Annotated in this window: 118 protein-coding genes and 5 pseudogenes (1 of these 123 cut by a window edge); 49 read left to right on the top strand and 74 right to left on the bottom strand. The window is 61.0% G+C overall.

What is annotated here, in order from left to right:
- On the top strand, positions 1-373 hold the 3' portion of the coding sequence (locus AC0L3L_RS16775) for a site-specific integrase (protein WP_473638396.1). Its footprint begins 797 nt before the window's first position; 373 of the gene's 1,170 nt are visible here — the last part of the coding sequence; its start codon lies off the left edge, out of view; it ends in the stop codon at positions 371-373.
- Between the two features lie 161 nt (positions 374-534).
- On the opposite strand, the gene AC0L3L_RS16770 is transcribed toward AC0L3L_RS16775, so the two are convergent.
- The 11 genes from AC0L3L_RS16770 to repC (AC0L3L_RS16720) all read right to left on the bottom strand — a co-directional run bounded on the left by AC0L3L_RS16770 (position 535) and on the right by repC (AC0L3L_RS16720) (position 10,642).
- Positions 535-1,017 carry an RES family NAD+ phosphorylase gene (locus tag AC0L3L_RS16770; protein WP_473638395.1) on the bottom strand — a complete coding sequence of 161 codons (483 nt, stop codon included), beginning with the start codon at positions 1,015-1,017 and terminating at the stop codon, positions 535-537.
- Entirely contained in the window at positions 1,014-1,445 is a 432-nt protein-coding gene (locus AC0L3L_RS16765) for an antitoxin Xre-like helix-turn-helix domain-containing protein (RefSeq protein ID WP_473638394.1), read from the bottom strand. Before AC0L3L_RS16765 ends, AC0L3L_RS16770 begins: the two co-directional genes overlap by 4 nt.
- 88 nt (positions 1,446-1,533) lie before the next feature.
- Positions 1,534-2,739 (bottom strand): plasmid replication protein RepC, encoded by a 1,206-nt coding sequence (gene repC / locus AC0L3L_RS16760; protein ID WP_473638483.1) that lies wholly within the window; start codon positions 2,737-2,739, stop codon positions 1,534-1,536.
- A gap of 157 nt (positions 2,740-2,896) precedes the next feature.
- Positions 2,897-3,895 carry a plasmid partitioning protein RepB gene (gene repB / locus AC0L3L_RS16755; RefSeq protein ID WP_473638393.1) on the bottom strand — a complete coding sequence of 333 codons (999 nt, stop codon included), beginning with the start codon at positions 3,893-3,895 and terminating at the stop codon, positions 2,897-2,899.
- A 79-nt stretch (positions 3,896-3,974) separates the two neighbouring features.
- Positions 3,975-5,153 (bottom strand): plasmid partitioning protein RepA, encoded by a 1,179-nt coding sequence (gene repA / locus AC0L3L_RS16750; protein WP_473638392.1) that lies wholly within the window; start codon positions 5,151-5,153, stop codon positions 3,975-3,977.
- Between the two features lie 398 nt (positions 5,154-5,551).
- Complete coding sequence (locus AC0L3L_RS16745; RefSeq protein WP_473638391.1) at positions 5,552-6,439, bottom strand: ArdC family protein; 888 nt, start codon at positions 6,437-6,439, stop codon at positions 5,552-5,554.
- 228 nt (positions 6,440-6,667) lie between these two features.
- Positions 6,668-7,723 (bottom strand): Fic/DOC family protein, encoded by a 1,056-nt coding sequence (locus AC0L3L_RS16740; protein WP_473638482.1) that lies wholly within the window; start codon positions 7,721-7,723, stop codon positions 6,668-6,670.
- A gap of 70 nt (positions 7,724-7,793) precedes the next feature.
- Positions 7,794-8,000 carry an antitoxin VbhA family protein gene (locus AC0L3L_RS16735; protein WP_473638390.1) on the bottom strand — a complete coding sequence of 69 codons (207 nt, stop codon included), beginning with the start codon at positions 7,998-8,000 and terminating at the stop codon, positions 7,794-7,796.
- Positions 8,001-8,119: 119 nt separating this feature from the next.
- Positions 8,120-8,452, bottom strand: coding sequence for a DUF736 family protein (locus tag AC0L3L_RS16730; protein WP_107652808.1), 333 nt, complete (start codon positions 8,450-8,452; stop codon positions 8,120-8,122).
- 397 nt (positions 8,453-8,849) lie between these two features.
- A complete protein-coding gene (locus tag AC0L3L_RS16725; protein ID WP_473638389.1) occupies positions 8,850-9,371 on the bottom strand; it encodes a thermonuclease family protein in 522 nt (173 codons plus the stop codon).
- Entirely contained in the window at positions 9,368-10,642 is a 1,275-nt protein-coding gene (gene repC / locus AC0L3L_RS16720; RefSeq protein WP_473638388.1) for a plasmid replication protein RepC, read from the bottom strand. Before repC (AC0L3L_RS16720) ends, AC0L3L_RS16725 begins: the two co-directional genes overlap by 4 nt.
- A gap of 524 nt (positions 10,643-11,166) precedes the next feature.
- On the opposite strand from repC (AC0L3L_RS16720), the gene AC0L3L_RS16715 reads away from it, so the two are divergent.
- Positions 11,167-11,442, top strand: coding sequence for a hypothetical protein (locus tag AC0L3L_RS16715; protein ID WP_473638387.1), 276 nt, complete (start codon positions 11,167-11,169; stop codon positions 11,440-11,442).
- A 365-nt stretch (positions 11,443-11,807) separates the two neighbouring features.
- Here the strand turns inward: AC0L3L_RS16715 and AC0L3L_RS16710 are convergent, their stop codons facing one another.
- Positions 11,808-12,245, bottom strand: coding sequence for a cupin domain-containing protein (locus tag AC0L3L_RS16710; protein WP_473638386.1), 438 nt, complete (start codon positions 12,243-12,245; stop codon positions 11,808-11,810).
- Positions 12,246-12,878: 633 nt separating this feature from the next.
- On the opposite strand from AC0L3L_RS16710, the gene AC0L3L_RS16705 reads away from it, so the two are divergent.
- Entirely contained in the window at positions 12,879-14,174 is a 1,296-nt protein-coding gene (locus tag AC0L3L_RS16705) for an ROK family protein (protein ID WP_473638385.1), read from the top strand.
- Between the two features lie 16 nt (positions 14,175-14,190).
- On the opposite strand, the gene AC0L3L_RS16700 is transcribed toward AC0L3L_RS16705, so the two are convergent.
- The 5 genes from AC0L3L_RS16700 to AC0L3L_RS16680 all read right to left on the bottom strand — a co-directional run bounded on the left by AC0L3L_RS16700 (position 14,191) and on the right by AC0L3L_RS16680 (position 19,482).
- Positions 14,191-15,666, bottom strand: a complete 1,476-nt coding sequence (locus AC0L3L_RS16700; RefSeq protein ID WP_473638384.1) for an amidase — start codon at positions 15,664-15,666, stop codon at positions 14,191-14,193.
- A gap of 21 nt (positions 15,667-15,687) precedes the next feature.
- Complete coding sequence (locus AC0L3L_RS16695) at positions 15,688-16,647, bottom strand: cyclase family protein (RefSeq protein WP_473638383.1); 960 nt, start codon at positions 16,645-16,647, stop codon at positions 15,688-15,690.
- Positions 16,644-17,423, bottom strand: a complete 780-nt coding sequence (locus AC0L3L_RS16690; RefSeq protein ID WP_473638382.1) for an ATP-binding cassette domain-containing protein — start codon at positions 17,421-17,423, stop codon at positions 16,644-16,646. The genes AC0L3L_RS16695 and AC0L3L_RS16690 overlap by 4 nt, the downstream gene beginning before the upstream one ends.
- A 3-nt stretch (positions 17,424-17,426) precedes the next feature.
- The gene (locus tag AC0L3L_RS16685) at positions 17,427-18,482 is read right to left on the bottom strand and encodes an ABC transporter permease (RefSeq protein WP_473638380.1); all 1,056 of its coding nucleotides are present in this window, start codon (positions 18,480-18,482) and stop codon (positions 17,427-17,429) included.
- A gap of 67 nt (positions 18,483-18,549) precedes the next feature.
- Positions 18,550-19,482, bottom strand: a complete 933-nt coding sequence (locus tag AC0L3L_RS16680; protein ID WP_473638379.1) for a sugar ABC transporter substrate-binding protein — start codon at positions 19,480-19,482, stop codon at positions 18,550-18,552.
- Between the two features lie 233 nt (positions 19,483-19,715).
- On the opposite strand from AC0L3L_RS16680, the pseudogene AC0L3L_RS16675 reads away from it, so the two are divergent.
- From AC0L3L_RS16675 to AC0L3L_RS16640, 8 genes and pseudogenes are all read left to right on the top strand, one after another.
- Positions 19,716-20,149: pseudogene (locus AC0L3L_RS16675) on the top strand (multicopper oxidase domain-containing protein); the annotation flags it as partial.
- Between the two features lie 26 nt (positions 20,150-20,175).
- The gene (locus AC0L3L_RS16670) at positions 20,176-20,613 is read left to right on the top strand and encodes a YqaA family protein (RefSeq protein WP_473638378.1); all 438 of its coding nucleotides are present in this window, start codon (positions 20,176-20,178) and stop codon (positions 20,611-20,613) included.
- Between the two features lie 67 nt (positions 20,614-20,680).
- Positions 20,681-21,214, top strand: coding sequence for a hypothetical protein (locus AC0L3L_RS16665; protein WP_473638377.1), 534 nt, complete (start codon positions 20,681-20,683; stop codon positions 21,212-21,214).
- 313 nt (positions 21,215-21,527) lie between these two features.
- Entirely contained in the window at positions 21,528-22,985 is a 1,458-nt protein-coding gene (locus tag AC0L3L_RS16660) for a TolC family protein (RefSeq protein WP_473638376.1), read from the top strand.
- A 16-nt stretch (positions 22,986-23,001) separates the two neighbouring features.
- Positions 23,002-24,363 (top strand): multicopper oxidase family protein, encoded by a 1,362-nt coding sequence (locus tag AC0L3L_RS16655; RefSeq protein WP_473638375.1) that lies wholly within the window; start codon positions 23,002-23,004, stop codon positions 24,361-24,363.
- A 40-nt stretch (positions 24,364-24,403) separates the two neighbouring features.
- Positions 24,404-24,892, top strand: a complete 489-nt coding sequence (locus AC0L3L_RS16650) for a cupredoxin domain-containing protein (protein ID WP_473638374.1) — start codon at positions 24,404-24,406, stop codon at positions 24,890-24,892.
- A gap of 27 nt (positions 24,893-24,919) precedes the next feature.
- On the top strand, positions 24,920-25,204 hold the full coding sequence (locus tag AC0L3L_RS16645; protein WP_473638373.1) for a copper-binding protein: 285 nt from the start codon (positions 24,920-24,922) through the stop codon (positions 25,202-25,204).
- A gap of 74 nt (positions 25,205-25,278) precedes the next feature.
- Positions 25,279-26,679: an adenylate/guanylate cyclase domain-containing protein gene (locus tag AC0L3L_RS16640; RefSeq protein ID WP_473638372.1), complete on the top strand. Its 1,401-nt coding sequence runs from the start codon at positions 25,279-25,281 to the stop codon at positions 26,677-26,679.
- 53 nt (positions 26,680-26,732) lie between these two features.
- Here the strand turns inward: AC0L3L_RS16640 and AC0L3L_RS16635 are convergent, their stop codons facing one another.
- The 3 genes from AC0L3L_RS16635 to AC0L3L_RS16625 form a co-directional block, all read right to left on the bottom strand.
- The gene (locus AC0L3L_RS16635) at positions 26,733-27,101 is read right to left on the bottom strand and encodes a hypothetical protein (RefSeq protein ID WP_473638371.1); all 369 of its coding nucleotides are present in this window, start codon (positions 27,099-27,101) and stop codon (positions 26,733-26,735) included.
- A 165-nt stretch (positions 27,102-27,266) separates the two neighbouring features.
- A complete protein-coding gene (locus AC0L3L_RS16630) occupies positions 27,267-27,797 on the bottom strand; it encodes a hypothetical protein (RefSeq protein WP_473638370.1) in 531 nt (176 codons plus the stop codon).
- Entirely contained in the window at positions 27,794-27,973 is a 180-nt protein-coding gene (locus tag AC0L3L_RS16625; protein WP_473638369.1) for a hypothetical protein, read from the bottom strand. Before AC0L3L_RS16625 ends, AC0L3L_RS16630 begins: the two co-directional genes overlap by 4 nt.
- 123 nt (positions 27,974-28,096) lie before the next feature.
- Here AC0L3L_RS16625 and AC0L3L_RS16620 point away from each other — a divergent pair, with 123 nt between their 5' ends.
- Complete coding sequence (locus AC0L3L_RS16620; protein ID WP_473638368.1) at positions 28,097-28,678, top strand: TetR/AcrR family transcriptional regulator; 582 nt, start codon at positions 28,097-28,099, stop codon at positions 28,676-28,678.
- Positions 28,679-28,756: 78 nt separating this feature from the next.
- On the opposite strand, the gene AC0L3L_RS16615 is transcribed toward AC0L3L_RS16620, so the two are convergent.
- Genes AC0L3L_RS16615 through AC0L3L_RS16595 form a run of 5 tightly spaced genes read right to left on the bottom strand, consistent with a single transcriptional unit; the run spans position 28,757 to position 34,100 of the window.
- On the bottom strand, positions 28,757-29,500 hold the full coding sequence (locus AC0L3L_RS16615) for an amino acid ABC transporter ATP-binding protein (protein ID WP_473638481.1): 744 nt from the start codon (positions 29,498-29,500) through the stop codon (positions 28,757-28,759).
- A 55-nt stretch (positions 29,501-29,555) separates the two neighbouring features.
- Positions 29,556-30,644 carry an amino acid ABC transporter permease gene (locus AC0L3L_RS16610; protein WP_473638367.1) on the bottom strand — a complete coding sequence of 363 codons (1,089 nt, stop codon included), beginning with the start codon at positions 30,642-30,644 and terminating at the stop codon, positions 29,556-29,558.
- A gap of 2 nt (positions 30,645-30,646) precedes the next feature.
- Positions 30,647-31,762, bottom strand: a complete 1,116-nt coding sequence (locus AC0L3L_RS16605) for an amino acid ABC transporter permease (protein WP_473638366.1) — start codon at positions 31,760-31,762, stop codon at positions 30,647-30,649.
- 59 nt (positions 31,763-31,821) lie between these two features.
- A complete protein-coding gene (locus AC0L3L_RS16600; RefSeq protein WP_473638365.1) occupies positions 31,822-32,856 on the bottom strand; it encodes a transporter substrate-binding domain-containing protein in 1,035 nt (344 codons plus the stop codon).
- A gap of 29 nt (positions 32,857-32,885) precedes the next feature.
- Positions 32,886-34,100 carry a trans-sulfuration enzyme family protein gene (locus AC0L3L_RS16595; RefSeq protein WP_473638364.1) on the bottom strand — a complete coding sequence of 405 codons (1,215 nt, stop codon included), beginning with the start codon at positions 34,098-34,100 and terminating at the stop codon, positions 32,886-32,888.
- Between the two features lie 79 nt (positions 34,101-34,179).
- On the opposite strand from AC0L3L_RS16595, the gene AC0L3L_RS16590 reads away from it, so the two are divergent.
- Positions 34,180-35,076 carry a LysR family transcriptional regulator gene (locus AC0L3L_RS16590; protein ID WP_473638363.1) on the top strand — a complete coding sequence of 299 codons (897 nt, stop codon included), beginning with the start codon at positions 34,180-34,182 and terminating at the stop codon, positions 35,074-35,076.
- A 969-nt stretch (positions 35,077-36,045) separates the two neighbouring features.
- Here AC0L3L_RS16590 and AC0L3L_RS16585 read toward each other — a convergent pair.
- The 3 genes and pseudogenes from AC0L3L_RS16585 to AC0L3L_RS16575 form a co-directional block, all read right to left on the bottom strand.
- Positions 36,046-36,975 carry a tetratricopeptide repeat protein gene (locus AC0L3L_RS16585; RefSeq protein WP_473638362.1) on the bottom strand — a complete coding sequence of 310 codons (930 nt, stop codon included), beginning with the start codon at positions 36,973-36,975 and terminating at the stop codon, positions 36,046-36,048.
- Between the two features lie 381 nt (positions 36,976-37,356).
- A pseudogene (locus tag AC0L3L_RS16580) lies at positions 37,357-37,490 on the bottom strand (AhpC/TSA family protein); the annotation flags it as partial.
- Positions 37,491-37,553: 63 nt separating this feature from the next.
- A complete protein-coding gene (locus AC0L3L_RS16575) occupies positions 37,554-38,573 on the bottom strand; it encodes an alcohol dehydrogenase (RefSeq protein ID WP_473638361.1) in 1,020 nt (339 codons plus the stop codon).
- 341 nt (positions 38,574-38,914) lie between these two features.
- Between AC0L3L_RS16575 and AC0L3L_RS16570 the strand changes: the two genes are divergently transcribed.
- The 4 genes from AC0L3L_RS16570 to AC0L3L_RS16555 all read left to right on the top strand — a co-directional run bounded on the left by AC0L3L_RS16570 (position 38,915) and on the right by AC0L3L_RS16555 (position 42,038).
- Positions 38,915-39,811: a catalase family peroxidase gene (locus AC0L3L_RS16570; RefSeq protein ID WP_473638360.1), complete on the top strand. Its 897-nt coding sequence runs from the start codon at positions 38,915-38,917 to the stop codon at positions 39,809-39,811.
- A 1,013-nt stretch (positions 39,812-40,824) separates the two neighbouring features.
- Positions 40,825-41,130 carry a hypothetical protein gene (locus AC0L3L_RS16565; RefSeq protein WP_473638359.1) on the top strand — a complete coding sequence of 102 codons (306 nt, stop codon included), beginning with the start codon at positions 40,825-40,827 and terminating at the stop codon, positions 41,128-41,130.
- 89 nt (positions 41,131-41,219) lie between these two features.
- Positions 41,220-41,546, top strand: a complete 327-nt coding sequence (locus AC0L3L_RS16560) for a DinB/UmuC family translesion DNA polymerase (protein WP_473638358.1) — start codon at positions 41,220-41,222, stop codon at positions 41,544-41,546.
- Positions 41,547-41,600: 54 nt separating this feature from the next.
- Positions 41,601-42,038: a VOC family protein gene (locus AC0L3L_RS16555; protein WP_473638357.1), complete on the top strand. Its 438-nt coding sequence runs from the start codon at positions 41,601-41,603 to the stop codon at positions 42,036-42,038.
- Between the two features lie 56 nt (positions 42,039-42,094).
- On the opposite strand, the gene ligD is transcribed toward AC0L3L_RS16555, so the two are convergent.
- Complete coding sequence (gene ligD, locus AC0L3L_RS16550; RefSeq protein WP_473638356.1) at positions 42,095-44,032, bottom strand: DNA ligase D; 1,938 nt, start codon at positions 44,030-44,032, stop codon at positions 42,095-42,097.
- A gap of 131 nt (positions 44,033-44,163) precedes the next feature.
- Between ligD and AC0L3L_RS16545 the strand changes: the two genes are divergently transcribed.
- From AC0L3L_RS16545 to AC0L3L_RS16530, 4 genes are all read left to right on the top strand, one after another.
- Positions 44,164-44,346: a DUF3606 domain-containing protein gene (locus AC0L3L_RS16545; RefSeq protein ID WP_473638355.1), complete on the top strand. Its 183-nt coding sequence runs from the start codon at positions 44,164-44,166 to the stop codon at positions 44,344-44,346.
- Positions 44,347-44,365: 19 nt separating this feature from the next.
- Positions 44,366-45,169 (top strand): exodeoxyribonuclease III, encoded by an 804-nt coding sequence (xth, locus tag AC0L3L_RS16540; protein WP_473638354.1) that lies wholly within the window; start codon positions 44,366-44,368, stop codon positions 45,167-45,169.
- Positions 45,170-46,209: 1,040 nt separating this feature from the next.
- Positions 46,210-46,578, top strand: coding sequence for a hypothetical protein (locus AC0L3L_RS16535; protein ID WP_473638353.1), 369 nt, complete (start codon positions 46,210-46,212; stop codon positions 46,576-46,578).
- 1,364 nt (positions 46,579-47,942) lie between these two features.
- On the top strand, positions 47,943-49,682 hold the full coding sequence (locus AC0L3L_RS16530) for a type IV secretory system conjugative DNA transfer family protein (RefSeq protein WP_473638352.1): 1,740 nt from the start codon (positions 47,943-47,945) through the stop codon (positions 49,680-49,682).
- Positions 49,683-49,927: 245 nt separating this feature from the next.
- On the opposite strand, the gene groL is transcribed toward AC0L3L_RS16530, so the two are convergent.
- The 3 genes from groL to AC0L3L_RS16515 all read right to left on the bottom strand — a co-directional run bounded on the left by groL (position 49,928) and on the right by AC0L3L_RS16515 (position 53,497).
- Positions 49,928-51,571: a chaperonin GroEL gene (groL, locus tag AC0L3L_RS16525; RefSeq protein WP_473638351.1), complete on the bottom strand. Its 1,644-nt coding sequence runs from the start codon at positions 51,569-51,571 to the stop codon at positions 49,928-49,930.
- Positions 51,572-51,636: 65 nt separating this feature from the next.
- Positions 51,637-52,893, bottom strand: coding sequence for a 5-aminolevulinate synthase (gene hemA, locus AC0L3L_RS16520; protein ID WP_473638350.1), 1,257 nt, complete (start codon positions 52,891-52,893; stop codon positions 51,637-51,639).
- A gap of 106 nt (positions 52,894-52,999) precedes the next feature.
- Positions 53,000-53,497 carry an SCO family protein gene (locus AC0L3L_RS16515; protein WP_473638349.1) on the bottom strand — a complete coding sequence of 166 codons (498 nt, stop codon included), beginning with the start codon at positions 53,495-53,497 and terminating at the stop codon, positions 53,000-53,002.
- A 309-nt stretch (positions 53,498-53,806) separates the two neighbouring features.
- Here AC0L3L_RS16515 and AC0L3L_RS16510 point away from each other — a divergent pair, with 309 nt between their 5' ends.
- The 10 genes from AC0L3L_RS16510 (at position 53,807) to AC0L3L_RS16465 (ending at position 63,115) form a co-directional block, all read left to right on the top strand.
- The gene (locus AC0L3L_RS16510) at positions 53,807-54,505 is read left to right on the top strand and encodes a carboxypeptidase regulatory-like domain-containing protein (RefSeq protein ID WP_473527007.1); all 699 of its coding nucleotides are present in this window, start codon (positions 53,807-53,809) and stop codon (positions 54,503-54,505) included.
- Positions 54,506-54,595: 90 nt separating this feature from the next.
- Positions 54,596-55,732, top strand: a complete 1,137-nt coding sequence (locus AC0L3L_RS16505) for a metallophosphoesterase family protein (RefSeq protein WP_473638348.1) — start codon at positions 54,596-54,598, stop codon at positions 55,730-55,732.
- Positions 55,733-55,761: 29 nt separating this feature from the next.
- Positions 55,762-56,223: a c-type cytochrome gene (locus AC0L3L_RS16500; RefSeq protein ID WP_473638347.1), complete on the top strand. Its 462-nt coding sequence runs from the start codon at positions 55,762-55,764 to the stop codon at positions 56,221-56,223.
- A gap of 164 nt (positions 56,224-56,387) precedes the next feature.
- The gene (locus AC0L3L_RS16495) at positions 56,388-57,812 is read left to right on the top strand and encodes a cbb3-type cytochrome c oxidase subunit I (RefSeq protein ID WP_473638346.1); all 1,425 of its coding nucleotides are present in this window, start codon (positions 56,388-56,390) and stop codon (positions 57,810-57,812) included.
- Positions 57,809-59,494 carry a cbb3-type cytochrome c oxidase subunit II gene (locus AC0L3L_RS16490; RefSeq protein ID WP_473638345.1) on the top strand — a complete coding sequence of 562 codons (1,686 nt, stop codon included), beginning with the start codon at positions 57,809-57,811 and terminating at the stop codon, positions 59,492-59,494. Before AC0L3L_RS16495 ends, AC0L3L_RS16490 begins: the two co-directional genes overlap by 4 nt.
- Positions 59,495-59,497: 3 nt before the next feature.
- The gene (locus AC0L3L_RS16485) at positions 59,498-59,674 is read left to right on the top strand and encodes a hypothetical protein (RefSeq protein WP_404282276.1); all 177 of its coding nucleotides are present in this window, start codon (positions 59,498-59,500) and stop codon (positions 59,672-59,674) included.
- Positions 59,646-59,855: a hypothetical protein gene (locus tag AC0L3L_RS16480; RefSeq protein ID WP_473526989.1), complete on the top strand. Its 210-nt coding sequence runs from the start codon at positions 59,646-59,648 to the stop codon at positions 59,853-59,855. Before AC0L3L_RS16485 ends, AC0L3L_RS16480 begins: the two co-directional genes overlap by 29 nt.
- A 169-nt stretch (positions 59,856-60,024) precedes the next feature.
- On the top strand, positions 60,025-60,147 hold the full coding sequence (locus AC0L3L_RS16475) for a hypothetical protein (protein ID WP_280178825.1): 123 nt from the start codon (positions 60,025-60,027) through the stop codon (positions 60,145-60,147).
- A 56-nt stretch (positions 60,148-60,203) separates the two neighbouring features.
- Positions 60,204-60,932, top strand: coding sequence for a sulfite exporter TauE/SafE family protein (locus AC0L3L_RS16470; RefSeq protein WP_473526988.1), 729 nt, complete (start codon positions 60,204-60,206; stop codon positions 60,930-60,932).
- A gap of 56 nt (positions 60,933-60,988) precedes the next feature.
- Complete coding sequence (locus AC0L3L_RS16465) at positions 60,989-63,115, top strand: heavy metal translocating P-type ATPase (RefSeq protein ID WP_473638480.1); 2,127 nt, start codon at positions 60,989-60,991, stop codon at positions 63,113-63,115.
- Positions 63,116-63,123: 8 nt separating this feature from the next.
- Here the strand turns inward: AC0L3L_RS16465 and AC0L3L_RS16460 are convergent, their stop codons facing one another.
- Genes AC0L3L_RS16460 through AC0L3L_RS16445 form a run of 4 tightly spaced genes read right to left on the bottom strand, consistent with a single transcriptional unit; the run spans position 63,124 to position 65,580 of the window.
- Complete coding sequence (locus AC0L3L_RS16460) at positions 63,124-64,392, bottom strand: FCSD flavin-binding domain-containing protein (RefSeq protein ID WP_473638344.1); 1,269 nt, start codon at positions 64,390-64,392, stop codon at positions 63,124-63,126.
- A complete protein-coding gene (locus tag AC0L3L_RS16455) occupies positions 64,389-64,739 on the bottom strand; it encodes a c-type cytochrome (protein ID WP_473638343.1) in 351 nt (116 codons plus the stop codon). The genes AC0L3L_RS16460 and AC0L3L_RS16455 overlap by 4 nt, the downstream gene beginning before the upstream one ends.
- Before the next feature lie 54 nt (positions 64,740-64,793).
- Positions 64,794-65,120: a thiosulfate oxidation carrier complex protein SoxZ gene (gene soxZ, locus AC0L3L_RS16450; RefSeq protein WP_174654410.1), complete on the bottom strand. Its 327-nt coding sequence runs from the start codon at positions 65,118-65,120 to the stop codon at positions 64,794-64,796.
- A 13-nt stretch (positions 65,121-65,133) separates the two neighbouring features.
- A complete protein-coding gene (locus AC0L3L_RS16445) occupies positions 65,134-65,580 on the bottom strand; it encodes a thiosulfate oxidation carrier protein SoxY (RefSeq protein ID WP_473638342.1) in 447 nt (148 codons plus the stop codon).
- Between the two features lie 167 nt (positions 65,581-65,747).
- On the opposite strand from AC0L3L_RS16445, the pseudogene AC0L3L_RS16440 reads away from it, so the two are divergent.
- Positions 65,748-65,981 (top strand): annotated as a pseudogene (locus tag AC0L3L_RS16440) (sulfite exporter TauE/SafE family protein); the annotation flags it as partial.
- Between the two features lie 76 nt (positions 65,982-66,057).
- On the opposite strand, the gene AC0L3L_RS16435 reads toward AC0L3L_RS16440, so the two are convergent.
- On the bottom strand, positions 66,058-66,687 hold the full coding sequence (locus tag AC0L3L_RS16435; RefSeq protein ID WP_473638341.1) for a hypothetical protein: 630 nt from the start codon (positions 66,685-66,687) through the stop codon (positions 66,058-66,060).
- On the opposite strand from AC0L3L_RS16435, the gene AC0L3L_RS16430 reads away from it, so the two are divergent.
- On the top strand, positions 66,687-66,872 hold the full coding sequence (locus tag AC0L3L_RS16430; protein WP_473638340.1) for a hypothetical protein: 186 nt from the start codon (positions 66,687-66,689) through the stop codon (positions 66,870-66,872). The two genes, AC0L3L_RS16435 and AC0L3L_RS16430, sit on opposite strands and share 1 nt — an antisense overlap.
- On the opposite strand, the gene AC0L3L_RS16425 is transcribed toward AC0L3L_RS16430, so the two are convergent.
- From AC0L3L_RS16425 to AC0L3L_RS16415, 3 genes are all read right to left on the bottom strand, one after another.
- Positions 66,867-67,082 (bottom strand): hypothetical protein, encoded by a 216-nt coding sequence (locus AC0L3L_RS16425; RefSeq protein WP_473638339.1) that lies wholly within the window; start codon positions 67,080-67,082, stop codon positions 66,867-66,869. The genes AC0L3L_RS16430 and AC0L3L_RS16425 overlap by 6 nt on opposite strands.
- Positions 67,083-67,454: 372 nt before the next feature.
- The gene (locus AC0L3L_RS16420) at positions 67,455-67,640 is read right to left on the bottom strand and encodes a DUF3606 domain-containing protein (protein ID WP_077380219.1); all 186 of its coding nucleotides are present in this window, start codon (positions 67,638-67,640) and stop codon (positions 67,455-67,457) included.
- A gap of 243 nt (positions 67,641-67,883) precedes the next feature.
- The gene (locus AC0L3L_RS16415; RefSeq protein ID WP_473638337.1) at positions 67,884-68,282 is read right to left on the bottom strand and encodes a c-type cytochrome; all 399 of its coding nucleotides are present in this window, start codon (positions 68,280-68,282) and stop codon (positions 67,884-67,886) included.
- 169 nt (positions 68,283-68,451) lie between these two features.
- Here AC0L3L_RS16415 and AC0L3L_RS16410 point away from each other — a divergent pair, with 169 nt between their 5' ends.
- Entirely contained in the window at positions 68,452-69,288 is an 837-nt protein-coding gene (locus AC0L3L_RS16410) for a universal stress protein (protein ID WP_473638336.1), read from the top strand.
- A 107-nt stretch (positions 69,289-69,395) separates the two neighbouring features.
- Here AC0L3L_RS16410 and AC0L3L_RS16405 read toward each other — a convergent pair whose 3' ends face one another.
- The 4 genes from AC0L3L_RS16405 to AC0L3L_RS16390 are packed head-to-tail and all read right to left on the bottom strand — an operon-like array spanning position 69,396 to position 71,289.
- Complete coding sequence (locus AC0L3L_RS16405) at positions 69,396-69,842, bottom strand: pyridoxamine 5'-phosphate oxidase family protein (protein WP_473638335.1); 447 nt, start codon at positions 69,840-69,842, stop codon at positions 69,396-69,398.
- A 12-nt stretch (positions 69,843-69,854) separates the two neighbouring features.
- Entirely contained in the window at positions 69,855-70,577 is a 723-nt protein-coding gene (locus AC0L3L_RS16400) for a phosphoribosyltransferase (protein ID WP_473638334.1), read from the bottom strand.
- A gap of 3 nt (positions 70,578-70,580) precedes the next feature.
- Positions 70,581-70,772, bottom strand: coding sequence for a DUF2267 domain-containing protein (locus AC0L3L_RS16395; RefSeq protein WP_473638333.1), 192 nt, complete (start codon positions 70,770-70,772; stop codon positions 70,581-70,583).
- Positions 70,708-71,289, bottom strand: coding sequence for a DUF2267 domain-containing protein (locus tag AC0L3L_RS16390; RefSeq protein WP_473638332.1), 582 nt, complete (start codon positions 71,287-71,289; stop codon positions 70,708-70,710). Before AC0L3L_RS16390 ends, AC0L3L_RS16395 begins: the two co-directional genes overlap by 65 nt.
- Positions 71,290-71,871: 582 nt before the next feature.
- On the opposite strand from AC0L3L_RS16390, the gene AC0L3L_RS16385 reads away from it, so the two are divergent.
- Both AC0L3L_RS16385 and AC0L3L_RS16380 read left to right on the top strand, forming a co-directional pair.
- The gene (locus tag AC0L3L_RS16385) at positions 71,872-72,855 is read left to right on the top strand and encodes an alpha/beta fold hydrolase (protein ID WP_473638331.1); all 984 of its coding nucleotides are present in this window, start codon (positions 71,872-71,874) and stop codon (positions 72,853-72,855) included.
- Between the two features lie 188 nt (positions 72,856-73,043).
- Positions 73,044-74,405, top strand: coding sequence for a glucoamylase family protein (locus AC0L3L_RS16380; RefSeq protein ID WP_473638330.1), 1,362 nt, complete (start codon positions 73,044-73,046; stop codon positions 74,403-74,405).
- A gap of 47 nt (positions 74,406-74,452) precedes the next feature.
- Here AC0L3L_RS16380 and AC0L3L_RS16375 read toward each other — a convergent pair whose 3' ends face one another.
- The 11 genes from AC0L3L_RS16375 to AC0L3L_RS16325 all read right to left on the bottom strand — a co-directional run bounded on the left by AC0L3L_RS16375 (position 74,453) and on the right by AC0L3L_RS16325 (position 81,326).
- Positions 74,453-74,782, bottom strand: a complete 330-nt coding sequence (locus tag AC0L3L_RS16375; protein ID WP_473638329.1) for a hypothetical protein — start codon at positions 74,780-74,782, stop codon at positions 74,453-74,455.
- The gene (locus AC0L3L_RS16370) at positions 74,779-75,270 is read right to left on the bottom strand and encodes a hypothetical protein (RefSeq protein ID WP_473638328.1); all 492 of its coding nucleotides are present in this window, start codon (positions 75,268-75,270) and stop codon (positions 74,779-74,781) included. The genes AC0L3L_RS16375 and AC0L3L_RS16370 overlap by 4 nt, the downstream gene beginning before the upstream one ends.
- A 229-nt stretch (positions 75,271-75,499) precedes the next feature.
- Positions 75,500-75,643, bottom strand: a complete 144-nt coding sequence (locus AC0L3L_RS16365; RefSeq protein ID WP_473528589.1) for a hypothetical protein — start codon at positions 75,641-75,643, stop codon at positions 75,500-75,502.
- Positions 75,644-75,739: 96 nt separating this feature from the next.
- Entirely contained in the window at positions 75,740-78,154 is a 2,415-nt protein-coding gene (locus AC0L3L_RS16360; RefSeq protein WP_473638327.1) for a heavy metal translocating P-type ATPase, read from the bottom strand.
- Positions 78,155-78,205: 51 nt separating this feature from the next.
- Complete coding sequence (locus tag AC0L3L_RS16355) at positions 78,206-78,337, bottom strand: hypothetical protein (RefSeq protein WP_473638326.1); 132 nt, start codon at positions 78,335-78,337, stop codon at positions 78,206-78,208.
- 71 nt (positions 78,338-78,408) lie between these two features.
- Positions 78,409-79,077: a methyltransferase family protein gene (locus AC0L3L_RS16350; RefSeq protein WP_473638325.1), complete on the bottom strand. Its 669-nt coding sequence runs from the start codon at positions 79,075-79,077 to the stop codon at positions 78,409-78,411.
- 2 nt (positions 79,078-79,079) lie between these two features.
- A complete protein-coding gene (locus AC0L3L_RS16345) occupies positions 79,080-79,433 on the bottom strand; it encodes a DUF2933 domain-containing protein (RefSeq protein ID WP_374120348.1) in 354 nt (117 codons plus the stop codon).
- Between the two features lie 21 nt (positions 79,434-79,454).
- Entirely contained in the window at positions 79,455-79,922 is a 468-nt protein-coding gene (locus AC0L3L_RS16340) for a hypothetical protein (protein WP_473638324.1), read from the bottom strand.
- A gap of 10 nt (positions 79,923-79,932) precedes the next feature.
- Positions 79,933-80,211 (bottom strand): DUF5676 family membrane protein, encoded by a 279-nt coding sequence (locus tag AC0L3L_RS16335; protein ID WP_473638323.1) that lies wholly within the window; start codon positions 80,209-80,211, stop codon positions 79,933-79,935.
- A gap of 11 nt (positions 80,212-80,222) precedes the next feature.
- Positions 80,223-80,765: a CopM family metallochaperone gene (copM, locus tag AC0L3L_RS16330; protein WP_473638322.1), complete on the bottom strand. Its 543-nt coding sequence runs from the start codon at positions 80,763-80,765 to the stop codon at positions 80,223-80,225.
- Positions 80,766-80,930: 165 nt separating this feature from the next.
- On the bottom strand, positions 80,931-81,326 hold the full coding sequence (locus AC0L3L_RS16325; RefSeq protein WP_473638321.1) for a hypothetical protein: 396 nt from the start codon (positions 81,324-81,326) through the stop codon (positions 80,931-80,933).
- 157 nt (positions 81,327-81,483) lie between these two features.
- Here AC0L3L_RS16325 and AC0L3L_RS16320 point away from each other — a divergent pair, with 157 nt between their 5' ends.
- The gene (locus AC0L3L_RS16320) at positions 81,484-81,996 is read left to right on the top strand and encodes an SRPBCC family protein (RefSeq protein ID WP_473638320.1); all 513 of its coding nucleotides are present in this window, start codon (positions 81,484-81,486) and stop codon (positions 81,994-81,996) included.
- A gap of 21 nt (positions 81,997-82,017) precedes the next feature.
- Here the strand turns inward: AC0L3L_RS16320 and AC0L3L_RS16315 are convergent, their stop codons facing one another.
- A complete protein-coding gene (locus AC0L3L_RS16315) occupies positions 82,018-82,329 on the bottom strand; it encodes an amino acid kinase family protein (protein ID WP_473638319.1) in 312 nt (103 codons plus the stop codon).
- Positions 82,330-82,494: 165 nt separating this feature from the next.
- Between AC0L3L_RS16315 and AC0L3L_RS16310 the strand changes: the two genes are divergently transcribed.
- Together AC0L3L_RS16310 and AC0L3L_RS16305 are read left to right on the top strand one after the other, a co-directional pair.
- Complete coding sequence (locus tag AC0L3L_RS16310; protein WP_473528581.1) at positions 82,495-83,067, top strand: hypothetical protein; 573 nt, start codon at positions 82,495-82,497, stop codon at positions 83,065-83,067.
- Positions 83,064-83,420, top strand: coding sequence for a hypothetical protein (locus AC0L3L_RS16305; protein ID WP_473638318.1), 357 nt, complete (start codon positions 83,064-83,066; stop codon positions 83,418-83,420). Before AC0L3L_RS16310 ends, AC0L3L_RS16305 begins: the two co-directional genes overlap by 4 nt.
- A gap of 152 nt (positions 83,421-83,572) precedes the next feature.
- On the opposite strand, the pseudogene AC0L3L_RS16300 reads toward AC0L3L_RS16305, so the two are convergent.
- The 5 genes and pseudogenes from AC0L3L_RS16300 to AC0L3L_RS16280 all read right to left on the bottom strand — a co-directional run bounded on the left by AC0L3L_RS16300 (position 83,573) and on the right by AC0L3L_RS16280 (position 88,253).
- Positions 83,573-84,159, bottom strand: a pseudogene (locus AC0L3L_RS16300) (NAD(P)H-dependent oxidoreductase).
- 32 nt (positions 84,160-84,191) lie between these two features.
- On the bottom strand, positions 84,192-84,578 hold the full coding sequence (locus AC0L3L_RS16295) for a hypothetical protein (RefSeq protein ID WP_473638317.1): 387 nt from the start codon (positions 84,576-84,578) through the stop codon (positions 84,192-84,194).
- Positions 84,579-84,663: 85 nt separating this feature from the next.
- Positions 84,664-85,917 carry an MgtC/SapB family protein gene (locus AC0L3L_RS16290; protein ID WP_473638316.1) on the bottom strand — a complete coding sequence of 418 codons (1,254 nt, stop codon included), beginning with the start codon at positions 85,915-85,917 and terminating at the stop codon, positions 84,664-84,666.
- Positions 85,918-85,930: 13 nt separating this feature from the next.
- Complete coding sequence (gene trxC / locus AC0L3L_RS16285; RefSeq protein WP_473638479.1) at positions 85,931-86,380, bottom strand: thioredoxin TrxC; 450 nt, start codon at positions 86,378-86,380, stop codon at positions 85,931-85,933.
- A 19-nt stretch (positions 86,381-86,399) separates the two neighbouring features.
- Positions 86,400-88,253 (bottom strand): heavy metal translocating P-type ATPase, encoded by a 1,854-nt coding sequence (locus AC0L3L_RS16280; RefSeq protein WP_473638315.1) that lies wholly within the window; start codon positions 88,251-88,253, stop codon positions 86,400-86,402.
- Between the two features lie 163 nt (positions 88,254-88,416).
- Here AC0L3L_RS16280 and AC0L3L_RS16275 point away from each other — a divergent pair, with 163 nt between their 5' ends.
- The gene (locus AC0L3L_RS16275) at positions 88,417-91,098 is read left to right on the top strand and encodes a bifunctional acetate--CoA ligase family protein/GNAT family N-acetyltransferase (RefSeq protein WP_473638314.1); all 2,682 of its coding nucleotides are present in this window, start codon (positions 88,417-88,419) and stop codon (positions 91,096-91,098) included.
- Positions 91,099-91,121: 23 nt separating this feature from the next.
- Here the strand turns inward: AC0L3L_RS16275 and AC0L3L_RS16270 are convergent, their stop codons facing one another.
- On the bottom strand, positions 91,122-92,687 hold the full coding sequence (locus tag AC0L3L_RS16270; RefSeq protein WP_473638313.1) for a bifunctional aminoglycoside phosphotransferase/ATP-binding protein: 1,566 nt from the start codon (positions 92,685-92,687) through the stop codon (positions 91,122-91,124).
- Positions 92,688-92,754: 67 nt separating this feature from the next.
- Positions 92,755-93,153 (bottom strand): c-type cytochrome, encoded by a 399-nt coding sequence (locus AC0L3L_RS16265; protein ID WP_473638312.1) that lies wholly within the window; start codon positions 93,151-93,153, stop codon positions 92,755-92,757.
- Positions 93,154-93,435: 282 nt separating this feature from the next.
- On the opposite strand from AC0L3L_RS16265, the gene AC0L3L_RS16260 reads away from it, so the two are divergent.
- Positions 93,436-94,158: a universal stress protein gene (locus AC0L3L_RS16260; RefSeq protein ID WP_473638311.1), complete on the top strand. Its 723-nt coding sequence runs from the start codon at positions 93,436-93,438 to the stop codon at positions 94,156-94,158.
- 97 nt (positions 94,159-94,255) lie between these two features.
- Here the strand turns inward: AC0L3L_RS16260 and AC0L3L_RS16255 are convergent, their stop codons facing one another.
- Both AC0L3L_RS16255 and AC0L3L_RS16250 read right to left on the bottom strand, forming a co-directional pair.
- A complete protein-coding gene (locus AC0L3L_RS16255; RefSeq protein WP_473528571.1) occupies positions 94,256-94,702 on the bottom strand; it encodes a pyridoxamine 5'-phosphate oxidase family protein in 447 nt (148 codons plus the stop codon).
- A 156-nt stretch (positions 94,703-94,858) separates the two neighbouring features.
- On the bottom strand, positions 94,859-95,686 hold the full coding sequence (locus AC0L3L_RS16250; protein WP_473638310.1) for a universal stress protein: 828 nt from the start codon (positions 95,684-95,686) through the stop codon (positions 94,859-94,861).
- Between the two features lie 210 nt (positions 95,687-95,896).
- On the opposite strand from AC0L3L_RS16250, the gene AC0L3L_RS16245 reads away from it, so the two are divergent.
- From AC0L3L_RS16245 to AC0L3L_RS16235, 3 genes are all read left to right on the top strand, one after another.
- Entirely contained in the window at positions 95,897-96,280 is a 384-nt protein-coding gene (locus tag AC0L3L_RS16245) for a phasin family protein (protein ID WP_473638309.1), read from the top strand.
- A 51-nt stretch (positions 96,281-96,331) separates the two neighbouring features.
- A complete protein-coding gene (locus AC0L3L_RS16240) occupies positions 96,332-96,742 on the top strand; it encodes a c-type cytochrome (protein ID WP_473638478.1) in 411 nt (136 codons plus the stop codon).
- A 106-nt stretch (positions 96,743-96,848) separates the two neighbouring features.
- Positions 96,849-97,235, top strand: coding sequence for an SDR family oxidoreductase (locus tag AC0L3L_RS16235; RefSeq protein ID WP_473638308.1), 387 nt, complete (start codon positions 96,849-96,851; stop codon positions 97,233-97,235).
- A gap of 318 nt (positions 97,236-97,553) precedes the next feature.
- Here AC0L3L_RS16235 and fixJ read toward each other — a convergent pair whose 3' ends face one another.
- Positions 97,554-98,168 (bottom strand): response regulator FixJ, encoded by a 615-nt coding sequence (gene fixJ, locus AC0L3L_RS16230; RefSeq protein WP_473638306.1) that lies wholly within the window; start codon positions 98,166-98,168, stop codon positions 97,554-97,556.
- Positions 98,158-99,645: a PAS domain S-box protein gene (locus AC0L3L_RS16225; protein WP_473638477.1), complete on the bottom strand. Its 1,488-nt coding sequence runs from the start codon at positions 99,643-99,645 to the stop codon at positions 98,158-98,160. The genes fixJ and AC0L3L_RS16225 overlap by 11 nt, the downstream gene beginning before the upstream one ends.
- 290 nt (positions 99,646-99,935) lie before the next feature.
- On the opposite strand from AC0L3L_RS16225, the gene AC0L3L_RS16220 reads away from it, so the two are divergent.
- Both AC0L3L_RS16220 and AC0L3L_RS16215 read left to right on the top strand, forming a co-directional pair.
- Entirely contained in the window at positions 99,936-100,748 is an 813-nt protein-coding gene (locus tag AC0L3L_RS16220; protein ID WP_473638305.1) for a universal stress protein, read from the top strand.
- A 228-nt stretch (positions 100,749-100,976) separates the two neighbouring features.
- On the top strand, positions 100,977-101,246 hold the full coding sequence (locus AC0L3L_RS16215) for a DUF6455 family protein (RefSeq protein ID WP_095489234.1): 270 nt from the start codon (positions 100,977-100,979) through the stop codon (positions 101,244-101,246).
- Positions 101,247-101,692: 446 nt separating this feature from the next.
- On the opposite strand, the gene AC0L3L_RS16210 is transcribed toward AC0L3L_RS16215, so the two are convergent.
- The 4 genes from AC0L3L_RS16210 to AC0L3L_RS16195 form a co-directional block, all read right to left on the bottom strand.
- A complete protein-coding gene (locus tag AC0L3L_RS16210) occupies positions 101,693-102,124 on the bottom strand; it encodes a DUF6691 family protein (RefSeq protein WP_473528542.1) in 432 nt (143 codons plus the stop codon).
- A gap of 15 nt (positions 102,125-102,139) precedes the next feature.
- On the bottom strand, positions 102,140-102,565 hold the full coding sequence (locus AC0L3L_RS16205) for a YeeE/YedE family protein (protein WP_473638304.1): 426 nt from the start codon (positions 102,563-102,565) through the stop codon (positions 102,140-102,142).
- A 19-nt stretch (positions 102,566-102,584) separates the two neighbouring features.
- Positions 102,585-103,616 carry an MBL fold metallo-hydrolase gene (locus AC0L3L_RS16200; RefSeq protein ID WP_473638303.1) on the bottom strand — a complete coding sequence of 344 codons (1,032 nt, stop codon included), beginning with the start codon at positions 103,614-103,616 and terminating at the stop codon, positions 102,585-102,587.
- A gap of 339 nt (positions 103,617-103,955) precedes the next feature.
- Positions 103,956-104,837 carry an Acg family FMN-binding oxidoreductase gene (locus AC0L3L_RS16195; protein WP_473638302.1) on the bottom strand — a complete coding sequence of 294 codons (882 nt, stop codon included), beginning with the start codon at positions 104,835-104,837 and terminating at the stop codon, positions 103,956-103,958.
- A 488-nt stretch (positions 104,838-105,325) separates the two neighbouring features.
- On the opposite strand from AC0L3L_RS16195, the gene AC0L3L_RS16190 reads away from it, so the two are divergent.
- The gene (locus AC0L3L_RS16190; protein ID WP_473638301.1) at positions 105,326-105,862 is read left to right on the top strand and encodes a flavodoxin; all 537 of its coding nucleotides are present in this window, start codon (positions 105,326-105,328) and stop codon (positions 105,860-105,862) included.
- A 265-nt stretch (positions 105,863-106,127) separates the two neighbouring features.
- Here the strand turns inward: AC0L3L_RS16190 and AC0L3L_RS16185 are convergent, their stop codons facing one another.
- Together AC0L3L_RS16185 and AC0L3L_RS16180 are read right to left on the bottom strand one after the other, a co-directional pair.
- The gene (locus AC0L3L_RS16185; RefSeq protein ID WP_473638300.1) at positions 106,128-106,658 is read right to left on the bottom strand and encodes a flavodoxin domain-containing protein; all 531 of its coding nucleotides are present in this window, start codon (positions 106,656-106,658) and stop codon (positions 106,128-106,130) included.
- Between the two features lie 337 nt (positions 106,659-106,995).
- Positions 106,996-107,187 (bottom strand): hypothetical protein, encoded by a 192-nt coding sequence (locus tag AC0L3L_RS16180; protein WP_473638299.1) that lies wholly within the window; start codon positions 107,185-107,187, stop codon positions 106,996-106,998.
- A 388-nt stretch (positions 107,188-107,575) separates the two neighbouring features.
- Here AC0L3L_RS16180 and AC0L3L_RS16175 point away from each other — a divergent pair, with 388 nt between their 5' ends.
- Positions 107,576-108,325 (top strand): DUF4336 domain-containing protein, encoded by a 750-nt coding sequence (locus AC0L3L_RS16175; protein WP_473528536.1) that lies wholly within the window; start codon positions 107,576-107,578, stop codon positions 108,323-108,325.
- Positions 108,326-108,575: 250 nt separating this feature from the next.
- Positions 108,576-109,571 carry an alpha/beta fold hydrolase gene (locus tag AC0L3L_RS16170; protein ID WP_473638298.1) on the top strand — a complete coding sequence of 332 codons (996 nt, stop codon included), beginning with the start codon at positions 108,576-108,578 and terminating at the stop codon, positions 109,569-109,571.
- Between the two features lie 286 nt (positions 109,572-109,857).
- On the opposite strand, the pseudogene AC0L3L_RS16165 reads toward AC0L3L_RS16170, so the two are convergent.
- Positions 109,858-110,106, bottom strand: a pseudogene (locus tag AC0L3L_RS16165) (NapC/NirT family cytochrome c); the annotation flags it as partial.
- Between the last annotated feature and the right edge of the window lie 127 nt (positions 110,107-110,233).

Genomic DNA, 110,233 nt, shown 5'->3' with positions numbered 1-110,233 from the left:
GGCCGACAGCGACGCTTTCGTGCTGCTGGTCGGCCGGCCGGTGCTGGTCTTGAAGGAATGGCTCGAGCGCGCCGTGCTCACTGAGGGCGCCGTCTTCCGCGGCATCGACCGCTGGGGCAATCTCAAAAAACGGGCGCTGACGCCGCAGGCGGTCAACCTGATCCTGAAGCGACGCGTCGCCGAGGCCGGGCTCGACCCGGCGGCGTTTTCCGCCCACGGCCTGCGCTCCGGCTATCTCACCGAAACCGCCCGCCGCGGCATTCCGCTGCCCGAAGCCATGCAGCAGTCACAGCATCGCTCGGTGCAGCAAGCGTCCAACTACTACAATGACGCCGAGCGCACGCTCGGGCGGGCGGCGCGGATCATCGTCTAAGTCGCAGGGGCCAAAAGTTCTCCGGCCATTCCCTGCGCGCCGAGCCTCGTCGGCCGAGGTCGAGATGACGTGGAAATACTAGCGCCGACGTGACCGGTTCCACGTCAATCTCACCAAGGTCTCGGGGTTGTAGCCGACAGAAAGCCTCTTCCCTTCCCCCGTTACGCGCCAAACAGCCGCCGGTCCCAGTAGACGGGCTGGTGCAGACTTGTCCGAATCCTTGAAAACTCCGGATGCGCCGGATTGATCAGCACATTGTAATCGAGACGCGCCACAACACTCGGCACCAGCAGGATGACGCTGCGCCGTTCTAAACACCAGGTTTCACCAAATCCCTTGCTCACCGTCGCCGGCATCGTGTCCCAGCCGGGCAGTGACGGCTGGGAAAAGACCTCGTAGCTCAGTCCGCGCGGGATTGTGATTTCGATGTAGTGCTGGTTGGGCGGCAGTCGGCCGCTGCCATGCACCAGCTTTTCCAACAGGGCCGTCGAATAGTGCTCGCTGGTGTAGATGATAGGACTTCCGGGCGTGTTCCATCGCCCTGGCGCGATTGTCGAGCCGGTCGCATCGAAGATCGGGTAGGTGCCGGCCGGATCGCCGATGCGAAAGGACGATAGTGTGCGATCGAGAGTCTGCGCCGTCACGCAGCACTGCCGTACTTCAGACCTGCGAGGATACCCACCACCATTTCGGCGCCGAACTCGCTCAGGATAACGACATCGATTGGTCGCTTGTCCTCGATCATCGGGTGCGGCCGAAACAAGAAATCGCGCGCTTCCTCTTCGTTCTGCCAGACATCGACAGCAAGGCCCCAGACGCGCGCGACGCGGGCCAATCGTGTGCCCTCGTCCGACGAGAGGCGATGTACCGCCTTGCGCCGCTCGTAGGTCGCCTTGGGGATCAGCCGGTATTTGAACTGAGCATCGCCAGGCGCCAGAAGATGCGCAACGCGCTCGAGCGCCCCAATGGGAAGTCCATGCTCGATCAGGGAGATCAACCCGAAAGGCGACCGCGCCGCCACCTCTTTGACGGGCAGCCCCAACACGTCGGCGACATTTCCGAACGCTAGCATTTCACTCTCCATTCCATTTGAGGCAAAATATAGCCTCACTTGATGCGCCATGCAAGCCCCGCATCAGCGCGAACCGATCCGCCAACGGTTACCCTGTCATCTTTGTTGTCTCGCCGTTCGCTCGCAATGCCGCCATCAGCATAGGCCCGACCGAAAACTCCCCTGCCCTCGCCTTCTCGGTGAGAACGCGCAGATAGCCGCCGGCTGAATCGATGTGCTGTGCCCGGTGCAGAATGCAGGCAATCACCACTGCGGCGATCTCCTGACCCATGACATGGCAGGCATCCTCATACGCCGACGGCGAAACGCCCAGGTATCCCCGCACCTGGGCGGCGGTTATCATGAAATCGCGCCAGTTGCCGATGCCGTCGACGGCGTACTCCGCGATTTCGGGGCAGGCCTTCAGCACCAGCCCCAGCGGGTAGGTTTTCGGGGACTCTGCGGTCCTCGTCCTTGGCTCGGCCGCCGACCCGCTTTTCTCCAAAGCAGGTTCAAATTCAAAAATAGAGTCGGTATTTGAATCAGATTGCTGCCGCTCGCTTTGGGACTCATTGCCGCTTGGATTCGTGGATTCCATATGGATTTCCAGCAGGTTATCCACGTCCTCACGCAACGCGGCCAGATCGGCCACGATAGGCTCGAGCTCGGCAATGCGGGCTCGGCGCGGAATTGCCTCCACAACGGCGCGGAAACGCCTCCACAGGCCTCCCCAGTCGCCCGGCACGTCTTCCTCAACGGCCGCCTCGACCAGCTTCTGGATATCCCGGCGGTGCAGCGTAATGCGTTCCCTCATAAGCCTGAGCGCCCTGTTGTCGGCGCGAACACGCTCGGCCGCCGCCTCGAACTCTTGAGCACGGGCCAGCAGCGGCGCCAGCGAGAAGCCAAATGCTTCCTCGATCTCCCCACCCCTGCCCTTCCGTGCATAACGCTTGCCGTTCGGGCTGTCCCGACGGATGACTAGACCGCAATCCACCAGTTCCGCCAGGTTCCTCCGCAAGGTGGAATCGGGCATGCCGTGCGCCCTGAGGGACAGCTGTGCGTTCGAGGGAAACACGATGAGGCCGTTTTCCTCGCTCAGCTCACTGTCAGGATAGAATGACAGCAACGCATTCAGGACGGCCAGGGCGCGATCGCCGGTGCCGACGATGCTTTTGCCCTCGCAGAGGTTGCGATAGATCTGCCACTTGTCGACGACCCTGCCTTTGGGGATCTCACGTGACTCGTTTTGCGCTGCCAGCATGGCAAGCGACATCGGCCGCCGCCCAAAGGGCGTCGTTGCAATACCAGTCTCCATTTCTTCCTTCGCCTTCAATTAGGCAAAAGAAATCCGCTCGCCGAATCGACGCTTAAAACTCTTGACACTGATTCGCGGAAATGAGATTCTCGAATTGTCTAGATACGAGAAGGGCTTCCGCTACGGTGACGTTCGGGGGCCTTTTTCTTTTGCGGTTTCAGTCTCCTGTTTGCTTCTCTTCCAATTCCCTGAAGGCTCGATAGAGCTGCTCCAGGTTCTCGGAAAGGTACGCACCGAAACGGGAGGCGTCCTTGGCCTTCAGAGCTACTGTGAACGCATTCCCGGTGTCCTTCGTGGTCACGCTGACCGATTTGCCTGCCAGAGACCAGGATTTGGCATTGGCGGACGCACCTGCCCCCTTCTTGGGTTTTCTGGATGTCTTTAGAAAATTGAAGAGGATGTTGAAGCGGTCATCGGTTGCCGCCGACTTGAATTCCCCGGTCTCAACAAGTTCCTCAGCCTTCATCAGATTTGACGGCTTCTCGATTAGCAACGTCAGATCAAGCCAGCGGTCGCGGCCGATTCCTTTTGCGGCTCCGATCGCATGGATGATGGAATTTGGAATGCGTTTTGTGACCGAGAGCATTCTCGTAAGCATGGGAGCGTCGATCGCCAAAGCTGACTGAATTGTTTCCCTGTCATGGCCGAGATCCGCCAGATTCTGTGCGAACACCGCCCGCTCGATGAAAGACAGATTGGCCCGTGCTGAGTTTTCCTGTCCCTGCGCAACCACATGATCCCTGTCATGAAGTTCCTTGACAACGGCGCGGACGGGTTTCCCAAGTTGTTTTGCCACGCGAGCACGACGGTGACCGAATACGATCTGATAGCGTCCGTTTTTCGTGGGGTGAGGCCGAACCAGAATCGGACTGTCCTGTCCCCTCTCCCTAATGGCTGCCACCAATTCACCGAAGGCTTCGTCGTCGTCTTCCATGCGATCGGAAACAAACGAGCTGTCAATGAGACTGGGATCGAGGTCGACCACCGTTTCACCTTCAAGCAGCCTTTCGGCCTTTGCCGCCTGGGCTGCAAGCTCACCGATGGAAGACAGCATCGATCGCGAGGCGCCACGCGTCGCGTAACCAGCGGTCGCCTGGCGATCCGGCTTCGTCGTCTCCGCTTGCGTTATGCCCAATAGCACGTCTCGCCTTGCCATCTTCAGCTGCTCCGAAAATGAAACATGTCATTGTCATCGTTGACGAAAACCCGCGATTGTACGGCTGACAACAGAACGGTCATTGCCTGCGTCCCCATGCTTGGTGGACGAGAGCGGCAATCTCCCCGTTTACGGCCGTTAAGGATTCCATTGCGCGGTCATATGTCGATCGAGTGAATTGCGACCGCTCGACTTCGTACAGTGTCTGTTTGGTCAGCCCTGCGTCCGAGATCGCGGTCGACTTCAGCATGTGGTTCTTCAGCATCTGCTTCGCGAACATGGACTGCATAAATCCGACCATCTGGGTCTGCGGTATGTCTGTAGGTTCGAACCGGGTGACGAGATAGCGGAACCAGTTCAGAGACACCTTCACGCCAGCCCCCTCGATCGACTTAAGGATTTCGCCGAGCATAAGCAGGAACTGGCTCATGCTCATGATATCGAGCATCTGCGGATGAACAGTGATCAGAACGGAGGTCGCCGCGGTCAGCGCCGTCAGTGTCAGGTATCCGAGCTGCGGCGGGCAATCGATGACAACGACATCGTAATGGTCATCAACCTCGGCCAACGCATCCCCGATGCGGGTATAGAACATCTTCCCTGCATTGGACCCTTTGTTCTGCATCGCCAAGGGTGTGTCGTATTCGTACTCCTGAAGCTCCAGGTTCGCGGGCACGATGTCCAGGTTCGGAAAATTCGTAGGCCGAATGACCTCGACGATCGACTTCTTCTCGTCGTCGTATCGCAGCGACTCATACAACGACGGGTTTTGGTCCAGTTCGGGTTGGATGCCGTGAAGGGCAGTGAGAGATGCTTGCGGATCGAGGTCGATCGCCAACACGCGATGACCAGTGAGCGCGAGATACTGCGCTAGATGCGCTGCAGTCGTTGTCTTGCCTGAGCCACCCTTGAAGTTGACGACAGCGAGGACCTGCAGCTTGTCGCCTAGCCGGCGACGTGGTTCGCGGTCGAGAAACCTCCTGAGCTCGTTCATCTGCTCCGCAGTGTACGATCGGCGTCCCGTCGAAGACGTAATCGGCTGCACGCCCTTGCCCTCCAAATGCAGCTTCTTCAGGTAGCTCTGGGACACCCCGATGTAATCTGCTACCTCAGCAAGCGAGAACTGCCGAAGCGTCTTCTGGGCATTCGGCGGAAACTTCTCGATACGGAGCATGTCGAGCTTGCGTGAAATCTCGCTGCCTTGGTCGAGAATGGTGTCTGCGAAGCCGGCTTCTTCAACGTGAGCGGCGATGTTCATGCACGCTGACCCCTTCAGGAACGATATTTTTGGGATTCCCCCCAAATTATCGTTACTATCGCCCGATTCTATCCGATCCGGCAAGAAATATTGCGTTAACAAAAGGTTAACGAGAACGAGCGAACGTCCTGTCCTACAACTTGCGGGCCAATAGTTGGCCTCCCTGTTGTTTTCATTGACGGAAACGTGGAAAAGTACGGCTGACAACTGGAATTCTCCACGAAGCCGGCAGCCGCTTACCGCAGCTCCCTTTGGTCCGTAAAAACCGGCCGTCAAAGCGAACCGTCGCGGCGGCAAAGCCGACTTGACAGCTGGTTTTCTGCGTTACCGGCGACTTAAGAGTGTCGACGGGCAACTCTGCCCGTCGATCGATCAAAGAGCACATTGGGAAAGCCGCGCTAGGCGGCTTCCAGTCCGGCCGCCGGCTGCAGAGTTGTAAGGTAGTCGACAGCGGCCTGCGCCTTCGCAGCGGCCGTGACAATGGCTCTTTTGTCGTTCTTAAGGACGGCGAGCCAACTTGCCAGATAGGCAGCCGTGTTGTCGCGCGGATCATGGGCAACACCCAGATCGGCGCAAAGAAACGAAGCGGCGAGTTCGGCAACGAGCTCTTCGACCGCGTAAGATTCGCTGCCGAATCTGCCGGTCAGATCGCGATCAAGGCGATGCTTCGCACCTGAGAAGTGCCCGAGTTCATGCAGCAGGGTCGAATAAAGGTGAACCTCGGTGTCGAAGCGCTCCCGGTCTGGCATCAAAATGTCGTCGGTGCTCGGCCGATAGCAGGCTTTTGTACCGCCGTAGCTGACCTTTGCGCCGGTATTTTTGATGAAGGCCTCAACGGTTTCGATGTGCGGGACAGGATTGGTTGGCAACTCCTCCGCCGGGCTGAAGAAGTGAACCGGCATGTTCTCGATCTGCTCAACGTTGAAGACGGTGTAGCCCTTCAGATATGGAATCGCGCGATCTTCGTCGTCTTCGTGATCCTTCGGCGTGAACGTGCCGTACTTGACGACAAGGGTGCCTTTTTCGCCCTTGCGGACCTGACCACCGAAGTCCTGGGCCTGCCGGTAGGTCATCCAGGTGTTTTCCTCGTAGCCGAACGTCTGGCCTGCGACCCACAGCATGATGACGTTGATGCCGCGATAGGTTTCACCGGTCGCGCGGCGCGGGATGATCGCGCTGCGGCGGGCATTGCCGCGCCAGGGGCGGATCCAGGGTTTGGTGCCGGCTTCAAGCTGCTCGACAATGGTGTCCGTGATGCGCTGGTAGGTGTCCTTGATGCTCGTCATGGCCGTCTCCATCCGTTGGTTGACGGCAAGGACCGGAGATAGCCGAAACGAGCCCATGCACCCCGTAGGGGCCGAAACGGAGAGGAGGACCGCGTCAGCGGTTGCATGGGGGAGGGGCTATCGTAGCTTGTCCGTCAATTCACCCGACGGATGGAGGCGGCCGGCCGCATCGATCATGCCTGGCCGGTCAACTACGGTTGCCGAGCAGCTTGAAGCCGGCGAGCGACGTTATCGTTCATGGCCATCGCTATCGCGCTCGCGAGCCCGCTGCGCCGCGATATCCGTCTCGATGGCCTTCAGCTCGGCAGGCGGCGTGTCTTGCCGGGTCGCTTCGGCGCGTTCGGTCTGCACGGGCGCCTCGATGGCCTGTGGCTCACGGCCAAGGCGGGAAAAGTCGGATCGGGCGGTGAAGGTGATTTCCGCTTCATCATCGGGCAGTCGTTCGGGCAGGTCCGCGCGATCGACGACGATGATCCGTTCGTCCGAGACGATGCTGGCGACACGCTCGTCATGCCCGAGCACCTGGCCGGTCACTTCCTCGCCTGGGCGGGCTGTGCGAACGTTGTGTTCAAACGGTACCTCGCCGCGCACCTCGAGGTCGGACAACGCGGCGCGAAGGGCTTCGCGGCGATTCGGGTCTACCGCGTCCTCGAGCACATGTTTCATGGCAGCGCTTGACGGGTCGTTCGTGGTTTCGATCGACGCCTCGATCATGCGCGGCTTGGTGATGACGGTGAAATCAACCTCATGGCCGTAGTGACGGCCAAGCTCGGCGATGAACACCTCCTGGGTGCGTCCGTTGCCCTCGCGAAAGGGATGTACATAATTGAGCTCGGCCATGACCTGGCCCGCACGCTCGGCGAACTGCTCTGGCGTCGAGCCGCGCAAGACATCGGGATCACGGATAGGCTTCAACGCCTCGTCGAGCCCCATCTCGATGCGCGAGCCGTGCAGGAATGCGATGCCGCCTTTGGAGAGGCCACCGATCGGCTCCACACGCTGCCCGACCACGATCGGGCTTTCGTCGCGTGTGTGGCCGGCCCATTCGTAGACGTCCTGAAAGATATGGCCATGAATAGCCTTAAGATGCGCCTTGTCGAATTGCCCTTGCGGGCCGTCGCCTTCGGCAATTTCCGCCATGCGGAAAGCCGTGGCGCGGTATTCTTCTATGCGGAGTTCGGAATGAGTCTCCATGCCGAACTTATTACGCAGCACATCGGTACGATCGGGATCGTCCGACGTGTTCGGATAGAAATAAGAACCTTGGGCAGGGCTGTCGGACATGGGCAAGGTCAACAAAAAAACCGCCTGCGTAGGGCAGGCGGCCTTCGCCTCTAGAGGTTGGGAGTCTCGATTACGCCCGTTTCGCCGGACGCACGACGCGCAGGCGATACTCTTCGCGGGTGATGTCGCCGGCGACATAGGCCGCCGTCGCTTCCTCCAGCACCGGATCGTGGGTGTAGCCCTGCCGGATATTGGCCGCGCGAGCCTGATCCGTCGCCTTGCGACGCCGGGCAACGGCCTCCGGCGAGCTGTCGGGACGGGTCGAATGAATGTTCATCAACAAATCTCCAATGGCAAAAAACATTAGCAGAAAAACCGCCGAAAATCGAGCGGTTTGCGGTATTTATCGACCTGTGAAGGGATGCGCCCGGCTCAGGGCCGGGCGCTTCACGTCATTCAATCGCGGGGATCCCATTCGATGATCGCCTGCAGGGTAGGATCGTCCTGGCCGGGGTAGCGGCCGAGATTGGCGTTGAAGCCGAGACGCTTGATCGACAGCGTGTAGTAGGGCTTCTTCGCCTCGCTGGTCTTCTTCCAGATGCCGCCGACCTCGATGTCATAGCCGCGCGGGGACTTGGCATAGACGCGGTGAGTCGGGGCTTTCTCGTTGCTCGAGTCGAACGGGACAACGTGGATGTCCAGGTCGCGATCGATGGTGGAGATAAGGCCGTTGCCCTTGGCGGCGTCCAGGTCGTCGGTGTCGAACTGGATGAAGTTGGTGGTGGTCATGTCAGTCACTCCTCTTTGGTGGTTGCGACGATTGTTCACGGGCACGGCGGAAAGCGGTGCGCACCGCAGGCCGAAGCGGTAGCGGAGGAAGCCGGAGGCCGGAAAAATTTGCTGCGCGAGGAAGCCGCAGGCGGGGAAATTTTTGCGGACGCCGGATTTGCGCAAACCGCATCGACGTGCGAACGAGCGTCAAAAGCAACCGCCATGGAGGGGTGAGGGGTGAACAACATTGGCTATCTGCCTCCGGATCGGTGACGGCCTGAAGCGGCAAGAAGTGACCTTATTCTATTCACAATCCGCGCCGTTACAACGGGTTTCTGCCATTTCACGCAGGAATCGAGAAGCAAATTGCTTCACCGCTTCTTTCAATTCATAGCGCCGATTTGGATATGTCCGGTCAAGGCGCCCGAGACTTATTAGCGCGCCGGTAGAGATGCGGACTTTCGACCTCGGCCGACCAGAGCCCAAGCCTTCGGTCTCGGGCGCTGTTCTCGGCCTCGCCATACTCGATCAGGTTGATCGGATGGGACGACGGCAGATATCGAAGCATCGACTCGGCAAGCCCGGCGCGGACCATCGCCAGCCCGACATCGGTTTCCTTGTAGAAGCAGTGCCCCACCAGGCGGCGATACTGATCGCGGTCGATGATCCGGCAACTGACGTATTTCCCATCGATCATTCGCCGAAGAAAGGCCCGGCCTTCAATGCCACATTGCCAGACCTCGCCATTGCGAAGGCCTGTCTGGCGGAGTTCGCAAGCGTCGATCGCCGCGATCCGGATGCGCTGCTGGCGCACGCTGATCGTGTCTCCGTCGATCACCCGGACAGTACCGGACCAGGTGGCTGAATCGGCCGCGGCTGCGCCGACGCCGATGCAAACTATCGCGACCGCAGCCGCCAATGCCGCTCGGAACCTCAATTCAACGCCTCCGTCATGTTGCGCGCCACGAGCCCGAACACTGACCGGGCAAGATGAAGCTCGCCGGCGGCCGCGCGCTCTGTCATGGCCCGCAAATAGCCGCCCGGCGAGGTAACTTCTTGCCGGTCGAACTTCTGCAGCGTCACCGCGACCGCCACGGCCGCCTGCTGCTCGCCCATTTGGTCGACCGCGCGGCGGCGCGCATCGTCGGAAATTCCAGCAATTCGGCACATCTGGGGCACGATTCGCGCCAGTTCGGCCCACGTACGGGGCAGGGCAAAGCCGTAGGTGCCTAGCGCCGGTATCGCCCGCACCAAGTCCTGCAAGGCCACAAGTGCCTGTGGTGGGTGCTTCGGTTGGTTGACTTGGCGCGAGCCGCCCCCCAGGCTTGCTTCATAAGCCCATTGGCTGGCAGAGCCAGCCTCTAGCAAACTGAATTGTTCGGCGTGAGCCGAACGCCGATTCTCGTTACTGTTCACAATAGGATCAGGGCTTGTAATCTGTTTGTGCATGTCGTTTTCGGCATTCGCGCATGCCGAATTTTCTGTCACCAACGCGGATTCCGAACGGCGGCAGAGCTGCAGGGCCCGTTCGATGAGCCACTCGAACAACGCCGTAGCGCGGCGCAAAACTGCGCTCGACGCCTTTGTGGCAATACCGACAACCGCAATGATCCGCTCAAGTCGCGCCTCAAGCCGTGATCGGGCGCGCTCTCCGGTGGCGGTTGCCAAAGCGTACCGGAGATTGCGCAGCGCCCCACGATAGCGGCGAAGTGCTGCGCTTGCGGCTGCTTTCTCGGCTTTCGCCTGCCGTACCAGCCCATCGAGCTCGCGGTAACGAACAATCAAAATGCGCATATCGATGCCGCAACCGTCGACAATCAGACCGTCGGCGTTGCGGTGCGGATAGCGCTTGTAATTGCCGCTGTCCTGCATGGTGACGAGCCCTGCGTCGAAGAGGTTCGACAGCATGCGACTGACCCGTCCGACCGAGCGATTGATCTCGAAGGCGAGCTGCTGGTTGGACTTGAAGATGATCGGCCGCCCGTCTTTGTCAAAGGCCTCAGGCGACGCCGTGTTGACCAACGTGACCAGAAGATGGCTTTCGCTCGCGTTAATCAAGCCCGTGCAAGGCAGGTTGTGCGCGAGCACGGCAAGCTGCCCGCGTGTCACCGATCCCATCTCGGCTGACACTGACAATCGCCGGTATTCGGTGCGTTGTGGCGTCACTCTTCGACCGATTGGCCGCTTCAGTGGCACAGCTTCTCCCATTCTCGTCTCCTTTTTGTTGGAGACCAGGCAAAGTAATCCCGTTCACCGAAACGGTGTTTTCAGGTTGACAGGGGAAGGGAGGTTTGCGAGAAAGATTTTGGCTTATTTTCACTGCAAACCGCTTCCGGGATTCGTTTCGGGGCGGTTTTTCTTTTTTCTGGTCGGTCTGTCTTCTCCGTCGTAAGCGCTGGATCGGCGACCCGGAATCATCGATTCTGGGTGATTTGCAGAACCATAAACTAAATAGCCAAATTGGCGCAACAATTGTGCTACCACCGGCTAGCAATCAAACCGCACTCCAGTCTTTTTTGGCCTGCTTCACAGCTCAAAGCTCTCCCGTGGGTTCTATCAGTTATACCTTATTGGATATATAGATGGCAGCAACGCACCGGCTGGGTACCCAAGCCGGTGCCTTTCTGCGGGCGGGAAGGGGAGTTTGAGGGAAGGGGGAACGGGCCTCCCCTCACTGGATCGGGGCCGGTCGATCCGACCCGATCGCATCAACGGCCGTTGAGTTGCGCCTCTTGGGCGCGCTCGATGAATATTCCCGGAAGGACAAAGGCTTCGAGCGCCGGGCGAAGCGCGTCCTGAATGTCGGCCCAATCGACATGTTTGTGGTTCTCGGCATAGGCCGCGATGAGCTTGCGGCAAGCAAGGGCGGCAAGACGGGTATCGGGCGAATGGGCGAGTGCGGATTCGGCAGATGTCGCACGGCCGAGCCGCGGGCGCCGCCGGACTTGGCCCGGATCGGCGCGGCAATGCTGCACCACGGCATCGAAATGTTGACAATGGCGGCCTGAGTTGCGGCGCAGTTTGGGGGGCTCGCGCGTTCGACCTCCTCGAACCCTCGCCAAGCCGCGGGATATTGGGCAGCGAAAGCCGGCAGACAGATGCGTCGTCGAGTTGCCGAGGCTTGAGGCTAACGTGATGCCACCCTTCTGTTGACAGAAATCGGTTGCGTGGCGTTGCGCTCGCACCTTAGCTAAGGACCCGATATAGCCGCGCGCCGGGAGCACGATGCTGAGCGAGGCGCAGCAAAGGGCGTCGTTCATCTCCGCGGCCAGACCCTCGAAGGCTATTTCTTAGTGCCGAAGCTACCGGTCATACGGGCCAGTCGCCGTGCTGGCGAAAGCTGGCGGCCTTTGTGTTTTTCTGACTCAGCTTTTCAGTAGGCGACCTGCCCGTCGCGGTTCGGTGTGCCAAGGACGTGGGTTCTCGGCGGCAGCATCACCTGGTCGAAGCTCTGCGTGAACATCGCTGCCGCGAAGAAAGCCACGGCGCGAAGCGTTTCAGTCCCGGTGTTCTCAAGATCGTGGCGCAATAGTGTGGGCAAGACAAACACGCTACCGGGCGCGACGGGGTGAGTGGTACCATCCTCGCAGTACAGCAGGCCGGTGCCTGCAATTATGTACTGGGTCTCCTCAGTGGCGTCAGTATGCCAGCCCAGACGGCCCCCTGGCTCGATCTCATACACAATTGTCGAAGAAGCCGTTGATCCGTTCCCGCCGAAACGGGCGAAGGCACCCTGCCAACGCACAGCGGGGTCGCTCTCTCCCCAAACCTTGGAGCGAGGCAGATTATTAGCATCGACAATCGGACTCATGCTGATCATGCCTCTTGTTGGATGTGATCACCGTACCGCATGATATCAACCGTCCAAAGCCGTTGCTTCAGACGCGGTTAAGAATAGCTTCCCGAGCACGGGAGACTGGTACAATGACCGCGCGCCAGCAGGATGGCGTCGAGTCGTTTAATTAATAAGAGCGGCTTCGCCGACACAGCATCTTGGTTTGGAAATGTGCGCCCAATGGGCCACCACGCTCGCCGGGTTAGCATCACCGCTTCATTATTCTACGGCTGGATTCTACGGCTGGAACGCAAGGGTTTTCCGACGAAGGCCGTTCTGGTGGAGCTTCCAAAGCCGAAGAAGAGTTGCGGTGGGGACTATCGCGGAAAGATCCTACAGTGCAGGAACGACGGGCTTGGAACCTTTGGCGCAGATTCGCGCGAACGCGAACGCCTTTGCTTCCGCAAGATCTCCATTGTCAGAAAATAACGGAGGTGCACGGGGCATAGGCCGACCCAAAAGGGAAAACGGCGGGGTCAGGAGACGCCGAGCTGGCGTCTTTGAACCTTGGCGACGCATCTTGTCCTGGCAATGCACGTTCCGAGTTTGTTGCCTGCTCGCACAAAGTGCTCGAAACCGGTAAGGTCCTGGGTTAGAAGAGCTTGCAAGATGCCCCTTTTGAAAGACCCGACGATGGACGATACCGACGATGGGCGCCCGAATGGCGGACGCAGCGCTCTGTTCACGCCGCCCGGCGATGCGTCCGGCGCGGAGCGGATTTCGCGCCGGCGCAAGGCGCTGCTGTCGTCCTCGATGGTCGGCTCGACCAATCGCAGCCGGGTGCTGCAAGCCTTGTTCGATCTCGGACCGACCAGTCGCGCCGAACTGGCGCGCATTGCCGGCGTCAACCGCACCACCATTTCCGGAATCGTGCAGCCGCTGATCGACGATCAGGTGCTGGTCGAGAGCGACCCGATTCCTGCCAGTCCAGGCGGCGGCAAGCCGGCCCGGCCGCTATGGTTCTCGCCCAATGCCCGTCCGATCTGCGGCGTGCTGCTCATGCCGGATTCCGTGCATGCCTGCGTGGCGACGCTCGACGGCAAGATCGAGTCGGAACGCAAGATCGTCCTGCCGGACGGCAGGGGGCCGGTCCAGCCAATCATCGAGGCGATCGCCGAATGCGTCGGCGACACGCTCTCCAGGGCGCGACGCAAGCCCCTCGGCATCGGTGTTGGCGTCGGCGGCATGGTTGACACCGATCGCGGGTCGATCGTCGCTGTCAATCTCGCGCCGGCGCTCGACCGCTACCCCCTTGCCGACGAGCTTGGGCGACGCTTCAGCCTGCCAGTCAAGCTCGACCATCATCCGCGCGCCTTGCTGGTGGGTGACCGCTGGTTTGGCGCCGGGCGCGGCGTCAGGCAGTTTGCGGTCGTCTACACGGGCGAAGTGCTGGGCGGCGCACTCTATTTCGACGGCCATCTCTATCGCGGCACGGCAGGCGCAGGCGGCGAACTCGGACACACTTTCGTGCAGCTCGACGGCGAGCCCTGCCGCTGTGGCAGGCGCGGCTGCTGGGACACCATTGCCACCTTGAGCTGGCTCCGGCGCGAGGCCGCCCGCGCGGCTCTGCCCGAACCCGACCTGATCGACTCGGCCCGTCTCGTCGACATGGCGGCGCGGCGGCTGCCGGGGGCGGCTGAGCTGCTCGACCGCTATGCCCGCAACGTCGCCGTCGGCATCGCCAATCTCCAGCAGACGGTGGCGCCCAACATTTTCATCATGCATGGCGACGTCGTGCTGGGCGGCGATCGCCTGCTAGGCGCAATCGCGGAGCATGTCCGCGCCATGGTTCCATCACGACCCGGCGGCGCCATTGAATTCATTGCCGGCGATGCAGGTGACCGGGCCGCCCTTCTAGGCGCAGCCGGTCTGGTGATTTCCGAGCTGCTGCAGCTTCCAATCTAGGCATTTCTACACCCAACTATCCAGCGAGCCCCGGATAGCTTTGGAACCAGGGCTGCATACGTTCGAACTGAGCCGCCATCGCCAGAACGGTTTCGTCGGCGTGGCGCCGCCCGATAATTTGCAGGCCGACCGGCAGGCCCTGCGACGTCAGGCCGGCCGGAACCGAGATCGCCGGATGGCCGGTATAGTTGATCGGATAGGTCATGCACCACCCGATCAGCGGATCGACCGCTTCGCCATTGATCGATGTCGGCCCGATCGTGTTGCCGTCGGGGGCATTCTTGACGGGCGGAACCGCCAGCGTCGGCGAGACGATCAGGTCATGGGTTTCGAATACATCCTCGAGGCCGTCATGGATGCCGGTGCGCAACAGATCGTCGAGCGCATGGTCGACGGCGAACACCTTGTAGGCGCCCTCCAGCATGGCGAGGAACTGCGGGGTGAGCACCTTGGCGTGCTCGCCCATCAGGTCGATGCCCCCCTGTTTCCAGTACACGGCGATGGCAGCATAGTGGATCGATATCGTGCGCACCCAAAGCGCCGCCAGTTCCTTGTGATCGGCCCTGAAATCGAGCTCGACCTCGTCAACCTGAATGCCATGTCCGCGCATGACATCGATCGCACGGGCAACGACGGTGGCGACCTCAGCGTCCACCGGGAAATTGCCTAGTCGCGGGCTGTAGGCGACGCGCAGTTTCGGCGTCCGCCCGGCAACGGCGCCGACATAGTCGACGCCGTCATCCGGCAGGCAGAACGGGTCGCGGTTGTGTGGCCCGGCCATGATTTTGGTCATCAGCGCGGCGTCCGCAACGGTGCGGGTCAGCGGTCCGATATGGACCAGAGGATGTCCCCATAAGAAGGCGTCGGGGCGAGTCACCGAAGGAACGCGGCCGAAAGAGGGCTTGAACCCGACGGTGCCGCTGAACGAGGCGGGGATGCGGACCGAACCGCCGCCGTCCGTGCCTTGCGCCAGGGCCGCCATGCCGTCGGCGACCGCTGCCGCGCTGCCGCCGGACGAGCCGCCGGAATTGTAGCCGATCGCGAAGGGCGTGCTGGTCGGCCCGAAGCGCGCATTGTCCGTGATGCCCTTATGGCCGAACTCCGGCGTGTTGGTCTTGCCGAGCACGATGGCGCCTGCGTCGAGCAGGCGCTCGACCGCCACAGCACTTGTTTTGGGCACCCGGTCGTGCACCGCCAACGACCCCATCGATGTGGGCACGCCGGCCATATCGTCGAGGTCTTTGATGCCGACGGGGACGCCATGCAGCGGTCCAAGCGGACCGCCTTCCGTCACGGCCTTTTCGGCGGCCCGCGCAGCTTCCATCGCCTGGTCGCCGAGAACCAGCGTATAGGCGTTGACCACCGGGTTGCGCGCCTCGATGCGGCGCAGATAGGCCTCGGTCACTTCAACCGGCGACAGGTCGCGGCGCCGGATGCGCTGGGCCAGTTCCGTGGCCGGCAGGAAACAGATCTGGTCGTCTGCAGAAGTCATAAGCCATTCCACCTTTGGGTGCTATTTGATGAACACTGGATTTGCCGCGCCGCCGGTGCCTTTGCTCACTTTGACCGGACTAGCGCAGTAGAAGCCTTCGTAGCGGCGGTCCGAGGCACAGTCGGCGGCCAGCAGGTCGAGCGATGCCATTTCGGTGAACACCACGCCCAGATTGCGCATCAGCGCGGCGTGCAGCACCAGCATCAGTCCGGTCTCGGGCTCGTAGGTTGTCTCGTTGGCCAGCGTGTCGGTAACCAGGCAGGGGATCTGCATCTCGTCGAACCAGCGCACGAGGTCGAGGCTGAAGGTCAGTCCGGGTTCCCAATATCCATCGCCGACGGCTTGGCTTCCCGCCGCCAGTGCGCCGACCCAGCCGGTGCGAACGAGAAGGATGCTGCGCGGTAGGATATCGACCCCTTGGGCCCGGGCGCATTCCATGAGGTCGCGATGCGTGAATGTTTCAGCGCGCTCCAGGGCCGGTTTGCCGCGGAACCGGGCGATGTCGAGCAGCACGCCGCGTCCGACGATCCCACGCTCCGCGATCGGCATGATGCTGGCCTTGGTCATGCCGCCATTGGTACTGCTTGCCGCGAAGCCGTTCCAAAGCGTGTCGTCGAACCACATGTGGCCGAGCGCGTCGCAATGCGTGCCGGCCTGTGCGAAGCCGGTGACATAGTCGTCTGCGAATTCGAGGCCGCCGGCAAGCGGCTGCCAATGGCCGTTCTCGAAGCCGGCCTTGTCGGCGACCATGAAGTGCTTCGCCGGCCAGCGGCCGGGAAAGACGGCATCGCCCTCGGAGGTCGCGACCGGCACGCCGAGGGTGAAGGTGCGGCCATCCCGCACCGATGCCAGGCCGCGCTTGACCTCGTCGGCGGTCAGATAGTTGAGCGCTCCGGTCTCGTCGTCGGCACCCCAATGGCCCCAGCGGCTCGGCGCATCGGCGAGCAGCCGGCGCAGCGTCATCGTTTCAGTCGCGCTCATGCGTCCGCCTGGGCGGTCGCCGGCTGCCTGGCGCCGGTGATATAAGCGACGACCTCCTCCATGTTGGTGCCGGAACTTGCGAGATCCGCGACCTTGCGCCCCCTGCGCATCACCACCACGCGGTTGCACACCTGCCAGAGATGATCGAGATTGTGGGTGACCATGATGATCGTCAGCCCCTGGGCGCCGAGTCGTTTGATGAGGTCGAGCACCTCACGGGATTCGCGCACGCCGAGCGCCGCGGTGGGCTCGTCAAGCAGCAGCAGCTTGTGGCCCCAAAAGGCACCGCGCGCGATCGCCACCAACTGGCGCTGGCCGCCGGACATGCGATCCACCGGTTTGCTGCGCACCCCGGGGATATCGATGTGCAGTTCCTCGAGGCCGCGCATCGCGATGTCGCCCATCGATTTGCGGCGGATCCAGCGCAGCAGCACCGGGCCGCGGCCAAGCGCAATCTCGCGGCCGAGAAAGAAGTTTTCGGCGGCAGTGAACGTGCCGATCAGCGACAGGTCCTGATAGACCGTCTCGATGCCGAGGCGTTGCGCTTCGGACGGCGGCGACAACTTTTGCGGCCGCCCTTCGAGGATCACCTCGCCGGAAGTCGGGTCATGCGCGCCGGCCAGGATTTTGATCAGCGTCGACTTGCCGGCACCATTGTCGCCAACGAGGCCGAGTATGTCGCCCCTGGCGATGTCGAGCGAAACGTCGTCGAGTGCCTGGATGCCGCCGAAGCTGCGGCAGATCCGGCGCAGGCTGAGCAGCATCTTCTGCGCCATGGCCTATGCCCTCGCATAGCGGCGGCCAATACCGCCGAGCGCTACGGCGACGACGAGAAGGCAGCCGGTGAACAGGAACTGCGTGAAGATCGGCGCGCCGATCATGGCCAGCCCATTGTTGCCGACGGCGACCGTCAGCACGCCGATCAAGGTGCCGAGGATATGAAACTGACCCTCTCGCAGCGCCGCCGAACCGAGGAACGCGGCCGAGAACGAGGTCAGCATGAAGCTGTCACCCGCCGTCACCTGGCCGGAGCCGAGATTGGAGGCCATGAGCACGCCACCGATAGCAGCACACGTGCTGGCGATGGCGAAGGCAACGATGCGGCTGCGATCGACGGCGACGCCGGCGCGGCGTGCTGATTCCGGGCTGACGCCGATGGCCTTGATGTGTTGGCCCTGCACTGTGCGGTTGAGGATCACCCACAGCAGCGCAAGCACGACGGCCATGATGATGACGAGGTGCGGGACCCCGGCGATGCGGCCGATCGCGATATCGGTGAATTCGCGCGATTGAGTGAGCTGTAGCGGAATTCCGCCCGAATAGGCGTAGTTCAGCCCGACGACGATGGTGCCCGTGCCAAGCGTGGCAATGAAAGCGTTCACGCCGATCTTCGAAACGACAATGCCGTTAACAATGCCGATGACCGTTCCGAGGCCGACGACAAGGAAGATGGCGGGTAGGATCGGCAAGCCGCTGCTGCTCAACAGCCCGATCACGAGCAGCCCGCAGAAACTCGCGACATAGCCGATACTGAGGTCGAAATCACCGGCGACGAGTGGCACGGTGAGGCCGGCCGCGACAATGGTGCCGATCGCCATGTCGTTTACGATATTGCGAAAATTGCCGATGGTTGCGAAGGTCCCCGGCTCCAGCACCGAGAAGATCCCCAGCATCGACGCCAGCACAATGATGGTGCCGTAGGTCCCGAGCAGGCGCATGAGCAACGCGCGCCGCTGTCGGGCATTGGGCGAGGTATAGCCGGTCTGCGTTGACGGCAGGACGCGGGGCGCCTCTGCCGGAGCGTGGGTTTCGGGCAGGGATTGATCAGCGGACATGGCGGCTCTCATGACAGCACTCCGGCCCGGCCAGGCAAATCCGGCCCAGACCCACAATCAGGAGAGCTTACTGCGGATTGTCCTTGATGAACTCGTCGACGTTCTCTTTGGTGACGAGCGTATAGCCTGGCACGAAGGATTTGGGCTTCCACTGGTCGCCGGCTGCCAGGATGTCGGGAATTTGATCGACTAGCATTTTGCCGGCCGAAGTCAGATCGACACCGAGCGTGGCAGTCATCGTCCCGTCCTTGACGGCCTGGACAGCGGGTGCCGTGGCGTTGAACGAATAGACCTTCACGTCGCTGCGGCCGTTCTGCTTCAGCGCCGCGATCGCGCCCATAGCGTTGTCGTCATAGCAGTTGAAGATGGCGAACGGCCCCTTGGCGTTGGCATTGGCTGCAAGCCAGGCGTTGGTCGCGGCCTGCGAGGACTCGGCAGCACCCGGGATGCTGATCTCGTGCGAGGTCGCCTTGAGCCCCGGATTTGCCTTGACCGCCGCATCGAAGGCGTCGGCTCGTTCGCGGCACGGAATGCCGGGATGGTAGGTGAGGTCGAGTACAGTTCCGGACTTGCCGATGTCCTTCAGCATCAAGTCGATCAGCGGTTGCGCAGCACCGGTACTTGCAGAAAGCGCGATCCCGTCGGCCATGCCGCCGCCGGCCGAAAGCACGGGGATCTTTGCGTCCGCCGCCGCCTGGAGCCCGGCCGCCAGGCCGGTCGAATCGAAGACCGTGACGATGATAGCGTCCACCTTCTTGGTTGCCAGCTGCTTGATGCTGGTGATCGCTTGCGAAGGATCGCCATTGGCATTGAGCGTTTCCACCGACCAGCCTTTGGACTTGGCTTCCTGGCTCATCGTGTCGACCATCTGGTTTGTGTCGACGTCGGAAGTCGAGAAGGTGACGATGCCGATCGTCAGCTTGTCATTCGCGGCGAGGGCGGCCGACGTGAAGGATGCTGCGACGAGTGCTGCGGTCGAGAGTTTCTGAAAGCGGTTCACTGTGCGTATCCCCTGTTGGCGGAGTGTTCCGGCTCACCTCCAGACCGTGCAGTAGCCCAGCGAGGGCGCCATCTACAGGTCGTCACAGTCAGGTCTGTTTGTTCGTGCGAGCCACGTACTAACTATAGGCACAAGCTCTTATGCCGCGCAACGGCTAATTTCAACCGGCTTTGGTGACTCGAGGTTCAATCGCCGTGGGGCTTTTGGGGCAAGCGCGCAGCTAGGCCGCCTTCTATGTTATTCAGCTTCAGGAATGGCTGATGCGGGAGGACCTGACTTTCCCGTCGATGCCGATGGACGGCGGACAGCCGAATTATTTCACCATCAACGGCCGCGCCTATCCGTCAACGGACACGATCAGGATGAAGGTCGGCGAAACTCTGAAAGTGCGCTTCATCGGCACCAACAATGGGTTTATCCACCCGATGCACATCCACGGCGGTCCATTCGAAGTTGTCGCCCGCGATGGCGAGACTATCCCGCAGTCGGCGCGTTTCCTTGCCGACACGGTCAACGTCGGACCAGGCAACGCTACGATGTCGTCTGGCAGGCACGTCGGCCCGGAAAATGGCTGATCCATTGCCATATCGGGCATCATACGACCAACAACAATGTCGAAGAGAAGGGCGGTGGCGGACTGATGGTCGTAATCGATGTGCAACCCTGAAGCCCGCTTCGCAAGGCGAAACATAGATGGATGTGTTTGCCGTATACGGCGCCCTGTTTCTTGCTGCCTTCGCCGCAGCCACCATCCTTCCGGCGCAGTCGGAGGCCGCCCTTGCAGGGCTCCTCGCCACACATTCCTTCTCGCCCGCAATGCTGGTTGTTGTCGCCAGCCTGGGCAACGTCCTGGGCTCGGCGGTGAACTGGGGGCTTGGTCGAGGGATCGAGCGCTTCCAGGACAAGCCCTGGTTTCCGCTGCGTCCCGCGACGCTCAACCGCGCCACGAACTGGTATCGCCGTTATGGTAGATGGTCGCTCTTCTTAAGCTGGATGCCGTTCATCGGCGATCCGCTAACCGTGGTCGCTGGGGTTTTGCGCGAGCCGCTATGGAGCTTTGTCGCAATCGTCGCCGTCGCGAAGGTTTCGCGTTATCTGGTCGTCGCCGGGGCGGTGCTGAGCCTGACGTAAAACCGAAATCGCGGACATCGCAGCGCTGCTTTTTGCACGGGCCATAAACAGGCCATACAAAAAATGTATGAAAAATGTGGTGGCACATGGCGGCTTCGAGCAATACCGTTCTAGCAACGACCTTCACTTTTGGTTGCACTGCAGCAAACTGGTCGAAGGCGGCCTTGACAAATCAGCCGAACAATTGTCGGAAGGGTTGATGAGGACTCTTGGTCGATTCACGATCCTAGGAAACATACCGCTCCGAGCACTGCTGGCGGTTGTGTTCCTGGTCATGTCGGCTCTTCAGCCTGGTCTGTTCGCCACAGCCAATGCCACGGGCTTTCACGCCGGGGCGGATCTCCAGGCCGAGACACCCGCACACGATATGGGCCATCAAGGCGCCACGGCGGACGACGCGGACACGTCGGAGCATCATCACGGCGACAAGCAATCCTCTGACAAGAGCTGTGAAGTCCATTGCGCGCCGGCAAATGCGGTGCCGATCGACTGCCCTGACTTGGAGCATGTTGTCTCCCGCTGCTTTGCGCCCGTCGTTGCCGTCACTTTGCCGCTTGGCGAATACACAGCGCTCATAAGGCCTCCCAAACATCTGAACTGACGCGCCCTTTCGGGGCGTTCGCGCGCAGCGTCGGGAATCCGTTCCCGCGCGGCCAAACGCATACGTCAAGCTTCAGGTCTACAATGAAAATCGCAAGTCTAGCGATGCTAGCATCGCTGTTTGTTTCCGGATGTGCGGCAACCACGCCGCCGGACATACTTCCGGCCTTCAATCCGGCCGATCCGTTGATGGGCATCCGCGATGCGCACTACCACCCCGTCATCGCCGACTATCGCCACCGGGAGCCGGTGGATCCGCAGAATTGGCGGCGCCTCAATCAAGAACGCTCTCCCGCGAACCCGGGAGCCGGATCATGAAGCGCCGGCCCCTGACCATAGCTGCGGTGGTAACCATTCCGCTGATCGCTGCCGGATGCACGACTAGCGCAGCCCTTGATGGCATCTCAGCCCCGATGGCCGGCTTCACGACAGTCGCAGCGCGTGCCGAATCCGTGACCGGCAAGAAAACCGTATGGGTGCAATCCAGCGAGGAAGCGCGGACGGTTTCAGAGCGCGTGAAGCGCCTCGTCCAGAAGAAGACGATCGGCCCGGACACCGCGGTGCAGGTCGCCTTGCTCAACAACAAGGGCCTCCAGGCCGCCTATGCGGAGATCGGCCTGTCGGCGGCCGACATGTGGCAGGAAACGATGCTCGTCAATCCGACGATCTCGGTCGGCATGATCGGCGTCGATCCGGTGCGGACGATTGAAGGCGCGGTGATCAGCAACATCCTTGCGCTGGCGACCCACAAGCGGCGTGTCGCGGTCGCGGATGCGCGCTTCCGTCAGGCCCAGCTCCGCGCCGCCGAGGAAACGCTACGGCTCGCCGCCGATACGCGGCGGGCCTGGATCAACGCTGTGTCGGCCTGGGAGAGCGTTTCCTATTTGAATCAGGCGCAGGCTGCCGCCGACGCTGCTTCCGAACTCGCTCAAAAGCTTGGCGAGACGGGCGCCTTCACAAAGACCGGCCAAGCCCGCGAACACGTCTTCTATGCCGAGATCACCGGTCAGGCGGCGGAGGCGCGGCTCGCCGCGCGAACTGCCAAGGAAGAGCTCACCCGGCTGATGGGTCTATGGGGACCGGACGTCGATTACTCAGTCCCCAACATGCTGCCAGCGCTGCCGAAGGGTGCCAAGGCCAAACGCACTATCGAGATGGAGGCACTAAGAAATCGCGTCGATCTTGAGATCGCGAAGCTTGAGCTGGAAGCGCTGGCGAAATCCTACGGTCTGACCGAGGCGACGCGCTACATCACCGACCTGGAACTTCTTACCGGTGTGGAAGTGGAACGCGAAGAGTCGGAAGAAGGCGGAACCGAGACGAGCACGTCACCCATCCTCGAGCTCGAGTTTGTCATCCCGATCTTCGATACGGGCAAGGCGCGCAGGCGCAAGGCTGAACTCGCCTACATGCAGGCTGCCAACCTCTTCGCCGAGAAAGCGGTGAACATCCGCTCCGAAGCGCGGTCGGCCTATGACGGTTACCGGTCGACCTATGACATCGCCCGGCATTACCGGAACAATGTCGTGCCACTTCGGAAAAAGATCGAGGAAGAAGCCGTCCTCACCTACAACGGCATGATCACCAACACGTTCGAGCTCCTCGCCGACACCCGCGCGAAAATCAGCGCGATCATGCTTTCCCTCAACGCCAAGCGCAACTTCTGGCTGGCGGACGTCAATCTCGGCACCGCTGTCTACGGCGGAGGCGCGTCGAGCGTCGGCGGCGGCGCCGCCCCCGAAGCGACTGAAGCCGGCGCCGAAGCCCATTGAACTCAAGGAGAAGAAGATGCTTTCAAGACGTCAGTTGTTAGGCGCGGGAGCTCTGCTTGCCGGAGCCACTGCATGGACCAAAACCTCGGCGATGGGCTTGCCGGACGCGGCCGTCATGGAGTCCCCGGACATGCAGCCGCCGATCTTTCCGACGAGCGGGCCGGACTACCAGCCGGTGGTGACGCTCAACGGCTGGACCCTTCCGCATCGCATCAACAACGGCGTGAAAGAATTCCATCTCGTCGCCGAGCCCGTCGAACGGGAGCTGGCGCCCGGCTCGACTGCGTATCTGTGGGGCTACAACGGTCAATCCCCCGGTCCGACGATCGAGGCGGTCGAGGGCGACCGGGTCCGCATCTTCGTGACGAACAAGCTTCCCGAACACACCACCATCCACTGGCACGGCATGATCCTGCCAAACGGCATGGATGGCGTGACCGGACTGACGCAGCCGGGAATTCCGTCCGGCAAGACCTTCGTCTACGAGTTCGACCTCGTGAAGAGCGGAACCTTCATGTACCACCCCCACGCCGACGAAATGGTCCAGATGGCCATGGGCATGATGGGGTTCTTCGTCATCCATCCGAAAGACCCGAAATTCATGCGCGTAGACCGCGATTTCGTGTTCCTGCTGAACGCTTTCGACATTGAACCGGGGTCGTACGTCCCGCGCATCATGGAGATGACGGACTTCAATCTCTGGGGCTGGAACAGCCGCATCTTTCCGGGGATCAGCCATCTTCCGGTGGCGAAAAACGACCGGGTCAGGGTCCGCGTCGGCAACCTGACCATGACCAACCATCCGATCCACATGCATGGCTACGACTTCGAGGTGACCTGCACCGATGGCGGCTGGGTGCGGCCGGAGGCGCGGTGGCCGGAGGTGTCGATCGACATCCCCGTCGGCGCCATGCGGGCGTACGAGTTCGACGCCAAATACGAAGGCGACTGGGCGATCCACTGCCATAAGTCGCACCATACGATGAACGCCATGGGCCACGACGTGCCTACCTTCATCGGCGTCGACAATTCGAAGGTCACCGGCAAGATCCGCCGGGTCCAGCCCGAATATATGGCGATGGGTGACCGCGGCATGGCCGACATGGGGGAAATGGAGATGCCGCTTCCTGACAACACCATCCCGATGATGACGGGATGGGGACAGTTCGGCGCGATCGAGATGGGCGGCATGTTCTCGGTCGTGAAGGTCCGCGAGGGCCTGTCCGCGAACGATTACGCCGATCCCGGCTGGTACCAGCACCCGGAAGGAACCGTTGCTTACGAGTGGACTGGTGATGTTCCCGCCCCCGCAAAATCAGGCGGCGCAAAAACGATGGCTCCGCAAACAGAGCACGGCGGCCACGGAAAACAGGGATGAGAAACCAAACCCGCAACCTCAACAAAAGAGAGAATGCAGCATGAAACGTATATTAGCAGCGGCCGTTTTGATGGCGGTCAGTTCCGGAGCAGCTCTTGCCGGTGGAACACACGCCGGAGGCCATGGAGACGACGCCGGCACGATGGCGATCGGCAAGCCTGGAAAGGCCGGCAAGGCAAAGCGGACCGTCAACATCACGATGTCGGAGAACGACGACGGGAAGATGATGTTCCAACCGGCTGTGCTCAAGGTGAAGCAGGGCGAGACCGTTCGCCTGATGTTCGTCAACAAGGGCGAAGTCGACCACGAATTCGTCATGGACGTCCATGAGGGGATCATGGAGCACAAGGCGCTGATGGAAAAGTTCCCCGAAATGGAGCACGCCGATCCGAACTCGATCCGGCTGGCGCCCGGCGCCAGAGGTGAAATCATCTGGACCTTCGCCAATGCCGGCGAATTCGGTTTCGCCTGCCTGATCCCGGGTCACTACGATTCGGGCATGAAGGGCGATATCAGCGTCGCCCACTGACCTCCAAAAAACGCAAAGGAAGCAGTCATGAAACTATTGGCAAAAGCACTCTCGACCCTCGCGCTCGCACTCGCCATCGGCGGGAGCGCGCTCGCACAGGAATACGTGAAAGGCGAAGTCGTCAAAGTCGACGCCAAGCAGAAGAAGCTGACGATCAAGCATGAGCCGCTGACCAATCTCGACATGCCCGCGATGACGATGGTGTTCGTCGTCGCGGAGGACGGCATGATCGAGAAGGTCAAAGCGGGTCAAGCAATCGAGTTTGCAGCCGACCGCGTCAACGGGCGCATCACTGTGATAGCGATCAAGTAAATGCACGCCATCCGCCGCGGGCTGTGAGCAACGGCCCGCGGCTTGCTTGCCAGCATTCCACAGACTGCTCGAGAATGAACGTGCTGCCTTACATTCACACCGCCAACGTCAGGCAGCTGTTCATTAATTTGAACGAGATCGCCAGAAAGCTTCGCCGCGACCTGCGTATTCGCTTCATATCGCTTCGAATGGTGGCTGTATTTGCAGCAGTCGCAATCACCCTTATCGGTAGCGCTGGCCGCGACTCGATAATCTACGCAGCCATAGCGGCAATCTACCTAATCGTCGTCATGTTCTTGACGGGAATGTTTCTGGCTTCCCGCTTGACGCGGCCGCTCACCTGCTTCGCGGTGCTGGATGCGATCTTCGTAGCTTGTGTGTTGTACGAGCACATACTCGGTACCCCGATCACCAACGATCATGGCTTGACCACTGCAGGCCTGGTTATCCCGTTTATCCTTCTGAGCCATATCGGGATGAACCTGAGCGGTCGCCTAATCATCATCTTCTCGGCGATAGTCCTGACGGCCTGGGTGACAATGCTTGGCTTGATGGCTTTCCGCCACGAGATTGGCGAGCCTGGGACGTTCCTCGACGCGTTCTTCGACCTTGATCTCGGTCTGGCGTTGAGCTTCGGGTTTGCCGCGATCTCGACCTGCCTTCTGGCGGTGGATCACAGCCGAACCCGCAGAAGGGCGCTGAAGATAGATCGGTGGCGGCATAATCTTACGCGGTTTTTCTCTCCTCTCATGGTCGCGCACCTGCAGGAGGCGGGTAACGCACTTGATTTGAAGCGGCGTCCCGCCGCGATCATGTTTGTCGACCTGCGAGACTTTACCAGCTACGCCGAGACGGCCCCCGCTTCGCAACTGGCCGGTGTGCTCGCGGAATATCGGCGATTGGTCGCAGGTACGATATTTGCGTTTGGCGGAACGGTCGACAAGTTCATCGGCGATGGTGTCATGGCGGTGTTTGGCCAGCCGACCGCCGCAGAGGATGACGCCGAGCGAGCTCTGGACTGCGCGATGGAATTGATTGCGCTCTTGAACGAATGGAAGCCGCTTAGCGATTCTGATGGGTCAGTCTTTCAGGTCGGCATAGGCCTTCACTACGGGACCATCATCGGCGGGGTGCTCGAGAGCGGTTACCACGACGAATTCACTGTCATCGGCGACGCTGTCAACGTCGCGCAGCGACTGGAATCGCTGACCAAGGATCTCGGCGCTTCGCTGGTCGTCTCTTCGGCGCTGTTGACCCAGACGCAAAAAGGCACCCTGGAAGAGCCCTGGATGTGGAAGAACGGGGTTGCACTGAGCGGCCGCCGACTCCCGATAGACATCGTCTTTCTTCCTCGTGAAAGGCATCTTGCCGCGATCGATGCAGGCGCCGTGCGGACATCCGGAAATCGGCAATGGCGTGGCGAGAAACCTTCGGGCGCGGCAGCATCCATCCGGCAACCCGACGCACCAGGTTGACGGTGGGGCTGAACGGAACCGCGCCGCTGGCAGGCACTGACGCATCGCAGGTTTCACGACGAAGGTACAGCGCAGAACGCTGTCCAGAGATCTTGCTTCCAATCCCTGCGTTGCGGGTCGCGCAGGGCAGCACCTACCGGGTACTTGCGCGTGCCAATGCTGACATAGGCCGGTGCCGCGCACCGTATCCGTGCATGGTGGCTTCCGCGATCCAGATATTTGATCGCACCTTTCGCGTCGGTCTCGACCAGACCGATAGCCACCTCAAAGTCATACTCTTTCTCATGAAAGACAGTATCGTTCACGACGCTAAGCTGGACCGACGTCGCATCAGGAAAATGAGCAGTGTAGAAGATCAGTTGCTCCGCCGCCGTCAAGGACGTAGCCACCAACACGCCGGCAACAAATGCAATGGCGCGCATTTCGTCCTCCCGAGGACTGAGGAGAAGACTATCATCTCTTGCATCGATATTCGAATCGATTTTCTGTTCCGGTAGCGAGCTGACGCAGTGAGGATGTTCCGCTTGAGCATCCGACGACCTTTTCGGTCGAACGCGGCGCCGGCCTGATTGGCGGAGCAGCTGCGTCTATGGCTGCGGTGCTGCCGTGGACCTCTCGTGCGGCTTGCGCCACCCGTACCTGGTCATGCCGCGTGGCTTGTAGAGCGACAGCGCCACAGGCACGAGCAACACGAGCAGGCCACCGGCTGCATGTGTCCGGATTGAGCGCCTCAGCCCGAGGAGATCGGTACTGGACATTGTGGTCTCTGCCGCAACGCCTGCCACGTAGCTGATCCCGTCCATCTGAAGCAGCAGGACGATGGTGACAAGGACGTTCAGCAGAAGTTTAGCCAGGACCCAATAGTGCCGGAACAGGCCCCATGTGGTGCCGAGCGACTGGACAAGCCCGGTGACCAATGAGGCGATGACCAACGGGAGGATGACGTACCAGGCGGTCAACTCCATCGCGAGATAGGCTGCGCGCACCATCTGCGAATCCTTGGCTGCCAGGCCGGCGACGGCGAGAGCCAGGAAGCCTGCGACTGCGCCGAGCGTGCCGACAGAGGACGTGACATGCGCGGTGAGGGCTAACTTGCGAACGCCGGGTGCCATGATCATCGTTGTTGCACGCCGGTCTCTGTAACGCCGGAGGACGGCACGTGCCGGCCGGGACCGTGGGGCCCGCCGATACCGGTGAAAACCACAGCGACAACCAGCAGGACCAGAATGATCGCGACGATCCCCGACACTTTCACCCAGCGCGGTGCGCCGGGGTAGGGGGGCAGGTCGGCCATGTCCGTTCCTCTATCGTCTGTATCGACATTTAATGGCGCTCGATTTTATCGAGACGCAATGTCTATATCAAGTCACGATGTCTCTTATCTCGACAAAGTTGCCACGTCAGGTATGTTGGGGTGATGCCGAAGCTATGGAACGAAACCATCGATGCGCACCGTCGGGCGGTGCGCGATGCGACCCTGGATGCCGCCGCGGCGCTGGTGGCCAAGCATGGACTGCTGTCGGTGACGATGTCACAGATCGCCGAGGAGACGGGAATCGGTCGTGCGACACTGTACAAGTACTTCCCGGACGTTGAAGCGATCCTCGTCGCCTGGCATGAACGTCAGGTCGCCGGCCACCTCGAACATCTGATTGCCATCCGGGATGAGGCTGGCACCGCTGGCGAGAAGCTCAAAGCTGTGCTCGAGGCCTACGCGTTCATTTCTCACGAGCACCACAGCACCGAACTCGCGGCGCGCCTGCATCGAGGCGAGCACGTCGCCCAGGCACAGCAGCAGCTCAGCGATTTGATCCGGGACCTGCTCGCTGAGGGTGCAAAGACCGGCGGCTTCCGGGATGATGTCGCGCCCGGCGAGCTTGCAATCTTTTGCCTCCACGCTCTCGCAGCGGCCAGCAGCCTGCCATCCAAAGCAGCGGTCCGCCGGCTCGTTGCGGTCACTCTGGCCGGGTTGCGGCCTTTATGCGCCAGCCACAGGTGAACGTGGGGTCGTCATCACATTGCCTCACGCCACGCGCTCCATGCTGACCATACGCACGAGGAATTGCGTAGGAGTTAACTAATGCAGGATCTGGGCCAGAAATAGCTTGCTGCGCTCGTGGTGCGGGCTCAAGAAGAACTCGGCCGGTGTGTTGATCTCGACGATTTCACCCTGGTCCGTGAAGACGACACGGTCGGCCACCTGTCGGGCGAAGCCCATCTCGTGGCTAACACACAACATGGTCATGCCCTCTTCGGCCAGCGAAACCATGGTGTCGAGCACTTCCTTGACCATTTCAGGGTCGAGCGCCGAGGTGGGCTCGTCGAACAGCATGATCTTCGGGCTCATGCAAAGCGAGCGCGCGATGGCCACCCGCTGCTGCTGGCCGCCTGAAAGCTGCCCGGGATATTTGTTCGCCTGATCCGGGATGTTCACGCGATCGAGATAGTGCATGGCGACCTGCTCGGCTTCCTTGCGGCGCATATTGCGCACCCAGATCGGCGCCAGCGTCAGGTTTTCCAAAATGGTCAGGTGCGGGAACAGATTGAAGTGCTGGAACACCATGCCGACATCGCGGCGGATTTCATCGATCTTGTTCAGGTCGCCGGTCAGTTCAATACCGTCCACGACGATGCGGCCCTGCTGGTGCTCTTCCAGTCTGTTGATGCAGCGGATCATGGTCGATTTGCCTGAACCAGACGGTCCGCAGATCACCAGTTTTTCACCGCGCTGGATGGTGAGATTTATATTTTTCAAGACGTGGAAGGCCCCGTACCACTTGTTCACCCCGACCATCTCGACGGCGGTGGGATCGTTTGTCATGGGCAGGGATGGAACGTGCCGGATGGCAGATACGGAAGTCGACATTGCAGCATTCCTAGTGAGCGGCCGGGCCCCGCCGCTCCAGGAAATCGGCGAAGCGGGCGAAGGAGAAGGACAGCGCAAAGAAGATCGCGCCAAGGAAGAGAAAGGTCTCGGCGGCCGGCGACGGCCATTCGGGGTCGGCCAGTGCAGCCTTGCCTGAACTGATCAGGTCGAACAGCCCGATGACCAGGACGAGGCTCGTATTCTTGATCATAACGATGATGGTGTTGGCGAGCGCAGGGATCACCACCCGGATGGCTTGCGGCAGGATGACGAGACGTTGTGTGCGCCAAAACGGCAGGCCGAGCGACGCTGCTGCCTCATACTGCCCGTTCGGGATGGCCTGGAGGCCGCCGCGGATCACTTCGGCGAGATAGGCAGCCGCGAAAATGGTGAGCGCGACAAGCGCGCGCACGAATTTGTCTGGCAGCAGCGCCTCGGGCAAGAACAGCGGCATCATGATCGACGCGACGAACAGGATGGACAGCAATGGCAGTCCACGCACGGATTCGATCAGCACCACCGCGCCGACCCGGACGGACGGCAGCGTCGAGCGCCTTGCCAGCGCGAGCAGGATGCCGACCGGAAAGGCGATGCCGATGGCGACGACGGTCAAGATCAGTGTCACCGGCAGGCCGCCCCAGGATGAAGTCGGCACTTCGGCCAGTCCGAAGCCTCCGCCCATCAGCCAGAAGATCAAAGCGAACGCGGCCACCCAGAGCGCCAGCAGTCGTGACGTCCAGCTCGCCGGACGCACCGACCAGCCGAGCAGCGCCAGAATGAGCAGGCAAACAATGGCTGGGCGCCAGCGTTCGTCGAACGGATAGATGCCGAACAGAAGTTGGCCGGATTTGGCATAAATGAAACTCCAGCAGGCGCCAGTGGCTGCTCGGCAGGCATTCGGGTCGGGGTCGAAGAGCACCGCATCGATCACCAGCCAGCGCAGCATGGGCGGCACGGTGACGAAGAGCAGCGCGCCAAACAGCAGCGTGAGCGCGGCGTTGAGCGGTGTGCCGAACAACAGCTTGGCGAGGCGCCGCAGGCCGGCGAACCGGAAATGGTCCGGCGTTGCCTCGGAGGACATGGGAAGAGACATGGCCATGGTCACCGCTCCACGATGGCGATGCGGCGGTTGTACCAGTTGGCCGCGCTCGACAGGGTAAGATTGAGGGCGAGATAGGCGCCGAGGATGATGAAGACGCCTTCGATCGAATGGCTGGACTTGCTGATGATGGTGTTCATCACCGCGAGGAAGTCCGGGTAGCCGACGGCGATCGCCAGCGTCGAATTCTTGACGACATTGATGTACTGGCTGTTGAGCGGCGGGACGATCACCCGCAGCATCTGCGGGATGACGACCAGCCGCAGGATCTTGCCACGCGACAGGCCGAGCGAATGGCCGGCGTCCCACTGGCCGCGGCCGACCGACAGAACACCGCCGCGTACGATCTCGGCCACGAAACCGGTGGTGTAGATCGTGAGGCCGATGAGGATGGTGCTGAGCTCGGGCGTCAGTTCACCGCCGCCCCGGAAGTTCGAACCCGTGAAGACCGGGAAGTCGACGGCGAAGCGAATATCGGCGAGCCACAGTCCCACGACGCCGGCAGCCAGGATCGCCGGCACAACCAAGGGCGGCAAGCGACCACTCCGGGCGAGACCGTAGCTGAGCGCGGCGAGCGTCAGGGCGAACAGGATGATCAGTGCGCCTGTCATGCCGATGTCGATGCTGATGGCAGGCACGACAAAGCCGCGCATGGATGCGTAGACACCGGGCAGCGGATTCAGTGCTTCGCCGACCGGCGGCAGCACCTTCCACCACAACGAATAGAGGAAAATCAAAAGGACGATCGGCGGTGAGTTGCGGGCTATTTCAACCCAGACCCGGCAGGTACCCGCTGCCAAGGGATTGCTGCTCAGCCGGGTGATGCCAACGACGAGGCCAAGGACGGAGGAGAAGATGATGACAAGAGCGGAAATGAAGACCGTGTTGGCCAGCCCGACAACGATCGCCCAATAGTAGGGATCGCGCGATTTATAGGTGAGGATGGCCTCGGAAATGATGATCCTGGACGGCATCGCGAGGAAATCGAAGCCAATCGGGATACCGCGCGCCCTTAGATTGGCGAAGGTGGTGGAGACTAGCAGCGCAGCGAAAGCGATGACGGCCGTCACCAACACGCCTTGAATGATGATCGATCTGGTCTTGGCTTCGCTTAGCATACCGGCCTCGGTTCATCAGTTGAAGAGATGGGCGCGCGCTCGGCGCGCCCGACCAAGGCTCAATCCCATGGGAAGGGATAGTTGAGACCGCCGTCTTTCCACAGCGCGTTCATGCCGCGTTCGACCTTGAGCGGGCTGTTCTTGCCCAGGTTTCGGTCCCAGATTTCGGCATAGTTGCCCATCTGCTTAATCACGTTGTAAGCCCATTTGTCGTCCAGCCCGAGCGGTGCGCCAAAGCCGGGCTCTTCGCCAAGCACCCGTTTGATCTCCGAATTGCCCGCAGCGAGATTTTCATCGATGTTCTGAGCGGTGATGCCGTTGGCTTCAGCCCAGAACAAGGCGTTCATCGTCCAGCGCACCACGTCGAAGAGCTGGTCGTCGCCGCGCGCGACAGCGACACCGTTGGGTTCGGCGGCGTGGCCGACCTTGAGGATGTCGTAATCGTCCGGATTTTTGGCCACCGAGGCACGCTGGCCGGCCGCGGCGGTGCCGTCGGTTACGTAGGAGTCGCAACGGCCGCCGAAGAACGCGTCACGCGCCTGAATGGTCGAGTCATAGTAGACCTTCTTCATGGAAATCCCGAATTCCTCCTCGGTTTCCTCAATGGCCTTTTCGGTCAGGGAGCCGCCGCCCTGCAGGCAGACGGTCTTGCCGTCGAGCAGTTTCGGCTCAGTGATGTTGTCGGCCTTGCGCACCAGCATACCGTCCGTGTCGTAGAGGTTGATCCAGACGAAACGGACAACCGTGTCCCGTGTAAACGTGATGGTGGATGTGCGCGACAGAATGTCGATCTCGCCCGTCTGCAGTGCCGGGAAACGTTGGCCGGCATTGAGGGGCACATAGCGGATCTTATCCTTGTCGCCGAGGATAGCGACCGCGAACGCGCGGCAGATGTCGGAATCGAAGCCGCGATAATAGCCTTTCTCGTCCGGGCGCGAGAGACCTGGCACGCCTTGGCTGGCGCCGCAGCTCACATAACCGCGCTCCTTGATCTTGTTGACGACGGCCTGCGCCGACACCTCGCCGACGCCGGCGGCCAGACCCACTAGTCCGATCGCGATACCGGTGATCCATTTCAAACTTCTGGTTTTCATCGTTATTCCCCTTGTTGTTGAGTTTGGTGTCATTCGGCGGCCTTGGCATCGGCCAAGGCAGCTCCGTTCTGCCGGGCTTCGGCAAAAAGGTCGAAGGCCTGCGAAAGATCGGCCAGCAGGTCGTCCAGTGCCTCGAGGCCGATCGATAGGCGCCAAACTGGACCAGGCTTCAGCCAATCGGGGCTAGTCCGGTCTCTTCGCGGATCGCTGACCGCGATCAACGAATGCACACCACCCCAGCTCGCGCCGAGCCTGAACAGGCGCATGCGACCGAGAACTTTGGATTGGAGCGAGGCCAGTTCCGGCCGCAGCACGAAAGAAAACACACCCGCCGAACCGGCGAAGTCACGTTTCCAGACGGCGTGGCCGGGATGGTCCGGTAGGCTCGGGTGCAGGAGTTGGGCGATTTCGGTCCGCCCCGACAGCCACTCCATGATGCTGCGGGCCGTGGCGTCGGCGTGTCGCATGCGCACCGGCATGGTCATCAAGCCGCGCTCGCATAGCGCGCAGTCCTCTGGCGAAACACCGTAGCCGAGAAATCGCGCCGTATCCTTGAGGCGCCGGAACAGAGCCTCATCACGCACGGCGAGCGAACCCATTAGCAGATCGCCATGGCCGCCGGCATGTTTGGAAAGCGCCTGCATAGAGATGTCGACGTTGTGGTCGAGCGGCTTGAACAGCAGGTGCGAGGCCCAGGTATTGTCCGCCGCCACCAATGCGCCTGCGTTGTGAGCTACTGCCACGATGGCCGGCACGTCCTGCACCTCCAAGGTGGACGAGCCCGGCGATTCCACCCACACCAGCTGTGTCTTGTCGTCAAGCAGCGCAGCTATTCCAGCGTCGAGCCGGGGATCATAGGAAACGGCGTGGATGCCGAGCGGCCCCAGAAAACGGGCCATCATGTCGCGCGCCGGACCGTAAAGTGTTTCAGGCATCAGCGCCCGGTCGCCGCCGCGGCAGGTGGCCATGGTCGCCAACACGATGGCGGCCATGCCTGACGGGACGACAAGCGCGCGCGTCGCGTGCTCCAGCATGGCGATATGATCTTCCAACTGACGGCTGGTCGGCGTGCCGTAGAGCCCGTAGCTGAAGCCGTCATACAGACGCTCGACGCGACGTTCGAAGGATTCCAGATTGTCGAAGACGACGGTCGACGCACGCTCGACAGGCATCGCCAGCGACTGGAACGGCTCTTGCGAACGCTTGGGAGGATGGACATGGCAGGTGTCGTCGCGCTGGGTCATAGGCAAACCATAGCCATCTCGCCCATTGCTATCTATGACCGCAACGATAAAGTTCATCCGTTTTTGATATGGCTTATCCATGAACCTGCACGACGTCGATGTCTTCAACGCAATCATGATCACGCGCGGCGCTGGCGCTGCCGCAACGCTGCTCGACACCTCGCAGCCAGCGATCAGCCGCTCGCTCGCGAAGTTGGAGGCCGAACTCGGCTTCAAGTTGTTCGACCGCATCCGCGGCAGGCTGGTACCCACGCGCGAAGGCGAACTTTTCCATGCAGAAGTGAAGGCTAATCTGGTCGGTCTCGACCGGCTGAAGCTGCGCGCGGCCCAGATCAAAGAAGTGGGTACGGGGACGATCCGTGTCGCCAGCCTGTCGGCACTGGGGCACGGGCTGGTGCCGCGCGCCATCGTGGCCTTTTCGCGCAAGCATCCGCAGGTGCGCATCAGTTATCAGGTGCGCACCTCCAATGTGGTGCGCGATCTCGTGGCGTCAGGCAGTTTCGACATCGGGCTCGCCGCTGACGAGGTGGACACGAGCGGTGTGCTCCACAGCGTCTTCAACACGCCGCGCGCGGTTTGCGTGATGCCGAAGAACCATCGGCTGGCGGAGAAAGCGGTGATCACGCCAACCGATCTCGCTGACGAGGCGTTCCTGGCATTGTCACCGGAGGACACGGTGCGGGTTGCGATGGACAAGGTCTTCGCCGCGCATGGCGTGCGCCCGCGCATCCTGATCGAGACCCCCTACGGCCTAACGATCGCTATTCTTGCTGCAAAAGGCATGGGAATCGGCCTGGTTAATCCGTCCGTTATCGCCGATCGCATGATCGCTGGCATTATCGCAATACCATTCGAGCCGGCGGTCCATTTCCGAGCGCTGATCCTGCGACCGCCAGACGGCATCAACTCGGCTCTGATTACCGATTTCACGGCAGAACTCTATGCCGCGCGCAATTTGCTGTCGCCCAAAGAGTAGGCAAGGAAGCACGGTCCATAGGCGCGGCAGCGCCAATACCTGTCCAGCATGAGATAAATCGAGTTCCTCGAGACCGTTAAAGTTGGCGGCCGGCCTGCGCGTGCGCGACAGGGGCGACTTCCGCGCGGCCTGCAAACTCCGATCGCCGAAGTAGCCAATCACGTACGCGTCGGCTGCGCTCCCATCCAATATCTGATCCACCAAGCCTAGGACGCTTAGAGCTTTCGTCGTAGTGCCCTTCTATCGACGGCCCTTTGCAGCATTCCAGACAGGATCGACATCACCGCTCAGGGAGCGGACCGAGAGTAGACTTTGTCGTCCGCCTCCTGACCTGTGAGAGGCTGTTTCGATCAATTCTTCCGGGTCTCGAACTGAAGGTTCCGGGACCCGGTCGTATCTCCTCCAACTCGTGGTTGGTGGCCTTGCAAGCCGGCATGAGTGTTCGAATGGCGCGGATCGCCTGCGCGATCGAGAGATTGCCTACACGGATCACCAGGCGCGGGTGCACGTTTCGCCGGCATGGAGCAACTTCTCATCGAAATGGCCGCTTTGGCAGATCCAGGCTTTTGGGTCGCGGTGGCGGTTGTTCTGGTTCTTTATGCTATCGGCGTCGCACTGCTTGTCTGAACAGTTAACGGTTGATTTGGGTCGTCTCCCGGCAGCTCCCCTGAACGTGGCGCGGGCTACTGCATGGGTTTGCGTTTAATCGTCTGCGAGAGGGACGAGCCGTAGGGCGCTGCTGTTCTGCTTGTGACCCGAAGCAGAGTCTCACACGCGACGGCGGCATGGCTGCTTTGCGCCCGATGTCGGCCGTTGAGGCAAGCATTGCCACTTCCCGTAAGCAGACGTTGCCGGCGACCACCCTGGACATCGTAGTCGCGTCATTTCCGGGCCTTCGCGGACGGCAAATGCGAACGTCGCATCCCCAACCCGATGCAGACCTTCCGCCTAAGAAATCGAAGGCAAGCCCTAGCGGGGCGGAAGGTTGGCGCGGTTCGTGAGGGCTGCAGCAAAGCCCGGTTTGAGTTGGATCGCCCGGTCATAGTCGGCTTTGGCCTTTGCTTTTTCGCCCTTGGCTTGATAGGCAACCCCGCGGTCATTGAATGCTTCAGCAAAGTGCGGCTTCAGCTCGATGGCCCTGTCGAAATCGGCTATGGCCTTGTTCAGCTCACCCTTGGCTAGATAAGCATTGCCACGCCAATAGTAGATGTCAAAGGGCTCGGGAAACTGTGGCTTCAACGCGATGCCCTTGTCGAAATCCGCTATGGCCTTACTCAGGTAACCCCTGAGCAGAAAGGCCGAGCCGCGATTGATGAATGCTCCAGCATAGTCGGGCTTCAACGCGATGGCCTTGTCGTAGTCTGCAACGGCCTTGTTCAGGTCACCCCTGTCTAGATACGTGTTGGCACGGCAGTAGAAGGCTTGGGCGAACTGCGGCTTCAACTCGATGGCCTTGTTGCAGTCGGCCATCGCCTTGTCTGGTTCACCCATTTCTCGATAGGCAGAGCCCCGAACATAGAAGGCTTCAACAAAGTCCGGCTTCAACGCGATGGCCTTGTCGAGGTTAGCGAGTGCGCGGTTGAAATCTCTTTTTCGTAGATAGACATCTCCACGGTTATAGAAGGCTTCGGCAGAGTGCGGCTTCAGCTCGATTGCCTTGTCGTAGTCAGCAATGGCCTTATCTAGGTCACCCTTGTCTAGATAAGCATTGCCGCGGTAGAGAAAGGCTGGGGCGACCCGGTCTGCATTCGCGCCGGTCATCGCAACAATTCTGGTGCAAGCCTGGATCACCAAGTCCGCATCGTTGCGGCTACCGCAGTCACTCCAGTCATCAGCTTGTGCTGGAGACACCGCGCCGAGCGCCAATAGGGTCAATGCCGTGATTAGCCGTCGGGCCATCGGTATGCCCTCCGACGCGCACATGACTGGCTCGTTTGCACTGGCTGTTTGCGCGCCTTGGCAGCTAACATATCACGAAGCTTCAAGGCACGCGACAAGTCGCCCATGAGTCAGGGAACGGCGTGCCCGTGCCTTGCGGCATCCAGGCATGCGGCATGCCCTTACCGACAGAGACTCGCGGCGTGTTGATCGGAAAGCCCAAGCCAAGCTGAGGACATTAATGTCCCGCTTTCCTATTCAATAACAGGCTATCCTCGTGGACATGCGAAATGACTGCCTTGGGTCAGTTCACGTCGATGCACGCAGCCCGACTGAAGGTCCGCTTCTGACATTCCGAGCCTCTAAGCCGCAAGTCCGCCAACGGCCCTAAGCTGCCGGGCAGCAATAGCCGCCCCTGCCGAGGACGAGGACCGTTGGATCCGGTCCCTGAAGTTCAGAAAGCTTTCGCCGCTTGGCGGTGTGGTTGGAGAGCTCGTAGTCGGGAAGCTAGAGCCTGAGACAATATCGGACCGCATACTTGACCCCCAGGTTAGAGAGGACGGCGCTGGAAGTCACGCCGCGGCCGAGTCCCGGCCGTGCTAAAGTCCGGTCGTGATCACCATCCGGAACCGCGCCGCGCCGCTCATCATCCGCTCATACGCTTCAGCTGCCCGCTCGAGTGGCATGGTTTCGATCATCGGCCGAATGTTGGCGAGGGCGCTAAAGGCCAAGGTATCCTCAGAATCAATCGAGGTTCCGGAGGGCCAGCCATGGATCCCTCGACGGCCACCGATCAACAGTAAAGGCGAGACTTCGATCGGATCGGGTGAAGCGCCAACGACGATCATCTTGCCATCAACAGCCAGTCCACCAAGCACGGCGCTCATCGCCTGCGAATTGGTGACCGTGGACAGGATCAAACGAGCTCCACCCAGCTTGTTCAGTTCCCCGGCAACATCGTGGGTCGTGCTGTCGAGATAGAGATGCGCGCCAAGCTCACGCGCCAGCGGCCCCTTGTCGGCACCACGCGCGATCGCGATCGTGCGACAACCCATCTTGGCCGCGAACTGAACAGCGAGATGGCCCAGTCCGCCGATGCCAAGCACTGCGACTGTATCGCCGGCACGGATTCCGCTGTTGCGCAATGCGTTGTAGGTCGTGATGCCGGCGCAGAGCAGCGGCGCGGCCTCGGCTGCCTCTAGCTCGTCTGGGATGGCAGCCAGGGCCTCGAACGGCGCTACCATGTATTCGGCGTAGCCGCCGTCATAGCTGATACCGGGGATCTGTCCATTCACGCAGGTGATGAAATCGCCGCGGCGGCAGGAGGGGCAATGGCCGCAATGACCGCCGTGCCAGCCCACGCCGACCCGCTGTCCCGGCTTCCAATCCGGCACACGTTCACCGACCTTGTCGATCACCCCCACAACCTCGTGGCCGGGTACGCGGGGATAGGCAATGCCTGGGAAAGCCCCCACTTTTGTGAACACATCGCTATGACACACCCCGCATGCCTGGACCTTGATCAGGACCTGTCCCGCAGCTGGCTCGGGGATGTCACGTTCGACCAACTCGAATGGTCCGTTTGCGTTCTTCACCTGAACACAATGCATGCCGGGCATGGCAGCCTCCTCCTCGGGGCTGCGCGTAACCTATCGCAGCCTAGCCCCAGTCCGCAGAACGCTACTCTTGTCCTCACTTCGTACATGTGTCAAACAGCAACCTAATACCGCGAGCTAATCCATAGTACGAAGCTCTCGCCCTATGCGCCGAGATAGCTGGCGCCCGACAGGGTTCGGAACTTTCGCCTCATGATCGTGACAGGCCCGAACGGAGATCGTAGTCTGGGACGGCAACGAGGGGAGTGCCGTTCATGGTCAAGGTGAGGTTTGTCGGAGCTTGTGCGCTCGGCGCAATCGTCCTCGGCTCTTTCGGCCTTGGTGACAGAAGCGCTGCACAGGACGTGGACCCGGCCGAATTGGTGAAATCCATTCACGCCATCTTCGGCGAGCATCACGCTCGCGCCGTGCACGCCAAAGGCGTTGTACTCGAGGCAAACTTCGAACCGACCGACGAGGCGCGCCAGCTCAGCAAGGCCGCCGCATTTGCCGGCAAGCTTCAAGCAACTGTCCGCCTTTCGAACACGACAGGGATACCGGACATCCCCGATAGCGATCCCAATGCAAGTCCTCACGGGCTCGCGATCAAGTTCGTGATGGGCGACGGTTCTGTCATGGACGTGGTCACGCATAGCTTCAATGGCTTTCCCGCTGCGACGGCAGCAGACTTCGGCCAATTCCTCAAGGCTGCGGCGGCAAGCGGATCCGGAGCGGCAAAGCCTACGCCAATCGAGAAATACTTGCAGAGCCATCCCGAAGCCGTGCCCTTCCTGACAAAGCAGAACCCGCCACCCGAGAGCTTCGCGACGACCACCTATTTCGGTGTCAACGCGTTCGGCTTCGTCGACGCTTCTGGCAAGAAGACGACAGTTCGCTATCGGTTTGTTCCGGAGGCGGGAGAAAAGTATCTCGATGCGGCTGAGGCGGCATCGAAGGGACCAAACTACCTGATCGATGAAATCGCAGAGCGTGTCGCCAAAGCTCCAGTTGTGTTTAGCTGGTTTGCGCAGATCGCGCAGCCGGACGACAAGGCCGATGACCCATCGACTCCATGGCCGGAGGATCGTCAACTCGTCAAGCTGGGTACGCTGACGATTACCGGCATGGCGGCGGATCAGGAAGGATTGAGCAAAGACCTGCTGTTCCTTCCGAATAACGTGCCTGACGGCATTGAAGTGGTCGACCCCATGATCGACGTGCGCGGCGCAGCCTACCCGATCTCCTTCAGCGAGCGGCAATAGCCATCCTATCGCGATGGCAAGCTGTCCGGACCCATTTGAGTGCTGGTTTCGCGCGCGTCGCGGCGCGGTCAGGGCCCGTCGATCGCCGACAAAATGGTCTCCGGCAGGTATGAGCACCGCAATATTGCGGGCGGCGTCGGGCACAATCTGCCTCAAGAAGCTCCGCAGGACTGTCACCGCCGTTGTCTATGCCGCCGTTGGCAGCTAGCCGTGAGAATCTCATCTAAGTCGCCAGGCCGAAGGGACAGTTCCTGCACAACGTTGGCTCCTTTCACCAACCCGGCAGCACTTCAATGCTCGTCGCCCGTGTCGCGATAAGACGAAGGTCGGCCTTGGGAAGGAACTCGGTCTTCAGGGTCGCCTTTGGGTCAGGTCACGACGATGCCCACGCCGACCTGAATGTCAGCTTTTTGAGGATTCGCACCGTAAAGCTGCCAGTCTGCTGCCGGCCCTATTTCGGTCGTTCGAAAACACATTCGGTGGTCGCTTCTGCCGCAAAGCGGACCTCGGGATAGAGAGCGTAGTTGCAAGTATTGGTTGGAGAACCGACCGACACACAAACTCGCCACAAATGGCCCGCCGCTAAGCTATTGAAATTGCCCGCGTCAAAAGCTGGGGATTTTTTTGGGGCATTCGGAGAGCATATTGGCAGAGAACGCGCCTCCCGCACTCCCAAGCTTTCCGCTGTACACCGCGCAGTTGCTGGGCTTCGGCACAGCAATTCGGCAGAGAATTGTTTCGAATTTGAAGGTGGTAGAGGGAGAGGACCTGAAATCCAACCTTCTCCACCGGCGAGCCGCACAACCTGCCCGCACGGGCAAAAAGGACGCCGCAAGTGCGGTCCGGTCCCGGATTCTTGCAAATTATACGGCCTAACTTGACGCACACAACTTCGATCCCGGGCCAGTGGGAGGGCACATTCAAGCTTGGAATTGTGCGGAACCGTACGAAGCGGATTGCAAGCAACCAACCTGGTTGCCAGGCATTAATTTGGAAGCAGTGGGAGGAAGACCATGCTGCACGTTAACATGCCTCGGGAATTTGAGATCGGCGATGAGGTTGCGCTGGCAAGTACCGTCATCACGATTCTCCATAGCGGCCGCGCCAGAGTGAGCATTCCATCATATGACCATCCCTATACGATTGATCCGCCGCCCAAAGCCCGGGCCGGAGACCGAGTGGATCTTGTTGGGGACGTCACTCGCATTGATCGCGGAGCGAACAAACTCACTGTGCGGATTGACTGCGGCGGGGTGATTACGGTCGACAAATCGGCGATCACTCGGCTGAGAAAGCACCGCAGGACTTCAGCGGGTTGACGCTACGGCGATGCAACAGCCGCGCTTGCGTTGCGCAGAGCCTGGCGTTTCTCGAGGAAGAAGTTCGGGAAGGCGGGCCGGTACTATTAATGGCCCGCGGCGTCGACGAACGTCCGGTGCGGGCCGACCGCGAACGCAAATCCGTGAGAGCCGAGGACACCTTCGTGAGCGATTTGTTTGACCTCGAAGGTGCTCGCAAGGAACTCGCGCCATTGGTCGGCAAGGTCTGGCGCTATTGCGAGGAGCGATCGATCCAGGGCCGGACCGTGACGCTCAAGGTCAAGTTCGCCGATTTTCAGCAGATCACACGGAGCCGCACAGTCGTCGGCGCCGTCGGGGGCGAAAGCCGAACTCGCGGCCGTCGCCGGCATGCTGCTTTGGGTGACGCTTTTGAATTTGAGCGTAACCCTCGCTGAACCAAACCGGCAGATGTCTTTGACAATCTAGACGAAACCTTGGAGATTGGACACATGGCGGTCAAACGGATGGACAATGTAGGGATCGTCGTCGAGGACCTTGAGGAGACGATTGACTTCTTTCACGAGCTCGGCCTTGAGCTCGAAGGGCGCGGCACGATCGAAGGAGAATGGGCCGGACGTGTCACTGGACTGGGCGATCAGCAGGTCGAGGTCGCCATGATGCGCACGCCGGGCGGCCACAGCCGGGTCGAGCTCTCCCGCTTCCTCAGACCGCGTGCCGTCGCGGATCACCGCAACGCCCCGGTCAACGCTCTAGGCTACCTCCGCGTCATGTTCGCCGTGGACGACATCGACGAGACGCTTGAAAGGCTCCGCAATCGCGGGGCGCAGCTCGTCGGCGAAGTCGTCCAGTACAAGGACGTGTATCGGCTCTGCTACATCCGCGGGCCTGAAGGGCTTTTGATTGGACTCGCCCAAGAACTCAGCTGAGCATCAGCGAGCGCGTCCTCACACAAGGTCGGTTGTTAGACCAGGAATGGCTGCCGCTATCGGACTGCTTTTCGGATGCGGGCTGTCAGCGTCTGTTCGACGTCGAAATAGCCTTCCCAGGCGTCGGGCTGCTGAGCCTGCGCAGCAGCGGCGAAAACGTCAAATGCGCTCGCACTTTTGAAGGTGGGCAACTCATCCCAGGTCACGGGTACGGCACACTTGGCACCAGATCGAGCCCGGGTCGACCAGGGACAGATTGCAGTCGCGCCCTGGCCGTTGCGCAGATAGTCGAGGAACATGCGGCCCTTGCGCCTCGCCTTGCTCATGTTTGCGACGAAGCGGGAGGGGTCGGTGTGGGCCAGCAGCTCAGCGAAGTCCTGGCAGAAGCTCTTGACCGCTTCCCAGTCGGCCTTGGGAACGAGTGGAACGACCACATGCACGCCCTTGCCCCCGGACAGCAGCGGCCAGGATTGAAGACCGAGTGCCTCCAGAACGCCGCGGATGTCGAGCGCGGCCTGCTTGACGTCACCAAAGCCCAGGCCCTCATCGGGATCGATGTCGAAGATAATACGGTGCGGCAGGCTTGGCTGCTGGCGCAGGCTTCCCCAGACGTGGAACTCGAGCACGTTCATCTGGACGCCGGCGATCAGCCCAGCGGAGTCGTCGACCCAGAGGATGCGGCTTTCCTTGCCGGACATCTTCTCAAGCTGACCGTCATGGATGGCCCTGGGCATCCCTGGCAGTTTGTGCTTCTGAAAAAAGGTCTGCTGCAGATCGCCGTTCGTGTCGCGCACCAGCGATAGCGGCCGATCCTGGATATGCGGCAGCATCTTCTCGGCGACCGCCGCGTAATAGGCGGCGAGAGTCGCCTTTGTCACCTCTGTGCCTGGATACATGACCTTGTCGGGACGGGTCAGGTTCACGCCGACCGCGCGGGCTATCTCCTTGCCCATATTGGGATCCAGATTAGCCGTGGCGGTGGTCGCGACAGTCGAGGGCGTTTCCATCACCACCTGGTCGGCACGCTTGTCTTCGCGCATGCCTTCGAAGCTCGGGTGACGCAGACTGCCGTCCGGTGTTACCTCGGAATAGGTGACCTCGGCAACGAGTTCGGGCTTGACCCAGCGGGCGCGGCGCGCAATGTCACGGGGCACGGAGGCGAAGGCGGTTTTGTCCAGAGGCCGCTTCCCCAACTGCGCGAGAATGGATTTGCGCATCGCCTCGGTGAACCCGGTGCCGACGCGGCCGCGGTAAATCAGTTTGCCATTCTCATACGTCCCAAGGATCAGCGAGGCCATGCCGCGGCCAGTGTCGCTTGTGCGGTAGCCGCCGACGACAAATTCCTGTCGTTTCGTGCACTTGATCTTGAGCCAGCTCGCGGTGCGGTCGCCGACATAGCGACTGTCGGCGCGCTTCGCGATAATGCCCTCATGGCCGCCCGCGCACATGGTGTCGAACACCTTCTTGCCATTGTCCGCGATGTGGCTGGAGTACTGTAGGCTGTCGTCTAGGTCCCTCTCGCCCAGAAGTTCCGTAAGCCGTTTCTTGCGCTCGAGCAGGGGCCGGCCGGACAGATCCTCGCCGTTCAATTCCAGCAGATCAAAGGCGTAGAACTTGAGCGGCATGCCCGCGGCGATTCCGGATTTCAGCATGGAGAAGTTGGTGCGGCCCTTGCTGTCGATGGCCACTATCTCGCCGTCAATCAGCGCCGCACCGCCGGTGAGCGCCTGAAGTGGGGGCAGGATCACCCTGAACTGGCGGGTCCAGTCGTGGCCATTGCGGGTGTAGACGACGACCTCTGATCCCGAGATGGCGACCTGTGTGCGATAGCCGTCGAACTTCATTTCGAACAGCCAATTGCCACCGACCGGTATGTCGTCGGTCAGCGTGCAGAGTTGGAACGGACGAAACCGGGGAAGGGGGTATCTGGGGGTAGATTCCGAGTCCCTGCGCCGTGTGCGCTTCTTGCTGGGGGCGGCCTCTACGGCCGACATGCGGAACCCGAATACATAGTGCGATTCAATACTCTGGTCTGGGTTTCAGTTCCACAGTGCGCCTATGAATTGAACCGGACCAGTCCGGCTGCGTTGTTGGGGAATTGGAAAGCAACCCTTGGAGGAAAGAAATGGCCACTACTCAAACAACTCGCGGGCGCAGCCAGGATCGCGCGAAGGTCGCTGGTGGGCAGGATCACGAAGTGAAGTACGAGGCGGGCAAGACTGGCGCCAGCAAGGCCGACGTCAAGTCGGCCGTGAAATCGGTCGGCAACAGTCGCAAGAAGGTCAAGGACAAGCTCGGAAAGAAGTGAGCCATGGCCGCACGGGCAGATGGTTCGCATCGCCACCTTCAATGTGAACGGCGTCAATGTTCGACTGCCCGTGCTCCTCACATGGCTCACGGCTACCAACTACGACATCGTCTGCCTTCAGGAACTGAAAACATCCGACGAGAAGTTTCCGGCCGAGGCCATCCGCGAAGCGGGGTACGGCGCGATCTGGCATGGCCAGAAATCCTACAACGGTGTGGCAATTCTATCTCGGGGGACGGACCCGATCGAACGCCGGCGCGGCCTACCGGGCGATCCCGACGATACTCACAGCCGCTATATCGAGGCCGACGTGGGCCGGCTCGTCGTCGGCTGCCTCTACCTCCCCAATGGGAATCCAGCGCCTGGTCCCAAGTTCGACTACAAGCTGCGCTGGTTCGACCGCCTGATCGGCTACGGCCGAGTCCTGCTCGAAGAGGGAGCGCCGACGGTGCTGTGCGGAGACTACAATTTCGTTCCAACCCCAATCGACGCTGTGGTGCCGCGACGATGGCTTGGCGATGCGGTTTACTTCCCGGAGAGCCGGAAGGCCTATGCCGAGATGCTTGACGATGGATGGATCGATGCGGTTCGGCGCATCCATCCGGAGAAAGGTGTCTACACCTATTGGACTTTCTCTTACCGAGGCGGCTACGACAGGAGTTCTGGCCTGCGAATGGACCATCTGCTCGTAAGTCCCTCGTTGGCCCCGCACCTGCGCGGCGCTGGGGTGGACGTCGAGTTGCGGGGGTGGGAGAAGCCAAGCGATCATGTGCCAGCATGGATCGAGTTTGAAAAGCCGCCGACGGACCCTGAAGCTGACTAAACGAAACCGACTGCGTGCCTCGTCACCATTATCAGCCTGCCTTTGGACAAGGGTCGCCGAGAGACCGTGACGGTAAGGCTGGTTTGATATGGCGATAAGCCAGGCCAAGTGCTGCAATAACGGCGAGCCTAATGGCGCTAACTCCATGAAGTCGGGCATCCGGCCGGAAGATGCAGCATCTGACACTCGGCTAGTCGGCTGAGCTTGGCCGCTTCCGCTCCCTACTGCCGGCCACCTTTCTTGCCACGCGCAACTCGTCGGGGGTTGGCTGCCACCAGATCCGGCTCTCAACTTCGGATCCAGGGCGCCGCGGCCAGGTCTTGATGAGCTCAGCCAGTTTCGCGGTACGCCAACGCCCTCTTACATATTTGCCCGCGATCGGAAGATCGGGGTAGAAGAGACGGCTTTTCAGCACCTATACATAAGACCCCTAAATCCCCATAGGGGAGAAACGGTAGGTTCTACAATAATTACCCAACCACCGTAGTGGCGAAATGTTCCTGGCGGCAACGAGCGCTGCGTTTGCGGCGCATCTGATTTTGGACCCTGCCGCCGATTCTTTGCCAAGCACCGTGCGACGGGAGGGCTTCCTCTGACCAGAGCTCCTAGCCGGCCGGTAAGGACCCCGATCGCAAGGGAATAGCATCGCTGCCTCCTTTGGAGGCAGCTTCAAAAGCCTTCGTCTGTTCGGCCGATGCGCCGATCCGCTGGAAATTGACAATCTGCCATAGCTCTGGACCAGCTTCGTGCTGGCGGTCGCCTCTGCAGACTTCGGATGAAGGGCTGACCTATATTGTTGCGCGCAGGCTCATATCCGATCCTGGCAAGGGTTGCTTTCCTACCTGCGTTGGCCGGAGTTCTCCTGCTCGCCGTTTTTCCGGGGTGGCTCCTGCAGAATTTGGGCGTGACCTTCACGCATCATGGCAAGCTCATCCACGCTGCCGCATTCGCTGTTTTGGCGGCCTTGGGAAGTCTTGGCTGGACGGGACACAACGCAAAGCTGATTGTTCTCCTCGCATTTTCGGGCCTGGCGATTGAAGTTGTTCAGGGCGCAACTGATAGGGCGCGGTCCGGATGTACTCGACTGGATTGCCGACTGTGCCGGCACGGCCTGCGGGATCACAATCGCAAGCTGGACAAAGTGGCACTGGATGACAAACCCGCCGAAGCGAGCCGACGAATACCCCGATCGCGAGATCGATTGTCAGGGGGCGATGGAACCAGGTTTTCGGGCAAGCGTCGATTGCATGCTGGAGGCCGGCTGGACGCGGGGAGAGATCATTCGCTCGCTACGCCGGCTGGTCGCCGCCGACAACATGACCCAAAAGGAGAACGCCAAGGTCGCGGCCAAGCTCGCGATCGCCCGTGCCATGGACCGAGCCGCCGGCCTTTTCCAAAAGCAAATCTGAATGAATGGCTACCGCAATTGCCGAGATGGGCGGCGAGCCTGAGCCTAAGGCCGAATGTTGGCCGCAAATCGTGTGGTGAGGTCTTTCAGGAGTAATTCTCGATGACTCACTCTTTTCCCACAATCACCGTTGAAACAGTTGCCGAAGTCTACGTTCTCTCCAGAGGCAGGGCCCGATACCTATCGATCGGACAGGCAATCTGCGATCTCCGGAAACTCATGCCGGCTTGCAAGGCGACCGATCACGAGTTGGAGGAGATATTGGCGGCAGCGTGCGTAATTCACAGCGTGCCCGTCACTTTCGACGCCAAAACCGCCGATGGCGCATGGCTCCATTAGGTCGGAGATGCCGCGCCGGGACTGCTAATCGACAACATAGGCATGCTCGAGCATGCCGCAGATTTTCCTCGGCTGGCAGTCACTCCTCGCTCTCGAGGTCGCGATGATGATCTGCGACAGCAGATGCGAGAGGCCGTGCTAGCCAAGGCGAACTGGATCGTTCGCGCTTACGGTCAGCGAGTGGAGGAACCTTTCGGAGGCGAAGTTGACCGGCAATGACGAAGCTATCCGGCCTAGGACCCCCGCTTCCCGGCACGGACACGGCCCGGATAAGGACGAGCGCGGGCATTTCTATGAATGCTCCTCGTGTGGCCAGTTGGTTGGCTCTCGCGACCTTCGACAGGTCATCTGGCGTGAGCAGCCAGGGCACGAGCCGCTACGCTCGGCCTCCTCGGGGCGAGGATCTCGCTGATGTTCGGTCACGGCATCTACAGTCATCAGTTGTGTGGACCACCCGCCAAATCGAGGAATGGCGAGTGGTCCTTTATCAGCGCAGGAAGGCACTTAGCTGCGCAGATCTCGTTTCGATTACGTGAAATCGTCACGTCCGGTCGCTACGATCCCTAGCTAACTATTATTCCAATCGCCAGGAATGTGATCGAAACTGCGAAGACCGGAGCGAGTAACCAGCGGGCTTGGTGGACACTATTTTCCATGGGCTTATTGAAAATCTGACGCTTGGTACCCGAAAGGGAATACCGCTTTGGGTGGAAAGCGGACGTCCCCGGCACCTCCAGTTGTCCTCACCCCGCCAGTACGGGCAGCCAGCCAACGTCTCCACTACAGACGGCCCGGCGCTTGGGTGCATCTGTTCTCATCCAGGCCGCCAGGCGACCAAAGCCGAGACTGTTAATCGGCGGCGCTCCTGCGACGCGCAAGCCCGAGTTGGGCGCGTTGAGGCTGCTCCGAGTCCCCCGTCTCGAGTGCGGACCGATGATGCATGTCAATGGCGACGCATCTGCGGCCTTCGCGGCGATCGAGGCGATGGAAGTGGAATAGGGACGCTCGGCGGCAATGCAGGATTTCTTGGGCGAACTGCTGGACAGGATAGAGCAGATAGGGGCGAACTTTTCCGAACGAGCCTACGAAATTGTCGGCGGCGAAATTGTTCCACTGCTCAATGTCATGTTCCTGGCCTATGTCGGCTATTACGGCCTGCAGCTCTTTATGGGAACTGCTCGCGTCAGTGTCAGCGAAATCATCGGTCGCGTCGTTCGCATGCTGCTGATCCTGACACTGGTGAGCCAGTGGAGCCATTTCAACACGTTCTTTTACTCCTGGCTCAACAATACCCCCGAAGACGTCGGGCGGGCCATCCTCACGGCGACCGGGACAGGCATCACCGAGCCGACGAATGGCCTGTCGATGATCTGGAAAACAGCCAATGAAGCGGCTTCGGCATTTGCCGAACAGTCAGGGTATTTCTCGGTTCTGCCTTCAATGGTCGGCTTCCTGATCATGTTGTGCGTCGCCGTCTTCATCGCCGTTGCCCTCGCAATTTTGCTGCTCGCCAAGGTGATGATGTGGGTGCTCATTGGAACCGCGCCGATTTTCATCGCTTGCATGCTCTTTGAACAAACGCGGAACCTGGGCGTCTCATGGTTTCAACAGGTCGGCGCGACGAACGTCACCGACATGGATCTCCGTGCGATGAAGCGTCGACCGATCTCCGTCTACCTCGCGCCCAACATCACGGATATCACGCTGCTCAAGCCGCTCCTGACGCTGTTCGTGCAACAGACAATGGACATTCTTACCCTCGAGCACGATCCGAACTCACTGCCGGTCTACTTCCTGCTCGACGAATTTCGGCAGTTGAAGAAGATGGACGAAATCATGACCAAGCTGCCCTATGTGGCAGGGTATAACATCAAGCTCGCCATCATCATCCAGGACTTGAAGAATCTCGACGAGATTTACGGCGAAACCTCCCGGCACTCTCTGCTCGGCAATTGTGGTTATCAGCTCATTCTGGGCGCGAATGATCAGGCGACCGCCGACTATGCATCCCGTGCGCTCGGCAAGCGGACCATCCGCTACCAGTCGGAATCCCGCACGATCGAGCTCTTCGGCCTGCCAAGGCGCACGAAGGTCGAACAGATTCGGGAGCGTGACCTGATGATGCCACAGGAAATCCGGCAGATGCCGGAGAGAAAGATGGTATTGCTTGTTGAAGGCCAGCGCCCGATCTTCGGCGACAAGCTGCGATTTTTCGAGACACAGCCATTCAAGTCCGCAGAGGCGTTTTCGCAGACGCACATGCCGGATGTACCGCCGATCGAATACCTCCCGGTTCAGCCGGTTCCGGCTTTGACTGACGATTACAACCGGACAGGCCAGCCCGCCGAAGAAGTCGGGGCCCCGACTGCCAGGATGGCTGATCCCGAAAAGAGAATGTCATCACCAGCTGAGGCGATGCCGACTGTCGCTGCGACAGCGAAAGCGGCAACAAAGGAGCCCGCAACTCGCACCGTGAATCGCAAAGCCAGCCTGCCGAAACCGAAACGCGCTAAAGCGGCGTCGAGTGGCGGATCTGGAAACGAAGCGGAGGCGACAGCGGACGTAGCAGCTATCGACGCGCGGATTAAGGTTGCTGAAGAAAGCCTGAAACCTAGCGCTGAACGCCTCAAGGAGACGGTTTCTCAGAAAGTCGAAAAGCTCGGCCAAGAATCGCCCACGAAACGGCGAAACTATCTCGATATTTTAGCGACGACGGTCCCCGATCCCGTCGAACTCGGCCTGGAGGCCGTGGAAGCCCCAGCATAAAGAGCCGCGAATTGCGGGTCTTTATGCGAACTCCGAGCGAAGTGTAGCGCTCAGAAAAGTGCAATGCCAGCGGCGGAGGGAATGTCGCAGAAGCGTGAAAAGCTCCGGTTAGGCCCTCCATCGGAACGAGCAAGGAGCGCCATGAGCCGACCTTGGATACCGTGATCCTCGACGACTTGTCTCACCTCGATAGCGGACGAGATCATTGTTGATGGCCGCGAGCCCGGATTACGGCCGCGAAGCGGTCAGAAATCCATATCCATATCGTGATGATGATGCTCGTGACCGGGAAGCTCCGGCGGCGGCGGGCCAGGCACTTCGGCCACCATGGCCTCCGTCATGATGAGGAGGCCTGCCACCGAGGCTGCGCCCTGGAGCGCCGTTCGCACCACCTTGGCCGGGTCGATAATGCCCTTCGACACCAGATCCCCGTACACGCCCGATTGGGCATCGTAGCCATAGGCGTTATCGTCGTTTTCGAGGATCCCGGCGATGACGACCGAGCCTTCCAGGCCGGCATTGATCGCGATCTGCCGAGCCGGCCAGGTGATCGCCTTCCTGACGATCGCGATGCCGACCTGCTGGTCCTCGTTGCCGCCCTTGAGCTTCTTGAGCGCCCTGCCGGCGCGCAGCAAGGCGACCCCGCCGCCCGGGAGAATGCCCTCCGCGACCGCGGCTCTTGTCGCGTTCATCGCGTCATCGATGCGATCCTTCTTCTCTCTGACCTCGACTTCGGTGGCACCGCCGACCCGGATAACGGCGACGCCACCGGCGAGCCTGGCCAGCCGCTCCTGGAGCTTCTCGCGGTCGAAATCGGAGGTGGTTTCCGCAAGCTCGAGCTTGATCTCGGCGATGCGGGCCTCGATTCTTTCCCGCTCGCCGGCGCCGCCGACGATCGTGGTGTTTGCCTTGTCGATCATCACCTTCTTGGTGCGCCCGAGCATATCGAGCGAAGCATGTTCGAGCTTGAGGCCCAAATCCTCCGAGATCACCGTTCCGCCGGTCATCAGCGCGAGATCCTGTAGCATCGCCTTGCGGCGGTTTCCGTAGGCCGGCGCCTTCACGGCTGCAACCTTGAGAGCGCCGCGCAACTTGTTGACCACCAGCGCCGCAATCACCTCACTCTCGACATCCTCGGCGATGATGAGCAGCGGCTTGCCGGTCTGCACCACCTTCTCCAGCAGTGGCAGTATTTCGTTCAGACTGGACAGTTTCTTCTCGCTGATGAGGACATAGGCATCCTGCATCTCGACCCACATCTTTGCGCGATTGGTGATGAAACGGGGCGAGATATAGCCGCGGTCGAACTGCATGCCCTCGACGAATTCGAGTTCGGTTTCGAGCGACGTCCCGTCCTCGACAGTGATCACGCCGTCATTGCCGACCCTCTTCATGGCGTCGGCGAGGCAGCGGCCGATCTCCCTGTCGCCGTTGGCCGAGATGGTGCCGACTTGCGCAATCTCGACGTTCGAGGTGACCTTCGTGGCGTTGTTTTTGAGTTCCGCGACGACGGCTTCGACCGCGAGATCGATGCCGCGCTTCAGGTCCATGGGATTCATGCCGGCGGCCACCGCCTTGGCGCCCTCCCGGGCGATCGCATGCGCGAGCACGACGGCGGTGGTCGTGCCGTCGCCGGCCTGATAGGAGGTTTTTGTTGCGATCTCGCGCACCATCTGGGCGCCCATGTTCTCGAACTTGTTGTCGAGTTCGATTTCCCTGGCGACGGTCACGCCGTCCTTCGTGACCCGCGGCGCGCCGTGCTCCCTGCCGATCGCGACGTTGCGCCCCCGCGGGCCAAGCGTGACGCTCACCGCATTCGCCAGGGTGTCAATGCCGCGCAGCATTCTATCGCGAGCCTCGAACGAGAATATGATTTCCTTGGCAGCCATTTCCTTGATCCTTAAGACCTAATCTTCGGGAACGTCCGGGCAACGGCGAAGCTTCATTCGGCCGCTCAGGCGAGATTGTCCCGTGGCAGCCCGAGCCGATTCCAGACATCGGACAGAGCTGCCGCGAGCCGATCAATCATGATGTCCTCATGACAGGGTGTCGGCGTGATGCGCAGCCGCTCAGTTCCCTTCGCCACGGTCGGATAATTGATCGGCTGGATATAGATGCCGTGCTCGCTCAGCAGCAGGTCGCTCGCCGCCTTGCAATGCGCCGGATCGCCGACTGCCACCGGAACGATATGGGTGTCGCTCAGGATGACCGGCAGCGCAGCCGCACCCAGCGCCGCCTTGACCCGCCGGACGCGGTCCTGCTGGCGCTTGCGCTCCCACTGCGAAGTTTTCAGATGCCGGATCGCCGCCGTGGCTGCCGCGCAGATCGCCGGCGGCAGCGCGGTGGTGAAGATGAAACCTGGAGCATAGGAACGGACCGCATCGATCAGCACAGCACTTCCCGTGATATAGCCGCCGAGGCAGCCGAAGGCCTTGGCGAGCGTGCCTTCGATCACATCGATCCGGTTCATGGCGCGGTGGCGCGCGGCGATGCCGGCGCCGCGAGGGCCGTACATGCCCACGGCATGGACCTCGTCGAGATAGGTCATTGCGCCGTAACGATCGGCGATATCGCAAATGCGATTGATTGGCGCGACGTCGCCGCCCATCGAATAAAGACTTTCGAAGACGATGAGTTTTGGACGATCCGGACCCGCCGTCTTCAACAATTCTTCGAGATGATCGACGTCGTTGTGGCGGAAGATGCATTTCTCCGTGCCGGACTGGCGGATGCCCTCGATCATCGAATTGTGGTTGAGGGCATCGGACAGGATCAGACAATCGGGGACCAGCTTGGCGATGGTCGAGATGCCGGTCTGGTTCGAGACATAGCCGGACGTGAAGACCAGCGCCGCCTCCTTGCCGTGGAGATCAGCAAGCTCGCCCTCGAGTTCGACCAGCGGATGATTGGTGCCAGCGATGTTGCGCGTCCCGCCGGCCCCGGTCCCCATCCGGGTCGCCGCTTCGATCATGGCTGCAACGACCCTCGGGTGTTGTCCCATCCCGAGATAGTCGTTGGAGCACCAGATGACGACGTCCTTCGGTCCTTGCGGGGAGTGCCACACGGCGTGGGGGAATCGGCCTGCGATCCGCTCGAGGTCCACGAACACCCGGTAGCGCCGCTCCTCCTGCAGCCGCGCGATGGCGTCGGCAAAGAACCCGTCATAACTCGTGACGCCGGCCTGCCAGGACTGCCATCGGCTATCGCTCATGCTCCCCCCAATTTCCGGTCGCCGCAGATCTCGATCTCTCTCATCGCGCCGACCTTTGGTTACACCTCACAATTTGCCTTATCTGCAACTCTAGCTAAGGCTTCCTTCATTCATCGGGCTGCGCCATGATTTTGCGCAGCGTGTCGGCAATGAGACTGGCCGGCGTGTCGACGTCCAGGCCTCGGACGAATTTGCCCTGAGGATCCATAATGTAGATGTAAGTACTATGGTCGACGACGTAGTCTTCGGCGCCCGCTTCAGTTTTGTGGCGCGCGCTATAGGCGCCATATCCCTGGGCAACCGCGGCGATCTGTTGCGGACTGCCGGTGAGTCCGACGATCCTTGGATCGATCGCCCCGGCGTATTTCCCCATCACTTCAGGCGTGTCGCGTTCAGGATCGACGGTGATAAAGATCGGTTGCAGTTTGGCGGCGTCGGGGCCGAGTTCCTCAATTGCCGCGGCGATTGAGGACAGGGTCGTCGGACAGATGTCGGGACAAGAGGTATAGCCGAAGAAAACCAGCAGCCATTTGCCGCGATAAGTCTCATCGGTGACCGTCGTTCCGTCCGGCGCCGTAAGCGTGAATGAGCCGCCGACCGTCACGGGCGAGTCAGTCCGCGCGAGCGGTTGGCAGATCGACAGGGCCGCTGCGAATATGATGCAGAGGCGGGATATGGGGGACCGTAGGCCCGGAGCGAGGAGTTCATGACGTCGGCTCATCAAGTACCTCCGGTACCTCGAGAAAGACGCTCCAAAACCCGCGACGTTTGCAACTAGCAAACTCGCCTAAACTGCCGAACCTTATCATGTTTTTTTGCTGAATGGCTAGACATGGTACTGGTTTGGCCCTATTTTACAATGTTGCCGCTCATCCTAATGAAGGAGGTGGCGTCTATGACGATTCGCGAATTGATGAGCGGGCTGGCGGCGATCGCTTTCGTTGCGACGATGTCCGCGCCAACGCAAGCCTACGAAGAGAGTCCGGTCACGGGAGGCGGAACGATCGAGGGTACGGTCGTCTACCGCGGGGACGTGCCGACAACAAAGATTATCCCCACCAAGGATGTCGAGGTGTGCGGGGCCCCCCGCGAGGAGCCGCTGATCGAGGTCGGAGGCGATCAGGCCGTGCTGAACGCGGCGCTGTACCTGGTCGACGTGGCAAAGGGAAAAGCCTGGCCGGAGCCCGGCAAGCCGCCTGAGCTTAACAACCTCAAATGCCGCTTTGAACCCGCGGTTCAGATGATACCGGCCGGTTCGCTGGAGGTGGTCAACAGCGACCCAATGCTCCACAACACCCATGGCTATTATGGCAAGCGCACCGCCTTCAACCTGGCGCTGCCCAATAAGGGCCAGCGCATACCTGTCGAACTGAAGCGCGCCGGCACAGTCCGCATCGACTGCGACGCGCATGGCTGGATGGAAGGCTGGGTCTATGTGGTGGACAATCCCTACTACGCGATCACCGGCGCCGATGGCAAGTTCAGCATCCCCGATGTACCGCCTGGGGACTACAAGCTCGTGGCGATCCACCCCTTCACCGGACCCATCGAGCAGCCCGTAACGGTAGAGGAGAATAAGGCCACCAGTCTGACGATTGAACTGAAAAAATAAGAAAATGGGCGACCCACTGATTCAACAGGGTCGCGTTCCTGCGAGAAGACCGACGCTTTAAGAAACGGTCTGCACTGAGGAGGAACCCTGATGTCTGACGAGCTTGACCGCATTCGGCGCGAAATGCATGCGGTGCTGCAGCCGCCTGGAGTACGCCCCGACGACTCGCTGCAAATCACCCGCCGCACCTTCATTCACAGATCGCTGCTGTTCGGCGCTGCTTCCGTCGGCCAGACCTTCGCGTGGTGGCCGCTGCTCAACACCATCGACGTCGCTCACGCCGCCGAAGCGCCCTTCAAGTTTGCCTGGATTTCGGACACCCATCTCTACGAGAGATCCCTCAACACGCGCTTCGTCGACAAGGTGGTGCGCGCCGTGCAAGAGGTCCAGGCCATGGATCCGCCGGCCGACTTCCTGATCTTCGGCGGCGACCTGGCCCAGCTCGGAAAGATCGAGGAACTTGAGCTTGGCGTCGAGCTCCTCAAGGATCTGACGATCAAGAAGTACTACATCCCGGGCGAGCATGACTGGTATCTGGATATGGGCAAGAAGTGGGGCGAGTTGTTCGGCCAACCCAACTGGACCTTCGATCACAAGGGCGTGCGCTTCATCGGGCTCGATACGGTCAGCCGGGGGCCGGACTACTGGACAGCGAAGAAGATGACGCCAGAGGAGCGCATGGGCCATATGGCGACCCTCGACGGAACGGTTGCCGGCGCGTGGGCCGGTGTCGGCCGCGACCAGCTCGACTGGATGCAGAAGACACTCGCCGACTGGGACAAATCCAAACCGATCGTCATCTTCAGTCATAATCCGCTGTACGAGTACTACCCGCCCTGGAACTTCTGGGTGCGCGACTGGCGCGAAGTGAATGACGTGCTGAAGCCTTATACCAAGGTCACCAACATCCACGGTCACGTCCACCAGGTGCTTTACAACGAGATCGGCAGCATGCGCTCGATCGGCATGCTGGCGACCTCCTGGCCGTGGCCCTATGCACCGGAAGGCGTGCCCAAGCTGACCAAGCCGATGATCCGGGCCGACCCTGGCGATCACTATGATGGGGTCGGTTGGGAAACCGTGAACGTGAACGCCGACGACAAGGTCGACGTCGAGTACATCATGTGGGGCCGCAAGGAGGTCTTCGTTCAGTCAGACCCGGATTCCTCGCTTAGTCAGCCCGAGGAGTTGCGACCGCGAATGGCCGATAATATGTGGCCATACTAAGGGAGGGCCATACTAAGGGAGGAATGGCGATGACAATCAGAGCGATTCTCGGCACGTTGTGCCTTCCGTTCTTCGTCGCTGCGATTGCGGTGGTCGCCGTCGTAGTCGGCCCCAGCAGTGCCCACAAGGCACCTCATACACCAGAGCAGTTGAAATTATTCGACGAGGTGCTCATGGAGGAGGTCAGGAAGGGCGACCTCTTGTTCCATGGCGATACGGCGACCGCCAAACAGATGAACGTCGTTCTCTCCAAGACGGGAATGGCCTGCGCAATGTGCCATCCCATGGCCTCCGACACCCACCCGCAGTCCTACCCGAAGTTCCAGGTTGAAATCAACAAATTCGCGACGCTACGCGACATGATCAACTGGTGCATCGAGAAGCCCAACCAGGGCGAAAAGATCGAGTTCGATTCGGAGGCAATGAAGGCCTTGGAAGCGTACATCCTCTGGTCGAACGCCGGCTCGGTGTTGGTCCCCGGCAAGCATTAGTTCTTTCGGCTTGGCGCGGGCTGCGTAGGGGACGAGCTGCGCCGGAAGATATCTGAAACCGGCAACCGACATCGGGTGGTCTCGATGCCGGCAAAATTGGGAGTATTGAAAAGTCGCGCGGCTCAAGCGCGCGTGATGGAAGAGGCGCGCCCGTGGAAGAAACATTGCGTGGCAAATTTGCCGGCATCGACCTGGATGAACTGGTCGACTGGCCGGTTGTGCGAACTTGGCTCTATTGGGGCATGTTCTGGCTCTTGGTCACACCGTCGATCGGCGTGGCGCTGTCGGGCCTCTTCAATTATCCCGATTATCTAGGCACTGCCAACCTGGGACTGACCTTCGGCAGGTTACGGCCGGTCCACGTCAACGGCGTCATCTTTGGCGCGTTTTCCTCCCTCTTCATCGGCGAATGCTACTACTTGGTGCCGCGCCTCTGCGGTGTGCGGGTGCCCTGGCCGCAATGGGGCGTACCGCTGGCCTGGCTGTGGAATGTCTCCGTGGCGGCGGCGCTCATCTCGTTGCCGTTCGGCGAAAACCACGGCCTCGAAGCGGGCGAGTTCCCGCTGTTCGCGAAAATCCCGATCTTCCTCGTTGTCGCCGCGGCGACCGCACAGTTCCTGATCACCATCGCCCGACGTCTCGAGCCACCACTCTATGTCGCACTCTGGTATTTGATCGGGGCTTTCGTCTGGACGACGATGAATCTCGTACTGGGCATCATCCTGCCCTACACGATTTCTGGCATAAACAGCGCGGCCTTCCACGGCCTCTACCTCCACTACATCGTCGGATTGTGGATCACGCCAGCGGGTTACGTGCTTATCTACAATTTCTTGCCGATCAGCGTGGGCAATCCGATCTATGGTCACAAGCTCTCGCTTGTCGGCTTCTGGTCCCTCGCCCTATTCTACCCCTTTGTGGGCATCCATCATTATCTTTACAGCCCGATCGCAGATTGGGCCGAGACGATCGCGATCGTCACTTCCATGCTGCTGATCATTCCGGTTTGGACGGTGCTGGTGAACTTCTTCGGCACGGTGATGGGCCGCTGGGACGCCTTCGGCAAGAACCTCCCGGCGAAATTCCTGATCATGGGAGCGCTGATGTACCTGGCAGGCTGTTTCCAAGGCTCGACGGAGGCCTTGCGCTCGATCCAGCAGCCGACCCATTTCACCGATTTCGTCATCTCGCACTCGCACCTCACCGTGTTCGGGACGTTCGTGGTCTGGGCAATGGGCGGCCTGGTCTATGTCTGGCCGCGAGCGTGCGGGCGCGAGCTTTGGTCGTTCACCATGGGCAATTGGGCATTTTGGTTGATTACCGTCGGTATCTCCACCATGGGCCTGGTGCTGACCGCCGCCGGACTGCAGCAAGGCTTCCAGTGGATGGCCGGCACCGAATGGCTCGACACGGTGATCTCGATGCGACCCTATTGGCTGGTGCGTACCGTGGGTGGCATAACCATGGATATCGGGATGACGCTTCTCGTCATTAATCTGATGATGACGGCGCTGACCCGCCCCGCCGAAGTGGCGGAAGGTCCGGCATTCGGTTCGGCACCGGTTCCGGCTGGCGGGGCGAACCGATGAGCGCGCGATTCGTTACGCTAGTAGCCGGCATTTTTTTCTTCTTCGCCGCCCTCATCACCCAGGGTTTCCTGCCATTTTTCGAACCCTCGGCGCGAACCAACCGGGTTACTGCCGTGGTCCGCACCGATTTCGGCCAGCTCAAATGGATGATGACTGAGGCCACCGATTACACGCCGCTGCAACAACTCGGTCGCGACGTGTATCTGCGCGAAGGTTGCTGGTATTGTCATTCCCAGTACGTGCGCCCAGTGACCGGCGAGACACGCCGCTGGGGTCCGGTGACGGAGTCAGGCGAATTCGCCTACGACGTGCCGCACCTGTTCGGCACGCGGCGCATCGGACCCGATCTGATGCGGGTCGGACTTAAGTTCAGTGACGAGTGGCATCTCGCCCATTTCTGGAATCCACGCATGCTCTCCCCGGATTCGATCATGGCACCGTATCGCGGACTGTTCAACGAGCCCGAGCAGCCGGTCAAGATCGTCGATGATGGAGCCGGCAATCGCACGCTGGAAAGGACGTCGGTTTCCGAGGGGCTGTTCGACTTCGCGAGCAAGGAGCAGATCAAGCTCACGCCCAATGCCGACGGGCTGCTGTTCGTGCCCATGCAGGCGCGCGGCAAGGCCCCAGTCATTGTGATACCGAACGAGGAGTACAAAGGCGACGCGGTCAAGATCGCCGCCGAGACGAAAGACCTGGAAGGCCTGATCGCTTATATCCAGAAGCTCGGCATGGACCGCGGCAAATGGCGCGATCTTTTTGAACCACAGCAGCTTGAAGTCACGGAAGTCACATTCCCGCGTTCGAGCGAATGGATCGCCCATGGCCGGGAGGTCTATGAGCGGCGATGTCTCGGTTGCCACGGCCTGAATGGAGACGGCAATGGGCCTGCTGCGACCTTCCTTCACATACAGCGCCCGCGAAGCTTCGCGGCTGCTGTGTTCAAATTCCGGCTGACCAAGGAACCACTACCGACTGACGGTGACCTCCTGCGCACGATCACCCGCGGGGTACGCGGCACGGCGATGCCGGCCTGGTATGAACTGCCTCTCACGGATCGGCTCGCTGTCATCCAGTACATCAAGTATGAGCTGGCCGTGGACCGCTCCGATCCGGCCCAGCCTTATGCATTCTTCATCGAGGAGCCACCTGGCCCTCCGCTCTACATCGCAAAGCCGCCCACCGTTTCCCAGGCAATCCTCGAGCGCGGCAAGGAAGTGTGGCAGATCGCAAAATGCTGGGAGTGCCATGGTCAAGGCGGAAAGGGCGATGGCCAGAAGGCTGCCGGGCTGAAGGACGATCTCGGTTTTGGCATTGTGCCGGCCGACCTCACCGGCGGCCAGTTCAAGTCGGGGACAGCGGTCGAAGACATATTCCGCACCATGACGACCGGGTTGAGCGGCACGCCTATGCCCTCCTATCGGGACTCGTTGCCCGAGGAGGACCGCTGGGCGCTCTCGTATTACGTCCTCGCACTTTCGGCCTATAAAGACCCGCTCACATTGCAGGCGCTGACGATCAGCGACACGGATCGCGCGGCGCTTAATGATCTGACGCTGGAGGCGGCTTCTCCGGACGAGGCCTATGTTCCGGGCGGGGTGCCGGCGCAGAACACTTCTGAACTCGGCGAAGAGAACGGCGGATCGGTGACCGAGAAACAAAATGCTGCCGAAGGAGGCTGAGTTATGCTCGGATTTGAGGTCACCGGACCCTACGTGAGCGCGTTGCTTATGAGCCTTGGTGCGCTCTGTGTCTTTATTTGGGGCGTGCTTTCAGGCGCCTTCCACGGCGCCGATGAAGCGGCCACCAGATTCTACGAAAGGGAAGCGGAAAATGACAACGCCAAGCACACAGCAGAGTGACGGTCCGTCTCACGGTTCGGACCCCGACCACGAGATGGAGGAGTACGCCGGCGGCACCGTCCAGTCGCGACACGGGTATATCCCGATATGGCTGCTGGTCGTCTACGCGGTTCTTTTCGTCTGGGCGCTCTATTACGCCTACCTTTATTGGGGCGGAGTCGGACCGGGAAGGATCGGCTAGAGAGCACGGTCGCGCACGCCAGGTGATGGCTGACGAGTTGAGTGAAGGAGCAGGAGATGCTGATAGCCAAGATCGTAATGGGTTTAGCGATTCTGAATCTTTTCCTACTGGCCTCCGCGCTCGCTATGAACGTTGCCCTTGCTTATTTCGGCTGACCAGGAGGAGGCGTATGCTTGCAGATACCGTTTTCTCGTTCGCAAATGCGAGCCCGTACCAAGCGATCGCCTTTATCGGCGGCGCGATAGCCCACATCGCCTTCTTCGTATGGGTGGCGTACCTCGTGCGCCATTAGCGGCGCGGAGCAACACCTCTGGTTGATCGAGCGATGCGTCGGCAGGAGGTCTGCCAATGACCTATTATCTCGTGATCTTCGCCGCTGGGTTCGCGGGCAGCTTTCACTGCATCGGCATGTGCGGCGGCTTTGCCTGCGCGCTGGGCCACGATCAGCGAGGGGGGGGCGCAACCGTCCTTCGCCACCTGCTCTATAATACCGGCCGATTGACAACCTATTGCTTTCTGGGCGGGCTCGCAGGCGCGCTCGGTCAAGTCATCTGCACCACGCAGGATCTAACGGCGGCGCCGCTCTTGAACGGCTCCCTCGACATCGCCCAACGAATTCTCGCGATTGGCGCTGGCCTGCTCATGATTGCCATGGCGTTGCAGTTCTTCGGTTTGCTGCAGGTCTTTCATCGCCTTGCCATCGGATTTGGCCGCAGCACATTTGCAGTGTCCCTGCGCAGCCTGCTGACAGCCCGGAGCAGCGCCGCACCGCTTGCCTTTGGTGTGTTCAACGGCTTCCTGCCATGTCCCCTCGTCTATGCCTTCGCCGCCCAGGCGGCGAGCACCGCTGGAGCGCTTCCCGGGTTTCTCGTCATGGCATCGTTCGGACTGGGAACCTTCCCTGCGATGTTGATGATGGGCGGCGTCGGCCGGATACTCGGGCCAGCCTGGCGGTTGCGCGGCGTGCGGCTGGCTGGTGGCTTTATTCTTTTGCTTGGTCTCATCACGCTTGGCCGTGGTCTCCTGCCCTCGGACGCGCATATCGGCCTTGCTTGGCTGGGCGGACATCCCGCATGACTGCGCATGGCGATATCCTGTGTAGCCATTGCTCGCTGCCCGTCGGCGTGCGCCCGATGGAGCGCAGGCTCAACGGTGAGGCTTGCGCGTTCTGCTGCTACGGCTGTTGCATCGCCTTTCAGGTGAAGAGCGGCAGACACGAAGAGTGGGAGGCCGCCTGGCTGCTGATCCAGCTCGGCGTGGGCGGCTTTCTCTCCATGAATATCATGATGTTCAGCCTCCTCCTCTATTCGGACGCTTTCACCGGCGCCGACGCGGACGTGCTGCCGTGGATTCATCTTGTGCTCTGGATCTTCGCGACGCCGGCGGTGCTGATTCTCGGCAGCCCCTATTTTCGTGAAATGTGGCTCGATGGTATTCAGGGACGCGTGACATCATCAGCACTCATCGTGCTTGGCGTCGCTGCCGCCTATCTTTATTCGGCATTTGCCGTGTTCGAGGGCAGCACGCATGTCTATTTCGACACCGCCGTGATGGTGCTGATGCTGTTCACCGTTGGCCGCTATCTCGAGGCCGTTGGCCGCGCCAGGGCGGCGCGCGACCTCGAACCGCTCCTCGCCGCCGAAAGCGAGAGCGCAACAGTTGTCGAGGGCGCGGCAGAGATCCGCCGCCCAGTGCGGGAGGTGACGGCCGGCATGCTGGTGCGGGTCCGGCCAGGCGAGCGCATTCCAGTCGACGGCGTGGTTGTCGAGGGGGAATCGAACATCGATGAAGCCGTGATCACCGGAGAAAGCCGGCAAGTGACAAAGGGCGCCGGCTCCAAGGTGATTGCCGGCAGTATCAATATCGACGGCCCGCTCCTGATCCAAAGCAGCGGTGACGGAACCGCAACCCGCTGGGCACAGATTTGCCGGTCGGTGCGCGAGGCGCTCAGCCGTCGCAGTCCAACCCAACGCCTTGCCGATCGCGTCGTTGGCGTGGCCGTGCCGCTCGTGCTCGCCCTCGGCGGGCTGACGTTCGTTTACTGGGCGCAGTCGTTGCCGTTCGATCGGGCGTTGCTGATTGGCCTCTCGGTACTGGTGGTTGCCTGTCCGTGCGCCGTAGGCCTGGCCGCTCCGATGGCGACATCGCTCGGCATTGGCCGGCTGGCGCGACACGGTTGCCTCGTCCGCGACCCCGGCGTGCTTGAGACCCTCGCGCGTGTACAGTTGCTAGCTTTCGACAAGACCGGCACTTTGACGGCGGGCAAAGCGCGTCTCGTCGGCGTCGACTGCGAGGAGGTCGGCATCGACGAAGTACTGGCGCGCGCCGCCGGTCTGGAGCGGCTTTCCGAGCATGGTCTGGCGCGGGCCATCGCGGCAGCCGCCGCTCAGCGGGGCATCACGCCGCTCTTCACCCGCGATGTCCGGACGGTTCCCGGCCGTGGCATCCGCGGCAGCGCCGAAGGTCGGCCCGTGGCGGCAGGGAACGGCAGAATGATGAATGATCTGGGCTGGCCGCTTCCCCCGTCGCTGGCCGAGCGTGCGCGGTCGCTGGAGGCGAGCGGTCATTCGGTGGTCTATGTCGGTTGGGGCGAGCAGGTTCACGCCGTGCTGTCGCTCGATGATTCACCGCTTCCCGAGGCGCAGGCGGCGATCGCGGCCCTGCGTGAGCGCGGGCTCGACGCCACGCTGTTGACCGGCGACTTGGCGCAAGCGGCGGAGCGGATCGCGGCCCTGGTCGGGATCAAGGACGTCCAAGCGGGCCTTTCGCCGGAGGCCAAACGGCTGGCCCTGGATCGGCTCCGCCATGACCACGGTTCGGTGGCGATGGTCGGCGATGGACTGAATGACGGGCCGGTCCTGGCCGCCGCAGATGTCGGTATCGCCGTCGGCTCCGCCACCGATCTCGCCCGCGAGACTGCGGCGCTCGTGCTGCCTGCGGACGGATTGTGGATGCTGCCCTGGATCGTCGACGTGGCCCGCGCGGTGCGCAGGACCATCTTGACCAACCTTATGTGGGCGTTCGGCTACAACCTCGTCGCCCTGACGTTCGCAGCATTCGGACTTCTGCAGCCAATCCTTGCGGCGGCTGTCATGGCCGGCTCGAGCATCCTCGTGGTGGTTAATTCGCTGCGGCTGGAACGGTTGCCCGATCCTGTTCCATCGCTGGTCCCGGAGCAACGATCCGGCACCGAGGCGGAGCATACCCGCCATGGCCCCGGCATTTCCGCAATGGCCGGCCCAGCCGTCGAGCGGAGTTGAGTTTCGTTTCAGCCAAACACGTCGTGCGTGAAGGCGTCATACCAGCCTTCCGCCGCGCGCGCAGCCTGCCGGCGGACCTCGGAGCTTTCCTCGACCTTGCTGACGAAGCTGATGACTCTCTTGAGCTTCCCGTCGACGGGCTTGAAGCTGATGGCGTTGCTGAACGCATCGTCGGGGGCGAGATAGGTGTAGCAGGTGTTGAACAAATGCGCCGGGAAACGCGCTGATCCGGCGAGATCGGCCGCGATGGCGAAGGCGCAGGCCTTGGCCTGGCTGTTGGCGCAGAAGGCGGATTTCGGCATATCTCCGCCGATGATCGCGTCGCCGACCAGGTGGATGCCGGGCTGCAGTGCCGATTCGAAGGTGACCGGATCGACCGGGCACCAGCCCGACTGGTCGGTGAGCCCGGCCTGCTGCGCCAGGCGCCCGGCCATTTGCGCCGGGACGACATTGGTGACCGCGGCCTTGAATGTTGCGCCCGCAGTGATCACCGATCGGGTCTTCGGATCGACAGCCGTGACCCCGCCGGTAAACTGGGCGGGCAGCCATTCGATCATTCCCGGATAGTGGCGATTCCAGGCGTCTTGGAACACGTCCTGTGCGTTGAACTTGTCCTTCGCATCGAGGATCAGAATTTTGGTTTTCGGTTTGCTGTGCTGGAAATATGATGCGACGAGCGAAGCGCGCTCATAGGGGGCGGGTGGACAGCGAAACGGATCGGGCGGAACGACGATGAGGAACAGGCCGCCGTCCTCCATGCTTTCCAGCTGCCGGCGCAGCAGCTTGCTTTGCGGTCCTGCGTTCCAGGCGTGCGGCATGATCTCCATCGCCGCATCGTCATAGCCCTCAAGCGCCCGGTCCCTGAATGCGATGCCCGGCGCAACAACGAGACGGTCATAGCTGAGCTTCGAGCCGTTGTTCAGCGCAACGGTTTTCGCCGCCGGGTGAATCGCCGCGGCGGACTCATGAATGACGGTGATGCCGTATTGCCTTGCCAGCGCTTCATAACCATGGCCGAGCGATTCGAACGGGCGTAGCCCGGCGAGATAGAGATTGCTGAAAAAGCAGGTCGTGTAGCTCTGCCGCGGTTCGATCAGGGTCACGTCGACGGCCGTGGCGCTGGAGGCGAGATATTTGGCGACCGTTGCGCCGCCGATGCCGCCGCCGATCACGACGACACGCGCCTTGGCCTGGCCCCGCGCCTTCGACTGGTTGAGCGCCGTTAGCAACGCTGCTCCCGTCAGGCGGCCGAACTCGCGACGCGTCCAGGATTTCATCGCGGGTTACTTCCCTGCTTCGCGACATAGCGCGCGACGCTCGCGATCTCCTCGTCGCTGAGCGACAGCGCGATAGCGTGCATGATGTGATTTGGACTCTCGCTCGCCCGGTAGGCAAGCAGGGCGTTGGTGAGCCTCTCCTCGCCGAGCCCGATGATGCTGGGAATGCCTGTGCCGCCGCCATCGAGACGATGGCAGGACGCACAGGTCGCGGCGAGTTGAGCGCCTTGATCGGCCTCCGCCGCCGCGCCGGATTGGCTGACGAGCAGCACGAGGCCCGTGGCAATCCCAGATCTCGCGACGGGGCGCAGGCTGAATACCCGTCTGTTTCGGAGTTTTCCGGTCACGCTCCCACTCAACTTGTCACGCCATAATTCGCGCAGCTCGATTGCGCCGCCACCTCAACCGACCGTGAACTGGTGCGACAACGTATAGACGGCACCGCCATCTTCTTCCCAAACGAAATCGAGCCGGCCGCTCTCCGTCGCGCGCAAGGAAAATTCGAAGAACGGATTGGCCGAAATCGCCTCGTGGAGATCGACACTGAACACCACGGTTTCGTTGTAGCGGCAGACAAACTTGTTGATGATCTTGCGCGGGATCACGTTGCCTTGATCATCATGGCGTAGCCCTGTTTCCATCTCATGGCTGATGATGGTCTTGACCTGAAAAATCTCTCCCTTCGCTGCGGCGCTCGGCACGATCACGCGTGGTGTCGGGGTGGTCACTGTCTCTCCGATCTCAGGCACAGCCATCCGTGGCGACACGGACCCACGTCGTGGTCATCAGCAAGACGCCGTCATTCATTTCAGCGACAGCGACGACGTGTTGCGGTTTGGCAAGCCGGATGCGTGTCGACACGCGAGGTAGACTGCGTTGCGGGACGAAATGGAAACTGGCGACTTCGATAAGCGGGTTCCGCGGCGCGAACACGCGGATTTGCATCACATGGTCGGCCTCGGTCATGGGGCTGTCGATGTCGAGACGCATAGGCACGGTGTAACCGGTCGGGAAGTCCGCCGGCATAATCAGATGAATGCGATCTGACACCGTGGCCTTCCGTCCGATGAGTTGCTCGATGAGATCCAACGCTTCATCGTTCGCACGCGCGCTCGGCGGCGAGAAGAGCGCGACCCCGGCAAACCCCACACTCCCGGCGATCAACACATCGCGGCGCGTCAAGCTCATCGTCCCGGTCTCCAAAACCCTGCCACCTCTTTAGGCCACTCTAAGAACACATCGGCGGCGGCAGGCGGCGCACTGGACACATCAGTGCGGCAGCTTCTGCGAAATTAGCACCGACAACCGCTGGGAGCAATCTCGCGGAAGTGCCCACGGACGCCCTTTAAACCAATGCACTCTGTTTTACCGGCCGTTGGGAGCACGCCGGCGGATTCTGCGACTACCTAACTGCGGTTGCCGGCCTGATCGCTGGAGGCGTTTTTGCGGCACCGCTGTCGGGATAGATGGTCAAGGCATTGCGGGAAAGGACGTCTTGCGGGTTGTCGGATCTCTGGTCACACTCTTGGCCCGGCTATCAGATGCTCGAATTAACTGGAGCGCTCGAACCGCGCCAGCGCAATGTCTGATTTACAGGCATGCGCGACATTCACGATAAGGCTGAAAAAGGACGGGTTAGGGTCACGACGTTCCCTTAACCTCCCATCAGGGATGGTCGCAAGAGGTCGAAAGCAGTCTCCTTAGTCCTCGTCCCTCCAGACCACTTTCGGCAAGACGCCTAACCCGGATGCCTTGCCGTTCTCGGGCAGACGGGTTCTGAGTTTCGACATGCATGAACTCGTTCTTGCCGCATCGTTCGCAGCTCATTTTGCTTCCCACCAGCTCGGCCTCTATGTCCCCGAAGATTTCCTTCAGGTCGCCCGGCTGATACCAACGCTTGACGTTGGAGAGCCCGCATTGAACGCGCACAAGCTGCCCAATCTCGTGGGCATTGCTGAGCTTCCATTCGCTGCCGCGCTTACGTCTTCCACCAGTATCAGGCATGATCCAAAATAGGAACTCATTCCTCTCCTGGCCAATTTCGCTCTTGACATTTATGTTCTCTTTTTGTTCCATGCGGCGTGAAGCGTTTGGAGTAATCGCCATGGACCACATCGTGACGCTCGACAGCCCCAAGAGGCCGCCCTTCAAGAGATCGCCGACAACTTCGTTGCCCTCCACAAAGGGGATGTGATGAAGGCCCTCAAGGAAATGACCGTCCTCAACGGCCGCCTTCAGGAGCGCCTTGGCGCACTCTCGGCGCCGCGCCGGGCTTCCCGCTCGGAGGAACGGCAATGGGCATCCTGCACCTAGACGCCGAAGCCAAGGTCGAACTGCACTCGGAGGCGGTGAAGCTGATAGCCCGCTACGAAAGCCCCCTGGAAACCGTGAAGGCGCTCATGGTTTATAACTGTGAGCTGGAAACCAAGATCCTCGCCATAGCCCCACCGGCATCCGGGGCTAGCGGAGCTCAGCTATGACGATACGCCGGTGGTGTTGGGGTGATTGCCATGGGCGACCAACTCGATAGGTCGCAGCAACAGCAAATTGATCCTGCCGCCGCTGCCAGACTCGCCGGTCAGCGCAAGGCTCTTGCCCGCCTCCAGCGAAAGATCGATCCCGTTCAGAACATGCAACGGCCCCTCGCCAGTGGGGTAGAATTTGTCGATCTGGTGCAGCCTCAGCAGCATGTTACTCCCCGGAGGTCGCGTGCATCTGACACGGCATGCCCGTGAAATAGCGCCAAACAACGACCCTTTTCATACAGCCTCCAAACCCGCTGCCTTATTTGGAGAAATGGTTTTTTTCAGAGGGCTCGCGTTTTGCATCTAACGCGACCTCCACTTGGAATTCGATGTACAATTACGATCTAGTGCGGTTCTCAGCTAGGCGGGATAGGCGTTGACCGTACCGTCGCAACTCACTCTCCAAACGGAACTGGAGCGCTGCCTTCAATTCCTCAGCAGTGCCGATGCCGTTGCTGAAAAGCGCCATGATTATGCCTGCAGCCTGGTCACACTCAGGCGTGCTTGGCTCTATGCCAGCCTCACGGCAATACGCGATCAAACCTTTCGGGCAACGAGTTCCTCTTCGATCTTTGCGCGGTTGTTTCCATACTTTTTTACCAGCCTGAGGGCATCAGCCCGTTCGAGATGGTGCTTCTTCATGAGGTACCCGACTTCATAGTCTTCGCCACCGTCGACCCGTGCTCTGTCTTGCGGACCACGCTTTGACTTGTCGTCTGCCATGACAACCTCCATGGGCGATCGCCTCGCCCAAACGTGTCAAGGATAATCCTCTAATCGTCGGGGACAAGGACGTAGTCCCCAACCATGTCGAAACCGCACAACTCCGCGGTCGCAGGCTGCTTGAACATCAGGCTGCTTGAACATAGAGCCTACATTCGCGCTCATGGCCAGGACATGCCCGAGATACTTGAATGGAGGTGGGATGAGGGTCCTAATGAGGCGGAACTTGGCTGCTGCCGGAATCTAGTCCTGCAGCGTCTCAATGTAACCGGCCAGGTTGTGAATGCGTTCCGTTGTGACGACCTCGCCGCCACTGGGGCCATAGACCTTTGCGTCTTCCTCGAGGAACTGGCGACCCCACACCGGCATCTCGCGATCGCCATGGCTTGGCAAGGCAAAGCGACCGTCGATTGTCGCGAAGACCCTCGAATAGGGAAACGAGCCGCCGTTCCGTTCGGATAGACGCGTCAGGTCGGCCGGACGCTTCAACAGCACATTGCCCAAAGGCCCATCGCCCTTGCCGTGGAGACCGTGGCAGACCGCGCAGGAGTTCAGGTATTCCGCCTCGCCATAACTCATTTCCTGCGCGGTGGACGCCTGGCAGGCCATGGTTGCGAGAGCTGCCGCTATGAGGAATTTCATCGGCGTGTTCCCAATTGGTGGCCAAGCCTACAGCGTCGGCACGCGGACACGTTGATCCGGATCAATTGCATAGGGGGCGGTCTTTGATTCAGCGCAATGAACACGGCGAGCAGTCTCGCCATTGTTGCAACGACGATTGAAATTTGAGGCAAAATCAGGAGCAGGCGTTATGGCTTTCAAAACGATCCTTGCGGTTACAGGACCGAGCCAGGGTGACGGCGATCTCAAACTTGCCGCCGGCCTGTGCGAGCAGTTTGGTGCCCATCTTTCCGTGCTCGTTCTCGTGCTTGCGGCACCACCCTCGGGCGGTGGATATGCCGCTGCAGTTTCACCGGCGTGGCTGGAGGAACGCCGGGCCGACCTCAAGAGGCTTAAAGAGCGAACTTCGGTCGTTTCCGCATTCCTTTCCCAAATCGTCACATCGGGCGATCTGATCGACGACTATCCCGACACTGCCTGGGCCGACGAAACGATCGGCCGACGTGCCCGCTATGCCGATATTACGGTTATTGGACCGGAGTTGCTTGCCGGCGAAACGCTGAAGAGCAAAGTGATCGAAGGCGCGTTGTTTTCTTCCGGCAAGCCCCTGCTGCTCATCCCCGAGGGATCGCGGCCGACACTGAAGCCGAAACGCGTGCTGGTCGCCTGGGACGCCCGTCTGGAGTCATCGCGCGCGGTCCGCGAGTCTCTCGACATGCTGATAGGCGCCGACGAGGTGCACCTCGTCATGGTCGACCCGGTGGAGGACGAATACCACCACGGCGCCGAACCCGGAGCCGATGCCGCTGCCTATCTCGCGCGGCATGGCGTGAAGGTCACGGTCGACCGGCTGCCGAGCTCGAACCATTCAGTCGCTGACGTGCTTCGTCGGCACGCCGTCGATATCGCCGCCGATCTGATGGTCATGGGCGCTTATGGCCATTCCCGGTTGCGTCAGCGCATCTTCGGCGGCGTCACCAAGTCGATGCTTGAGGATCCATCGATGCCGATCCTTATGGCGCGGTAGCAATGCAAGGACTGAAAACTGCCGGGCCGGCGCGATCTGCCGGCCCTTGTTTTTGGAGGATCCGTCACGTGCTGTTCTGCGCGAGGCATCGAACTGGTGGAAACAGCCTACTCGCTTGCTTCCCGGCCCGACACCTGCTCGATGAGGATCCGGAAGAAGACGTGCGGCGTGCTATCTGACACGGGAGGCATGACAGGCTTGAACGCGCCAGGGTCCCACCAGTCGGCGTGCTTGCTCAACACCGACCATGCATGATTGCGCTGAACCTTGTGGCCGATCCGATCCGGCAGTTCTTCAAAGCGGCCGTCGACAATCACGCTTCTCCATCCGCGTCCCTGGCCGTGTTCCTCGACCTGAGCGCACACCAGGGGATTGGCCCGCATCCAGTCGATCTTCTTACCCAGCAAGGAGAACGCATAGAGGTGATTGTCGGCGTAGGCGTAGTTGAAGCACACGACGTAGGGTTGCCCGTCCTTCGCGCATGCCAAGTGGCCGACGCGATTGGCCGCCAGCAATTTCGTGCATTCCAAGGCAGAAAGTGTGCGGATCAGCATCGGTGCGATCTCCTATTTTTCACGGCGGTTCAGTGTCGTTGTTTCTCTGGCCGCGCCTGAGGCGCGCTTCTGATTTCGGTGCCCGCCGGCTTTTCGCGACTGGACAGCCTCGTCCATCGCGGCGATGACCTCGTTGTCGGACAGCTGAGGGAAGCTCAGATAGTGGTAGCCAAGGGCGCGGAACTGTCCAGGCTGACTAAGGCAAACAACGCGGTCGGCTTCCCGGGCCAGATCAGCCACCGTGTCCTGCGGCGAAACAGGAACCGCTACGACGATTTCCCGTGGTGACCGGCGCTTGAGCGCACGGATCGCGAACTTCATCGTCGTGCCGGTCGCGACCCCGTCATCCACGATGATCGCGGTCTTTCCGGCGATCGACAAGGGTGGATGCGTTCCGCGATAGGCAAGCCGGCGCCGTTCCAACTCGGGGCGCTCTTTCGCGATCAAGACGCGAAGCGCGTCATCATCGAGGGAATAAGCTTCGATGATCTCCCGATTCAGCACGACGTCCGGAGGGTCGCCGTCCACCATCGCGGCGATGGCCAGTTCGGGATTTCCCGGTGCGTCCACCTTGCGCACGATGATCAGGTCGAGCGGAGCCTTCAGGGCTTTGGCCACTTCGGCGGCGACAGGAACGCCGCCCCGCGGCAAGGCGAGAACGACGGGCTGGTGTAGTCGGAGTTTCTCCAACTCGATGCTAAGTTTTCGCCCGGCCTCCTGACGATCGCGAAACATCGGTCAATCCGCAGGCCAGAGATGGCGGAGCGACTTCTTCATCGAGTTCCGGACCTGGACGATTTCGCCATGCGAAATGTGGCGGTCGAGGAGTTTGAAAACCGCTCTGATCCCCTTGCCGATATCAACGTCAAGCTCGTACCCGAAGCTTTTCCTGACGCAAATGAGGAAATCGATCTTTTTTCGTTCCCACATGGGTTCGTCCGACGGTTTCCAGCCTTCGAAATATATGCCTCTGATGGAGCGCTGGCAGCTGAGCTGAAAGGTCGGCCATTTCCTCCGGCGACAACCAATCCCGCAGCGTGTGCAGAACAGATTTCAGAAATCTGTATGCGCGTTGTTCGCTCCAATCCAAATCCTGAGCCAACTCGTTGACCCATTGCTGCGCCTGTTCGGCAGCAGCGCGCGCATGCAAAACAAGAAGACGTGTCGGATCACCGATCTCCTCGCGCCAGGACGCATCATCCCCGGCAACGCTGCGAAACTCTTCTCTCAACACCTTCAGCCGTTCTTCGATTTGCTGCATACGTTGACGCATCATCTCGGTTGCCGCAATGCCGCCATCGTCGCTGGGAGCAAACACATACGCATCAGCTGCGGCAAAGCCGATCAGTGTGGCTTCGAACCGCCGCGCCAATTCCTGAGCGGAGATCGTTCGCGGAGCGGCCGGAGAATCGACGTCAAGTTGAACCATAATGGTATTGAAGATCATTTTCGTGCTCCTCTAAGACCTCGCTGCAAGATCACCATGAAGCCCGGCCTTTTACCTTGATGCGCATCAAAGCACATGCCGGCAGTCCGTCAGGTCACATCGTCATCGCCGGCCGCGCCGCCTTCGGCCTCCCAATCCGAAATCCGCCGTGATTGGTCCGCATCGAAGCGGAGCCGAACGCCGGCACCTCCCATGGCATCCTCGGGAATAAATTCCGCTCCAAGTTGCTCCAAAGCGCGTCGCACGGCGAGCATATCGGCGTTGGACAAATTCCGGCCGGTCCTTTCGAAAGACAGGATAGCTTCTGGCGAAACCCCGGACGTCGCAGCCAACAGAGTGCGGTCGACATGTCATCGTAGTGGCCATATCCACCATAAGAAGGGCGCCTCGCCTCGCCTACATCGTCATTTCCGGTTCCAGAGGGCGTTCCTTCGCTGGGGGCGCCGACCGGCTTCCGCCTCCCACAATTGATAGCATCCGAATACACCGGCCGATGCTGTCACGCAGGGAAATTGAGGTAAATCAACCTGCTTCCAAGCGAGATATGCCAATATTCGCCTGTCCTTTGTGGAGCTTTTTCCAATGAGACGAATTGGTGGTTTCCTGCTGGCCATGTCTATCGCCATAGCGGCCACGGCGAGTGTGGCTTTCTTGCTTTACAAGAACGAGCTTGGCCGTATGCGCGACGCTGCCAGCCGCGGCAGTGTGGTCGCCAAGCTCGACATAGGCCCGATCGAATACGCCGACAGTGGCGTGGGTACTCCGCTCTTATCGATCCACGGCGCCGGTGGCGGCTTTGACCAAGGCCTTGCCAATGCAGCCAATCTTGTGGGTGAGGGCTTTCGGATCATCGCGCCGTCGCGCTTCGGCTATCTGCGCACGCCCGTTCCGCAGGATACCTCTCCAGCCACGCAGGCCGATGCGCACGCGGCGCTGCTGTCCAAACTGAACGTTCCCAAAGCGGTGGTCGTCGGCGTTTCGGCGGGCGCGCGTTCTGCGGTTGAGCTAACACTCCGGCACCCGGACAAGGTCACCGCTCTAATTTTGATCGTCCCAGGCCTTTATTCGCCCACCAGTCCGGTCTCGATAGAAGCGAGCCGCGGCAACAAGTTCGTATTCTGGGTCGTCAATGCCGGCGGCGATTTCGCATGGTGGGGCACCGAGAAGATCGCACCGTCAGTGCTCGTTCGCTTCCTCGGCGTTCGGCCCGCGCTGGTTGCGGCTGCGCCTCGGGCCGAGCGGGACCGCGTCATGAGCATCGTCAAGAGCGTTGAGCCGTTGTCGCTGCGTTTCCCCGGAATCAACATCGATAGCGCCCCCGAGTTACATGAACTGCCGTTGGAAGTAATTACTGCGCCGACGGTCATTATTTCTGCGCGCGACGACCTGTTTAACACGCTGCCGGCAGCTGAGTTCGCCGCAGCCAAGATCCCCGGTGCCAAACTGGTCGTCTACGACACTGGGGGACATCTTCTGGTTGGACAGCAGCAGGATGTTCGGATAGCAGTTCGCACGTTCCTAGCTGGCGCCGGCCTCATCCCGCCACCCGTTGGCCCGAGACAGTGATACAGCATCCGCTTGGGGCAGAATCGCCTCACAGGTCGTTTCGTTGCTGTCGCCCATCGAAGGAACAGTCGCAAGGGGAGGGCAGCGCATCATGGCGGCGCTCGCCTTCTTGGGCACTTGCGTATCTTTCGGGCGACCTCTTCGACGACCATACGCATCCGTGAACAGCGGTCAGGGAACACAGAGCGATGCGATCGCATTCTCCCGAGAGCAACCGCATCGTGACCACCTCTGCCATGGAAGACGATCTGGCGACCCTGCAGCGGGAGACATTCGACTACTTCATCCATGAAGTGAACCCCGCCAACGGCCTCATTCTGGACAAGACCGAAGCGAATTGGCCCGCAAGCATCGCCGCCACTGGCCTTGCGCTGGCGTGCTATCCAGTGGGAGTCGAGCGCGGATTCATGACGCGAAGCGCGGCTGCGCAACGCACCTTGGCGACGCTGCGCTTCTTCCGGAACAGTCCGCAGGGCCTGGAGCCGGACGCTACCGGATATCGCGGCTTCTACTACCATTTCCTGGACATGCAGACCGGCCGGCGCGCCTGGCAATGCGAGCTGTCGACGATCGACAGCGTGTTCCTGCTGGCTGGGGCGCTGGCTGCAGGGCAGTATTTCGATGCCGACACCGAGGCCGAAGCCGAGATCCGCAGCTTGGCAGAGGCGCTTTATCACCGAGCCGATTGGCGTTGGGCGCAGGATGGAGGAGAGACCGTCACCCATGGCTGGACACCCGAGCACGGGTTCCTGAAATATCGCTGGCAAGGCTATGACGAAGCGCTCTTGCTCTATGTCCTGGGACTAGGTTCGCCGACACACCCGTTAACCCCGAGCAGCTACACTGCATGGACCGCGACCTTCCGATGGGAGAACTGTTACGGCTTCGACTACCTCTATGCGGGACCGCTGTTCATCCACCAGCTTTCGCATGTATGGATCGATTTTCGCGGCGTGCAGGATGCCTTCATGCGCAGTAAGGGAAGCGACTATTTCGAGAACACCCGACGCGCCACCTTCGTCCATCAGCGTTACGCTGTCGAAAATCCGCGTGGATTCGAGGGTTACGGCGAATACTGCTGGGGCATCACCGCAAGCGAGGGTCCTGGGCCTTCCACGCTCAAGTTGAACGGCATCGAACGCAGCTTTGAGGATTATGTCGCGCGCGGCGTCCCGTACGGCCCCGACGATGGCACGCTCGCGCCGTGGGCCGTCGTGGCCTCCTTGCCGTTCGCGCCAGAAATCGTCCGGCCGGCGATCAGCTTCTGCATCCACCAGGCCAAGCTCAAGGCCGCCAATGCCTATGGTTTCAAGGCGGCTTTCAATCCGACGCATCCAGGGACGACGGACAACGCCTTTGGATGGTGGGTTTCGCCCTGGCACTTCGGCCTCAACGAAGGCCCCGTCGTCCTGATGATCGAGAACGATCGCAACGGCCTCCTGTGGCGGCTGATGCGCTCGTGCCGGTACATCCGCAGCGGCCTGCAACGGGCGGGATTTGAAGGCGGCTGGTTGGGAGAGTTCGATCGGGAACCGACGCCAGCTGTTTGATCGGCTTGCGCCGAGGTAGAGCGTATTCGGCGGTTGAAGGAGTCTGCTCACTGTGGAGCAGGAGGACTCCTCCTCGAAACGGAAAAAGGCTCGGCCCTCTCCAGCGGTGGCGGCGGCCGTCGCGGCAGCTTCAGGCTCACCAGCGCGGCGAGCCCCATGGCGGCGGCAGCGGCAAAGAAAGCGGCGCCTTGCAGGCCGGGGAAACCGAACAGCAGGCCGGCGGCCGCAGAGCCTACCGACAGCCCGAGACTGACCGCCGCCGACTGGATGCCCCGTTCCATGCCCCCGGTTCGCGCGGTGATGCGCGACACCAAATAGGCGAGCAGCGGGCTTATTACCCCGGCCGACGCCGCGACAACGGAAATGGCGAAGATCATTTCGCCGAAGCCGGCAACTGTCGGAAAGACCGCCAGATGACCATCACCAGGAAGGCGGGGGCCACAAGCAACCTTGCCGTTGCCGGTTTGACGAGCGGCGAAAAGATGAGGCCTTGGACTGCAAACATGACCACGCTGCACGTCGCGAACATGAGGCCGAGCGCGGCGGGGCCCATGGCGAGTTCGAGGTTTCGCAACGTGAGCCCGACTTCGAATGCGCCAAGCCCTGCCGCGGCGACAGCGGCAAGTGCGAGCAGCCGTAGCTCTCCGGGTACGAAGCCGCGATTGCGCGCCTCGACAGAGGCCCTTGGCAACAGGTTTCCAGGCAGCGCAAACCACACGCCAAGGGCTGCCGCGACAGCGAGGCCGGACTCAAGAAAGAAGGGAACGGCCTGCGGTAGGGCCGCCGCCGCACCCAAGTCAAACTCCAGTTCCGCAGCGAGCCCGCCGAGCATCGGCCCGACCAGGAAGCCCGCGATCGATGCCATGCTGATCCAGCCGAACGCTCTTGCGCGGCGATCGTCCCCGCCTTCGGTGTCGGCCCCGCCCTCGATGTCGGCAATGAACGCGAGGGCAGTTGGCGCACCACGGCCGCCGCGAAGCCGCCATTCGAGATCCGCCCGACATAAAGAACGAGCAGGCTCGGTGCCAGCGCCGAGGCCGCCAGAGTGACGGTAAAGCCGAGCAGACCGACGACAAGGACGGGCCTGCGCCCGATCAATCGGAACACTTCCCCCAGAGGAAAGCGGCGACCACCGGCGCGGCGATATAGGCGGCGCTCAAAAAGTCGATGTGCCATGCGTTGAATGCCGGGTCTGCGGAACCGGCAAGCCGCTCGACCATCATCGGCAGGACCGGCAAGGACAATTCCGTAGCCGAGCGCAACCACGAAGGCCGAGGCCAGAAGTACGCCAAGGCTCCATCGCTGCACGGTCAAGGGACCTTGCATCGATACGCTCATGCCGGCGCACCAGTCGGGTGCTCATGAACGGCGCCTGCGGTGGTCGATGCGGCAGGACGGATGCCCTCGAGCCTTGTTCGCTTGAGCAGAAGCGCGTTGACGGCCACAAGGGCCGAGCTGCCCGACATTGCCAGCGCCGCAATCTCGGGGCTCAGCAGGAACGGGTAGAACACGCCTGCCGCGATCGGGAAGGCGATGACATTGTACCCGACCGCCCACCACAGGTTCTGGTGCATCTTGCGCAGCGTGACGCGCGAGAGCGTCATCGCACCGACCACATCGTAGGGATCGCTCTTCATCAGCACGATGTCGGCGCTTTCGATGGCGACATCGGTGCCCGCACCGATGGCGAACCCGACATCGGCTTGCGTCAGGGCCGGCGCGTCGTTGACGCCGTCGCCGACCATGCCGACCTTCAGGCCCTGTCCCTGCAGTTCCTTGATCTTTTCAGCCTTCTGCCCCGGCAGCACGTCGGCCAGGACGATGTCGATGCCGAGCATGTCGGCGATGCGCTGGGCGGTGCCGGCATTGTCGCCCGTCAGCATGGCCACGCGCACGCCCTGCTCGTGCAGTTTGGCAATCGTTGCGATGGCCGTCGGGCGCGGCGTGTCGGCAATCGCGATGAGACCGAGCAGCTTGCCGGACCGTGCCACATGAATGACGGTGCGGCCTTCGCCCTTAAGCGTCTCGGCCCTCTCGCCGAGCGCCAGAAGATCGATCTTCTGCTCGTCCATGAGGCGCCGGTTGCCGAGGAAAACCGGACTGCCGCCGATGGCGGCGCTGGCGCCCTTGCCTTCGATGTTGAGGAAGCCAGAGACCTTAGGAAGCTTCAGGTCCTTGGCCCGCTCGACGATGGCGACGGCCAGCGGGTGATCCGACCCCTGGTCCACGGCGGCCGCGACCTGCAGAACCTCGTCGGGTGAACCGCCGGCAGCCGGGGCGATTTCGACGACCTTGGGCTGCCCCATGGTCAGCGTGCCGGTCTTGTCGAAGACGATCACGTTGAGCTTGGTCGCCTCCTCGAGAGCGGCGGCATTCTTGAACAGTATCCCGTTTGAAGCGCCAAGGCCGGTGCCGACCATGACGGCCATCGGCGTGGCGAGGCCAAGCGCATCGGGACAAGCGATGACGAAGACAGTGATGGTCAGGGTCATCGCGAACAGCAGGGGCTGGCCGAGCCACCAGAACCAGACGGCGAAGGTCGCAAGCCCGATGACGATCGCGGCGAGCACCAGCCATTGCGAGGCACGATCTGCGAGCAGCTGCGCCGGCGCCTTCGAATTCTGGGCTTCCTGGACCAGCTTGACGATCTGGGCCAGGGCCGTGTCGGCGCCCACCTTGGTGGAACGGTAGCGCAGCGTGCCGCTCTTGTTGATCGTCGCCCCGATGACCTTGTCGCCGACCTTCTTGGTAACCGGCATCGACTCGCCGGTCAGCATCGATTCATCGATCGTCGACCCGCCCTCGATCACCTCGCCATCGACGGGAAGCTTGTTGCCGGGGCGCAAGACCACGATCTCGCCGAGCACGACGTCCGCGGTCGCAACCTCGACCTCCTTGCCATCGCGCAAGACAGTGGCCTTGGGCGGGGCGAGGTCGAGCAAGGCCCTGATCGCGGCCGACGCCCCGGCGCGGGCGCGCATCTCCAGCCAGTGGCCGAGCAGGATGAACACAAGCAGCACGCTCGCGGCCTCGTAGAATTGCTGCCCCTCGAAGAAGAAGGTCGCGCCGACGCTGAACAGGTAGCCGGTGCCGACGCTCAGCACCACCAGCACAGCCATGTTGAGGACGCCGTTGCGCAAGGCCCGCCAGGCGGCGACCAGGAACGGCCAGACCGGATAGAGGATCGCGGCGCTGGCGAGGAAAAACATCGCGACGTCTTCGCTCAGCCCGAAAGGCGGGCGCAACCAGGGCTCGCCCAGACCCATCGGCTCCATGGCAAAGATCGGCAGCGTGAAAACCAGGCTGACAAGGAACCGGTTGCGCATGTCCTTGACCATGCCTTGCATGTCTATGCCGGCGCCGTGCCCCATCTCATGAGCCATGGCGTCGTGCGGCACCTTGACCGCAACCGTCCCCCGGTCCGCTGGACCCGATTGGATTATGGCGGCGTGACCATGTCCGGCGTGCCCGGAGGTTGCGTGCGGATGGCCCGGCGCAACCGTCATGCCGTCGGGAATGCACAGATGCCGCGGCACGACCTCGCCGCGGCAATGGAAGCCGCAGGCTTCGATTTCGTGGGCAAGGGTCTGCGGGCTCGTCTGCCGTTCGTCGAACTCGATGGTCGCCGTGGTCAACCCCGCGTTCATCGCGACACCGGCAACATCAGGCAAAGCCGCGAGACGTTTTTCGACCGCCGCGAAATCCATCATGCCGACTAGGTCGCGCACTTCCAGATTGATCTTTTTCATCGTCGCTCTCCATGCCGCATATCGTGGTGGCGACCGCACGCCAGCGGTGTCTCAGCTTCGGTAAGCGAAGGCCGACATCATGCCGCCTGACTGGTTGGTGAAGGCTGCTGCGAGCAAGCTCGACGGGAGCGCAAAAGCTGCGGCGCCTGCCACTGCGTCCTTCAGGATGTCTCGGCGTTTCATGATGGTTTCCTTCGGTCTCGAGATTTCGTTGTCTCGGTCAGAACACAAGATCAGACAACCCGACCTTGCCTTTAGGGCGCACGGCGCTCGCCGGCGGAACCGAACAGCCTGGCCACATTCGGAAAAAAGGCGGGCACGCGGACCGCATAGCGGTCGTAGGCATCGCCGAATTCCTTTCTCGCTTCACGCTCTTCGATAAAGGAAAGCCGCACATACATGCCAACCAGAACGGGGAACATCAGCACCGTCAGCAGCGTCGGCCACTGCACGAGGAAGCCCGCCATGACGAGAACGAAGCCGACATACTGCGGATGCCGGACGGAGGCATATGGGCCGCCGGTTGCGAGGCGATTGTGGCGCTGCGCTGCGTAAAGCACCCGCCACGCACTCGCGATCAGCACGAAGCCGCCGCCGATCAGGAAGAAGCTGAGAATGTGGAAGGGGCCGAAATGCGGATTGAGCCGCCAGCCGAACATCATCTCCAGGAGGTGACCGGCATCATGCGAGAGCCAGTCAACGCCGGGGAACCGTGACTGCAGCCAGCCTGAGAACATGTAAATCGTCAGGGGGAACCCGTACATCTCGGCAAACAGCGCCACCAGGAAGGCGCTGAATGCACCGAAGGAGCGCCAGTCACGGCCGGTTCGCGGCTTGAAGAAGCTGAAGGCGAACAGGATGAAGATCGCCGAGTTGATTATAGCCAGGCCCCAGAGGCCGTAGGCGGAAGATTGCTCGACCATGGTCATGCTCCTTTGTGGTGTGTGGGGCCGTCTTGCGCGCCCGGGTCGGTTTTCCTGTGCCCGGCCTGTCCCCGGTGCCCGACTTGCTTCTTGTGCCCAGCATGACTGCCGTGACCGCCATGGCCGCCATGCATGAACATGTGAAGTAGAGGGCAGGCGAGCAGCAGCAGAAAGGGAAGGGAACCGAACGTATGCGCCCGGTGCTCGGAGAGAAGAAAAAACGCGGCGATCAGCAGGAAGGCGATCGCGGCCAAACCGGTCTTCGAAGTCCAGAATCCGCCCGTTCCTGCCTCGGTCTCCTGTTCTGGTTCGGAGCCGGTCGGGGGATTGGACATGCGGTGTGCGGCGGGGTTCATGCGTTGGATTCCCTTTGATTGTTAGCGGTTGCTATTGCCGGCCACGGCGGTCGAGGCGCGGCTTTCGAAGCCGTAAAGCGCGAGGCTGAGGGCCCAGATCAGCGCGCAGGCAAACAGTGCCCACCTAAAATCGGAGCCGATCGTGAAGTTCACCACCGACATCAAGCCGATGGACGATGCCCCTCCGACCAGGGCGCCGGCCAACGCGACCGGGTGGCGCGTGCGGAACGCTGTAAGCGCCAGCGCAATCAGCAGAACGCCGGTGGCGAGGGCGTAGCCGCCGAGCACCCGGAACACCTGGGTGAGCCACATCGCAAGACGCGGACCAAAGTCTTCCAGCTCGGCGGCCGAGAGGTTCATATAGCGGACATCCTCGGGCAGCAGTGGCGGCCTGAGGGCGATGAAATACAGTCCGATCCCCGCGATGATCATTCCCGCCAGGACAAGCGTTGCGGACGACATCGTCCATGGGTTGACTGCGGCTTTCATGAGACCTGACCTAACGTCGCCCGGTGGCGACGACGTTGTAGATCGAGGCGTACACGACACCCGCCACGAGGCCGACGACGCCAAGGCCGACCACGCCGTAGAGAACGCGGCCAGGGCTCATCTGCGCCGCCAATCCGATCGGGCTGAAGTCGAGCCCATGCATGAAGGCGCCGAAGAAATCGAGCGTCGCGTCCGGCCAGATAGCGAAGGCCAGAGCACAGAGCATGCTCATCAGGGCCAACGTCACGCCCAGCGCGATGCCGACGGACAGAATGCTGAGTTTGTTCATGGGTTCCTCCATCACTTCACATGTTGCTTGAGCCATTCCTGCATTGCGGCGATCTCGGCCTGCTGAGCCGTGATGATCTGATTGGCCCAGACTGTGACCTGATCATCCTTGCCGAATTGCAGGACCGCACGGGCCATGTCGATCGCGCCCTGGCGGTGCGGAATCATTGCCTGGACGAAGGCGATATCGGGATCTTCGGCCTGGACGGCCTGCATCATCGGCCCGTCCATTCGCTTCATGGCATCCATGTAAGCCCTGGGGGCCTCCGGCATGTTGGCCGTGTCCATCGGCATGTTGTTCATCATGCCGCCCTGCATCATGCCGCCCTGGCCGCCTTGCATCATCTGCTGCATCATGGGCATCATCTTCTGCATCGTTGACATCATCGTCGTGCACTGTTCAGGCAGCTTGCCCGGCACCGCGTCAGCTGCCGGAGCCGTTGTCGTGGCTTGCGGTGCGTCGCCCTCGGGATGGTGCGGATCCGTCTGGGCAAATGCCGCGCCCGAAAGAGCTGTGAATGCGGCAAGCGTGATCATTCGAAGGTGGGTCTTCATGACTGTTTCCTTTCGTTGGTGTGAAGCCGAGGCGAACTCTGAGAATGGGTGCGCAAGGCACAGCCGGATCGCGAATACCGGTTTGACTACGCGGATCGTTCGCGCGTTATCGGCCTTGGCGTGCGCTGCTGGGTTCAACAGTCCCAAGGCCGCGACGGCGCGATATCAGGCGAAGGTCTGGGGAGGTTGCAGGAGGGCCTCGGGGTCGATGCCTGTTGCCAGAAGCGCCTTGCCCTCCATGAAGCGGGCGGTGCCGGACGGGCAATTGACGACCCCACATTCGCCGGTGGCGGAAATGCTTGCAGCACAACAGCCCGATGCGGCTGAGTACGCGCAGTCGGCGCCGTGCTCGCAACAGCCATCGTTGTGATCAGTTGCCGTGACATCGCCTGTCACCTGGCTGGAGCCGCCAATGGGGGGAACTGCAAACTCGGCAAGGGCGCCGATATCAGCGCCCATACCCGGACCCTGGCCGGCAAGACCAGCGCCCATGACGACGCTGCCCGCGATCAGAACGAGCATGGAAAGCAAGGCGCGAAGCTGGGTCAGTCCAATTTCCATCTTCCCAGTGTGGCATGGCTGCGCATCGCCGCTTTGACGCAAATCAAAGCCGCGGCTCCGGGGGAGCGCTTAGGTTGCCGGGTCTTATCCAGTACGGATCGGACGTTTTCCCAGGCCCCAAAACCGGGAATGAACCGGAGGTGAGGTGATACCAGCAATGCTGCGTTCCACCGAGACTACCGTCAGGATAGAAGCCGCGGCCGAAACCGTGTTCGTCTATCTCGATGATCACAGGCATCTCGGGACTCATATGAGCGCCTCGTCGTGGATGATGCTCGGCTCGAAAATGGACTACGACTTCGATGCACATGAAGCTCGTTTGGTCGGCTCAAAATTTGGATTCCATGGCAAGATACTTGGAATTGCACTGTCTGCGGAACAGGTGGTTACGATCCGGGTGCCGCCCAGATTGAAGGTCTGGGAAATCATCGGTGTCCCAAATCTCTGGGTGATCGGCCGCTACCGCATGGGTTTCGAGATCGTCCCCGAATCGAGCAGCTGCCGGCTTCGAGTGTTCATCGACTACGATCTGCCACAAACGGCGCCGGCCCGTTGGCTCGGCCTGATTTTTGCCGATGTCTACGCACGTTGGTGTACTGACCGGATGGCGAAAGACGCAGCAGCTTATTTCGAGAAGACAGGGGCGCAGACAGTCGCGTCGACCAGCTGATCGAGGCGGGCCTTGGCCGACTCATTGGCAAGAGCAGCCCGGCGCTGAGGATCGGTCATACCCGAGCGCTGGTTCAAACCATGTGCCGCGTTCACCTTTGGCAATTTCGACGGCGTCATCAAGCCTGCCGATAGCGGCAAGCTTGCCGGTTGCCTCAGTGAATTCGATTGCGGCGCTGACCTTTGGCCCCATGGAGCCAGCGGGAAAATCCCGGCCTGATATCTCTGTCGGGCTAACCCTCCGGAGCGCACGGGCGGTAGCGGTGCCATAATCGACATAGACTGCGTCGACGTCTGTCAGCATGAGCAGCATGTCGGCCTTGAACTTTTGCATCGCCCGCCGAATCGGCAATCGAGCGTCGCTAGGTCGACCCGCAGAAAGGGTGAAACGTCGCCTGCGGTGAGCAGTGTAACGCCCGTAAGTGGGAGATTTTGACATGGATCAACGCCGCAACATACGAGGTCGCTAATATATTGCCACGCATGAAAGGGGTCTGTCATGGAAATTACAACGCACGACCTCATGACGGTGCTGCATGGAATGGGGTTTGGAGCTCTGTTCATGCTGGCGTTCTCCGGCGCGCTGGTCGAACTCTATCGAATTTCTGCGCCTGGCGCGCCGTCGGCGATGAGCGCGGGAGGCCAAACACTGCTTGGTCTTTACCTCGTGGCGATGGTGATACTCGCGTGGCTCACTGTGTTCTCTGGCACCTACGTCATCTATCCTTGGTATCGAGCCGTTCCGCCGGAAGGCGTCACCGATCTCGCGGACTATCCGCGGCGATTGCTCCTGTCCAGCGGGAAGACATCCGAGTGGCATAACGTCGGCATGGAATGGAAAGAGCATGTAGGCTGGCTAGCACCGATCGCCATGACCATGGTGGCCTACGTCACCATGAAATACGGGCGAGCAATCATTCAACACCGGAACATGCGCATCTCCGTACTAAGTTTCGCCGTGGCTGCCTTTGTCGCCACGGGAATCGCCGGAGCGTTCGGTGCATTCCTGAACAAATACGCTCCGATACGGGGTGGCGATGTGATCATTCTGATGCAGGAGGAAGGGCCATGACTACGTCGCAAAATGCGGTCGAGTTTGGAAAGACCGTTGAGACGATCCCGAATGGCCCCGGAGCTGCGGCCATTCTGGCAGCGGGCATCGGTTGTGCTGCCATCGGCGTTCTAGCATTCGCGTCCGAGCTGTCGCCCGGACTGCGGGGTCTATTGAATTTCTACAATCCTGTAGGCCCGCTCTCCGGCAAGACGACCGTAACAATCATCGTTTGGCTCATTGCTTGGTACGGGCTGTCACGGATTTGGCAAAGGGAAATGGTGAACATGCGCGCCGTCAACGTCGCAGCGCTCATCTTGCTCGGGATAGGATTCCTACTAACCTTCCCGCCGTTCTGGTACCTTTTCGTGTAAAACTCCGGGTTCGCCGCCGAATCCATCACTGAGCTTACCCGTCACGCCGCGATCATCTTCGCTCCCGTCGGTGACTTGGTCCCGATCGCGTTGCGTGCTGTGCGCAAGGGCGGCAAAGTGCCGTCCTGGTGCCGTGATCGACTCCAACCGGACTATCTGGCCCGCTCACCGAGCTTGCGGATTTGTCCGAGCCATTTCGCCGTCGTCGCATCGCTGGCGCCCGCGACCATGCCGAACAAGGTTTCGCGCACCGGGCTGATGCCGGCAAAGCGCAGAATGCTCCGCCGCATGCCCGCAATGCCGTGGCTGAGGAACCAAAGCCGGTAAAAAATGGAGGGCATGCCCATCGTCACCACCATACGCGCGGAGCGGCCGCGAAGCAGTGTCTTGGGGAAGCCGCCATTGTCCGGGTAGGCAAAGGCCGTTCCCGGCCGCATGACCTGTTCCAGAAAAGCCTTGAGCAAGGCCGGCATGGTTCCGAGCCAAAGCGGAAAGACAAACACGATGTGCTCCGCCCAGACGATCGCTTCGGCGGCATCCTTGAGCTGTCGGGTATCGCGCCGCGTTCGAACTCCTGCATCGTACGCAGCATAGGAAAATCGAGCTCTGCCAGATCGATTTGCCGCACGACATGTCCCGCCTGTTTCGCGCCCTCGGCATAGGCTTGCGCCAGACCGCGGCAGAGGCGGTCCGGAGACGGGTCGGGATGGCCGACCACAACCAGGATACGTCGCGACATGAGTTACCCCTGAGCGGTATGGGCTCGAGTCGCTATGGCCGTTCGACCCGTGCCACCTGATAGGTGTGCATGGCGCCGTTGCGTTCAATTGACACGTATTCGCCGGTCACGAAGCGCTCGTCGCCGAGATGGAATCCGATTTCGTCGTCGCGGTCGCCTTCGGCATAATCGAAATACCACTGTCCGCCCGGCTTGCGACGCAGCCGGCCGATCAGATCTTGTTCACCGGTGCGGAAGCGGCGAACGCGGCATGCGGCCTTATGCTCCTTCCACTCGTCCGGGTCGATCCGACCGTCACCGTTCAATGGAGCGAGCACGTCATAGCCCTCCTCGCGGTCACCTTCCGGATGTCCCTTTTCACGGGCAAGCAGCAGCCGGACATGGCGAAATTTCGGGGTAAGATCCTTCAGATTGGTCATGGCGAACTCCTTTGACGGAGTTTCATAGCGCCGCGACCAGACTTGGCCTTGATCCGCATCAAAGGGCTGGGACGTCCTGGCGCTGTCAGACGTTCAGTGGCAGCAACATCGCGCCATAGCCGGCCACTGCGGCGACCAGAGTTGCCCCGGCCAGCGGCAACCAGTACCTGACCGGGCCGATAAATATCGCCAGCGACAGGCGACCGATCGCGTTTGCCGCCAGCGCCGCGAGCACCGCCTGACTTACGGTCTCGACAGGGATCGATTGCTTGACCAGGCGCAATGCGCTGAGCACCGAGACGTCGACATCGAACGTGCCTGCAAGAGCCGAGCTCGCCAGCAAACCGCGCCCGCCGAATTGAGCAGCCAATGCAGCACTCGCGGTGGCGACAACCGCAAAGAGCAGGGCAAACAGCAGCAGCGGGCCCAATTCGAATGGATTGCGTGCCAGCGCACCGCTCTTTTGATCCCGGCCGTCTCGGGCCAGCAAGAAGACACCGCACGCGGCAAAGGCGAGCGCTGCGGCAACTGCCGGAATGCCGACCGCTGCGAAGGCGCTTGGCTCGACGATCAGGACCACAGCCCAAACGCGCAGCACCGAGACCATCGCCGCCAGCGAAGCAGCGCCGGCGAGCGGCCGTGGATTGCTTGCGGATGCGGCGTTGCGGGCTAGCGCCATGGTCACGGCGGTGGACGAGACGATTGCACCAGTGAGCGAGCTGACGAGCAGACCGCGCGTGGTTCCCAGGACGCGAACGGCGACATAACCAGCGAACGATATCGACGCCATCAGCACCGTGAGGAACCAGACCTCCCACGGGTTGAAGCCGCCCCACGGGTCGATCGTCCGGTTTGGCAGCAAGGGTAGAACGATCGCCGTCATCACCGCCAGGATCAGGGCCGAACGGAGCTCGACCCAGGTCAGTCGCTTCAGAAGGCCGTGCAGAATCTCGCGACTCGCGAGGACCGCCGCGAGTGCTGCTCCTCCGGCAGAAGCGGCTCGATAGTCACCGGCGACCGAAAGCGCGCCGAGCGCGAACACGCCAAGGCCCGCGATGACGCTCGTAACGCTGAAATCCTCGTCATGCACCGCCTCGCGCGCCTTGTACCAGGCGAAGATTGCCGCAAAGGCGATAAAGCCACCGACCAGCACGGAGACTGCGTCGAGCGCATCGGCCAGCGCTGCGAGAATGCCGCCGAGCAGGCCGGATATGCCGAACGTTCGAATTCCGGCCGTCCGGCTGTGCTCGGGTTCGTCCCGCTCGCGCCAGCCGCGCTCCAGTCCGACGAGGAGGCCTATTGCCAGTGCCAGTCCGAGCCGTGCGATGAGCGAATCCATGGCGTGGCTGCTTTCAGGCTGCGGCCATCGGCAGGTTGTCGCGGACCCACCTGACGATTTGCCCCGCCGACATTGCGCCGGATGTGCGCGCAACCTCGCGTCCGCCATGGAAGAGGATCATGGTCGGGATGCTGCGAATGCCGAGCCTGGCTGCAATGGCCTGCTCATTGTCGGAATTGAGCTTGATCAGGCGAACATGCGGCTCCAGTTCGTTTGCTGCCGCTTGATATGCCGGCCCCATCATCTTGCAGGGACCGCACCACGGTGCCCAGATGTCGACGACAACGGGGAGGCTGCTTCGCTTGACCTGACGATCGAAGGTCTGTGCGTCGACGTCCTCGGGATGGCCCGAGAACAGCTTGATGCCGCACTTTCCGCATTTCGCGTCCCCGGCATTGCGTGCCGGCGGCAGGCGATTGACCCCGCCGCATTTGCCGCAAACCACCAGATTTTCCTGCGCCATGGTCATTTACCTGCTTCAACTATGCGCGCCCGACACGCCCATCGCCAAGAGTGCGTAAAGCGTTGAGGATCACCGCGACGTCTATGCCCTCCTGAAGCAGCGCTCCTGCTACAGGCGTGATTTGTCCCATGGCTGCGGCACCCATTGCCACGGCCGAGAGCGCCAGCCCCGCAGTGATGCTTTGCAAAGCGATCGCCCGCGTTCGTTGTGCAATCCGAACTGCATCGGCGACTGGCTGCAGCCTGTCGGTCAGCACGATGACGTCCGCTGCCTCCGAGGAGGCGGTAGCACCGCGTGCGCCCATGGCGATACCGACCGTTGCGGCCGCGAGGGCAGGGGCATCGTTGATGCCGTCGCCAACCATCATCGTAGGTGCCAGTGCTTTCTCGGCTTCGACCGCCGTGACTTTCTGGACGGGGACAGCGTCGGCCACGACCGCATCGAGGCTGAGCGAGGCCGAAATGCGCTTGGCCGCCAGGCCGTCATCGCCTGTGAGCATGACCATGCGCGCAATACCGGCCGAGCGCAGGTTGCTGAGGGCATCGCGAGCATCCACGCGCAGCGCGTCCCCGAAAGTGAATATGCCGGCAAGTCGCCCGTCGAGCGCCACAAACACCCTGAGTACCGGATCGTTCTGGTATCGCCTTTCGCCGCTTTTCGCCCAGCCGGGCAGCGGTTTGTCGGCGAGCACCAGAGCCCGCGATCCCGCCGCGATCGACATGTTGCCGACCCGGCCCTTCAGGCCCGCGCCGCGATACTCGCGGACATTGCACGGATGCGACAGCATCAGCTTTCTGCCGCGCGCCGCCCGGATGATGGAATCGGCGACCACATGGTGCGAGGCTTGTTCCAAGGATGCCAACAGCTGCAGTAGATGGTCGGCATCACGGCCGGGCGCAGCTTCGATCTCGATGAGCTCGGCACCACCGATGGTCAAGGTCCCGGTCTTGTCGAAGACCGCGGTTCGGACTTGCGCAAGAGCCTCCAGAGCCACGCTGCCTTTCATCAAGATACCGGCACGCGCGGCGCGCGATACGCCTCCGATGAAGGCGACGGGGGCAGCGAGGATGAGCGGACAAGGTGTCGCGACCACCAGTACGGCGAGCGCTCTGATTGGATCGCCAGAGATGTACCAGGCGGTCCCGGAGACCAGCAAAGTGGCCGGCAGCAGGAACAGGGCAAAGCGGTCGGCCATGCGGATGAACGGTGATTTCGCGGTCTGTGCTGCAGCGACCATGCGCACGATTGTCGCATAGGTGCTCTGTTGTGCGAGTGCCGATGCCCGCATGCTGAAAGCCTCACCGGCGTTGAGGGTACCGCTGCGCAGCGTGTCGCCTGCGCTTCGCCGTTCGGGCAGCGGTTCTCCGGTAACCGCGGACTCGTCAAGGGAGGCCGAGGCATCAATCAGGATGCCATCGACCGGGAGCAGTTCGCCGGCCCGTACTAAAAGCTCGTCACCGACAGCAACGTCTTCGACGCAGATGGTCTCTGTTCCCACCGTTGACGTCCGATGGGCGATACGCGGTGACCGGTCGGTCAATGCCTTGAGGTTCCGCTCCGCTCGGCCACGGGCAAAATCCTCAAGTACCGTGCCGCCGGCATACATGATCGCGACCACCACTGCCGCCAGGGATTGACCGAGCAGCAGTGCTGCGGACATTGACACCAACGCAATCGCATCAACGCCGAAGCGGCCGATCCAGAAATCGCGCAAAATCGAAAAGGCGAGAGCCACCACCACGGGCAGGGTCGCAATCGTCCAGATCGCGTCGGCCTCAAGGGGTCCGAGCCCGGCTCGCCAGACGCCGATCCCAGCGGCGAGACCCAGGATGGCAACGGCCAGCAATGCGCGTCGCAGGGCGGACTCGTTCATGCGATGCTTTCCGATTTTGATCGTTGCTTGCCAAGTTCGCAGGCGCTAGGGGCGCGTCGAACTCGCGCAACAGCTAATCGCGATAACCGCAGAACGCTTTGATCCAACGCAACGAACGGGCAAGATCGACTGGTGATTATCGCCGGGAATAGGAGGCACAGGGTTGACCATCCGAAATCTCGAACATGCATTCGCTCCGAAGTCGGTTGCCGTCTTCGGCGCGTCCGTGCGTGACGGCTCCGTCGGCCGCGTTGTTTTCGACAACATCGTCAATGGCGGCTTCGAAGGCGAGATATGGCCGGTCAACCCGAAATATTCGCAAGTGGCTGGTCGGCGCTGCTATGCGAAGGCGGCCGACCTGCCAGGCATTCCCGACCTCGGCGTCATCGTGACGCCGCCGGAGACGGTTCCCGGCATCGTGCGCGATCTCGGCGAAAAGGGCACGCGGGCAGCGATCATCATCACAGCCGGGCTGACGCATGAAAACGGATTGCGTCAGGCCATGCTCGACGCTTCGAAGCCCACTCTTTTGCGCATCATCGGACCCAATACGCTCGGACTGATGATCCCGCCTGTGAAGCTCAACGCAGGATTCGCGCATGTGGCAGCCGGGCCCGGCAACATCGCGCTGCTGTCGCAATCCGGCGCCATTGCCACATCGCTGATCGACTGGGCGGCGGACAACAATGTCGGCTTCTCGCAGATCGTCTCGCTGGGCGACATGGCGGATGTCGATGTGGGAGACTGCCTCGACATGCTGGCGGGCGATGCGCGGACGCGGGCCATCGTGATGTATCTCGAAACCATACCCAATCCACGCAAGTTCATGTCGGCGGCACGTGCCGCCGCACGCATCAAGCCGGTCATCACGATCAAGTCGGGCCGGCATGAGCAGGCAGCGAAAGCCGCGGCGACCCATACCGGGGCGCTGTCGGGCGCCGACCGTGTCGTCGAAGCTGCGTTGCTGCGCGCCGGTATCCTGCGCGTCAAAGGTCTAACCGAACTGTTCGATGCTGTTGAGACGACAGCCCGTTTCGCTCCGCTGCAACGAGCCCGCGTCGGCATTGTCACCAATGGCGGCGGCGCCGGCGTGCTTGCCGTCGATCAACTCATCGACTGTAACGGCGAACTGGCAGAGCTCTCGCCGGAAACAATCGCCCGATTGGAGGCCGTCCTGCCTGCCACCTGGTCCCACGCCAATCCGGTCGACATCATTGGCGACGCTTCGCCGGAGCGCTATCGGGTCGCGATCGAGGCCGTCGCGGCCGATACCGGGACCGACGTTGTGCTGGTTATGAACTGCCCGACCGGGCTCGGCTCGCCGCTTGCTGCGGCAAGCGCCGTGGCGACACTCGCGCGGGACGGCAAGATAGGCAGCAAACCGGTCCTGACCTGCTGGCTTGGCGAACACACCGCGCGCGAAGGACGCCGTGTTCTTCAGAATGCCGGAATTGCCAGTTTCGAGACGCCTGCGGACGCCGCAACAGCCGTCTCCTATCTCAGCGACTGGTCGCGAGCCCAGCGGGCGCTGATGCGAGTGCCGCCGAGCCGCGGCGAGCACACGATGAGCGATCGAGAAGCCGTGCTTGCCATTTTCAGGCAGGTCGCCAAAGAGGGTCGGCGAATGCTGACCGAACCGGAAGCCAAGGCGGCGATCTCCGCCTATGGCGTTCCCGTGCCCGAGACCATTGTCGCCAAAACCGCCAGCGAAGCGGAAAAAGCCGCCGGCCACCTTTTGAAGAGGGCGGAAGAGGTCGTCGTCAAGCTGCTGTCGAAGGCGATTTCGCACAAGTCCGACATCGGTGGCGTGGTGCTCAACCTCGCGACCGCCGCAGCGGCCGGAAAGGCCGCCAGGTTAATCGAGGCGCGCGTACGCAAGCAGGCTCCGCAAGCCATTATCGAAGGCTATACGGTCCAACCCATGGTGGTCCGGAAACAAGCGCAGGAACTCATACTGGGTATGAGTTGCGATCCCATTTTCGGCCCCGTCGTCCTCTTCGGTGCCGGCGGCGTTGCGGTCGAGGTGATGGACGACATAGCGATCGCACTGCCACCGCTCGACGATGTGCTTGCCGGCGACCTGATCGAACAGACGCGGACTGGCCGCCTGCTTGCTGGGTTCCGCGATCGCAAGCCGGCGAGTCGTGGGGCAATCGTTGCGGCGCTCAATGGGCTGTCGCAGATGATCGTCGACTTTCCATGCCTCGTCTCCCTGGATGTCAATCCATTGTTGGCCGACGCTGATGGCGTGATCGCACTCGATGCCCGCATCGAGATCGAGCCGGGACGCGTCGAAGAACCGGGGCCGAACCCGGCGCTCGCCATCAGGCCTTACCCGTCGAGCTGGGATAGGGATTTTTCGGTGGCCGGCGCGCACTATCATATTCGGCCGATCAAGCCGGCCGACATCGCGCTCTATCCGCAATTCCTCGCCAGGATTTCTCCGGATGATCTGCGACTGCGTTTTTTGTCGCCGCGCAAGAACTTCTCTGACCAGATGCTGAAACGGCTCACACAGCTCGATTATGACCGCGACATTGCTTTCGTCGCGCTGGAAGCGAGCACCGGCGCGCTGGCAGGGGTCAGCCGATTGTCCTGCGATCCGGATCACACTGTCGCCGAATACGCCTTGCTCGTACGCACGGACCTGCAGGGTCATGGTCTCGGCTGGGAGCTGCTCAGGCAGATCGTCGACTATGCAAGGGCCGATGGGATCAGTCGGATCGAAGGCATTATGCTCAACGAGAACACCAAGATGTTGGCAATGTGCCGCGAGTTCGGCTTTTCGGCAGGGCATCATCCGAGCGAGCCCGGCCTAGCTGAGGCGACGCTCGAACTCCGTTGAGGTCGATCACCTGCGGCAACCAGTCAGGAGGCCGTATGTAGGGGCGATCCTTCCTTTTGGGACGTATGTCTCTCGGAGAGCCTTCTCAACTCGGCGGCGATGTCGGCGAGCTTTCGATCGGCGTCGACCTTGCGCCAGGTGGACGGGGTGGCGTTTCGTTGCAATTGCCGCGACAAGATATCGACAGTGGCGTCGGAAGGACCGCCGCTGCGCTCGCTCACCCGCTGGCAAAGAACGAGCGGATCCGCCTCCAGCCAGAATCCGGCGAAGGCAACGTCTCTGCCGTTTGCCGCCTTCTCGATGCGGTCGCGATCGGCCGGCCTGTCGAAAACGGCATCGGCGACCACCGAACCGCCTTCGGAAAGGATCAGGCCGGCGCGCCATGCCATTTCGCGGTAGACGCGGTCCGACACATCAGGTCGATAAGCCCTGTCCGGCAGCTTCGTCTCGGCCGGCACACCGTGCATCGCTTTGCGGATGCGGTCGCTCTCGACAATGCGCGCGCCGGGCGGCGCGCCGACATGTGCGGCGAGTGCCTCGGCAACGGCCGTCTTGCCGGAGCCGCTCAAGCCGCCGATGGCGATCAGCCGAGGCGGCCTTGCCTGGAGAAGTGTTCGAGCGAGCTCGAAATGAGATCTGGCCTCGGCAATCAGCCCGCCGGAATCGGCACTGCCTTCCTCGATCTGGGTTGCGGTGACATGCGCGCGCACTGCGGCCCGCACTGCCATGAAAAACGGCAGGAGGATGAAGCCGTCCTCGTCGTCTGCTTCGTCGAGGTAGCGGTTCATCACCAGGTTGGCGAGTTCCGGAAAGCCGCGATGCCAGAGATCCATCAGCAGGAAGGCCAGGTCGTAAAGCACATCGATGCTGGCGATCTGGTCATTGAATTCGATGCAATCGAAGAGGCGGGGCTCTCCGTCGAAGAGACAGATGTTGCGCAGATGCAGGTCGCCGTGGCATCGTCGGATCTTGCCTGCCGTCTCCCGCCGGTCGAGCAGCTCGCAATGACGGGCGAGGGCGGTGCGAAAAATCCCGGTGAATGCCTTTATCTCGGCTTGCTCGAAAACATGGCTGGTGGCAAAGCCGGCTTCGTTGATGGCGAGCACGCCTGCCATATTAGAGGATCCGCTGCCGTTGTGGATCTCTGGCGCGCCGCGATGATAGCGCACGATCATGCGCGCGACCGCCGTCATCAGCGCAGGCGTCAGTTCGCCACCGACTACCATTCGATCGAGCAGCTTCGACTGATCGAAGCGGACCATCTCGATCGCCGCATCGACCAGGTCGCCGCTTCCGTCGAAGGCGAGCTGGCCGCCGGCCTCTCGCGTGATGCGCCGCACGCCAAGATAGAGGCCGGGCGCGGTCTTGGAGTTGAGCTCGACCTCCTTTTCGCAAGCGGCGAGCCGCAGGGCCGCGGTCGAGAAGTCGACATAGGGCAGCTTGACTGCTCGTTTGATCTTGTAGGCGCGCCCGCCAACCAGGAAGATACGCGAGATATGGGTTTCGATCGCCTCGACCGGTCCGCTTTCGCCATACGTGGCAGAGCTATGCAGAAATGCGACGGTGGCCTGCTGGTCTTCGACGATCATTGCCTGCCTCCTGTTCGCCTGCGCCTGCGAAATGACCAAAGCCCTCCCGAGGAAGTTGTCCCTCGAGTTATCGCTGCAGGGTCTGGACGTAACCGGCCAGTTCATGGATCCGTTCCCTGGTGACGATTTCTCCAGCGTTCCGGCCGTATTTCCGGGCGTCCCCGGGAAGGAACTGTCGACCCCAGACCGGCATGTCGCGATCGTCATGCTCCGGCACCATGGTGCGGCCGTCGATCACCGCGAAAACGCGCCAGTAGGGGAACTCGCCGCCGTTCTGCTTGGACAGGTGCGTCAGGTCCGCCGGGCGCTTCAACAGTTCATCGGCAAGGGGTCCGTCGCCCTTACCTTCGGGACCATGGCAAACGGCACAGGAGTTCATGTATTCCGACTTGCCGTTGCCGACTTCCTGGGCGCCGGCCGCGTTGAAGGCCAAACCTGCAAAAGCTACTGCGATCAGGATTTTCACTTACGAATCCACCAATTGCTTGCTTGGGTGAAAGCTACAGGCCGGGTTAGCGAGCACATTGATGCGCATCAAATGCCGCCACGCTCACGGTGTTTGATTCAGCGCAATGAACGCGCCGGCTGCACTCGTTAATGACTGAAACCACGACTGATCCTTCCCTTAGAATGAGGAGTTGCCGCCGTGACTTTCAGGACACTGCTTACGATTACCGGACCGAACCAGGGCGAGGGCGATCTGAAGCTCGCCGCCTCGCTGTGCGAACAGATAGATGCCCATCTCTCCGTGCTGGTTCTCGAGCTTGCCGCGCCGCCCTCAGGCGGTGAGTATGTTGTTGTCCTCTCACCAACCTGGCTGGAGGAGCGTCAGGCCGACCTGAAAAGGCTCAAGAAACGAATTTCGGAGGTCGCGGCATTTGTTTCCCAAACTGCCGTATCGGTTGATCTGAGCGACGACTATCCCGATACCGCCTGGGCGGACGAGATCATCGGAAGGCGTGCCCGCTACGCCGATCTGGCCATTCTGGGGCCAGACCTGCTCGCAAGCCATATACTGAAGGATAAGGTCATCGAGGGCGTCTTGTTTTGGTCCGGCAGGCCCCTTCTGCTCGTCCCCGAGGGCTCGCGGCCGACACTGAAGCCGAAACGCGTGCTCGTCGCTTGGGACGCTCGTCTGGAATCTTCGCGTGCCGTGCGCGAGTCACTGGACCTGCTGATAGGCGCTGAAGAGGTGCACATTGCCATCATCGATCCGGTTGAAGATGAATACCACCATGGCGCGGAACCGGGCGCAGATGCTGCGGCCTTTCTCGCACGGCACGGCGTGAAGGTTACGGTCGACAGGCTGCCGAGCTCGAACCATTCAGTCGCCGACGTTCTTCGCCGGCACGCTGTCGACACCGCCGCCGACCTGATGGTTATGGGCGCTACGGTCATTCGCGGCTGCGCGAGCGCATCTTCGGTGGCGTCACCAAGTCGATGCTTGAGAATCCATCGCTGCCGATCATGATGGCCCGGTAGCCATTCCAAGAAGCAGTCGGGCCGGCGCAATACTGCCGGCCCATGCTTTTGGAGCAACTTGCTGGGCCGAGAGCTGGCGGAACAGTCTACTCGCTTGCTTCCCGGCCCGACACCTGTTCGATGAGAATCCGGAAGAATACGTGGGATATGCTGTCCGACACCGGGGGGGTGACCGGCTTGAGTGCGCCAGGCTCCCACCAGTCAGAGTGCTTGCTCAACACCGACCACGCATGGTCGCGTTGAGCCTTGTAGCCGATCCGGTCAGGCAGCTCTTCATAGCGGCCATCGACCACCACGCTTCTCCATCCCCGCCCTTGGCCGCGTTCGTCGATCTGGACGCACACCCGCGGATTGGAACGCATCCAGTCGATTTTCTTGCCCGGCATGGAAAACGCATAAAGATGATTGTCTGCGTGGGCATAGTAGAATGGCACGACGTAGGGCTGGTCGTCGTTGGAACATGCCAGCCGGCCTACGCGATTGCTCGCCAGCACTTTGCTGCATTCCAAGACCGAAAGTGTGCGGATCAGCATCGGTGGGATCTCCTGTTTTCTTTTCTCGGCTATCCTGTCGGTCGTCGTTTCATATCGCTCAATTCGGCTCGGCGTGTTTTGGAAAGCATCTGGAGGCTTCTTACATGGGTCGAGTTTCCTTTGACCTACATAGGTGCGGCGCCAGCGCGCGCGATCTCAATTCGATAAAAGTCGGTGGAAAGATCCAGCCTGAAGGACAGAGCGTGTCACGCCTCCGAAAGCCCATTCCCGAGCCCGGCTATGACCATAACCGCCCAGAACAATGAGATCAGCTGCAATCTGCTGCCCAATCTGAAGAAGAATTTCTGCCGGCGCTGACCGGCGGCTATCCATCACTTCGGATCGTGCCTTCACTCCATGACTTGCCAGAAAACGCTGCGCGTCCTCCACGCCGGCACGGCACGTCACCTCACCACCACCTTCAACGGTGGCGATCACCACGTCTCTAGCGTCGACCAGGAATGGCAGAGCGTCAACGACGGCGCGCCTGGCCTCGCGTGTGTCATTCCACGCAATCAGAACGCTCTCGGGCCTGAATGGCGCAAGTGTATCCGACGCAACAAGAACGGGGCGGCCCGCGGACAGAATCAGGCTGCCCGCATCCACGGTCCGGTGATGGTCGATCATGAAATCCTGCATCGGAGGCCCGACAACAATCAGATCGGAGGCGCGAGCGTTGAGCGCAAGCTGCTGGGTCGGATTGCCGACTACGCCCCGCCATGAGGCCCGGTCACTGCCGTTGACGGTACAGAGGAATTCCTCTTTCAGGCAATTTAAATGACCTTCTATTTCATCGACCTGACACCATATCGCCTGCGCGGTAGACCCGTCCTCCATGCCCCTTGGCATGACGAAATGCCCTTCAGCCGCGCAGAAGGCGATAAGATCGGCGTCATGCGGTTGTGCAAGCTCCCATGCGAACGCAACGCGCGGTGCAGCGATGGCGTCAATGTCCAGCTGAACCATAATCGTCCTGAAAGCCATCACCCAAGCTCCTTCGCACTTGGCGCAAGAGGGCCACGAAAACGGGCCAAGGACCTTGATGCGCATCAAAAACGGATGAACTCAAATAGTGCTGGTCGCTTCACTTGCGTCGTTGATCTCGATCAACGACCAGTCGATGACGGCGGCTAGACTAGTGTTGTTTGGCAAACATTTAGGTTCACGGTCGCGGCCCCACAGGGAGTAATCGCCATGAAAACCAATGCCGGGTCCTCGCACTTCGCCTTACAGCCCTTGCCGACAGCGACGAATGGCCAGAAGTTGCTCATCGCAGCAGCTGGCCTTCAGGCCCACGCTCTCAAGGCAATGATGCGGTATCAGGTCGAGACGCTATCTTTCCTGAAGCACCGCTGCGAGCAGAACGTCAAAATGGTCGATGATCTCGTCGCGGGTAGCGAATTCAACGACGCTTTCGATGTGCTCAGCAACTTCCTTCAGAACGCGACCTCGGAATATGCAATGGAAGCCGGCAAGGTAGCCTCGATCAGCTCCAGACTTGCTTCGGAAATCGCAAGGCATATTCGCAGGCAAGCTGAGGCGACGATCGAGGACATGGCAGCAAGCACGGTGGCCTGACGAACTTTGATCGAATCAAAGCCAAAGACACCCGAGGGCAAAGGCATTCCGATGAGTTTGAAGTGGGTGACTTGTCTTTCAGTGTATTCTGCCCACGCGGCTATTGTCGCTGGAGTGCTTGGGCTAACTACCGTGTTGGTGAGCGCCGATCCTATCGCGCACGGAAGGGCACTGGTTGAGGTCAATTGCGCGCGATGCCATGCGGTTGGACAAACAGACGTGAGCAGCCATCCCGACGCACCTGAACTTCGCAAACTTTCGCAGCGTTATCCGCTCACTGATCTCGAGGAGGCACTGGCCGAAGGCATTTCAACCGGTCATCCGGATATGCCTGAGTGGGGTTGCCAGCCCAGACCAGATAGAGGCAATCATCGCTTATATCGGAAGCTTGCAAAGACCCACGCCCAACAAGCGCTCGTGGAATTGATCTGGCGCAACCAGAACAGTGGTGCGGTTTTCTAGCTAGAGTTATTGGATTTTGTGGGATCCAAGCAATGTCTCGCCGGTTCAATGCCGCCACTACTCGCAGATATACCTTGCACCGCATGGCCAGAGATGATTTCGCGCGGTGGATGGCGCGATCAATTTCCCGGTATGCGCGGGGGGAGGCGCGATCGTCAACATGTCATCCATTCTCGGTTCGGTTGGTTGGCAAAATGCCTGCGCTATGTGGCGACCAAACATGCCCTCGTTGGACTTACCAAAGGTCGCGGCCATAGAGTATGCTGCGCAGAATGTTCGCGTTAATGCGGTTGGGCCGGCGTTCATTGATACGCCTCTGCTGACGAAGAATTTGGATGCGGAAACGATTGGGAATTTAGCAGCATTGCATCCAATCGGCCGCCTGGGAAGTCCAAGGGAAGTGTCGGCACTGACGTGCTTCCTCCTCTCCGGGGGCGCAAGCTTCATCACTGGCAGCTATCATCTCGTGGATGGTGGCTACACGGCCAGATGAGGTAGGTGCTGACGGGCACGTTGCTGTTGGCTCTCGCCCACTTGGAAAATGATTCAGATCAAGGCGGGCCTGCCGCTTCCTCGCATCATAGGGAATGATGTGGAAGCCAATCTCAAGCGCTCCGTTCGGTCGTGAACTCGAACTCGCCGTCCTCGACGACGACGGCGAACATGCGCTTGTATTTCCCTGCGTAAAGGGACCGGAAGGTTGGAAAAACGCCGCCACTGGCGCGCGGATCGACATCCACCCAACCCACTGGCGCGACTGGGCAATAGAGAGGGCTCCGGCAAACGCTGGCACGCCCTTTGGCGCTCATCCCTAGAAACTGGATTCGACAATCAATGCCATGCGTACGAGATGCGACAGGCTGTTCGCGCCCATTTTGCTCATCACATTGGCGCGATGGATCTCGACCGTGCGCGGGCTGATGCCTAGATCGTAGGCGATCGTCTTGTTCGGCAGGCCCGACACAAGCCCGTCCAGCACCTGCCGCTCCCGCTCTGACAGCGTCGACAGACGGCCATAGATTTCCGAGGATTGAGGGTGATCTGCATGGACCTGGTGGCGGTTGCCCAACGCCGAGCGGATCGCATCGATCAGAATATCGTCGTCGAACGGCTTTTCGATGAAATCGGTAGCACCTTCCTTCATCGCCTGAACGGCGAGCGCCACATCGGCATGACCTGTCATGACAATGACCGGAAGCGTATGTCCGCGGGCCCTGAGCTGGCGCAGGAACTCGATGCCGTCAATGCCTGGCATACGCACGTCGGTCACGATACAGCCGTCGAGATTGCCCGTCGCCGCGGCCAGAAAAGCTGTCGCCGATTCGTATAGTCGTACAGCGACATCAGCCGTCGCCAGCAGAAAACCAAGCGACTTGCGAACATCGACGTCGTCGTAGACCACATGCACAAGATCGTTACTGGCCATTGGCGACTTCTTCCTTCTGCACGATGCGCAGGGTGAACCGGAAAGCGGTTCCTCCAGCGGGCATTGCCTCGGCCCAGATGTGACCACCGTGCGATTCGACGATAGTGCGGCAAATGGAGAGGCCAACGCCCATGCCCTGCTTTTTGGTGGTGACAAATGGCTGGAAAAGCTGGGCAGAGACTTCCGGCGCTAGTCCAGTGCCTGTGTCGATCACACTCACCTCGGCCATTCCGTCATCGAGGGCGACGGTCGTGACGTGCAGCTCACGGCGTGGTGCTCCTTGCATGGCTTCCACCGCGTTTCGCATCAGATTGAGCAGGACCTGCTGGATCTGGATGCGGTCGGTCAAGACCAGTTCGGCGGCCGGGTCAAGCTTGTAGCTGACGCGCACATCTATTTCTCTTGCCCCGACCAAGGCTAGGGAGGAGGCTTCTTCAATTACTGCAGGCAGGCGTTCTACCTGACGCTCACTCTCACCTCTGGCGACGAAGTCCCGAAGATGGCGAATGACATCTCCGGCCCTCAAGGCTTGGTCGGCTGCCCTTTCAACCGCTTCCCTCAGCATCGGTGCATTATCATCCGTGCTTTTTTCGAGAAGCCGTCGGCTGCCCTTGAGGTAATTCGTAATGGCCGTGAGCGGCTGGTTGATCTCATGTGCCAACGTCGAGGCCATTTCGCCGAGCGCGGTAAACCGCGCCATATGGAGAAGCTCCTGCTGCTGCTCCTGTATTCTGGCTTCTGCCTTGTGGCGTTCGGTCAGGTTGCGGCAGAAGCCGGTAAAGAAGCGGCCGGTCCCGGGATGCATTTCACCGACCGAAAGTTCCATGGGAAAGGTCGAGCCATCCTTGCGCATTCCCGTGACCGTGCGGCCGAGCCCGATGATCCGGCGCTCTCCGGTGGCAAGGTAGCGGTGCAGATAGGCGTCATGCTCTTCGCGATAGGGCGACGGCATCAGCAGACTGACATTTTGACCGAGGACTTCGCTGGACTGGTACCCGAACAGTGTTTCGGCAGCCGTGCTGAAGGACTGAATACGGCCTTGTTCGTCGATGACGACCATTGCGTCGGGCACCGTCGCCAGGATCGAGCGCAAATGATCTTCGCGCAATCGAAGGGCGGCGTTTGCATAGGAAAGCTCGCTGACGTCCGTGCCTTCGACAAAAATAGCCGTGATGCGACCATCGTCGGCCTTAATGGGCTGATAGACGAAATCGAGGATATGCTCTTCGGTCGGCTCGTCATCCTTGTTGCGAAGAGCGACTTTCACCCCCCGGCCAATATAGGGCTCACCAGTTGCGTATACCTGGTCCAGCAGTTCATAGAAGCCTTGGCCTTCAAGCTCGGGCAGGGCCTCGCGCACCGACTTTCCAATAACCTGCCGTTCACCGATCAGGCGTTGATAGGCGGCATTGGTCAATTCGAAGACATGACCCGGCTCACGCATCAACGTCATGAACCCCGGGGCCTGCTCGAACATCAGGGAGAGCCGGTCGTGATCGGCCGTGGTGGCCGGCCCTTCACCGCGAGCGTCGGTTGATAAGTCACGTGTTTGTTTGTCGTCCAAATGAAGTCCTTTGATCGGGGAACCCGCAACGCAGTCTAGTTATCATTCATCGCTTTGCTGCACATCTCTTCCAGCAATGCAAACCGATCAAAACAGCGAGCCGCGGCCGAGTGGGTAGGTGCTTTTGACTCGCATCAAGGCGTCGAGTGCCGGCGGATGCACTTCATTATCGCATTCAAGCACTCCAGCGAAAGGCGACTGCGATGTCCTACAAGTCAATTATTCTAAACCTTGCCGTAGATGCACCTCCTGCATCCATGGTGAAGTTGGGGATCGAGCTTGCGGAACGCTTCGGGGCTCACCTTATCGGCCTGGCGGCTGCAGACGTCCCGCCGCTCGTCGCGACCGGCGACGGCATGGTCTATGAAGGCGAGATCATGCAGATCCAGCGGACGGAAATCGAAAAGCGGCTTGCCGAACTGCGTGCCGAATTCGAGAGGCTGGTTCCTCCTTCGATCAGCAGCGAGTGGGGGCAGGAAGTCTGCAACCCGACCCGCTTCCTTAGCGTCTCCGCCCGCGCGGCCGACCTCATCGTTACCAGCGGCGAGGAGGGAGAAAATGTCTATCGCGCCGTGGGTGTCGGGAGCCTTGCTCTCGGCACAGGCCGGCCAGTCCTCGTCACCGCAACCAATGTCGAACATGTTTTGGCAAAGACCGTGCTGGTCGCCTGGAAAGACACCAGGGAGGCGCGACGGGCGATAGCGGATGCATTGCCTTTCCTGGCCCGGGCGAATGAGGTCATCGTCGCCACCATCGATACCGACCGCAGCGAAAGCGCCCGATACAGCCTCGCCGATGTCGCGGCTTATCTAGAAAACCATGGCATCATGCCACAAACAGAACTGCTCACTGGCGAGGCGGATGGCGACCATCTGCTGGCGTTTGCGCGCTCGATCCACGCTGATCTGATCGTCTCCGGTGCTTACGGCCATAGCCGCCTCCGGGAATGGGCCTTCGGCGGCGTCACCCGCACGCTGATCGAAGACAACGGCATCAATCGCTTCCTGTCGTATTGAAGGTCTGTCGAACCCACTCACCGCCCTAATCGACGGGCCGGAATCAGCCCATCCGGCACCCGTTTTCGTCGAAGATGGCGCGGCTTTCGCGCTCTGAAGTTGGCAACCGACAACGCAACCGTTTGCAAGATCCACTGCTCGAGTCGGGAACGGAGCATCCTGTTGACCGAGATCAATGTCGTCTGCCGCCAATGTGGCAATGATTGCCAAAATGCAGGAGTGAACGACATGACGTTTCTCGACTACCTGATTTCGATTGACGCCAGGACGGCCTTGATGGGCCGCATGATGCGGAGGCTCGGCGTCGACAGACAATTGAAGGTCGTGGCGGACCATGCAGCCGTCACCAATCGGGCGGTGGACCGCTGCCGCTCCTGCGGCCATCAGGACGAATGCTCGACCTGGCTCGACGAACACCAGCAAGCCGATGATCCGCCGGATTACTGCCGCAACCGCGACCTGATCGCACGGCTTCAACACGCAGCCGGCCAACGCTAGAAAGGTCACCACAAATGCGTCTGACGAGTGAACGCAAACGGAACTTATGCCGATAGATTTGCATCCCATGGGACCAGGCAGTTTGGACAATCTATTTCTTCTAGAAGCATTTCTGCTCTTTATTGCGCCCGGGCCAACCAATGCTCTTTTGATGGCGGGTGCGGCCAAGCGAGAGAAGGCGATCGCAGCGCCATGAGCCGCCGTTCCCGGCGGATCTCCGGACCGGAAGTTCACGCTCCGGCAGGTGTCGACCCCATGGGTCATTTCAGTAGCGCAGGCAGGACAATTCGGGTCAAGAATTCCGGTTCAGCAACATCGAAGCAGCGCCAGAGCACGTCCGTCTCTTAAAGCAACTGGCCGGGGCCGTTCTGTTGTCGCTTCACTACAAGGGAAATCTCTCTCCCTGCCATGACGTACGGTACTGGCACCGGCGATCAAAATCACAGCTATTGTGCTCTCCAGGATGACTGCTGCTCCCGCCAGACCTTTGTCGCTGCCATCCCAACCAGCATGGCTGCTACGAACAACCAGACCTTCGGCTCCAGCGACACGAGTGCTGCGAGCGCCGGGCCGGGACAGAATCCTGCCAGACCCCATCCGACGCCAAACAGTGCGGCGCCGCCGACGAGCGGCAGGTCAATCTGCCGTAGGGTCGGCAGGTGGAATTTGCCGCCAATCAGGGGAGTGCCGCGAGCGAAGACCAGCCTGTATCCGATCGTCGCGGTGGCAAGGGCTCCCCCCATCACAAAGATCAGCGTCGGGTCCCAGTTCCCAGCCACATCGAAGAAATTGAGGACGCGAGCGGGGTTGACCATGTCGGAGAGCGTGAGCCCGGCGCCGAAGACGATCCCGACCAGGAGCGATAAGATGATGGGCATGCCGGTTACCTATAGCTAGACGATGTGACGAATGATGAAGACGGTCACCGCAGCAGTGACCACGAATGTCGCGGTGGCAACAAGGGAGCGCATCGAAAACCGGGCGAGCCCACAGATGCCGTGACCGCTGGTGCAGCCCGACCCGAATGTCGTCCCAACGCCGACGATGAAGCCCGCGACAATCGTTGTCGGTGTGGCGGCCGGGAAGCTCAGGCTGCCCCAATCCTTCAGGCCAATAAAGGTCACCAGGAGTGCTCCCAAGGGCACGCCAATGACAAACGCCACTCGCCAGGGCGTGTTGGCCGGATCTCTGGCGGTCAACGCGTTGAAGACGATACCGCAAACTCCGGCGATGCGTCCGATGGTGTACATCATCAGGACGGCAGCGATGCCGATGAGAACTCCGCCGATGAGACCAGGGACCGGCGCAAACTCTGTCATGGTACCCTCGCGCTGGGTATCATTGTTCGATAGGTCCACCGGCAGCCTTCCAGGCAGCGATACCGCCCTGGATGTGACAGACGGAAGTAATACCTGCCTCTTGGGCGGCCTGAACGGCCATGGCCGAGCGTTCGCCGTAAGCACAATAAAAGACAATCCGCCTGCTGGTTCCGAGCGCTCTGAGCAGCCCCCCGGTTCCCAGATTGTCCCTGAGCTTCGGATAGGGCTCGTGCAGCGCACCCGGAATAGTCCCGTGCCGCTCACGCTCTGACTTTTCTCGCAGATCGACGAGCGCAATTTCCGGCCGTCCCAGCAATTCCACTGCGTCGCCTGCAAGAACCGCCCAGCCCCTCTGGGCGACGGCGTCCTGGGCCAGGCCAATGCGCATGTTGGCTGGAACCGCCACATCCATCATTTTCGGGTTTGGCAGCTTCAGATTGTTCATCAGCTCGACATACTCATCGACACATTTCACCTGCAGCCGCGGATTGCAGCGCTTTTCCTCACCGATGGTGCTAACGGTATCCCCCTTGTAGTCATGAGCCGGGTAGACCAGCGTGTCGTTGGGCAATTTTAGCAGGCGATTGAAGATCGAGTCATATTGGGCCCGGGCATCGCCATTCTGGAAGTCGGTTCTGCCCGTGCCGCGGATCAAAAGAGTGTCCCCAGTGAAAACACGGTCATCCAGAGCGAAGGAATACGAATCGTCGGTGTGACCTGGCGTGTATATGACATCGAGGCTGACACCCTCGATGTCGAGTTTGTCGCCATCGGCCAATCGCATCGAGACCACATCGGCCTTGGTGTTCTCGCCCATTACGGTAATGCAACGGGTGCGATCCCTGAGTGCACCGAGCCCGGTGACGTGGTCAGCATGGAGATGCGTGTCGACCGCCTTGACTAGGCGGAGGTCGAGATCATTCATGAGCTGAATGTAACGGTCCACCTTCTCCAGGACCGGGTCGATAATGAGCGCCTCCGCGCCCCGTCGGCTGGCGATAAGATAGCTGTAGGTGCCCGATACACTGTCAAAAAGCTGGCGGAAGATCATTATCGTCCTCCCGGATGGCGCGACGCGCCGTGTGCTCTTTTATTCTTGTTAGTTGCCAGGGATGCTTAACCTGCCGAAGTCTGGTGGGTGCTTGCGATGGGCATTCAATGCCTCTCCCGCTGAGAGTGTCACCATGCACGAGCGTGTGCAAGATGGGTCTCCTGTGCGTATTGGGAGAGACTTAAGGGCCAGAAATGCCCGCGTAGAGGAGAAGGAAGGTGGACGCGGCCATCAGGACGTAAACGGCCGTGTGGACGTCGCGAATGATCGCCAAACGTTGAGCATTTGTCACGGTAGCCCGCCGAACGACGACGTCCACTGCTTCCACCCATTTGAAAGTCAGGCGGAAGCCAGGACTGCTTCCACCGGTCGGCGCGGCGAGAACGGCAAGGTGGGTCCGTAGCCGAAGCGCATCACGATGTCAGGCCTGCGGCCGGGCATCCCGACGAGGCTCGCGAGTTGGGGCCGCAGGGCGGCGACTTCGACGGGCTGGTTGATGAAGGCGTGCTTGAGGCCGAGCGCCGTCGCGCGCAACGCGAAGCGCTGGCAGGCGCGTCCCGCGCGCATCCAGTGATCCTTATCATCGCGCTCGGCCACGAAGATCGCGACCCCCGCCGAAGAACGCAACTGTCGGGCGTATTTGTCGTTCTCCGCCGTAACGCGGAAAAGCAGATCGAACATGAGGCCGCCGAGCCAAGCCGGCGCGGTCGGATTGCTGCTCGCCGCGCTGAAGAGACCATCGCCGGCTTCGAGCGCTTGGCGGGGATTGAAGCGCAGCCAGTCCTTCAGCTCACGCACGAAGGTGGGATCGCCCATCTGTGCACTGTTGCCGGCGACGACTAGGTCGAGCACTCGCTCAACTTGCTGCCGGTCGGTTACCAGGATCAAATCGACGCCCGGGACGCGCGCGGCGGCTGCGAGGGCCTCCAGATCGGCACGGGCGACCGATTGCCCATCGTAATCCGCGCGCGTCGATTGACGCTCGGGGATCGCCTCGAAGAGGGCAGAGCGTTCAGCGGGCCCGGCGCCAAGCTCGAAGACCACCGAACCGTTGCCGGTCAGATCGAACCGCAGTTCGCCGCCGCGACCGCGCGCGGCGGCGGCGATAGCGAGGTTCTCGACGGCGCAGCCGAGGCTGGCGAAGAGATGATGGTCATCGGGATCCACGACGGGCGTGCGCCGCGCGAAATCCGGGAGAATTGCTATGCGATTTTTCAGCAATGCCGAAGCGCCAAGGCGGGGTGTTATGGCCGTTCGCGGCCAGTGTCGCATAGCGGACGAAGTCTTCGAGTTCCGGATGTTCGGAGAGTCTCGCTCGCGCCGCGGCGACCGCAGCGGCGTAGTCCGTCATCGAACCGGTAGTTGAGAAGCTGAACGCCGCCCCACCGACACCAGCTAGCGCTAACGCAGCGCCTCCGAACATGAGTTCCCGTCTTTTCATCGCATTCGCTGGCCGCTCTCAAAAACCGAGGGTCAAATGCAGAAGTTTTACTGTGGGGGGCATTGATGTGGGTCAAAATGCATGAGGTCCCGAATCCAGGTCTTCGCCGATCCCGTCCTCGCTCGATCAGGCCGGGGCGAGCGATGCCATCAAGCCCCAGCGTGATCCAGATCAAGGCGGGCGACGGCATCAATTGGAATGAATTCACCTGTTGTGCACGGGTTCTTCGGAAGAAGCAGTTAGGAGAGCAATCGATGGCGATGAACCGTTGAAAGCCGTCATTGTCTACTTCACCGTCTCAGGTCACACGCAGGCCGCGGCGCAATCCGTCGCCGCAGCACTGGGTGCCGACTTCGAGCGGATCGAGGCAACAGAGCCGCTGCCGAGCAGCATGTTCGCCCTGCTCGCCGTCGGCGGCTTCGCCGCCACGACGAAGCGCACATGGGCCGCCAGGCCTGCGTCCCGCAAGCTTGGCCATTACGATCTCGTCATCATCGGCACGCCGATTTGGGCTTGGTCGCTCAATCCGGTCGTCCGCGGCTGGCTGCAAGCGAACCCCCTCCCGGCCGAAATGCCCTATGCGGCATTTTCAACGGTAGGCGGTACCACAGGTTCTGGCGCCTTCGATGACATGGCCGCCATCGTCGGTCGCACGCCTGTCGCGACAATGACGATCTCTGACGCCGATCGGAAGTCCGGCGGGGATGTGCGCCTCATCGAACGCTTCGTCGCGGACGTTCGGGCAGTGGGCGCGCGCCGGGTCGCTTCGTCGCCGGTATATGGCGGCAACGGGGTCACCGGTTGAATGAGATCGCTGGAATTCTGTGCGTCCTCTCACTTCTGTGCGGCAGCTCGACGTCGTTCGACACACGTCTCGCGCCGCCCTCCTGCTGCTGCTTCCTAAATTCCTGGGAACGGCGTCGCACCCTATGTCGTGTAGACCAGCGCCAACCCGGTTAGGCTGGTTAGGCTGACTCTAACCCATTGCCAATTCACATGAAAAACCGTTCGCAAGGGATCATCGGGATCGCCGATCGGCGAGCACTAGATCGACTTTGGCACTTCCTTGTCTAGCCGGCCGTCTCAAGAAATCGATCAACGAAGTCGGCGAGGGCGTTCCAGTCAGTGAATTCGTGATCGCGCTCAAGGCTCTGATCGCTGCTGCGTTTCATGACGACGAATTTGACGAACTGCTCCTGGAAGTAATCGTACTTGGTGAAGCGCAAAGCACCCCCGAGAAGGAGGGTCATGCGTGGTTGCCACCCTGTCACGGACACGAAGCGATCCACGTAGTTTTGCGCTTCCGTCTTTTGGTCTTCCAGCGCCGCCGACAGACTGACGGATATGAGGGCTGAAGGCTTAGTGTTCAGCAGTTCGTGATGGGCAAACACGAAGTTCGTGACGATTTCCTGGTGGTGCTCCTGGTGGACCGACGCGGCAATGACGAACGCGTCGAAAGGTCCGAGCTTCAAATCGGATGCGAGCGCTGCGCTATCTTGCAGCTCGACCTGGTGCCCGCGCTCGCGAACATGCGTTGCCGTCCACGCGGCAATTTTCCGGGTCTGCCCTTCGGTCGTTCCATAGACAATCAGGACGTTCACGATTTCCCTCCGACAACAGCGCCCACGTCGGTTGCCAAGAGGGGCCTGGCGCGGGCTAATGTGTCCAGGGTGGCGGGCTTCGCCGCTTGCGATTTCTGTCTCTTCTTCGCGGCTACGATGAGTCAGAAATCCTCCCTTCCTCGTTAAGCCAATTATGTCTCACAGGGGCGATGTCAAGTTGTTTGAGACAAGTCATGCGAAGCGTTGCAGACTGCCCGGTGATCGGAAGCCCTGCATCACCCGCTCCCGTTTTCGGCGGTGTGTTCGGCTTGGCCGGGACCATGACCGCTCAGCCAAAACCTCCAGGCAAAAGCGCGGGGTATCGGTGGTTGTGGGCTTATGATGCTTGTGCTTTGCTGACTTTGAAGTTCCACAGGATGGGAAGCGAGGTCGTTTCCGGCGGCTTTCTCGTGTTCAGCATCGGCGAGGGCGTCACAATGTCCGGAACGGCGGCGGGCGCGAACACGAGCGTCCCTTCGTTCGGCGCTGGCGTCGCGCTATGGGCGACGGCGCTCCTGCTCATCAGCATACCAAAGCAATTCCCGAGCCGGGTTCGGGGTCGGCATCGTCGCAGGCAGCCTTGTTCTTGATCACCGCTGCGGGGATTTTCTGGGCGAGCAAGTGTCGCCCACCACGTCGCCGCTGCCGTTCTTCGCTATCCCTTCAGGTCGTCCCTTTCGTCGGATGGATTCGGGCGCTGCTGCAACAACGCCGACATGAGTGGAACGTCACGTCGACATTGCGCCACCCGGACTCGTGACGCCGCCTCAAAGGTCGGCGTAGGGGTCGATCCTTCGTCTATCTCTTGGGTCGAAGAAGGGTGGTGGGGAGCCGACCTTCAGGCCAGACGCATTGCATCGCCAATGCAACAATCAGATAATCTTCGCCTTGCGCCGAGCTGATGAAGTGGAGCGGCTGTGAGTGCGTCCCTTTACGAGCCGGTGAACGTCTACAAACCTCAGGGACCCGGTATTGGCGTCGTTGACGGTCCGTTTGAGTATCTGACCGTAGCAGGAATAAAACTTCCGCTGCCATTCACCACTCGGATGACGGTGGTGCGCCTATCGAACGGCGATCTATTCCTTCATTCGCCCATCACGTTTGCTTCGACGCTGGCCGAAGAGTTACGGAACTTGGGCAGAATTCGCCACCTCGTGTCACCCAACCAGTTTCACTACGCTCATATCGGTGAGTGGTCGAAGGCTTTCCCTGAGGCAACAACATGGGCATCACCCAGAGTCCGCCAAAGAGCACGCGCACGGCACGCGGATGTGACGTTCGCACGAGATTTGGAAGCCGATCCGCCTGAGGAGTGGCGGCGGGACATGGACCAGACACTGTTTCCCGGCGGCTACTTCAAAGAGTTCCTATTTTTCCACCAAGCTTCAAAGACGCTGATTCTTACAGACACGATCATCAATCTCGAATTGGACATGATCGATGAGCCTTGGCGCACGGTGACCAAGCTGACTCGGATGGCTTACCCGCACGGGCGGACCTTCTTTGGCATGCGGCTGCCAATTCTCCTGCATCGGCGGAAAGCCCAGGCAGTGATAAGCAAACTCCAGTCGTGGCAACCGCGGCGGGTAATTCTCAGTCACGGCCGCTGCTTTGATGCAAATGAAGACGAGATTGTCCGTAGAATATTCGGAAAGTCGGCTTGGTGACGCAGTGCTTTGGGGGAAGCCAAATGCCATTTCGGGTCAATTCAAGCGGCCGCGCACGGCGGCTCTGGAGAAGCGCCAGGAAGGTCTGGAATTGGCGCACCTTTCCGGTCCACGCTTTCAGAGATCGGAAACGCGGAAACTAGCATCGGAGGGTGGCTCCTGGCCTTCCCCAGGATGTCGCGATCGGTTTGAGGTACATCAAGGCGCCCCGGACTCCAGCGAATAGGATGGCACAAAGTGGATTTCGAGAATGGCGGTCATGGTCGGGATATTGGCGGTCTCCATCGTTGTGCTGGCCGCCGGCGGACTGGTTTTCCTGTTCTACAACAATGAGATCAGCCGCGCGCGTGCCGCGGTCGAGAGCGGAGCCAAGGTTGCGAAAACCGCCGCCGGGCCGATCGAATACGCTGATAGGGGCGATGGCATTCCGTTCCTTTCTATCCACGGTGCGGGTGGCGGATGGGATCAGGGCTTGGCCAACGTTGCCGATCTCGTCGGGGACGGCTTTCGGGTCATCGCCCCGTCGCGTTTCGGCTATCTGGGGACACCAATCCCCTCCGTTGCTTCGCCCGCCGCTCAGGCCGACGCGCATGCGGCGCTGCTCTCCTCACTTGACGTCGACAAGGTCATCGTTGTCGGCATCTCGGCTGGCGCGCGCTCGACAATCGAACTCGCTCTTCGCCATCCGGATAAGGTGGCGGCGCTCATTCTGATCGTCCCTGGAACATACGCGCCCGAGAGCCCTGTCATGGTCGAGGGCAGTCGTGGCAGCGCGTTTGTCTTCTGGCTGGTCAATGCCGGAGCTGACTTCGCCTGGTGGGCGACCGAGAAGATTGCTCCGTCGGCTCTCATCCGTTTCATCGGCGTGCCGCCGGAATTGGTCGATGCAGCCTCGGAAGAAGAGCGGAATCGGGTGATGACCATCATTCGCAGCATCGAACCGCTTTCGCGGCGCTTCCCCGGCATCAACATCGACAGTACGTCCGATCTCCAACGCCTGCCTCTCGAAATGATCGCCACGCCAACTTTGGTCATGTCGGCCCGAGATGATCTGTTCAACACGCTGCCCGCGGCCGAGTTCGCAGCGAGCACGATTCCAAACGCAAAGTTGGTCGTCTACCACACTGGCGGGCATCTCCTTGTGGGGCACGAGGAGGACGCAAGGGAGGTGGTCGGCGACTTTCTTGCCCAGGCCAGGGTGGCGCCGTCGTCTAAACCTCCCCTGGCCGCGTCAGCCCGGCCATAGCCGCCGCGATAGGGCTGGTTGCCGGACGAGCAGGCGAGCCGCTCGAGCCGATTCTCAGTAATCAGGGCGGTGCATTGGGCGAGGGATAGTTCTCGAATTATCATGGCGGGACTCCTCATCGAAGTCTCACAATGCGCGCGTCACAGGCTACCGTCGTTGTCTCAGATCAATGTCGCTCGGCGATAGCTCCAAAGCAAATGTCGCTTCGCAGCGTCAACTTAAGCGACCTGGCCCGCCGTCCAACCGATCATCTGGAAGCGTCGTCGTCGTCCAAGCTCCACATCATTCAGTGTGGGGACCGCGCAATCCTTTCCAGGCGATCGAATACAGACGCCGCCGGCAGTTCCTCCCCCTCAAGTTCGGGTGGAACTTTCCAGCCGGGATCGACGCCTTCCATGTTCGGAAGCTCGTGGGCGATGCCCTTGTGGCAGTCGATGCAAGTGGCCTCGCCAGACAGGAGGTAGCGCGTGTGGATCGAGGCCGCGCGCTCGGTCTGTTTGGACAGGTCCATCGCCACCGAGGAATGGCAGTTGCGAAGAACCTGCGCGCAGGCGATGCCGCTGTGCCGTGCCAATCGGCAGCTTCGCCCATTCCAAGATTGCGGGTCCCTGATATATTACTCTGACCATCTCGTTCGCAGGATCCGTTTTGCGCATATGCAG

The organism is Mesorhizobium sp. WSM4849 (assembly GCF_055811385.1).
The sequence above is the reverse complement of the archived record's forward strand: the minus strand, read 5'-3'. Positions and strand labels throughout refer to the sequence as shown.

Excerpts from the sequence above, each read along its gene's own strand:
- AC0L3L_RS16765 (WP_473638394.1), bottom strand. The coding sequence starts at position 1,445 with ATGCTAGCGTTCGGAAATGTCGCCGACGTGTTGGGGCTGCCCGTCAAA.
- repC (WP_473638483.1), bottom strand. The coding sequence starts at position 2,739 with ATGGAGACTGGTATTGCAACGACGCCCTTTGGGCGGCGGCCGATGTCG.
- repB (WP_473638393.1), bottom strand. The coding sequence starts at position 3,895 with ATGGCAAGGCGAGACGTGCTATTGGGCATAACGCAAGCGGAGACGACG.
- repA (WP_473638392.1), bottom strand. The coding sequence starts at position 5,153 with ATGAACATCGCCGCTCACGTTGAAGAAGCCGGCTTCGCAGACACCATT.
- AC0L3L_RS16745 (WP_473638391.1), bottom strand. The coding sequence starts at position 6,439 with ATGACGAGCATCAAGGACACCTACCAGCGCATCACGGACACCATTGTC.
- AC0L3L_RS16740 (WP_473638482.1), bottom strand. The coding sequence starts at position 7,723 with ATGTCCGACAGCCCTGCCCAAGGTTCTTATTTCTATCCGAACACGTCG.
- AC0L3L_RS16735 (WP_473638390.1), bottom strand. The coding sequence starts at position 8,000 with ATGAACATTCATTCGACCCGTCCCGACAGCTCGCCGGAGGCCGTTGCC.
- AC0L3L_RS16730 (WP_107652808.1), bottom strand. The coding sequence starts at position 8,452 with ATGACCACCACCAACTTCATCCAGTTCGACACCGACGACCTGGACGCC.
- repC (WP_473638388.1), bottom strand. The coding sequence starts at position 10,642 with ATGGGAGAAGCTGTGCCACTGAAGCGGCCAATCGGTCGAAGAGTGACG.
- AC0L3L_RS16710 (WP_473638386.1), bottom strand. The coding sequence starts at position 12,245 with ATGAGTCCGATTGTCGATGCTAATAATCTGCCTCGCTCCAAGGTTTGG.
- AC0L3L_RS16705 (WP_473638385.1), top strand. The coding sequence starts at position 12,879 with ATGCCCCTTTTGAAAGACCCGACGATGGACGATACCGACGATGGGCGC.
- AC0L3L_RS16700 (WP_473638384.1), bottom strand. The coding sequence starts at position 15,666 with ATGACTTCTGCAGACGACCAGATCTGTTTCCTGCCGGCCACGGAACTG.
- AC0L3L_RS16695 (WP_473638383.1), bottom strand. The coding sequence starts at position 16,647 with ATGAGCGCGACTGAAACGATGACGCTGCGCCGGCTGCTCGCCGATGCG.
- AC0L3L_RS16690 (WP_473638382.1), bottom strand. The coding sequence starts at position 17,423 with ATGGCGCAGAAGATGCTGCTCAGCCTGCGCCGGATCTGCCGCAGCTTC.
- AC0L3L_RS16685 (WP_473638380.1), bottom strand. The coding sequence starts at position 18,482 with ATGTCCGCTGATCAATCCCTGCCCGAAACCCACGCTCCGGCAGAGGCG.
- AC0L3L_RS16670 (WP_473638378.1), top strand. The coding sequence starts at position 20,176 with ATGGATGTGTTTGCCGTATACGGCGCCCTGTTTCTTGCTGCCTTCGCC.
- AC0L3L_RS16665 (WP_473638377.1), top strand. The coding sequence starts at position 20,681 with ATGAAAAATGTGGTGGCACATGGCGGCTTCGAGCAATACCGTTCTAGC.
- AC0L3L_RS16660 (WP_473638376.1), top strand. The coding sequence starts at position 21,528 with ATGAAGCGCCGGCCCCTGACCATAGCTGCGGTGGTAACCATTCCGCTG.
- AC0L3L_RS16655 (WP_473638375.1), top strand. The coding sequence starts at position 23,002 with ATGCTTTCAAGACGTCAGTTGTTAGGCGCGGGAGCTCTGCTTGCCGGA.
- AC0L3L_RS16650 (WP_473638374.1), top strand. The coding sequence starts at position 24,404 with ATGAAACGTATATTAGCAGCGGCCGTTTTGATGGCGGTCAGTTCCGGA.
- AC0L3L_RS16645 (WP_473638373.1), top strand. The coding sequence starts at position 24,920 with ATGAAACTATTGGCAAAAGCACTCTCGACCCTCGCGCTCGCACTCGCC.
- AC0L3L_RS16640 (WP_473638372.1), top strand. The coding sequence starts at position 25,279 with ATGAACGTGCTGCCTTACATTCACACCGCCAACGTCAGGCAGCTGTTC.
- AC0L3L_RS16635 (WP_473638371.1), bottom strand. The coding sequence starts at position 27,101 with ATGCGCGCCATTGCATTTGTTGCCGGCGTGTTGGTGGCTACGTCCTTG.
- AC0L3L_RS16630 (WP_473638370.1), bottom strand. The coding sequence starts at position 27,797 with ATGATCATGGCACCCGGCGTTCGCAAGTTAGCCCTCACCGCGCATGTC.
- AC0L3L_RS16625 (WP_473638369.1), bottom strand. The coding sequence starts at position 27,973 with ATGGCCGACCTGCCCCCCTACCCCGGCGCACCGCGCTGGGTGAAAGTG.
- AC0L3L_RS16620 (WP_473638368.1), top strand. The coding sequence starts at position 28,097 with ATGCCGAAGCTATGGAACGAAACCATCGATGCGCACCGTCGGGCGGTG.
- AC0L3L_RS16615 (WP_473638481.1), bottom strand. The coding sequence starts at position 29,500 with ATGACAAACGATCCCACCGCCGTCGAGATGGTCGGGGTGAACAAGTGG.
- AC0L3L_RS16610 (WP_473638367.1), bottom strand. The coding sequence starts at position 30,644 with ATGGCCATGTCTCTTCCCATGTCCTCCGAGGCAACGCCGGACCATTTC.
- AC0L3L_RS16605 (WP_473638366.1), bottom strand. The coding sequence starts at position 31,762 with ATGCTAAGCGAAGCCAAGACCAGATCGATCATCATTCAAGGCGTGTTG.
- AC0L3L_RS16600 (WP_473638365.1), bottom strand. The coding sequence starts at position 32,856 with ATGAAAACCAGAAGTTTGAAATGGATCACCGGTATCGCGATCGGACTA.
- AC0L3L_RS16595 (WP_473638364.1), bottom strand. The coding sequence starts at position 34,100 with ATGACCCAGCGCGACGACACCTGCCATGTCCATCCTCCCAAGCGTTCG.
- AC0L3L_RS16590 (WP_473638363.1), top strand. The coding sequence starts at position 34,180 with ATGAACCTGCACGACGTCGATGTCTTCAACGCAATCATGATCACGCGC.
- AC0L3L_RS16585 (WP_473638362.1), bottom strand. The coding sequence starts at position 36,975 with ATGGCCCGACGGCTAATCACGGCATTGACCCTATTGGCGCTCGGCGCG.
- AC0L3L_RS16575 (WP_473638361.1), bottom strand. The coding sequence starts at position 38,573 with ATGCCCGGCATGCATTGTGTTCAGGTGAAGAACGCAAACGGACCATTC.
- AC0L3L_RS16565 (WP_473638359.1), top strand. The coding sequence starts at position 40,825 with ATGCTGCACGTTAACATGCCTCGGGAATTTGAGATCGGCGATGAGGTT.
- AC0L3L_RS16560 (WP_473638358.1), top strand. The coding sequence starts at position 41,220 with ATGGCCCGCGGCGTCGACGAACGTCCGGTGCGGGCCGACCGCGAACGC.
- AC0L3L_RS16555 (WP_473638357.1), top strand. The coding sequence starts at position 41,601 with ATGGCGGTCAAACGGATGGACAATGTAGGGATCGTCGTCGAGGACCTT.
- ligD (WP_473638356.1), bottom strand. The coding sequence starts at position 44,032 with ATGTCGGCCGTAGAGGCCGCCCCCAGCAAGAAGCGCACACGGCGCAGG.
- AC0L3L_RS16545 (WP_473638355.1), top strand. The coding sequence starts at position 44,164 with ATGGCCACTACTCAAACAACTCGCGGGCGCAGCCAGGATCGCGCGAAG.
- xth (WP_473638354.1), top strand. The coding sequence starts at position 44,366 with ATGGTTCGCATCGCCACCTTCAATGTGAACGGCGTCAATGTTCGACTG.
- groL (WP_473638351.1), bottom strand. The coding sequence starts at position 51,571 with ATGGCTGCCAAGGAAATCATATTCTCGTTCGAGGCTCGCGATAGAATG.
- hemA (WP_473638350.1), bottom strand. The coding sequence starts at position 52,893 with ATGAGCGATAGCCGATGGCAGTCCTGGCAGGCCGGCGTCACGAGTTAT.
- AC0L3L_RS16510 (WP_473527007.1), top strand. The coding sequence starts at position 53,807 with ATGAGCGGGCTGGCGGCGATCGCTTTCGTTGCGACGATGTCCGCGCCA.
- AC0L3L_RS16505 (WP_473638348.1), top strand. The coding sequence starts at position 54,596 with ATGTCTGACGAGCTTGACCGCATTCGGCGCGAAATGCATGCGGTGCTG.
- AC0L3L_RS16500 (WP_473638347.1), top strand. The coding sequence starts at position 55,762 with ATGACAATCAGAGCGATTCTCGGCACGTTGTGCCTTCCGTTCTTCGTC.
- AC0L3L_RS16490 (WP_473638345.1), top strand. The coding sequence starts at position 57,809 with ATGAGCGCGCGATTCGTTACGCTAGTAGCCGGCATTTTTTTCTTCTTC.
- AC0L3L_RS16485 (WP_404282276.1), top strand. The coding sequence starts at position 59,498 with ATGCTCGGATTTGAGGTCACCGGACCCTACGTGAGCGCGTTGCTTATG.
- AC0L3L_RS16480 (WP_473526989.1), top strand. The coding sequence starts at position 59,646 with ATGACAACGCCAAGCACACAGCAGAGTGACGGTCCGTCTCACGGTTCG.
- AC0L3L_RS16475 (WP_280178825.1), top strand. The coding sequence starts at position 60,025 with ATGCTTGCAGATACCGTTTTCTCGTTCGCAAATGCGAGCCCGTACCAA.
- AC0L3L_RS16470 (WP_473526988.1), top strand. The coding sequence starts at position 60,204 with ATGACCTATTATCTCGTGATCTTCGCCGCTGGGTTCGCGGGCAGCTTT.
- AC0L3L_RS16465 (WP_473638480.1), top strand. The coding sequence starts at position 60,989 with ATGGAGCGCAGGCTCAACGGTGAGGCTTGCGCGTTCTGCTGCTACGGC.
- AC0L3L_RS16460 (WP_473638344.1), bottom strand. The coding sequence starts at position 64,392 with ATGAAATCCTGGACGCGTCGCGAGTTCGGCCGCCTGACGGGAGCAGCG.
- AC0L3L_RS16445 (WP_473638342.1), bottom strand. The coding sequence starts at position 65,580 with ATGAGCTTGACGCGCCGCGATGTGTTGATCGCCGGGAGTGTGGGGTTT.
- AC0L3L_RS16430 (WP_473638340.1), top strand. The coding sequence starts at position 66,687 with ATGGGCATCCTGCACCTAGACGCCGAAGCCAAGGTCGAACTGCACTCG.
- AC0L3L_RS16425 (WP_473638339.1), bottom strand. The coding sequence starts at position 67,082 with ATGCTGCTGAGGCTGCACCAGATCGACAAATTCTACCCCACTGGCGAG.
- AC0L3L_RS16420 (WP_077380219.1), bottom strand. The coding sequence starts at position 67,640 with ATGGCAGACGACAAGTCAAAGCGTGGTCCGCAAGACAGAGCACGGGTC.
- AC0L3L_RS16415 (WP_473638337.1), bottom strand. The coding sequence starts at position 68,282 with ATGAAATTCCTCATAGCGGCAGCTCTCGCAACCATGGCCTGCCAGGCG.
- AC0L3L_RS16410 (WP_473638336.1), top strand. The coding sequence starts at position 68,452 with ATGGCTTTCAAAACGATCCTTGCGGTTACAGGACCGAGCCAGGGTGAC.
- AC0L3L_RS16405 (WP_473638335.1), bottom strand. The coding sequence starts at position 69,842 with ATGCTGATCCGCACACTTTCTGCCTTGGAATGCACGAAATTGCTGGCG.
- AC0L3L_RS16400 (WP_473638334.1), bottom strand. The coding sequence starts at position 70,577 with ATGTTTCGCGATCGTCAGGAGGCCGGGCGAAAACTTAGCATCGAGTTG.
- AC0L3L_RS16395 (WP_473638333.1), bottom strand. The coding sequence starts at position 70,772 with ATGTGGGAACGAAAAAAGATCGATTTCCTCATTTGCGTCAGGAAAAGC.
- AC0L3L_RS16390 (WP_473638332.1), bottom strand. The coding sequence starts at position 71,289 with ATGATCTTCAATACCATTATGGTTCAACTTGACGTCGATTCTCCGGCC.
- AC0L3L_RS16385 (WP_473638331.1), top strand. The coding sequence starts at position 71,872 with ATGAGACGAATTGGTGGTTTCCTGCTGGCCATGTCTATCGCCATAGCG.
- AC0L3L_RS16380 (WP_473638330.1), top strand. The coding sequence starts at position 73,044 with ATGCGATCGCATTCTCCCGAGAGCAACCGCATCGTGACCACCTCTGCC.
- AC0L3L_RS16375 (WP_473638329.1), bottom strand. The coding sequence starts at position 74,782 with ATGATCTTCGCCATTTCCGTTGTCGCGGCGTCGGCCGGGGTAATAAGC.
- AC0L3L_RS16370 (WP_473638328.1), bottom strand. The coding sequence starts at position 75,270 with ATGGCATCGATCGCGGGCTTCCTGGTCGGGCCGATGCTCGGCGGGCTC.
- AC0L3L_RS16360 (WP_473638327.1), bottom strand. The coding sequence starts at position 78,154 with ATGAAAAAGATCAATCTGGAAGTGCGCGACCTAGTCGGCATGATGGAT.
- AC0L3L_RS16355 (WP_473638326.1), bottom strand. The coding sequence starts at position 78,337 with ATGAAACGCCGAGACATCCTGAAGGACGCAGTGGCAGGCGCCGCAGCT.
- AC0L3L_RS16350 (WP_473638325.1), bottom strand. The coding sequence starts at position 79,077 with ATGGTCGAGCAATCTTCCGCCTACGGCCTCTGGGGCCTGGCTATAATC.
- AC0L3L_RS16345 (WP_374120348.1), bottom strand. The coding sequence starts at position 79,433 with ATGAACCCCGCCGCACACCGCATGTCCAATCCCCCGACCGGCTCCGAA.
- AC0L3L_RS16340 (WP_473638324.1), bottom strand. The coding sequence starts at position 79,922 with ATGAAAGCCGCAGTCAACCCATGGACGATGTCGTCCGCAACGCTTGTC.
- AC0L3L_RS16335 (WP_473638323.1), bottom strand. The coding sequence starts at position 80,211 with ATGAACAAACTCAGCATTCTGTCCGTCGGCATCGCGCTGGGCGTGACG.
- copM (WP_473638322.1), bottom strand. The coding sequence starts at position 80,765 with ATGAAGACCCACCTTCGAATGATCACGCTTGCCGCATTCACAGCTCTT.
- AC0L3L_RS16325 (WP_473638321.1), bottom strand. The coding sequence starts at position 81,326 with ATGGAAATTGGACTGACCCAGCTTCGCGCCTTGCTTTCCATGCTCGTT.
- AC0L3L_RS16320 (WP_473638320.1), top strand. The coding sequence starts at position 81,484 with ATGCTGCGTTCCACCGAGACTACCGTCAGGATAGAAGCCGCGGCCGAA.
- AC0L3L_RS16315 (WP_473638319.1), bottom strand. The coding sequence starts at position 82,329 with ATGCAAAAGTTCAAGGCCGACATGCTGCTCATGCTGACAGACGTCGAC.
- AC0L3L_RS16310 (WP_473528581.1), top strand. The coding sequence starts at position 82,495 with ATGGAAATTACAACGCACGACCTCATGACGGTGCTGCATGGAATGGGG.
- AC0L3L_RS16305 (WP_473638318.1), top strand. The coding sequence starts at position 83,064 with ATGACTACGTCGCAAAATGCGGTCGAGTTTGGAAAGACCGTTGAGACG.
- AC0L3L_RS16295 (WP_473638317.1), bottom strand. The coding sequence starts at position 84,578 with ATGACCAATCTGAAGGATCTTACCCCGAAATTTCGCCATGTCCGGCTG.
- AC0L3L_RS16290 (WP_473638316.1), bottom strand. The coding sequence starts at position 85,917 with ATGGATTCGCTCATCGCACGGCTCGGACTGGCACTGGCAATAGGCCTC.
- trxC (WP_473638479.1), bottom strand. The coding sequence starts at position 86,380 with ATGGCGCAGGAAAATCTGGTGGTTTGCGGCAAATGCGGCGGGGTCAAT.
- AC0L3L_RS16280 (WP_473638315.1), bottom strand. The coding sequence starts at position 88,253 with ATGAACGAGTCCGCCCTGCGACGCGCATTGCTGGCCGTTGCCATCCTG.
- AC0L3L_RS16270 (WP_473638313.1), bottom strand. The coding sequence starts at position 92,687 with ATGATCGTCGAAGACCAGCAGGCCACCGTCGCATTTCTGCATAGCTCT.
- AC0L3L_RS16255 (WP_473528571.1), bottom strand. The coding sequence starts at position 94,702 with ATGCTGATCCGCACACTTTCGGTCTTGGAATGCAGCAAAGTGCTGGCG.
- AC0L3L_RS16250 (WP_473638310.1), bottom strand. The coding sequence starts at position 95,686 with ATGGCTTTCAGGACGATTATGGTTCAGCTGGACATTGACGCCATCGCT.
- AC0L3L_RS16245 (WP_473638309.1), top strand. The coding sequence starts at position 95,897 with ATGAAAACCAATGCCGGGTCCTCGCACTTCGCCTTACAGCCCTTGCCG.
- AC0L3L_RS16240 (WP_473638478.1), top strand. The coding sequence starts at position 96,332 with ATGAGTTTGAAGTGGGTGACTTGTCTTTCAGTGTATTCTGCCCACGCG.
- fixJ (WP_473638306.1), bottom strand. The coding sequence starts at position 98,168 with ATGGCCAGTAACGATCTTGTGCATGTGGTCTACGACGACGTCGATGTT.
- AC0L3L_RS16225 (WP_473638477.1), bottom strand. The coding sequence starts at position 99,645 with ATGTTCGAGCAGGCCCCGGGGTTCATGACGTTGATGCGTGAGCCGGGT.
- AC0L3L_RS16220 (WP_473638305.1), top strand. The coding sequence starts at position 99,936 with ATGTCCTACAAGTCAATTATTCTAAACCTTGCCGTAGATGCACCTCCT.
- AC0L3L_RS16215 (WP_095489234.1), top strand. The coding sequence starts at position 100,977 with ATGACGTTTCTCGACTACCTGATTTCGATTGACGCCAGGACGGCCTTG.
- AC0L3L_RS16210 (WP_473528542.1), bottom strand. The coding sequence starts at position 102,124 with ATGCCCATCATCTTATCGCTCCTGGTCGGGATCGTCTTCGGCGCCGGG.
- AC0L3L_RS16205 (WP_473638304.1), bottom strand. The coding sequence starts at position 102,565 with ATGACAGAGTTTGCGCCGGTCCCTGGTCTCATCGGCGGAGTTCTCATC.
- AC0L3L_RS16200 (WP_473638303.1), bottom strand. The coding sequence starts at position 103,616 with ATGATCTTCCGCCAGCTTTTTGACAGTGTATCGGGCACCTACAGCTAT.
- AC0L3L_RS16180 (WP_473638299.1), bottom strand. The coding sequence starts at position 107,187 with ATGCTGATGAGCAGGAGCGCCGTCGCCCATAGCGCGACGCCAGCGCCG.
- AC0L3L_RS16170 (WP_473638298.1), top strand. The coding sequence starts at position 108,576 with ATGGCGGTCATGGTCGGGATATTGGCGGTCTCCATCGTTGTGCTGGCC.